This window comes from Poseidonocella pacifica, assembly GCF_900111875.1.
Lineage (GTDB): Bacteria > Pseudomonadota > Alphaproteobacteria > Rhodobacterales > Rhodobacteraceae > Poseidonocella > Poseidonocella pacifica.
Map to the genome: position 1 here is coordinate 56528 of NZ_FOJU01000005.1, position 115343 is coordinate 171870.

The following is a 115343-nucleotide window of genomic DNA, read 5'->3' on the forward strand; positions in this document are numbered from 1 at the left end:
GAACGCGTTGCAGATCGGCGCAGGGCCGTTGGGGGCTGAGGACCCGGTGCCGCAAAAATGCTCACTTAGGCGCTCCCGGCTGCCCGAGGCCCCTAAGGAGGGGCCGCATTACTGGCAGGATGAATTTGGGGACCCACAGAAAAATGGCGAGGCCTTCGCCCCGCCATTCTCAACCTTATGTAGGCGCTTGCGAACCGCCAAGAGCGCCGCTCAGAGGATCGTGCGCAAATAGCCGAGCGAGGCTTCGAAATCCCCGGCCACGTGCGGGATGCGCGCCGCTTCAAGCGCTAGGGTGCCGTCATATCCGATGGATTTCAGCGCTTCGATCTGACCTTTGACGTTGGTCTTGCCTGTCCCGTAATGCTGCCATGTCATCTTGCCGTCGATGAACTGGCCATCCTTCAGATGGACGTTGCGAATGTAGGGTTTGAGCTTTTCGAACCCTTCTTCGAAGGTCTGCTTTTCGGCCTCATAGAGATTGCCGGTATCCCACACATACCCAAAGGTCTTGCGATCAACCGCTTCGAGTAGCGCGAGGCACCCGTCGCTGGTATCCGCCCACGTTCCGGGCAGGTTCTCCAGCTGTACGTCGATCCCGCGTGCGGCGGCAGAGTCCACCACCTCGCCCAGAAGCTCGACCACCTGATCGAACTCGGTCTTGTCGGCTGTGGCGCTGCGCTGGGGGGCGAAGGTGATGAGCGTGTTGATCGAAAGCTTTTCGGCCATGTCCATGCTCATGGTCCACAATGCGCCTTTGTGCAGATCGATGAGGTCGCTGCCGATCTGGACGCCGATGAAATTTCCGGCGGAAGCCGCGGAATAGGTAATCCCGTATTTCTGCTGTGCTCCCTTCAGCACCTCCCATGCCTGACCGGTCAGCAGGGGGAAGCGCTTGCCCTCTACGGTGCGCGCTTCAAAAATCGTGATGCCGTGATCGACGGCGGTTCGGAGGATTGTATCGAGTGTCCCGGCTTCGGTGAGCGGGGCAACTTCGTTGGTCACTGCGGCAAGTTTCATCTGGCTGAAAGGACTTTCTATCGTTCACGGACGCGCGGATGCACGACGCGGGTTTCAAGCCGCGAGGGCCGCGGCACTTATTGGCTGGAGCCGGAGAGCATCCCGAAAACCGGTATGGTCTGCGCATTCCGGCAGACGAGGCGCAAAATCAGCGCTCGGCGCAAGTGCGGCGAGCTGATGCCATCATGGCCATCGCGGCGTGGTTTGAAAAATACAATTGCTGCATGTCGCCATACCCAAGCTGTATGGCCGGGGGCCGCGCGGTGCCTGCCAGCGTCGCCACGTGTGTTCGGCGCTGCGGCTTGGTCTCAAGGAACATCGACGGGTTCAGGGCGTTGACCGCCCAGAAGTTGATTTGTCAGGAAAGGAGATCAACCATGATTGGACGTATCCTCAGATCGATCTTTGGTGGCATGCGTCGCCGCCGTCATCGCGGTCATCACTCAAGCCCCGAAGCACAAGTCGCCCGAGGCGTGGCCCGAGTGGCGAAGAAGCGGCTGTAAGGGCTGGGTCACGCAGAGTACCGGCTACTCGAGTGTCGGTTCTGTCGCAAAAAGGGCTGGCCATCAGCCAGCCCTGAGAACTTAGAGAGGTCTCCTTTCGGAACCATGAGCGATGCGCGGTTTAGGGCGCATTCGCGCACTAGCGCCGAACGGCATGTGGAGGTTGGCAGAAGGAGCCAACCCCCTTCTGCTTCACCGCGTGAACTTCTTGTACTTGATCCGTTTGGGCTCCAGCGCGTCTGGGCCGAGGCGGCGTTTCTTGTCTTCTTCGTAATCGGCAAAGTTGCCTTCGAACCATTCCACATGTGCGTCACCTTCGAAGGCGAGGATGTGGGTGCAGATCCGGTCGAGGAAGAAGCGGTCGTGGGAGATGACCACGGCGCAGCCGGCGAAGTCGACGAGCGCGTCTTCGAGTGCGCGGAGGGTTTCAACGTCGAGGTCATTGGTCGGCTCATCGAGGAGCAGCACGTTGCCGCCGTCCTTGAGCAGGCGCGCCATGTGGACCCGGTTGCGCTCACCGCCCGAAAGCAGACCGACTTTCTTCTGCTGATCCCCGCCCTTGAAGTTGAATGCCCCGCAATAAGCGCGGGAATTTATCTCTGCATTGCCGAGGTGGATGATATCCTGCCCGTCAGAGATGGCTTCCCAGACATTGTGATCGGGGTTCAGCGCATCGCGCGACTGATCCACGTACGACAGCTTGACTGTGTCGCCGTATTCGATGGTGCCGGAATCCGGCTGTTCCTGTCCGGTGAGCATACGAAAGAGCGTGGTCTTACCCGCCCCGTTGGGGCCGATCACCCCGACGATCCCGCCGGGCGGAAGATCGAAGGTGAGACCTTCTACCAGAAGCTTGTCGCCCATGTGTTTGGTCAGCCCATCCACATCGATGACCTTGCCGCCGAGGCGGGGGCCGTTGGGGATGACGATCTGGGCGCGGGAAAGCTTCTCGCGCTCGGTCTGATTGGCAAGCTCATTATAGGCGTTGATCCGGGCCTTCTGCTTCGCCTGCCGCGCCTTGGCACCCTGCCGGATCCATTCCAGTTCGCGCTCCAGCGTCTTGGACCGAGACTTGTCCTCGCGGGCTTCTTGCTCCAGCCGTTTGGCCTTCTGCTCCAGCCAGCTCGAATAGTTGCCCTCGTAGGGAATGCCGCGACCCCGGTCGAGTTCGAGGATCCATGACGTGATATCGTCTAGGAAATACCGGTCGTGGGTCACGATGAGGATCGTGCCTTTGTACTCGACCAGGTGCTGCTGGAGCCAAGCGATGGTTTCCGCGTCGAGGTGGTTGGTTGGCTCGTCGAGAAGCAGCATTTCAGGCGCTTCGAGCAGCAGCTTGCACAGCGCGACACGGCGCTTCTCACCACCGGAAAGCGTATCGACGGGCGCGTGATCGGGGGGGCAACGCAGGGCTTCCATGGCTACATCGATCTGGCTGTCGAGATCCCAGAGGTTCTCTGCGTCGATCTCATCCTGAAGCTGGGCCATCTCATCAGCGGTTTCGTCGGAGTAGTTCATCGCCAATTCGTTGAACCGGTCGAGCTTGGCCTTCTTGGCTTTCACCCCCTCCATGACGTTGCCGCGCACATCGAGTGCCGAGTTCAGTTCAGGCTCCTGCGGCAGATATCCAACACGCGCGCCTTCGGCGACCCAAGCCTCACCGGAAAAGTCCTTGTCGAGCCCGGCCATGATCTTGAGCAGGGTGGATTTACCGGCACCGTTGACACCGACGACACCGATCTTCACCCCGGGGAGGAAGTTGAGGTGGATGTTCTCAAAGGTCTTCTTGCCGCCGGGATAGGTCTTGGAGACGCCATCCATATGATAGACAAACTGATAGGAGGCCATGCGTCCGCTCCTTGCAAACTTGGGAATTCGTTGCCGCCCTAGATAGAGGAGCACAGCAACAGGGGCAATGGGTCGGTCTAGAGGTGTTTCTCGAAGAAATGCGTCGGGTAGGGGTCATCGTTGAAGCGCGGAATTTCATGCCAGCCCGAGTTGCGATAGAGGGCGATCGCCTCGGGAAGAGCTTCGTTGGTGTCGAGACGCAAGACAGGCAAGCCGATCTGGCGTGCAGCTTCCTCTACGGCGGTCATCAGGCGGCGGGCGAGACCCATGCCGCGCGCGGTGGGAGAGACCCAGACCCGTTTGACTTCGCCCCAACTCTCCTGCCCCTTCAGTGCAGCGCAGCCCAACGGCGTTTCGCCGGACATTGCCACAAAGAACGCGCCCGTTGGCGGGATCATCGTGGTGGCCTCCGGATCGCGCGAAAGGTGAACTTCGAATCCCTGATCGAAGCGGCGTGCAAGCTCCTTGTAGTATTCGTGAAGACAATAGAGCGCGCCGGGATCGCGCGGATCCCTCGCGACGATTACAGGGGGCGTGGCGGGGGCGGTTGGATCGGGCATGGTTCAGGCTCCGCGAGGCAAATTCCGATTCCGGGAAAGGGTCTGATCTTGTCGCGAAGGTCAAGCCGGATTGACAGGGCGGCCCGGGGCAGGCGAAGCAGGCGCGATGCTGTCGTCGCATAAATACCTTGCTCCCGGAATGACGGTCGGGCTGCTCGGCGGATCCTTTGATCCGCCGCATGCGGGGCATTTGCATATTTCTCAGGAGGCGCTCAAGCGGTTCGGGTTGGATCAGGTCTGGTGGCTGGTCTCTCCGGGGAACCCCCTCAAGGCGGCCGGACCAGCGCCGATAGCAAGGCGTATGGCGGCGTGCCGAGATCTTGCGCGCGATCCGCGCATACATATCAGCGATTTCGAGGCGCGGGCAGGCACCCGCGTCACCGCAGATACGTTGGCAGCGCTCCAGAATGTCTACCCTTCGGTGCGGTTTACATGGCTGATGGGCGCTGACAATCTGGCGCAGTTGCATCGCTGGGGGCGTTGGCGGGAAATCATGGCGCGGGTACCTGTCGGGGTGCTCGCCCGGCCAGGAGACCGGATCGCGGCGCGACTCGCACCAGCGGCGCGCATCTATCGCCATGCAATGTTGAAAGCCGGCGAGGCGCCGCTGCTGTCCCGGGCAGAAGCGCCAGCGTGGTGTTTTCTCAACGTGCCCATGCGGGATGAGAGTTCATCCGCGATCCGGGCGCGGGGCGAATGGCGCGGATGATCTCCCCCGACCCAGTGTTGCGGACAGGATGCCTGCCCCGACGATGACGGCCAACCCCACAACGGTCAGGGCATCTGGCAGATCGCCGAAGACGAGCCAGCCAAACCCGGTTGCGGCAATCAGTTGGAAATAGACCAGTGGCGCGACCTGTGCGGCGGTTGCCCGGGTATAGACCACAAGCAAGAGCAGGTTGCCCAGCATCGATAGAGTCGCAGAAGTCGCCAGCAGGCCAGCGGTCGATGCATCTATTGGCGGGATCGCAAGGAGCGCGAAGGGTGCCGTGACCACCGCGCCAATGACAAGCTGGGAGAAGAGCAACGCCCGCGGGCGCGCAAGCCCGGTGAGCCAGCGGGAAGCGGTGAGAAAGCCACCGTAGAAAAGCCCCGCAAGCACAGCGAACAACAAGTTCGGAGAGCCGCCCAAACCCGGGCGAACCACGATCAGAACCCCCAGAAATCCCAGAACCACCAGAAGCGTTCGCAGAGGTGTGACGGTTTCCCTCAGCAGAAACACAGAGAGCGCGTAGCTGACCAGCGGGCCTATGAAAAAGGCCGCAAAGCAATTCGCCATGGGTTCTGTGCGGAGGGCCGTCAGGATAGAGGCGATCCCGCAGGCCAGAAGCACGCCGCGCAGCCAGACCCGCCAATCGGCAAGGAGAGGCCAGGGGCTGGACCGAAGGAAGGGAAGCACGAGAAGTGCGCCGAGGGCAAAGCGGACGAATGCGGCAAAAACAGGCGCGACGCCCAGTTCCGCGGTCAGCATCTTGCCCGCCGTATCCCCGCCGGGGATGAGCGACATGGCGATGAACATGAGGAGCAATGTCCGGCCCATGACGGTGCGGTAGCATGGGCAACAGAAGCGCACCAGAGCGGTTGTCAGGGACCGCGGCATGAGGTTAAATCCGCACCGAAATGGCAGCATCAAAATATACCAGACGCGGGGTTTTGGGCGGGGCGGCGGCGCTCCTGCTGCCCGGCGCATTGCACGCGGGTGCCCCCGCGCAATCCTTGGTGCCAAAGGCCCGCCCGGGAGGCGCGTCCCCTGCGGTACTGGGGCCAGCGGCGGAGATCGTTGCCGGGGCTGGCTTCAAGGGGGACGTGGCATTTGCGCTGGTGGAATGCGGAACGGGGCGTGTGCTCGAGACGCTAGGCGGCGAAGCTTTGCCCCCGGCCTCGGTCGCCAAGGTGCTGACATCGCTCTATGCGCTGGAGGCGCTTGGCCCCGAATACCGGTTTGACACGCGGCTGGTCGCAACTGGCCCTCTGCGCGACGGGCGGCTGGAAGGCGACCTTGTCCTCGCTGGTGGCGGTGATCCGACGCTGGATACCGATGCGCTCGCGGAAATGGCAGCAGAGCTAAAGGCCGCCGGAGTGCGGGAGATCACAGGCGGTTTCCGCGTCTGGGGGGGCGCACTTGCCTATCAGAGTGCGATCGATCCCGAACAACTGGCACATCTGGGCTATAACCCGGCGGTGTCGGGGCTCAACCTGAACTATAACCGCGTTCATTTCGAATGGCGCCGCGCCGGGGCGGATTATGGCGTGACGATGGACGCCCGCTCCGCGCGCTACCGGCCCGAGGTACAGATTTCCCGGATGCAAATCGCTCCGCGCAGCTTCCCTGTCTATACGTATCAAGACGAAATCACCCACGATGCATGGACCGTGGCGCGTGGGGCGCTTGGCAACGATGGCGCGCGCTGGCTTCCGGTTCGTAAGCCGGCGCATTACGCGGGCGAGGTATTGGCCGGGTTTGCCAGATCGCACGGTATCGTTTTAGGGGCACCCTCGGCGTCTGATAGGGCGCCCACGGGAGAGACGCTTGTTCGCCATCAAAGCGCCCCGCTGGAGCCGATCCTCAAGGATATGCTGCGGTATTCGACCAACCTCACGGCAGAGGCCGTCGGCATGTCGGCAAGCGCCGCCCGGCTGGGCCGATCCCCCGATGCACTGGCTTTATCCGCAGCCGAAATGAGCGCTTGGGCCCGCGCGCGCCTTGGCATGACCCAAACTGCAATGGTGGATCACAGTGGCCTGGGCGATGCTTCGCGTCTGTCGTCAGGAGGATTGGCACAGGCACTTGCCGGCGACGAGGTTCGCACCCGCCTGTTTGGCCTCCTGAAATCCTTCGAGCTGGGGGAAGCGGGCAAATCCCACCCGGGGCTCACGGTCGTTGCCAAGACCGGGACGCTCAATTTTGTGAGCGCTCTTGCTGGATACCTCAACGTTCCGGGACGTGCCCCATTGGCCTTTGCGATTCTGACTTCCGATACCGAGGCGCGCACGCAAGCCAAGGAGAGTGGCGCCGAAATACCGGTGGGAGCACGCAGTTGGAATGCGCGATCGCGCGGGCTGCAACGTGCAATTCTTGCCCGGTGGGGGCAGCGCCACACGAGTTGACGGGATTCGGGTTGACGGCTTCGGCGATTCTGCGTAAGTCCGGCGAACAGTTTTTCTGGGCGCTGCTTGGGCAGTGCCCGTTTGGTTTTGATGGGGCCATCGCCGGCCCGACGAGACATGACAAGGATGAGACGATGTCGCGCCGCTGCGAATTGACCGGGAAAGGCCCCATGTCGGGCAACAACGTGAGCCACGCAAAGAACCGCACGCGCCGTCGGTTCCTGCCAAACCTCAACGACGTAACGCTTCAGTCCGAGACGCTCGGGCGTGGTGTGAAGCTTCGGATTTCCGCTGCTGCCCTTCGCAGCGTCGATCACCGGGGTGGGCTTGATGCATTTCTTGCAAAGGCGAAGGACGACGAGTTGTCGGTCAACGCTCTGAAGGTCAAGAAAGAAATCAAGAAGGCTCAGGTTACCGCCTGATCGCCTCTTTGCGCTTGAATTGATGAACCCGCCTGCCATTCCGGTCGGCGGGTTTTTTAATGTTGCGCGTTTTGACGCTTTGGAACTCGGGGTCAAAGCGGATATAGCCCCCGGCATGATCACCGTTCGGACATCCCTGGCCGTTACGCTCGCCCTCCTGTTCCTATGGAGCAGCGCAGGTGTCGCGGCGATTCGAACGCTTCCGGGCGCGGCGGGGACCATGGTGATCTGTACTGGCGCCGGTCCCGTCACGATCGTAATCGACGGCGAGGGACAGCCAGCGGCAACGCGGCACATCTGCCCCGATTGCCTGACACATCACATCGATACGGTCCTCCCGGTGTTCGGCGCGCCTTTGCGTGCACCTGAATTCACCTGGTTCCGGCCACTCCTCCCGCTTGCCGTCGCGCCGCCTATCCGCCCTGTACAGATATCGGCCCGCGGTCCCCCACTTTCTTGTCTGAAACATCAGCCCTGATTCTCCGACAAAGAAAGACCCGACATGTTTGCCAAAACACTTGTGACAGGATTCGTCCTGGCCATTTCCGCACCCGCCAGCGCAGAAATCCTCATACACGATGCCTACGCCCGCGCGGCCATGCCCAACGCGCCAACCGGCGCCGCCTTCATGGTTATCGAGAATACTGGAGATACCCCGGATCGGCTTGTCTCCGTGGGGTCCGACATCGCGGCGCGGGCAGAGCTGCATACCCATATCGACGCGGGCAACGGCATCATGCAGATGCGCCAAGACCCCGACGGGTTTGAAGTCCCCGCCGGCGGCAAGGCTATACTTCAGCGCGGCGGCGATCATGTCATGCTCATGGGGCTGACAGCCCCGCTCGTGCAGGGCGAAACCCTGACTATTCGGCTGGAATTTGAAGAGGCCGGAGAAAGGGTGATCGACGTCCCGATCGATCTGGAAAGGCGTGCCGGGGGCCACGGCGCGATGAAACACGATCACTGAGGGCCAAGCAACCTTAGTTTCCGGCCGCTCCTTCGGAGTGCGCCGGGGCGGGGTATTCGCGCTAAAACCGTGAACCCGTACCGGCGCGACATGTTCTTTCCAATCGCCCTCAAATCACGTGGAAAAAGCGCTAGACACCTCTAAAGACCTCGCATAGAACCCACTCACCCGAACGCCTATGCGTTCCCGATGCCCGGGTAGCTCAGGGGTAGAGCAGTGGATTGAAAATCCTCGTGTCGGTGGTTCGATTCCGCCCCCGGGCACCATTTTTACAAAAACTCTCTCATCTAGAACTTCCGCGCTTCGAGCGCGATGGCGTTTGGCAGGTGTATGTGAATGAGACGCCCACCGTACTGAAAGGCAATCTTGCTCCGCCCGGAATTGTGCTCAGTAGTTCGACTGGTCCTTAAAAGGCATTTCGTCCGCGCGCCAGGCCGGGGTCTCGCCAGGCCGACATAGGGCCTCTGGCACATACCCGTTCCTTCAAAAACACAGCGTTGGCGCGGTTCCGCGCGGCGGAATGGCGACGGCCTATCATCGTTCGCTGAAAGTCTGTGCGCTCACCGCTGAATGCACGCGTTTTGAGGGTGCAGCTTGAAAATGTCCAAAATATCGCTTGGAGATTTCCATGTCGCGTATCTAACATCTCCTAAAGTTTAGGGAGATACCTGTGTTCGATCCGTCCTCGCCGTTCATTGCCAAGCCCGATCCCCTGCAGTCGGCGCAGAAGACCAGCTTTGCAGAAGACCGGCTGAGGGTTGCTGTTCAGTCCTGCGAGCTTGCGCCCGGTTCGGTATCGACGGAGGCCCAAATCTCCGAACGTTTCGGGCTCGGACGAGCAGCGGTACGGGTGGCGCTTGCCAGACTGTCGGCGCTCGGGCTTGTGCATCCGATTCCGCGCGCGGGCTGGAAGGTTCTCCCGGTAACCGGCGCTTTGATCGGGGAGGTGATCGTGGCGCGCCAACGTGTCGAACCCTGCCTCGCGGACGCGCGCCCTGATGCGGCGACGATGGCGCGGATGTCTGAGCTGGCTGAGATGATCGATGTGCTGGAAGGTCAGAGCGATCATGCGGCCCTCGCAACCCGTCGCGGATATGAGCGGGAACTGCTTGAGCTTCTCATGGATACTTTGAGTAACCGGTTGATGGCGCGCTTTCTCTGCGGGCTATGGGATCATTCCGAGCGTATCCTGCAATTTCTTGAGACGCCGGGATCAGGGATCTTTGCGGCTTGCCAAGCACGCGCCTTGACTGAGGCCGCTGCCGCCGGGGATGGCGCGCGGATCGTCGCGCTCCGTATGGCTGACATCGCTGCCTTTGAGAAATTCGCTGTTGCGGGACTCATGCGGGACCGCACCGAACTTGGCGTCGCCAACGACGCTGCCAACGCCTCACTAAACAACGGTCACTCAAGGCCGGACGCAGGCGCAACATCCGGGACGCAATCCAAGCGCGATCCGGGGATAAAGTCCGACAAAGGAGTTACGTCATGAAAAGAAAGAGCTTGGCGGCGCGTGTCGCGCTTCCGGTTGTCCTGTCGCTGGGGGTCGCCTTGACGGCAATTGCCCCTGCCCACGCCAAGGAGCAACTGACCGTCGATCTGGTGAATGAGCCATCGTCACTTGATCCGCATCAACAGTGGAACCCAGACAGCTACTACGTCTACCGCAACATTTTTGACAACATGGTCACGCGCGACAACGATGGCCAGATCGTGCCGCAAATCGCGACGGAGTGGGAACGCCTGAGCGATACCGAAGTGGTCTTTACGATCCGTGATGACGTGACCTTTCACGATGGTACGCCGCTGACCGCTGAGGACGTGGTCTATACCGTCAAACGGATCACCGATCCCGAGTTTGGCTCTCCGCAGCTGGGCCAGTTCAACAAGATCGTCAATGCCGAGGTCACCGGGGATAATCAGGTGACGCTTACCACCGATGGTGCCTACCCGGCTTTGATGGCGCAGTTGGTAAAGCTGTCGATCGTGCCCAAGCACATCGCATCGACGATGACATCCGCCGAGTTCAACGAAGCACCGGTCGGATCGGGCCCCTATGTGTTTGAAAACTGGGATCGCGGCGTATCTGTCACCGTGATCAAGAACGAAGAATACTGGGGCGATATGGGGCCGTTCGAAACCGTGGTCTTTCGCGGAGTTCCGGATGCCGCCACGCGCGTTGCCGACTTGCAGGCAGGCGCGGCGGATCTGGTGGTGACGTTGAACACCGATCTTGCGCAGCAGGTCGAAAGCGGTGGCAAGGGCAAGGTCCTGACCGTCAATACCGAACGGGTCGCCTATTTCGCTCTGAACAGCGCTTTGGCACCGCTGGACCAACCCGATCTGCGCAAGGCAATCGGCTATGCGATCGACCGCGAGGGGATCGTCGAAGGCCTGCTTGGCGGGTATCCGCAGGTGGTGGACCAAATGCTTTCGCCGGCGCATTTCGGCTGGGCCGAGGGCATCGAGGGATTCGAGTACGATCCCGACAAGGCGCGTGAGTTGATCGCCGGGCTGGAAACCGCGCCTGAGATGGAAATGGGCCTTGCGACATCGCCGGTCTTTGACCAGCGGGTGGTGCAGGCCATCCAACAGATGCTAACCGACGTTGGGCTGAACGTGGCGATCAATACCACGGATATGGCCACTTGGCTGAAGGACCAACAGACCAGCCCCGAACAGGCGCCAATGCTGACCTTCTCGCGTTGGTCTTGTGCCTGTCAGGATCCGGACGGGATCATGTATCCCCTGCTGCATTCATCTTCGAACTGGAGCCGCGTGACCGATACCGAGATCGACGCGCTTCTTGACGAAGCACGCAGTGAACTGGACGAGGAAAAGCGTGCCGATCTCTATGCCCAGATCAACCGCAAGGCAGTGGAGAATGCGGATATCCTGCCGCTCTACCAAGCTGCAATCATCTATGGAGCAGCGGATAGTCTGGAATGGCAGCCTACGTCCAACGAAAGCTTGTTCCTCAACCGCATGAGCTGGGCCGAGTGACTGATCACGGGGTCGCGCAGTCGGCGCGGCCCTCCAACGTCCCAATTGCATGGAAGGATCGGATCATGATCCCCGTAAGTATTCGCGGCCTCGTCGTAGCAGCCAGCCTGTTGGCGGCACCAGCCGTTCTCGCGCAGGATATCACTGTAAATCTGGTGAACGAGCCATCCACGCTGGATCCGCACCAACAGTGGAACCCTGACAGCTATTATGTCTATCGCAATATCTTCGACAATGTCGTCACGCGTGACGATGCTGGCGAGATCATGCCCCAGATCGCGTCGGACTGGACCCAGTTGTCAGACACCGAGATGGTGCTGAAGATCCGCGACGATGTCACCTTTCATGATGGCACGCCGCTGACTGCGGAAGATGTCGTCTTCTCCGTCCAGCGTATCACAAATCCCGACTTCGGATCGCCGCAACTGGGCCAGTTCAACCAGATCACCGGGGCGTCTGTCTCCGGCGATCACCAAGTCACGCTGACCACGGATGGCGCCTATCCGGTGCTGCTGGCGCAGTTGGTCAAGCTGTCGGTTGTGCCGAAACACGTGGTCGAAGAGGTCGGGGACGAGGCGTTCAACGCAAATCCGATAGGCTCTGGGCCCTACAAGTTCGACAGTTGGAATCGCGGCGTCGAGGTAACGTTGTCGCGCAATGCCGATTATTGGGGGGATGCCGGGCCTTTTGAAATGGCTGCCTTCAAGGCGGTGCCTGATGCATCTACTCGGGTGGCCAACCTGCGGGCCGGTGCGGCTGACCTGATCGTATCGCTCGACAGCGACATCGCGCGACAGCTGGACGGACAGGCGGGGGTGCAGGTCCTGACCGCGCCGACCGAGCGGGTTGCGTTCATGGGGATCAACACCATACGCCCGCCGTTTGATGATCCGCAGGTGCGTCATGCCGCGACCATGGCCATCGACCGCGAGGGTATCGTGCAGGGCATCTTGGCAGGAGGAGAAATCACCGCCGATCAGATGGCGACCCCGGCGCACTTCGGGTTTGTCGAAGGGGCGGAGCCGATCGTCTATGACCCCGAGGAAGCCCGGCGCATCGTCGAAGAAACCGGCGCGGGAAAGACCCCGATGCAGTTCGCGACGTCGCCGGTTTACGACCAGCGCATCGTACAGGCCATTCAGCAGATGCTGAACGACGTGGGTTTCGACGTCGAAATCTCGATGACTGACATGAGCACCTACCTTCAGGCAGCACGCGCCCCGGAAAAGGCAGATCGGCCTTTCCTCAGCTTTGGGCGCTGGTCTTGTGCCTGTCAGGATGTGGATGGTGTTCAGTTCCCGCTGCTGCATTCGTCCTCTAGCTGGAGCCGGGTAGAGGATTCCGGGCTTGACGCCTTGCTGGAAACGGCGCGCGCCTCGCTGGACGAAGGGACACGTCTGGATGCTTATGGCGAGGCCCAGAAGATCGTGCATGACAATGCCTATATCCTTCCACTCTATCAGGCGGTGGCGCTCTATGGGGCTACGGAAAAGTTGGACTGGACGCCCACAGCGAACGAGAGCCTGTTTCTCAACCGCATGAACTGGAGCGAATAGCCCGCCCATGTCGGTATTCCTCCTGCAAAGACTTGGTCAGGCGCTGGTGGCGATCTTCGGCGTGATGACGCTGGTGTTCTTCATCCAGCGCCTGACCGGGGATCCCACCTATTTGCTTGTCCCAGAAACGGCCACGCAGGCGGATATCGAGGCAATGCGCCGGACGCTGGGTCTCGATCAGCCGCTGGTGGTGCAATACGCGAACTATCTGTGGGATATGCTGCGCTTCGATTTCGGAACCTCCTACGTACAGAACGTGCCGGTGATCGACATCATCGCCTCGCGTTTGCCCTATACGTTGCAACTGGCCGCCGGGGCGCTGTTCGTCGCTTTCGTGATCGGTCTGCCGGTTGGGTTGGCCTTGGCTCTCTGGCGCGAGAAAACCGCAGCGAAGCTCCTTATGGGCGTCGTGCTTGGCGCGCAGAGCATGCCGACCTTCTGGAGCGGCATCCTGATGATCATGGTGTTTGGTGTCTGGCTCGGGTGGTTGCCGCCCTCAGGGTCGGGCAGCTTTGCACATATGATCATGCCATCAATCGCCCTCGGGCTGCTTTCCATGGCCACGTATGCGCGGATCGCCCGCAGCGCGCTTCTGGATGAGATGTCAAAGGACTACGTGCGCTCGGCGCGTGCCCGCGGCGTGGGAACCGGGCGGCTGGTGCGCAAGCATCTGATCCGAAACTCACTGATACCGGTGATCTCCATCAGCGCGCTTGAAATCTCACAGCTTCTCGCAGGGGCGGTCATCGTCGAGACCGTCTTTGCCTGGCCCGGTCTGGGGCAGTTGACTGTGCAGTCTGTCCAGTCCCGCGATTTTGTCGTCGTGCAGGGGATCGTCCTGCTGGGTGCGCTGGTGACGATCAGTGTGAACCTGCTGGCAGATATCCTCTACAGCGTCGTCGATCCGCGTATCCGCAAGGGGGGCCGCGCATGACCGCCTACGCCGCCGCTTGGCGCCGCATGTTTCGATCGCAGCCGGGTGATGGCGTTCCCGTGGGTGTCTTTCTCGCTATTCTGGCGATCATGGTCATCGTCGCGATCTTTGCGCCGCTGATCGCGCCCTATGATCCCAACACGCAGAACCTGCTTGGCCGCCTCAAACCGCCGGGCACCGAAGCTCGGGGTGTCTACTACCTGCTCGGCTCGGACGAACTTGGCCGCGACCTTCTGAGCCGGGTGATCCATGGTGCGCGGGTGTCGCTTGCCGTGGCCTTTCTGTCGGTCATCCTGTCGGGCTGTGTCGGGATCACGCTGGGCATGTTGGCCGGCTATCGCGGCGGCTGGGTCGAGATTGTGGTCATGCGCCTTGTCGACATCTTCCTGTCGATCCCGGCCATTCTGCTGGCGATCATCATGGTGGTGGTCCTCGGACCGGGATTTCTCAATGTGGTGCTTGTGCTCGCGCTGACCCGTTGGCCGCGCTATGCCCGCATCGCCTATGGTCAAACCCTCGCAGTGTCGAGCCAACCCTATGTGCGGCTGGCCCGCGCCATGGGGGCGGGCCCCATCCGGGTGCTTTTCCTACACATCCTCCCAAATATCATCGCGCCGCTCGCGGTGGTGGCGACGCTGGAATTCGGCCTGATGGTCCTCTTCGAGGCGGGGCTCTCTTTCCTCGGCCTTGGGGTACAGCCGCCAATGGCCAGTTGGGGCGCGATGCTCAGCGTCGGGCGCAACTACGTCTCCAGCGCGTGGTGGATCGCCACTTTCCCGGGGCTCTGCCTCTTCCTGTTGGTGCTGTCGGTGAACCTGATCGGGGATCGCCTCAGCGCCTATCTCAACCCAAAGTCACGGTGAATCATGGATTTCGGAACAGAATTTGAAGGCAAAGCCGTCATCGTCACGGGCGCACTCGGTGTCGTCGGTCGCTGGTTGGCGGAAGGGTTCGGCAAGGCGGGGGCCAAACTCTGCCTGACTGACATGGATCAGGCGGCGCTCGACACCTTCGCGGAGGAAATCGGCGCAGACGGCAGCTTTGGCTTCGCCTGCGATCTGCGCGACGCCAATGCGATCGACGCGCTGGTGGCCGAGGTGGGCACGCGTTGGGGCACGGCGGACGTGCTGATCAACAACGCGGGGGTCTATCCATCAGGCTTCCTGCTCGACACCGACGCAGAGGCATGGGATCGCATCCTCGACATCAACCTGCGGGCTGTGCACCTGTTGACCCGCGGCATCGCCACCCAGATGATCCGGGCCGAGCGCAAGGGCAGTGTCATCAACATCTCATCGGGCGCGGCCCGCAAGATGCGTCTGACCGCGGCGCCCTACAGCATGTCAAAGACGGCGCTGGACCGGTTGACCAAGGGCTATGCGTTGGAACTGGCGCGCTATGGCATCCGGGTGAACGCGCTGGAGCCGGGTTTCGCTGCGGGATCCACCGCAAGCCCACTTCCCGAGGAACATGTGCAGCGCGTCACCGCGTCCATGCCACTTGGCCGTGCCTCTACCCCCGACGATGTCGCCCCCGCCGCGATGTACCTCGCGAGTGAGGCCGCCAGCTTTGTTACCGGCGCGACGTTAACTGTCGACGGCGGCAATTCGATCGGTTCGATGGACGTCTATCAAGACAAGAAGGCCCCCCTATGAGTATGCTCGATCTCCCCGCCCCTTACCCATGGCCCGAGGGCAAGACCTCGGCTTTTTGCTTCACGATGGACGTGGATGCGCATTCCCCATGGATGTGGAACAATCGGCACGATGTGCCGCAACTCCTGTCGCATTTGGAACAGCGTCATTTCGGCCCCCGCGTCGGCATCCGCAGGATTGCCGATATGCTGAAGCGGTTGGACATCAAGGGCAGCTTTTACGTTCCGGGCGCGGTGGCTGAGGCGCATCCTTGGATGCTTCCCGCCTTGCTGGATGCCGGGCATGAGGTCGGGCTGCACGGCTATTTCCATGAGTTGGTGACGGAAGTTTCGGACGAGGAATTCACACGTGTCCTGGAATCCTCGCTGGAGATTTTCGCCCAGCAAACCGGGCGGAAGCCAAAGGGATTTCGCTCTCCGGCGTGGGAGATGACGCCGCACATGTTGGCCGAGGTGAAGCGCCACGGCTTCTATGACAGCTCATTGATGGGTTATGATACGCCGCATTCCGTGGATGGTGTCGTCGAGGTGCCGGTGAACTGGGGCACGGATGATGCGATCTTCTTCAAGTTTCTGGGTGGAGGTGATCCCGCCCCGCGCAGCCCGGCGGAAATCCTAGGCGCATGGACCGAGGAATTCGAGGCCAGCCGCCGCTTTGGTTCGCTCTTCATGCTGACGGTCCATGACTGGATTTCGGGCCGTGGCGCCCGGCCGCTTATGCTCGAAACTTTGATGGAAAGAGTTCTGGACGCGGGTGATGTCTGGCTCGCCACGGTCGAAGAGGTCGCCGCCCATCACGCAGCCCATGCGATGGACCGCAACCCGGTCACATCGGACATTCCCGGAACCCTTTTGGAGCATTCGGCATGGACCAGATCGTAACCGACCGCGTGAAGCAAACCTGGACGGTCAGCAAGAAACAGCTTGAAAGTCCGCGCGGGGTGGTTGCCTCCCAGCACTTCGAAGCCGCCGAGGCGGGCGCGCGGGTGTTGGAGGCGGGGGGTAACGCCATGGACGCCGCGATCGTTGCGGCGCTGGTGCTCTCGGTCGTCGAGCCGTGGCTTAGCGGCGTGGGCGGCGGCGGATTGTTGCTCTGGGCCCCCGGCGATGGCGGCGCTGTCGACACGCTCGATTTCAATGTCCGCGCAAGTCGCAATATGGATCGCTCGCAATATCCGCTCTCGGGCGGTCACGACGGCGATTGGTTCGATTGGCCCTCGGTCGAGGAGGATCGGAACCTCATCGGCTACCCGTCGATCTGCGTGCCCGGTGCGGTCGCGGGTTTTGCTGCGGCGCTGGAGAAACACGGCACATTGTCTTGGCCGGATGCCCTCGCCCCGGCGATTGAACTGGCCGAACGGGGGATGCGGATCGATTGGTTCACCTCGTTGGCGCTGGCTGTCGATGCACAGGGTCTGTCGAAATTCGAGCATTCCGCCAAGCTTTTCCTCGACAACGGTCGGCCGCGCCGTGTTCCCAACGGCAAGCAGGTCGATTACCTTCCCATGCCGACAAAGGCCGCGACGCTGCGACGGCTGGCTCAAGCTGGCCCGCGCGATTTCTACGAAGGTGAGATATCGCGAAGCCTCCTCGCCGACCTGCAAGCGGGCGGTTCCGTCATCGATGCCGAGGATCTTGCCAGCTTCCGCCCGCACTGGTCCGAAGCGAAGGTAGGGCAATACCGTGACAGCGAAGTTGCGGTGGTTCCCGGGCTATGTGCGGGGCCGAGTTTGCTCAAGGCGCTGTCGAAAATCGAGACGGAGCTGGAACCGGGCGCATCGGAGGCGGAGGCGGCTGCAATCTATGCACGGGCGGTCCGTACAACCTATGAGGACCGGCTGAAGACCATGGGCCATGCCAGCGCGCAGGGCGATTGCACCAGTCACCTTTCAGTGGTCGATGCCCAAGGGAACATGGTCGCGCTCACCAATACGCTGTTGTCACGCTTCGGATCGAAGGTCACCTTGCCCGGCACCGGTGTCCTGATGAACAACGGTATGATGTGGTTTGATCCGCGCGACGGTGTGCCCAACAGCATCGGACCCGGCGCAAGGCCGCTGGCCAACATGAGCCCGGCGATCCTCCGGCGGGAGGGCCTCCCCACCCTCGCCATCGGTGCGGCAGGCGGGCGGCAGATCTTTCCCTGTATCGCTCAGTTGATCAGCTACGTTCTGGACCGTGGCATGACATTGGAGGAGGCGTTTCACGCCCCCCGCATCGACGGGTCCGGCCCGACCATCGTTGTCGATCAGGCCGCGGCCCCCGACGTCGCGGCGGCGGTCAGCCGCGACTATCCCGTCGTGATCCGCGCCAATGCCCTGCACCCCGTGCTTTTTGCCATTCCGTCGGCGGTTGGCCGTGCGGAGGGACGGAATTATGGTATGGCCCATCCGGTCAATCCCTGGGCCGCCTGCGCGGCCGAGGGGGCGCGCGATGGCTGAGCCACAGACGCTTGAGATCCGCGATCTCAGCATCGGTGTCGGCGCCCATTCAGTGGTGGACGGCGTGGATTTCTCGATAGGGCGGGGCGAGATCGTAGCGCTTGTTGGCGAAAGCGGGTCTGGTAAAAGCCTGACGGCGCTCGCGATCATGGGGCTGCTGTCCGGATCGGTCCACCAGACTGGCGGCACCGCGACGTTCGAGGGAAAGGCGCTCAACCTCGGCGATGAGGCCGCGATGCAAAAGCTTCGGGGCACGTCCCTGTCGATGATCTTTCAAGAACCCGTCGCCTCTCTCAACCCGCTGCTCAGCGTGGGGGCGCAAGTGGCCGAAAGCCTCGTAGTGCATGGTCGCGCCTCTGCAACTGATGCTTGGGACCGTGCGGTAGAGACGTTGCGCGACGTGGGCATTCCCGCACCGGAACAGCGCGCTCGACAACTGCCTTCGTCGCTATCGGGTGGTATGTGCCAGCGGGTGATGATCGCCTCGGCCCTGATCGCGGCGCCGCGCCTGTTGATCGCGGATGAACCGACCACCGCGCTTGACGTGACTATTCAGGCACAGATCCTGCATCTCATGCGACGTCTGAGGGATGAGACCGATACCTCGGTCCTGATCATCACGCATGACATGGGCGTTGTGGCGTCGGTCGCCGACCGCGTTTGCGTGATGTATGGTGGCCGGATCGTCGAACAGGCGGAGGTACACGCCCTCTTTGCCGCGCCCCGGCATCCCTATACCAAGCTGCTGCTGTCCACGATCCCGCGGATGGATGGCCCGCGCAAGACGGAGCTGTTTTCCATCAGCGGTGTGGTGCCCGATGTTTCGGCCTGGCCCGAGGGTTGCCGCTTTCGCACTCGCTGTCCGCTGGCATCCAATATTTGCGCCACGCGCCCGCCCCTGATTCCTGTGAGTGATGCAGCCCGCGATCACGTTGCCGCATGCTGGCATTCCGATCAGGTGGAGGGCCTCGCATGAGCGCGCCTCTTCTCTCGGTCCGAGGTCTCAAGGTGCACTTTCCGGTCGCGACCGGGAAACTCTTTGGAAAAACACCGGTCGTCCGGGCCGTCGACGGCGTCGATTTTGACCTGCAAGCCGGCGAGACGCTGGGGATCGTCGGTGAATCGGGGTGCGGAAAATCCACGACCGGGAACGCTATTCTCGGTCTTGCTCCGGTGACCGAGGGCGAGATTATGTTTGATGGTCGCAACGTCGCGGCGCTAACGGGGCGTGACCGTCAGGCGCTGTGGCGCGACCTTCAGGTGGTTTTTCAGGATCCCGTCTCCGCGCTCGATCCAAAGCGCACCATTGCCCAATCCATCGCGGAACCGCTGGCGATCCATGGGGTTGGAAGGGCTCGGCGCAAGGAGCGGGTGGATGAGTTGATGGAACTCGTTGGTCTTCGTCCCGGCCAGCGCGACCGTTACCCCAACGAGTTGTCCGGCGGTCAGCGTCAGCGGGTCGTGATTGCCCGCGCATTGGCGCTCGATCCACGTTTGGTGATCTGTGACGAGGCGGTTTCGGCTCTCGATGTTTCGATCCAAAGTCAGGTGTTGAATCTGCTGCTACGGCTCCAGCGGGATCTTGGCCTGTCCTACCTCTTCATCAGTCACGACCTCAGCGTGGTGCGCCATATCTCTGACCGGATAGCGGTCATGTATCTGGGCACGATCGTGGAAGAAGCACCGACGGATGAGCTTTTTGCCCGTCCCCTGCATCCCTATACCGAAGCGCTGCTGAGCGCGGTGCCAATTCCTGATCCTCTTGCTGAACGGGCCAAGACCGCGCGGCCGCTGCAGGGCGACGTACCCAATCCCATGGACCTGCCCGCCGGATGCCCTTTCGTAACTCGCTGTCCCTTGCGCGAGACAGGGTGCGAGACGATCAGGCCTGCCGCGGTCGAGATCGAACCGGGGCACCGGCTTGCCTGCCACGTTAGAGAACGCGAGATCACCGGCACCTCGGCGCTGGACCCGCAACGCTGAGCGCCCCGCGCAGATACAACCGAATAGAAGGACCCGACATCATGACCGTCATTCCGCAGATCGACTCCTTTGCCGACGATCTCACCGAGATCCGCCATGATCTCCACGCGCATCCCGAACTTGGCTTCGAGGAAACCCGCACCGCCGGCATCGTCGCGAAAAAGCTGCAGGCCTATGGGCTCGACGAGGTGCACGAGGGGATCGGCGGCACCGGGGTGGTTGGTGTGCTCAAGGGCAAGGGTGGTGGAAATCGCTGTGTGGGGCTGCGGGCCGATATGGATGCGCTGCCCATCACGGAGGCTTCCGGTGTGGCTTTCGCCTCGCAGAATGCGGGTCGGATGCATGCTTGTGGTCATGACGGGCATACCACCATGCTTTTGGGTGCCGCGCGCTACCTCGCGGCAACGCGTAATTTCGATGGCACGGTCGTCTTTATATTTCAGCCGGCGGAGGAGGGGCTTGGCGGGGCGCGCCGGATGATCGCGGAGGGCCTGTTTGACCGGTTCCCCTGCGATGAACTTTACGGAATGCACAACGATCCCGGCGCAGCGGCTGGCACCGTCGGGATCACGCCCGGACCGGGAATGGCCGGCGCGAGCTTTTTTGACATCGCCATCAAGGGCATCGGAAGCCATGCCGCCATGCCACAGCAGTCGCGCGATCCCATCGTGGTCGGCGCCTCGCTCGTGCAGCAGTTGCAGACCGTCGTCAGCCGCAACACCCCGCCGCTCAAGCCCGTTGTTCTGTCGGTCACGACCTTCAATGCCGGCTCGGCCTATAACGTGGTGCCTGATCGGGCGACGATCTCAGGGACGATCCGCTATTTTCATGACGACGTGATCGACATGGCCGAGGCGCGCGTGCGTGAACTCTGCGCCGGGATCGCGTCCGGGTTCGGGGTGGAGATCGAGGTCGATATCCGAAACGTTTTCGACGTGCTCATCAATGATCCCGATCTCTCTCAGGCCTATGCAAGTGCCGCCGGGGAGATCGTGGGGGAAGCAAGCACCTCGCTCGAAATAGAGCCGATGACCGGGTCCGAAGATTTCGCGGATATGCTGAAGATCGTGCCCGGCGCTTATTGCCGGGTCGGCCACGCGGGCAACGTGCCGCTGCACAATCCCGGTTTCGTGCTTGATGACGCGATCCTGCCGGTCGGGGCCTCCATCTTTGCCCGGATCGTTGAACGGCGTCTTGAGGCTTGAGGGGGCGAGGGTGGCTAGCATCCGCCGCCCCGTGCCATCCTTCTGACCTGCGGCACGGCGAAAGTTGTTTATCATCTAGGGTTCCGGGCGGTATGAGCCAGAGAGGCGTCTGACCGCGCCCAGTCTTGTCGCGAAGGAGTTTCCAGATGTCCCGCAGCTCTGCCCAGTTCGACTGGTCCGATCCGTTCTTGCTCGGGGATCAGATTACCAGCGAAGAGAGGATGATTCAGGATACAGCAGAGGCATTCGCCCAAGATCGGCTGGCCCCTCGGGTCGAGACGGCCTATCTCGAAGAACGCACTGACCCGGATATCTTCGCCGAGATGGGGGCCGCTGGCCTGCTCGGTGTGAAGGTGCCCGAGGATTTCGGCGGCTCGGATGCTTCCTATGTTTCCTATGGGCTGGTCGCCCGGGCTATCGAGCGGGTCGATAGCGGGTATCGGTCGATGCTCTCGGTGCAGTCATCCTTGGTGATCTTTCCCATTCTGGCCTTTGGATCGGAAGAGCAGAAACAGAAATTTCTGCCCGGACTTGTCAGTGGTGAGAAGATCGGATGCTTCGGCCTCACCGAGGCGGAGGCAGGCTCCGATCCCGGCGGGATGACGACGCGCGCGGTCAAGACCGAGGGAGGGTACGCGATCACTGGTGCCAAGATGTGGATTTCCAACGCGCCGATCGCAGATGTTTTCGTGATCTGGGCGAAGTCCGACGCTCATGACGGAAAAATCCGCGGGTTCCTGCTGGAGAAAGGGATGCCCGGTCTGTCGGCGCCCAAGATCGAAGGAAAGCTCTCTTTGCGGGTGTCGGTGACGGGCGAGATCGTCTTGGATGCTGTGGAGGTGGGCGAAGAGGCGCTGCTGCCCGGTGCAATCGGAATTTCGGGGCCTTTCGAATGCCTCAACCGTGCGCGCTACGGGATTGCCTGGGGCGTTATGGGCGCGGCGGAGGATTGCTGGTTTCGCGCTCGGAGCTATGGGTTGGACCGCAAGCAATTCAAACGCCCGCTGGCGGCAACGCAGCTTTATCAGAAGAAACTCGCGGATATGCAGACAGACATCACCTATGGGCTGCAGGCTGCGCTTCGGGTGGGGCAACTGTTCGACGAGGGGAGTTTTGCGCCGGAGATGATCTCCATGATCAAGCGGCGCAACACTGGAATGGCGCTTGATGTGGCGCGCCTTGCGCGGGACATGCACGGCGGCAATGGAATCCAGAGCGGCTACCACGTGATGCGCCATTCACAGAACCTCGAGACGGTGAATACCTACGAGGGTACGCATGATATTCACGCCCTCATCCTTGGGCGGGCACAGACAGGGTTGCAGGCTTTCACGTGATCCAAGCGGGGCGTCTGGGCGCGTTCCGGGTCTAGCGCGGATACGATAAATCTTGTCACTGTGGCCTGCCGGCATGGGAACGGGTGGCACTTGGGCGGCGTTGGATAACCGATGCCCCCAACTGATTGTGACCCAACGCCATGAAAGGCTTTCCTCCCCCTGACCACCCGGGCGCCCTGATACAGGAGCGAACGGGGGAGATTTGCCTCGTGATCAACGGCAAATCAGGCAGCCAGAACAGCGATGGGCTGTCGGACCCTGACGTTTTGTGTGCAACGCTCGAAGAGCGGACCGGACGAAAGGTGGTTCGGGTCAGCCCCGAAGAAGACGGCATGGTGGAGGCCACCCGCGCAGCGGCGACAGGGGGCTATGCCATGGTCATTGCGGCCGGGGGCGACGGCACCATCGCCGCGGTCGCCAGCGCGATCGTCAAGGCAGAGCGGGAGGGTTTTCCGCGGCCAACGCTCGGCGTGCTTCCCATGGGGACGTTCAACTTCTTTGCCCGAAGCCTCGGGATTTCAGAGGATCTTGAGCAGGCTGTCGACGGGCTTGTTACCGGCACGCCGGCACCTGTGGGACTAGGCCAGATCAACGATACCGTCTTCATCAACAACGCCAGCCTCGGGCTTTATCCGCGCATCCTGCGAGAGCGCGAAGATATTTATGCCAACTGGGGTCGTAGCCGGATCGCGGCATATTGGTCGGTCCTCAGGACGCTCCTTCGCCCGGGTCGAACGCTGAGGACCCGCATTCGAGCGGGAGGACGTACCTCTTCGATCCGGACGCAGCTCATATTCGTGGCCTGCAATGCGTTTCAGTTGCGGGAATACCACCTCTCCGGGGATGACCACGTGAACGCCGGGCGGCTGGCGCTGCTGCACTCCAAGCATGAGAAATCGCTCGCGCTCATATGGGCGACCCTGCGTCTTGCCATCGGCCGTTCGCGTCCGGGGCGCAGCTTTGGGCTGATTGCGGATAGTGAAATCACCATCGACCTGCGGCGGCGCACAAAAATCCTCGTGGCTCACGATGGTGAGAAAACGATGATGGCGGGGCCTTTCCGGCTTCAATACCTGACGGACGCGATTGAGGTTGTGGTGCCCGAGGTGCCCAAGGAAGGGCGCTAGTCGTCGGGGGCGATCTGCCCGTCGCGAGACACAACGCGCTCGCGGGGCCACCATTCGGGGTGTTCTTCACGAATCCAGTCGAGCATGCTTTCGCGCAACCGGGCGTGCATGTCCCAGGCAGAGCTTGGATCGGCTGCCGTTGCATAAAAGCGGAAGTGGACCCCCTCGGCGGTATGGTCGAGCGTCTGCATCTGCATCAATTCGTCCTTCATGCAGTCTTCGTCCTCCTTCGCCATCGACAGGAACTTCTCGCGCAGAGCCTTTCCTTCGGCAATATGATCCAGCACGAGGATGAAGCTGCGGGCCATCTTGGCGTCGGTCATCGACCAGTTTTCAAACGGTTGAGAGACAAAGTATTGCACCGGGACGATCAGCCGCCGTTCATCCCACGTCCGCAGGCAGACGAAGGTGAAGTAGATCGCCTCAACGTAGCACCAGTTTCCCTCATAGAGCAGGCTGTCACCGATGCGGATCGGTTTGGCCATGGCAATCTGGAGACTGGACAGGATGTTGCCGAGAACCGTGCGCCCCGCGATCCCGAGCACGACCGTCAGCACGCCCGCCGAGGCAAGAAGCGACAGCCCGATATTGTGGAAGTATCCGAGTTCCCACATCAGCAGGCCGACCCCGAGCAGGAAGGCGATGAGCGTGATCGCGCGGCGCAATGCGTAGATGGAGGTATAGAGGTGCCGATCATCGCGCCCGACGCGGTCGTCAATCTCTCCGACATAGCGCCGCGTAATGACATCCAGCCCGGTGTCAATCACGGCCAGCATGGTTGCGACCGCCGAGAGGATCGAGACGCCGACGATCACCGGTTCGAGAATGGCGCTGATCTCTCCGGAAAACTTGAGGTATTGCCGGGTGACGATCCAGACAAAGATCGAGGCACAGAACAACGCCAGCGGCCCGCGCGCGTTGGAAAAGGCATCCCCGCGCCAGCCCACGACACCCAACAAGTCGCGCACCCGCGCCACGCACCAGCGTGCAAGCGCATAAATGCCACCGGCGATGAGAAAGAGCAGGGGCAAACTGACCAGTTCCCACCGCCGAAGGTCGAGAAAGCCGGGCTCAGTCCACCAATCCGGCAGGCGGCGTTCGAGCCATCCCGGTCCGAAGCGGTCGAAAAGCTCCGGCACGACCTCTACGGTTTGCTCCGAGAAAAGCCAGACCGGTTCGGATTGCGGTGCCTTGTACCGGCTGAGGCGCAGCGAGGCGGGGAACCAGTCAAGTTCCAGAGATCCGATCTCGATGCTGCGTTTGGGTTGGGGGGCCTGATCGCCCGAACCATCGGGATCGACCTCGCCCGCTGGTGTGTCGGGAATAGCTCGGCCTGCGAGCCATACGTTCCGGTCGATGATTTCGCCGAGCATGTAGGCGACGACATCTTGGTCCTCGTCCCATCCTTCGGGGAATTTCATCAGCGTGGCCGCATCATCGTAGCGCTTGTCGGCAAAGGCCCGCAGAAAAGCCCTCAGCGTCTGTCTCGGGGTTTCCCGGCTATAGCGATCCGGAACGTCATTCGGCGCGGGGATGCTTTCGGTTTCGAACCAAAGCGGCTCTTCCTGCGCGACGGCGGCTGCGGGGAACACCCCGACGCATAGCAAGATCACAAGGGCCGGCAATCCGCCGAAAAGCGTTTTTCGCATCAAATTTCCCCGAGTGGTTCCGCTTTAAACGCATCAAAGCGCCAAAAGGTCCAATTTTTCCAGAATGCGGGTCTCAGTCCGGCGTGTCGGCTTTGGCCCCGAGCAATTCATCGACCTGTGCTGCATGAGCATCATCTACCACCAGAATAATGTGATCCTTTGTGCAGAGCCTCTCTGCGTCGAAGAGGAAATCCTCGCTTTCGCCGCGAATGATCCCAATGACGCGCGTGCGATCGGGAAGATCAAGATCAGAGAGCGCCTGCCCGTCGAACCGTTCGGGCACATCATAGCCGAGCACTTGAATCCCCTTGTAGTATCGCAGATCGAGCGCCGCATCCGAGTTGCCTTCGAGAACCCGGACGATTGACCGCGCAACGGTCGCATGCGGGGTGATGAGATCATTCAGCCCAAGTTCCTCGCAGACGGCCAGAAGTTCGGACCGGACGATCTGAGGAATGACACGATCAAATCCTACGGATCGGCCCACCACCGCGGCGAGGATATTCACGTCATCCTGATTGGTCAGAAGCAAGAGGGCATCGGCATGATCGCCGAAGGCATCGCGCTGAATTGTAGGCAGAGAGGCATCCCCATGAACGAGCCCGACATCGAGATCTTCCTCGATGGCTTCGAGCTGTGCGGGATCCTTGTCGATGATGACGACCTCGTGGCCGCCGTCGATCAGGGCGCGTGCGGTGGAAATCCCGAAACGAGACGCGCCGGCGATTACAATGCGCATGGGTCTATCTCCCAGAGGTCCAGGTAAGCGGCGACAGTGCCGCGATGAGTGCGAGAAATTCGAGCCGCCCCAGCAGCATGGCGAGGATGAGTGCGCCCTTGAGGTGCGGCGCAAGATCGGGGCCGGTCACCCCAGCGGACAGGCCGACGGTGGAAAGTGCCGATGTCACATCGAAAAGAGCGGGCAGCGCTGGCTCTCCGGAGGCGAGGAAGATGATCCAGAACACGAGCGCGGAGACAGCGTAACAGGTGGTGATGGCCGCGACAGAGACGATCCGTTCGGCGGCAACGCGGCGGCCTTGCTCCATGAGGCTCGTGACGGCGGATGGAGGGATGCGCAGGCGGTTGAATTCGAGCCGGACCATCTTGAGAAGCGTAAGGGCCCGGTCGAGCTTGATGCCCCCCGCCGTGGAGCCGATCCCGCCGCCGACAACCATTGCGGCCAGCAAAAGCGCGGTGAGGGCCGGCGACCCTTCAATAGGGCCGATCGAGAACCCCGCAGTGGTGAAAGCGCTGAGGAACGTAAGAGATTCCGCCGCCAACTCATCAATGTCGCGCGCACCGGTGGCGACGGCGAGGAGAAGAGTTGCCAGCACGCCGATGAGGGCGGTGAGCACAACCGCGGCCGCGTTCGTCTTTCGCAAGCTCCGCAGCGCACCCTTGCTGCGCGCCAAGCCGTAAAACCCGAATGATACCGTTGTTGACAGGCAAAGCAGCAGCGTGAGCACCTGCGCCCCGAGGGAGTAGGCAGCAAGGCTTTCGTTGCGCGGTGCGAACCCTCCGGTGGAAACCGCCGCCAGCGTGACACAGACCGCCTCCCACCACGATGGAAGAAGGGGCCAAAGCAACAGCACGCCGATCACCGTGATCGCACAGTATATTCGCAGGAGCGATCGCGCCTGCGCGCGGGTGGACTGCAACAAATCGCGCTGGCCGAATGTCGTCTCGCCCATCACATGCGCCGCAGGACCTGGCCCCAGGATCAATGCGACCCCCGCAAGCGCAATGGCAAAGCCGCCGATCCACTGTGTCCATGCTCGGAGAAAATGCGCGGAGATTGGCCAGCTTTCGAGATCGGGCACCACCGAAAGCCCGGTCGACGTGATGCCCGACACGCTCTCAAACAGAGCATCCACCGGCCCGAGGCCAAGCGAGACAAAGACCGGCAGGGGCAAGATCGACGCGATGAGAAACAGGAGCGCGAAGGTAACGGAGGCCTCAATGGATCGAAGATCGGAGGGGGCGGGACGGCGATAGGTCAACAAGACCCCCAACAGGCACAGCAGAATGCCGGGCAGGAACATGAGCGCAAGGCGCCACTCCCGCTCGATGAGGGCGGCCGCGAGCGGTGGAAGCAGGATTGCCAGAAGCACGTTTCCGTGGCCAAGAAGGGTCCACACGACCTTGCCGGGGCGGGCCCTCCACCGGACCGAGGAAAATTGCGCAGTGCTCGCCAAGCCATGTCCTTTTCCGTAACGTCGCGGGTCAGGTGATACCTATTCCCCGAGACACATAGGGCAATGCAACGATCCTGCCGCCCTTGCGTTGTATCTCCAACCGAAAGGATGCATCGCTTGAGTATGAAAGTCTCCTCCACCCTCCCGGTGTGTTCCAGAACGCCCGAACAGGATGTGCGCTGGGGCTGCGCGATGCCTCTTTCAGTCGCTGTCACGAACAACACACAATCTCTCAGGCCATGATCCGAATTACCCAGATTTCAGACCTGCACTTCGGGCGGGATGATCCCACCCTCGAAGAGACGCTCATCGACGCGGTGAATGCGTCCCGCCCTGACCTTGTCGTGGTGTCGGGCGATTTCGTACAGCGGGCCCGATGGAGCCATTTCCGTGAAGCACGTGCATTCATGGAGCGTATCGAAGCGCCCACGCTGTCTGTGCCGGGCAATCATGATCTGCCGCTGTGGAACCTGCCCCTGCGCCTCGTTGCGCCGAAGCGCCGGTATCAGCGCTATATTGCGCGTGATCTGGAACCGGTGATCCGTCTTGGCGGGGTGACAGTGGTGGGGGTGGACACAACCTATCGCTGGCATTGGCAAAGCGGCAGGATCAGCGCGGAACAGATCGACCGCGTTGCGGATATAATTGGGGACCGCGGGCCTGATGATGTGGTCGTCGTCGTAGCCCATCATCCCTTCCACCATTCGCCGGAAGTTGAGAAGAAACTGATGCGCGGCGCGCCAAAAGCGCTCCGCAGATGGGGCAGGGCGGGACCGCATGTTATCCTGTCCGGTCATCTGCACACGTGGCTGACCGAGCCATTCGTTGCCAGGCGAGGAGATGCGCAGACATTGCAGGTGCATGCGGGCACCGGCTTGTCTACGCGTCTGAGGGGCGAGCCCAACGATTTTGCGGTTCTTGAGATTGCCGGTCCGGAAGTGCGGATCATCAGGCACACAGCGGGTGCAGACAGAGAGTTTCGCGAAGCCGACGAAGTTGTCTTTCGCTGCGGTGACGGCGGCTGGGTCGCGGATGGACCCGCCGCCGTACCGAGGGAGTGCGTGTCAGATACGCGGTGAGCGTGGCCCGAAGATGAGCCAGATGATGAAGCCGAGCAGAGGCAGGATCACCACCAAGAGCACCCACAGCACCTTTTTGCCGGTGCTTACGCCCGAGCCAAGGATCGAGATCACGGCCCAGATGTCGAGCGCGAGAACGATAAGGCCGCCAATTCCTGTAATTTCCATCGGTCTCTCCTATTTGTGTTGAGGTCCGCTGTGAAACGCGCGCCTGCCTCCGAAGGTTCCTGCGCCCTAGCCCCTGAGCACGTAAAGCGGCACACCGACGGCCGCCGCGACAATACACGAGCCCAGAAGAGCGAATATCGCGTCGCGGGTCAGCAGGGCGGTGGTGAAGGCAAGAACCGCCGCGCCCAGGATTGATGAGGTGAAGGGCACGATCTCCAGAAATGGCATCGCCAGCCCACAAAGCATGATGAGGATCTGAAGGGTCTTGCGCAGGGGCCGGCGCATCAGCCACTTCAGGTGTCCGCTGGCATATCGATCCAGCCATCTCGCCATCTTGCGGACCCGGTCCAGCACGTTCCGAAGCTTCTCACCCTTCATTTTTGCGCGCATGAGCCGCTTCGGAAGCCAGAGGTGCTTTCTGCGGATCACCATCTGACCGGCGATAAAGGCAATGCTCAGCCCACAAATCGAGGAGAAGAGGGGAATACCACTTAGCGGGGATACGACGAGCAGAGCGGGAACAATCAGTACGGGAAGGAAAGAGTCGTCGCCGAATGCCTCGACGATATCGCCTATTCTAACTGTGCCGTTGTCAGCGACTTCAGCGACCCGTTCGACGATTTCGCCGACCGGTCCGTGTGTATCCGATGCGTGGTCTGATTTGCCCATGATCAGAACTGAACCCCGCTGGCCGAGATTGGTTCCCTGCCGGGGTCACGGAATTCATTACAAAAAGTTGGAACATTGGAACGGGCGCTGCGTTTCAATGAAAAGGCCGCTTTTGCCTTCTCACCTGCAGGAGAAGACCATGCCCCCTAAATCGGATGATCCCAAGCTTTCGCGCCGCGCGCTCCTGCTCGCTGGACCCGCCGTTGCGGCTGGCACCGCTGCTGCCGCAGGAACGGAGGTCCCCGCCGACGGGGCTGAAGTCAAGGATCCTACAAAGACGGAGTTCAGGGAAACCGAACACGTCAAGACGTTCTACCGTCTCGCCCGCAGCTAAGCCTAGTCAATTCAGGAGCCACGCATGCTGAAACGTCGATCCGCCCGCGCAGCCTCATCTCGTCGCAATGTAATCGCTTCGGCTCAGGGCGATCAGGGGATCGACAGACGTAGCTTTCTTCGTAACAGCGGCCTTGCCGGACTATCCCTTGGGGCGATTGGCAGCGTAGGAGCGGGACGTCTGGCGCAGGCTCAGCCCACGGTGGCCCCGGGGATCACGCGCCACAAGACGATCTGCCCCTTCTGTTCGGTTGGCTGTTCGATCTGGGGCGAAGTCGAGAACGGTGTTTGGGTCGGGCAGGAGCCGGTTTTCGAAAGCCCCATCAATCAGGGCACGCACTGCGCCAAGGGGGCAGCCGCACGCGAAGTTGCCATCGGCGAGCGGCGGCTGAAGTACCCGATGAAGAAGGAAGGCGGAGAGTGGGTCCGCATCTCTTGGGAGCAGGCGATTTCCGAAATCGGCGAGGGCTTCGGGCGGATCCGCGAAACTTATGGCCCCGAAAGCGTCTTCTGGCTGGGATCGGCGAAATTCTCGAATGAGATGTCATATCTCTTCCGGAAATTCGCAGCCTTTTGGGGCACGAACAACGTCGACCATCAGGCGCGCATTTGCCATTCGACCACCGTCGCAGGCGTGGCCAATACCTATGGTTATGGCGCCATGACCAACACCTTCAACGACATCAGGAACGCAAAATCCATCATCATCATCGGCGGCAACCCGGCCGAGGCGCATCCCGTGTCCATGCTGCATGTCCTCAATGGCAAGGAAAACGGCGCGAAGATGGTAGTGGTCGACCCACGCTTTACGCGCACGGCGGCCCATGCCGATGAATACGTGCGCATCAGGCCCGGCACCGACGTCGGCTTTCTCTGGGGTTTGGCTCGGATCATCCTCGAGAACGGGTGGGAGGATCGCGAATACCTCGATCAGCGTGTCTGGGGCTTTGACAAGATCCGGAGTGAAATCGACCATTGGACCACCGATGAAGTGGAACGGGTAACGGGAATCCCGCCCGAACAGATGGAGCGGATCGCGCGCACTCTGGCTGAGAACCGGCCCGGTACGTTGATCTGGTGCATGGGGCTGACCCAATCAACCATAGGTAACAACAAGACACGTGCGGCTTCGATCCTGCAGCTTATCTTGGGAAATATCGGAAAGACGGGCGGCGGGGCGAACATCTTTCGCGGGCACGACAATGTGCAGGGGGCGACGGATCTCGGGGTCGCCTGCGATTCACTGCCTGCATACTACGGCCTGTCGGAAGATGCCTGGAAGCATTGGGCGCGCGTTTGGGACGTACCTTATGACTATCTGCGGGGGCGCTTCTCCAGCAAGGATCTGATGGAGAAAGAAGGCATCCCGGTCAGCCGTTGGATGGATGCGGTGCTGGAGGATGAACAGAACGTCGACCAGCCGCACAACTTCAAGGGCCTTGTCTTTTGGGGGCATGCCTCCAACAGCCAGACACGTGGGATCGAACGCAAACAGGCGCTGGAAGCCGCCGAGATGGTGGTGATCGTCGATCCGCACCCAACCCAAACGGCCATCGAAAACGAACGGACGGACGGGCTTTATCTCCTGCCGTCCGGAACCACGATGGAATGCGCCGGGTCTGTTACCAACTCAAGCCGTTCGTTGCAGTGGCGGGAAAAGGTCGTGGATCCGATCTTTGAGGCGAAATCGGACTATGAAATCCTGTATCTAATGGCCCGAGAGTTCGGATTTGCGGAGGAGATGTTCAAGCATACCGCGATCAGCTCCAATCAGCCGGCCCCCGAAGACGTCTTGAGAGAGATCAACCGGGGTACGTGGACCATCGGTTATACCGGGCAAAGCCCAGAGCGCCTCAAAGCGCATATGAATAATCAGGCGTCCTTCGATTCCATAACGCTGCTCGGCAAAGGCGGCGATGTGGAGGGGCAATACTACTGCCTTCCGTGGCCATCATGGGGCGATCCACAGTTACGCCATCCCGGCACGCCGCTGCTCTACGATACATCGAAACCCGTGGCGCAAGGTGGCCTGCCATTCCGCGCGCGCTGGGGGGTCGAACATGACGGCGAAACGCTTCTTGCCGAAGACAGCTTTACCAAGGGCTCAGCGATCCGGGACGGATATCCTGAGATCAGCATGGGCGTGCTCGAAGCAATGGGTTGGGCTGGTGAGTTGACCGCGAAGGAGCGGCTCATCATCACGGCGATCGCGGCGGACCGCTACCGCCACGACATGCTGAGTCTCAGCGAGACCGAGGCCTCCGCCGCCATTCGTGCCATTGAGAAGGCTGCCGAAGAGGAACAACAAGACGACAACGTCATCAGCGAGAGTTGGGGCGGCGGTGACGCAGGTGCGCTTGCTGCGGACGATGAGCCTGTTACCGAGCGTTTCCCGGAGTTTACGGACAATGCGCTGGAGGCGATTTCCGCCTACCTCTCCAATCAGCCGGAGCCGGGCGAGGGAGAGTCCCTGTCCCTCGCGGAGCGTATCCGGCGCGTCAACTGGAAGACGGATCTATCCGGGGGGTTGCAGCGGGTCGCCATCGCCCATGGTCTGGCACCTTATGGGAATGGCAAGGCGCGTTGTGCAGTCTGGACCTTCCCGGACGAGGTGCCACGCCACCGGGAGCCGCTTTTCACCGCGCGGCGCGATCTGTTGCCCGACTATGAAACATACGAGGATCGCCGCCTGTGGCGCCTGCCCGTTCTCTACAAATCGATCCAGCAGGTGGACTATGCCAAGGATTTCCCGCTGACGATGACGTCGGGACGTCTTGTTGAATTCGAAGGCGGCGGAGACGAGACGCGCTCGAACAAGTGGCTGGCCGAATTCCAACAACAGATGTTTGTGGAATTGAACCCGGCCGATGCGGGGCGTGCGAACGTTGGCTCGGGAGAGTTTTGTTGGGTTCATACGCCAAACGGCAAGATCCGCGTGAAGGCGCTTGTCACCCGGCGGGTAGGCGAGGGAACAGTCTTTCTGCCGTTCCATTTCGCAGGTGTCTGGATGGGTCAGGATCTGAGCGGGCGATACCCCCAAGGCACGGTGCCCTATGTGACGGGCGAGTCCGTCAACACCATCCAGACCTACGGCTATGACGCGGTGACCCAGATGCAGGAAACCAAAGCCACGCTCTGTCGAATTACGGCAGACGGGGAAATAGGAGGCGAGAATGGCGCGGCTTAAGTTTCTCTGTGATGCGGACCGGTGCATCGAATGCAACGCCTGCGCGACCGTGTGCAAGAATGAGCACGAGGTTCCATGGGGGATGGTGCGCAGGCGCGTGGTGACCATCAATGACGGGGAAACGGACGAACGATCCGTGGCGGTTTCCTGCATGCACTGCACGGACGCGCCTTGCGTCGCCGTTTGTCCGACCTCGACCCTGTATCAGACCGATCTTGGCATTGTTCTGCACGACAAGGACAACTGTATTGGTTGCGGCTATTGCTTTTACGCCTGCCCCTTTGGCGCGCCGCAGTTCCCCGAAGCCACACTCATGGGCTCACGCGGCAAGATGGACAAATGCACCTATTGCGCGGGCGGCCCGGAAGAGAACGGGTCAGAGGCCGAGTTCAAGAAATATGGCCGCAACCGGATCGCGGAAGGCAAGCTTCCCATCTGTGCAGAGGTCTGTTCGACCCGAGCTCTGCTTGCCGGTGATGGCGATGTGGTGGGCGAGATTTATCGCGAAAGGGTCATTCACCGCGGATACGGCTCGGGTGCCTGGGGCTGGAAAACCGCATATTATCCGGATGAGAAATCATGAGCGACGTCATTGTCCGTGGCCGGGACTTTACGGCCTATCGCATCGGAGGTGCCATCGCGGCGGCGCTTCTTTTCGCAGCCCTCCTCTGGCAGACCTATGAGATTTTCGACGGCGACGCCATGACCGTGCCGGAGACCAGCTGGACAGCGGTGAATGACGGCGAAGGATCGGGGGAGAATGCCGTTCTGGCCGACGATATTCTTGTCGCGCGTACCCGCCTGCTGGATGAACGGTTCAAGACAGGCCCCTCTCCCGAAGAGCCGGGATTTGCAGCTCAGGCCGGGCAAACCCTCGTGGAGGAGCCAATTGACGGCTATTCCAAAGCCCTTCCCGAAGCATGGATGACGGGCGACGCGGAAATGCTCCGGATGCTACGTCCCGGTCAACGCACCGAGGGGCTCTCTTCGTTGCCCTACGTCAACGCGGCGCTTTTTGAGCGTCCGGAGGGGCGCGACTGGCGGCTGGGCATGGCCGACTTCATTACCCATCTTGGCGCGCTCGTGATCCTGGGCTTCGCTTTTTTGCTTGCGCTATTGCTCGCCATCCGTGGGCGGGTGCCCATCGCGGAGGGGCGTGCCCGAACCAAGGTCAAACGGTTCGGTTTTCTGGAACGCGCGACCCATTGGATGACGGCGACGAGCTTTATCGGGTTGGCTCTCACGGGTATCGTCATTGCCTATGGCGAAACGCTTATTTTGCCCTTTGGCGGTGACTTGCTGGGGCAAGCGGGCTGGATCGCCACTTGGGGCCATGCCGTTTGTTTCCCGCCCTTCGCGTTTGGAATTCTGATAATGGGGATCATGTGGGTCGGGCGTAACATACCGGATCGTCTTGATTGGATTTGGCTCAAGAATGGCGGCGGGCTCTTTTCTGACGAAGGGCCAAACCCGCCGGCGAAAAAGTTCAACGCAGGTCAGAAACTCATCTTCTGGTCGGCGATGCTGGGCGGCATTCTCATGGTAGGCACTGGGGTCATGCTGATGTTCCCCTTCTTCTTTCTCGGGCTCGAAGCGCAGGCATGGGTCATGTTGGGCCACGCCACTGTTGCTACGTTCCTCATCGCCATTTTCATTGGCCATATCTACATCGGCACGGTGGGAATGCAGGGCGCGATTGATGCGATGTGGTCTGGCCGTGTGGATCGCAACTGGGCCAAGGAGCACCACGAACTTTGGCTGAAGGACATCGAGAAAGAGGAGACTGCGCGATGACCTCATTTCTGGCAGGCTTTGGTTTCGCCGCTGTGGTCGCTGGCGCGACCTTCTGGGGGCTGACCAATCTCGATGTGACCTCCGCGGGGCGATATGAGGATGCATCGGTGCATATTCACGAGGATGCAGAGCACTATCAGGGTGTGCAGTCTGACGCGCTCGACTGAGCCATCCAATTACCACTGACCAATCCATCCCCCTCAAAAAAGCACGCCCCGCTCAGGGGAAGAGCGGGGCGTGCTGGCATTCAGATCGCAGGCTCTGGGCCCTAAGGCCCGGCCTTTTGGGGGATGGAACGACCTGAACGCCGTTCCTTCGATCAGGCGGCCTGACGGTCGTGACGGCCTTCTTCGATCTCTTCGACGATCTTGGCAACGAAAGCCGGAAGGTCGTCCGGGTTGCGGCTGGTCACGATGCCATTGTCGGCGACCACTTCGCTATCCTGCCAGTTCGCGCCGGCGTTGATCAGGTCGGTGCGGATGGACGAATAAGACGTCGCATCGCGGCCTTTGATGATCCCCGCTTCGACGAGGAGCCATGGCGCGTGGCACACGGCGGCGATGGTCTTGCCGGAGTTGTGGAACGCTTTGATAAGGTCGATTACCTCGGGCAACGTGCGCAGGATGTCGGGGTTGATCTGACCGCCCGGAAGCACCAGCGCGGTGAAGTCGTCAGCGTTCACATCGGAGATCTTGGCATCCGCGGTAACACTGCTGCCCCAGTCGTCGGTATCCCAGCCCTTGATGTCGTTGCCATCGGGCGTGGCGAGCGTAACCGTTGCGCCTTTCTTGGCCAGTTCGTCGCGGGGGTACTCAAGTTCCGACTGCTCGAAACCGTTTGTCGACAGGATGAGGATCTTTGCTTCGGTAATGCTTGGCATTGCGTTTCTCCTTCATTTGAAGTGTGCCCTACCAACGTCCCGACCAGTGCCTTGTTCCAAGGTCTTCAGGGTTTCTCTGCACCTGCGAAAAACGCCGCAAGATCGGCAATATCCTCATCCTCGAGGGGGCGCGCCGCAGCATGCATTCGGTTTGCTCCGGGGGAGGAGGTAACCGGTTCCTCGCGCCAGAGGCGCAGCCAGATGGTGATCCACCTGGCGTCCTGACCTGTGATCCTCGGCGTGTCCGGGCGCCGCTCATTGTCATGACAGGACAGGCAGGAGGGGATATCATCATCCTCATCGCCGCGACGGGCAAGTTCCTCACCGCGCGCGGCATCGCCGTCGTTGAGAGTCTGACCCCGCCATGTTCCGTCCAAGCCTGCGTAGTGGCTGGCAAGCTCGGAGATCTGCTTGTCGGTAAGCGATGCCGCGAGCGGCTCCATGAATCCGCTTTGCCGAATATCGGCGCGATAGGCACGCAAGGCATCTGCGAGATAGGTTGCACTTTGGCCGGCAAGCTTTGGCGCCATTCCATCCCGGCCCAGTCCATCTGTCCCGTGGCAACGATTGCAGCTTTCCTGCAGGCTCAGATCCCCGCTCAGCGCGCCGAAGCTCACGGCGGCTCGGCCCCCGTCTTGGGCCGAAGGACCAAACGCCATCTCGCGGTAGTCTTCTTCGGAGACGTCCTGATAGACCGACATGAACGCGGCAACGGCCCAAGGCTCATCGGGGCGATGAGCGCCCGACCATTCAGGCATCCCGGTGTATTTCAACCCGTGACGGACCAACCAATAGTATTCTTCGGTCTCGAAGTCGGCATCGTTCAGCGGTGGCGGCGCAGGGCGCATTCCCTTGACAATGGGGCTTCGCGGCAGACCGGGTGCCCCGTGGCAGGATGCGCATCCTGTGGCGTAGTGGCCCGCGCCGAGCCGTTGCAGCGCCGGATCTGCGGGGTCCATGTAAGAGGGCGGCGCCAGCGTGAGAGATCGGATCGCAACCGCGTTTTGCATGTAGCCATGCAAAGCCCAGCGAACGGGCGAGAAGTGCGGCACGGATGCGGCGATATTGTAGGGCGCCAGAAAGAAGAATGCCGCACCGCCCAACAGGGCAATCCCTGCGCCAACGGCAAGCCTGCGAGGTGTGATGCGGATCTTCATGGCGTGGCCTCCTCCTGAAGTCGAAGCGCGGGGGCCAGTCGCGCCAAGGCGAAACCGAGATAGAGCGCGCCGCCGGCCCCGGCCATGAGCGCTCCGGCAATCTGCTGCTCTGCAAGTGCGTCCAACCCGAAATACCCTGCGCAGATGTCGCCATATAGCTCCCGCGGAGAAAGGCCGATGAGGGCGCCCAAAAGGGTCATGTGCATGACCGTCCCCAGAAGCACGACAGCCCCCCCCAGTCGTCCCGCCGAATTGACCACGGCCCACAGAAGCAGGCCTACGGCAAGGAAACTGCCTTGCTCCAGCACAAGACCCAAGTTGGAAAGCCGCGCCCAGAGATGTGCGGACGGTGGGTGCCAGCCCCAGACAACGAGCATTTCGGCAACGACGGCGAGGGCCAGCCAGACCGGCCCTGCGCCCCACCGCAGGCGCGGCGCAAGAAGTGCGGGAACCACGGCGACGATCCCCAGATGCAGGACCATGTGCAGGATGATGGAACCGGCTGCGAGCTCCGGCAGGGGGCCAAGCCACAGAATGGCAAGAAGCAATGCCCCGGCTGTCCGACTGGCTACCAGCATCTTGCGAATACCAGTGCAGGGGCGGCGGTGAAGCAGATTGCGATGGCGCTCAACGCGGCGAGCAAAAGGGAAACATGGCCGAGGAAACGTTTCCGGTCATGCGAGGTGTTCTGGTTGATCTCATTCTCGACGGAGAACGTGCCTCCATAGCTGTGAAGAGCGCGGTAGGCGAGAAAAGCGATTGCGCCCAATGATAGTGCCGTCAGTGCCGCGATGATCCACCGGGGGGTGGTCAGCGACGCGGGCACCGTCCCGGAGAACTTTGCGCACCAGACCGCCGCGACCCAGTAGCAGAGCAGGAAATGCCCCGCCCAGATCGACGGGATCGTGGCGACGATCCAGACGGAACCTTCACTGATCAGTCGGGGATACTTCACGCTGTACCCCCTGAAACGAGAGGGAAGATCCCGAGCAACAGATAGGTGATCAGCGCGGTGACGGCCATGAAGTGCCAGTAAAGCGTGACGTTGCGCAGATCTGCGTCGTGAAACGGAGTCAGGTGCCCGGCCCAGCTTCGCGCCGCGCAATAGGGCAGCATCAGAGCGCCCGCCGCGATATGCCCCGCAAGCCAGAGGATCAGCACCCAGCATGTCGCATCATAGGCGTGCCGGGTCGGGTTCAGATCGGAGGCAAGACAAGCCCACCCCATGGCTGCAACTCCGGTAAGGCCGACGATTGGCGCGATGAGAAGAAGCGTCCGTGCTGCCTCGCGCCTTCCGTTGCGGTTCCAGACACATGCCGTATTCACAAGCGCCCACGCCCCAAGGCAGAGCGCCAATCCGAGCAAGAGATACAGAGCGTCAGGTGGGACTGTCCCAACCGGTGGAAAGCTCTCGTGGACGGTCCAGAAGAACATGTAGGCAAAGACCAGACCGAAAAAGGCTGTCATATCCCCGATCATCATGATGAACATCGCCCACCAGCCAACAGCACGGCTGCCCGATGCATAGAGGGGGAGGTGAAGGCCGCGACTGCAGTCCTTGCTATCCTTCTCGGGGATCAATCCCGTACCCGTCCACAGCCACCAGATGAGCGCTGCGACAAACCCTATGCCGCTCAGCGCAGTGGGAACCCACCAATGGTAAGTCGCGAAGATGAACACGCCCCCGAGCAGAAGTGCACAAAGCAGCGTCTTGTAGGTGGGGCCGGGAACACGCTGCACGAACATTGGGCGCGCATCGAGGATATCCGTCACCATGAGTTCGCGTTTGCCTTCCTTTGCATCGGGAAGGAACCACTCGCCGCGGTCGACCTGCCCCAGCAGGCCATCTTGCTGCCAAAGAGGATAGCGGGTGGAGATGACGGGGATCGAACGGATCCCCCATGGCATGTCGGGTACCTCGCCCGACCATTCCATGGTGCCGGCGTTCCACGGATTTCGCGCGGCGAGGGGCTGTTTTCCCTTGGGTCGCAATACATCCCAGGCCAGTACGGCAAAGCCCGCCGCCATGATGAACGCCCCAGCCGTGGAGACCATGTTCAGCAGGCCCCAGCCATCCTCCAGTGAATAGGTCCAGACCCGCCGAGGCATGCCGAGGATCCCCGTCCAATGCATCGGCAGGAAGGCCGTGTTGAACCCGCCGAACATGAGCCAGAAAGCCCATTTTCCAAGCCGGTCGGACAGCATTTTCGACGTGGCGAAGGGATACCAATAGTAGATCCCGGCAAGCAGCGGGAAGAGCATGCCGCCAATGAGTGTATAGTGCAGGTGCGCGACGATGAAGTAGCTGTCATGGGCTTGCCAGTCGAAGGGCACGAGCGCGACCATGACCCCGGTCAACCCGCCAAAGACGAAGATCGCAAGCGCGCCCGACGCAAAAAGCATGGGGATCGATGGCACGAACCGGCCGAGCATCAGGGTGGCAAGGAAACAGAAGATCTGCACCCCGGTCGGAATGGCCACCGCCTCGGAAGCAGCCGAAAAGAAACTCAGCGAGATGTTCGGGAGACCCGTGGTGAACATGTGATGCACCCAGAGGCCGAAACTGAGAAAGGCGATGCCCACGGCGGAAAGAACGACGAGCGAATGCCCCACCATGGGATGGCGTGCGAAGGTGGGCAGGATCGTCGCGATCAGGGCGATGGAGGGGAGAAAGATGATGTAAACTTCTGGATGCCCGAAGATCCAGAAAAGGTGTTGCCAGAGAAGGGGGTCGCCGCCCTTGTCCACATCAAAGAAAACCCAGCCAAAGGCGCGTTCCATCTCAAGCAGCAGGTCGCCAGCAATCAGTGGCGGGAAGGCAAAAAGGATCATGCCGCCAACCACGAGGACGTACCAACAATAGAGCGGCATGAGGTTGAGCCGCATCCCCGGCGGGCGGCACTTCAAAACGCCAATGATGAGTTCGATGGCTGCCGCGATGGAGGCCACTTCGATAAAGCTGAGCCCCAGAAGCCAGATATCGGTTCCGATCCCCGTTTGCTTTGGGTCGGACGAGAGCGGCGGATACATGAACCATCCGCCGTCCGGCGCGGCATCGAAAAAGATCGATCCGCAGACAAAGACGCCCCCAATCAGAAAACACCAGTATCCGAAGGCCGAAAGACGCGGGAAGGGCAGGTCCCGCGCCCCGAGGATCTCCGGCAGGACCATGATCGCCACGGCCTCAAAAATCGGGACCGCAAAGAGGAACATCATCACCGTGCCGTGCATGGTGAAGGCTTGATTATAGAAATCCATCGACAGAAGATCGTTTTCGGGGACTGCCAATTGGCTGCGCATCAGAAGCGCAAGGACCCCGGCGAAGACAAAGAAGGCGAAGGAGGTCAGGAGATACCACCTGCCGACAATGGAGTTGTTGACCGCCGAAAACCGCCGCCATCCCGTGGGTTCTCTCCAGACATCGAGCAGGCGGGAGCGTTGGGCTTCGTCGCGCGCCTTGTCATAAGGAGCTGGCGGAGCGAGATCGTCCGTCCAGCTCATGTCAGGCTCAGGAGGTAGTCGATCATGTCCTCGAGCTCCTCGGTTGGAATGTCGGGATATGCGGGCATCTTCACGCCGGGCTTGAGCGTGTCGGTATGGGTGATCCAGTGCCGGAGCGTGTCACGGTCCAGTGCCAGGATCCCCGCGCCGAGAGATGTTCGTGCGCCAAAATGGGTGAGATCCGGTCCAACCAGGCCCTGCGCTTCGGTTCCTCGGATGGTGTGGCAGGCACCGCATCCTTCTCCAAGAAAGGCCTCCAGCCCCGGACCACTCTCGGGTTGAGCCGGGGCGGCTTCGTCTTCGAGCCATGCGTCGAATGCGTCCGGCTCCATCACGATCACGTTGAACCGCATCTGGGCATGAGCGCCGCCGCAGTATTCTGCGCACAACCCACCCCAGTTCCCCACCGTCGTCGGGGTCAGTGTGAGGCGGTTTTCCCGCCCCGGGATCATGTCGATCTTGCCGCCCAGAGCCGGGGCCCAGAACGAATGGATCACATCGTCTGCCGTAAGGAGAATCTCCGCCGTCCGGCCACGCGGAAGCCGCACTTCATTGGCTGTTACCACTCCGCCGGGATACCCGACCCGCCACCACCATTGCTCCCCTTCGACCTCCAGAGTCAGATCGCTCCGCTCGGCAACAATGCTCTTCAGGGTGAGAAGCCCCGTGCCGAGCAGGGCGGCGAGCACGACGGTGGGAAAGGCAAAGCCGCCCCAGAGGATCATGCGCCGCGCCGATTTTTCGGTATTGGATCGACCAGAGGACCGCATGGCAAAGAACGCCAGCGCCATGACGATCAGCCATATCACACCGGCCCCCGCAAAGAGAATCCACGCCAGCGTTTCAATGCTTTGGGCCTCTTCCGAGGCGCCTGAAAACCAGTAGTGCCGCCCAGAGCAACCGGGCAGACACAAAAGAGCAGTAAGAATCGCGGTCTTCGGCCTGAAAATGGGACGTCTCCGGATTGTCGGAAAACCGGATACGGAACGCGCAGTTAGGCGGGAATGTTCCCGATCTTGGAAAACAAAAGTGGAATTCTGCGGCGTGAGGTTTGTTGCACCAAAGGGATCGCCATGGACAAATTAGGAACCCACTGAAATACTCTTTCGTATAGCGCGGCTGGGGTGGGCACCCTTTGTCGCGGACGAAACCAGTTTGGCTTCCTCCGGGGTCTTCGCCCAGACCTTCACGGAAGCGCATAGAGACATGAGCGATACTACTACTGTGGGCGATCTACGTTCGCGGCTGCGTTCTGATACGCGTGACCGCCATGAAACGCTTGACCAGCGCCTGTTTCGCCACGACCTCGCGGAACGGGACGGTCTGACGACATTTCTACTGACACAAGCGACGGCACTTGCCACTCTTTTGGGGGTGGTGACGGAGGGTGCGCGCGCTTTGGAGACTGCTAAGGACCTTTTGGCGAGGGCGCAGAGCGATCTACGGGTTTTGGGCGTGACCGCTTCAGAGCTGGAGCAACGACCTGCGCCGATGTCGGCCCTGGCCTTTGATTATGTTGTCTTTGGGTCCCGCCTCGGCAATACGTTCTTGCGCAAGGCTTGGGCTGCGAGTGTCGATCCGCAGGTCCAAACGGCCCAGTCCTATTTTACCGCTCCGGACGGGCTCGATGGATGGCGGTTCTTTGCCCGTTCGATGGCTCTGCGGCCGGCGGTCGGCAGCGAAGCCGATGCCACCGTAGCGGATGCCGCACGTGCTTTCTTGATCTACCACGACGCGCTGGACGGTGCGGAACGTCAAATGGAGCGTGCATATGCATCAACGTGATGAACTATCCGACGTGGTCGACCCTTCCGATTGCGAGAAGGACCCTATTCACCTTGTCGGCCGGGTTCAGTCATTCGGCTGTCTGATCGCGGTGGATCGCAACTGGGTGATACGCCACGCCTCCACCAATTGTGACCAGATACTAGGCAAGGAGTTCGCCAATCTGATCGGAATGCCATTGCGTGAAGCAATGACCGCGCAGTCCGTTCACGATCTGCGCTCCAAGACGCAACTCTTGATCCAAGGCAACCGGGCGGCACGGCTTTTCGGCTATGATCTTTTTGAGAACGGGCGGAGATTTGACATCTCCATGCACCATTCGGGGGATCTGACGGTCCTTGAGATTGAGGCCAAGCAAGCTTCTCCCGGGGGGCGGGACGAGCTTTCGCTGGTACAGCCACTGATCGAACGGGTGCGGCGGAAAAAAACGATCGAGGGTGCGACACATGAGGCGGCCCGAGCGCTCAAGGCCCTGACCGGTCTTGATCGGGTCATGGTCTACCGTTTTGAGGCTGATGATAGCGGGGCTGTGATCGCCGAGGCGCGAGAGGCGGAGATGCCGCCGTATCTGGGCCTGCGCTATCCGGCGAGCGATATCCCCAAACAGGCGCGGGATCTCTATGCGCGTAGCCCGGTGAGGCTCATCAGTGATGTCAACGGCGCGACCTATCCGGTGGAGCCGCAGTTCGACGCCAAGGGCGCACCTCTCGATTTGTCACAGGCGGTCACACGCGCGGTTGCGCCGGTGCATCTGGAGTATTTGCGAAACATGGAGGTCGGGGCCTCCATGTCGCTTTCGATTGTTTCGCGGGGCGTGCTTTGGGGCCTCATGGCGTGCCACCACAGGGAGGCTTTCCACGTCGACGCGGAGAAGCGCAGCGCGATGGAACTGTTCGTGCAACTCTTCAACTACGAATTGACGCAGATCGAGACTGACCTTGAGCTTGCTGCCGCAGATGTGGCGGCGTCCATCCATGACCGTCTGATCGAGCGGATTGTCGACCGGAAGGATCTTGCCAGCGCGCTTGACATCCTCTCGGAGGAGCTTTCGGATGCTGTCGGGTTCGACGGCGTCGTAATCTATGTGAATGGGACCTATGCGGGCCGGGGCGAGGTTCCGACAGAGGAGGAATTCCGCCGTTTGGCCGCCCATCTGGGCGAGGTGCATCGCAACGGGGTCTATGCCACCGAGAATATCAGTGCGCAGTATCCCGAAGGGCTGGACTTTCTCGACCGGGCCGCGGGGATGCTTTCCCTTTCGGTATCGCGCACCAAGCGCGACTACGTCGTGTTTTTTCGCAAGGAATTGGTGCGATCTGTCTTGTGGGCCGGTAATCCATCCAAGCCCGCCAGTATCGAGAACGGAACCAAACGTATCAGCCCGCGCAAGAGCTTTGCCGCGTGGCAGGAAGTGGTCAAGAGCCGATCGGGTCCGTGGAGCCGCAGGGAAATCCGCCTCTCGGAGACCTTGCGCGTATCGCTCATGGAGATCGTGCTGAAGCTGGCCGATGAGGCGCGGGATGCCAGACAGGAGGCTCATGTTCATCAGGAACTGCTGATTGCTGAGCTTAACCACCGGGCCCGCAATATTCTCAACCTGATCCGCGGTCTCGTATCGCAGGGGCGGGGCGCGGCAGACACGGTTGCGGATTACAGCGCGGTGCTTGATGCGCGCATCCATTCGCTTGCCCGCGCGCATGACCAAATCACCCGCACGGGAGAAGACTGGGCGCTTTTGCAGGACCTCATACGGAACGAGACCGAAGCTTATCTGCGTAAGGGAAGTGACCGCGTTTTGGTAAGCGGACCGGGCGTGGAACTCGCGCCCCGAGCCTTCACGACGGTCGCCCTCGTTATCCACGAGTTGGTGACGAACTCCGCGAAATATGGCGCGCTGAGCGTTGAGACGGGAACCGTCCAGATCGATCTCGAGTTTTTGCAGGACGGCGCACTTCAGATACGATGGGCGGACACTGGCGGCCCGCAGGTCGCTCCGCCCAAGCGTCAGGGGTTCGGGACGACAATCGTGGAGCGCTCTATTCCCTTCGATCTCAAGGGCAAGGCCGAAGTTTCCTACCCCGAAACCGGGTTCACAGGAGTCTTCACCCTTCCTCCCGTGAATGTGCGGCCCAGCACCACCACGCATATCGAGGCGTCGTCGAAAGAGGACGCACAGCAAAGCGATGAGGCGCTTCTGCCGGGTATGGTGCTGGTGGTAGAAGACAACATGATCATTGCCATGGATGTGGCGGACATGTTGACCAAACTCGGCGCCACAGAGGTCAAGACAGTGTCGAGCGTGGAGGAGGCGATGATCGCGCTTGCGGGCTCCACGCCGAGCTTTGCCCTGCTGGACGTCAACTTGGGCGAGGAAACCTCCCATTCGGTGGCCGAGGCGCTCCGTGGCCGCAAGATCCCGTTCGTTCTGGCCTCGGGTTATGGGGAGGAGGCGACGCAGCTCGATAAATTCGACCCGTCGTCCCCCATCCTGCAGAAGCCTTTTACAGCTGATCGACTGAGGCGGGCGGTTCTCGAAATCTTGAACAGCTAACTGCCTAAAGCGCGGCATAGCCTGGTTCAGCCGTTCGGGTTTTCCCGGCGGAGTCGCTACGCCCCCTGAATACGAAAGCAGCATCGCAAAAAGTTGCGAAGCTGCTTTCATGGCATCTGCCATATATCTCGGTGGTTCTGAGCCGCCAGCGAACCGCTGACGCATCGCCTTAGTAGCGGTCGCGCAGCGCGAGGCCGAGCAAGAGGCCAAAACCGACGGCGCCTGCGATTGCAAGGCCGGGGTTCTTGCGAACGAATTCCGAACCAGTGTCGACGGCAACGGATGTCGCTTCCTTGGCGCGTTCAAACTGCGCCACGGCTGCATCCTGAACCTCGTGCCCAAGAACGTTGGCCTTGTCGGCGACCAGCTTGGCGTTTTCCTTTACGCCTCCGGTGCGGGTCTGTGCCGCTTCGGTTTCGGTGATTGTCGGTGTGTTAGAGTCTGCCATTGTAGCTCTCCTTTCCCCCATACAACCACCGAGATGCCATGAGGTTCCCGTGGAACCCGCGAATGATTTGGGGGGTTACCCAGATATCGTCACTTCGACTTCAGCGAAAAGGAAAGACCATGCTGTATTGGGCACTTATCTTTTTCGTCGTGGCAGTCATCGCCGGGATCTTCGGGTTTGGTGGGATCGCTGCGGCGTCGGCGGGTATCGCCAAGATCCTCTTCTTCATATTCCTCGCCCTATGCGCGATCGCGCTAGTCATCCGCGCGATGCGTGGAGGGTCGCGTTAGGCAGACAAGGACCAAGCCGCAGGCGGGGGCGGTGCAGCCTCCGCCCCCATGTCGTACGTGGTAGCCAACCAACTTATTGAAGTGATTGGCCCCGAGCCGCGTTTTCCGCCAGTTTGATACTGAGCGTTTCAATATTCGCAAATGATTGCAGGTGTACGTAGCACAACTCCAGTTCGTCACTGGCGAACATCTCCCCAAGGACCTCGGGCGAGAGAGCCTTGAGCTTGGCGCGATCAATCCGGAAGAAGCCGGCGAGGCGGCGCGGCTGATTATCGTCACCAGTGAAATTGGCAACCGCTGGCTCAAGCAGATCAAGGGCCAGCAGGCGATCACAAAATGCCTTGGTTCGCAGATACTGGCTTTGGTACTGGGTCGCGAATTCCAGCTGCGACTGGAGGAAGCTGGACCGTTCACCCTCACTGTCGAACAGGCGTTCGCCGCGACCATCCGAGTTTACGCCCTCAAACCCCTCATCGATGCACAAGGTGAGTTGGTTCCCATCGGGGTTCTGCGCAAAAACGAAGGGGTACCGACGCAGGAAGGCTGGGATGTACCGGCCGATCCATGCGCCATTCTCGTCGACGTATTCGTTGCGGTCGTTCTCCACCCCGAGCAGTACGGCGGGGAAAACCGCCTCTGCCGTTCCTGCGAAGACAATCACGCAGTCGGCCGCCGCCGCAGAGAATTCCGCCGCAACGATTGGTACGGAGTTGACGTCGCGAGCAAAACCGTAGGCGCCGGTCATCTTGACGGACACATCCTTGTGCGTGTCGGCATTGATGGGCGTCGCCCTGTCATAGATCAGCAATTGTTTGGCCATCGGAGTTCCCTGTACGGTTGGTGCGCTCTGACGCTTCGCGTGGCGAAGGGCAGAATTCCTTGTTGCGCGGAAGCTGGCACAGGCCAAAGGTACCGGCAAGCGTGGCGCGGTGGTTCCCGGGGTCGCGGGCGCGGCTTACGCCGGATCGTGGCGTCATTGTCACGCCGAGAATGCTTCGGAACCCTTTGAAACAAGGCGGGAGAACAGGCCGCTCCGGGTCATGGAGGCAAAGAAGGTTACGCAACTGGAATTGTTTAGATTTCGTTAACCTTTGACCCCCTACACATCATGACAAAAAGAGAGCGACATTATCCGTAATTTCTTTCTTTGGGAATTCGCTTCGCTTCTCTAAGGTGTTCAAACAGTTTCATTTTGCATTTTTCTGCTTTGTATCGCGGCGAATAAAACTCGCATTCTCAAGGCTCCGGATCGCTGAAGGTATAGATGTCTGATCAAGAATATGAGCCCATCACGGCGGACGACGCTTCGGATCACCGCGAGAGCATTGATCAGGTTCCTGCCTTTGGATTGGAGACGCTAGAGCAACGTATTTTGCTCTCGGGTGATCTTCCGGTCGCCGATACGGACGATACCAGCAGCGGAGATACGGGCGCAGTTGATGTCGCGCCCCAAACCACGACCGAAGAAGCCCCGGATCCCTTTGTGGTTGGCCCGCCCGACCTGACCCTGACCAGCGGTTCGGGGACGCGCTCCCTCGATCCTGAACACGTCTCGGAACAATCATTCCATGTAGAGGCGGGCTCCCTGCTGACTGGCGGGGGACGCACTGGTCAGGCTTTGAACAACACCGGAACGGTTGCTCCGGGGTATTCGCCCGGTGTGCTCGAAGTGAGTTCTTATAGTCAGGATGCCACGGCGCAACTCGACATAGAAATCGGCGGCATCACACCGGGATCTGCCGGACCGACCGGGCTGGACGGTTATGATCAATTGGTGGTCGCGGGTGAGGCACAACTCGCAGGCACGCTGAACCTCGACTTCATCAACGATTTCACCCCTGTCGCCGGGCAGGTCTACGATGTCATGCGCTGGACGCAGCGGGTGGGCAGTTTCTCAGAGTATACCGGTCTGCATGCGGGGGGCGGTATCTACATGCGCCCCACTTACATGGCCGATCGCCTTCGACTCGAAGCAGTACAGATCCCCGGGCTCGATCAACTTACCCTCGGTAGCGATCCTGCGAATGCCGCCGCGCTCGATGCGTGGATGTCGGCACTGGCCAACCGGGTCGCTCAGACCGGCATCGAACTCACCGCCTCGCTCGATATACGGGGCTTGCGTGTTTCAGGCGATTTTTCGATTTCCGTGGCATCGACCTCTTCGGGGATGGAAACCACGTTCGCGCTCTCGGACGGGTCAGCGAGTTGGCTCATGCTGGGTCTGTCCGGCGGGCTGACCGATGTGGCGGGGAGCTTCACCTTTGGTGGTGGCACCCCCACTGCGCTCAGCCTTTCCGCGTCCGGTAGCGTTTCCGGTTTTGGGGGCGCAACTCTCGCGGGTGACTTCAACGTGGGGTATGATGCGGCGGCCGGGGCGTTGACCGTAGCGGCGTCGGATCTTTCCGCGCGGCTTGGAGATCCCGCTCAGGGCGCGGCCGTCCTGTTGTCGGATGCCGAGCTTGCAATGCGGATTCAAGCGGGCGCCTTCGACCTGCGGGCCAGTGGTTCGGGATCGGTCGACGGGCTCGCCGGAGCGACCCTTTCCGGCGATCTCGCGTTGGAAGCAAGCACTGCGACGGGCGAGGCGCGTTTCATCGCGCGTGGGGCCTCGCTCAGTCTTCCTGATGTGGGGCAAATCGGCGGGGATCTCGTGTTCGCGGCGCGCACCTCGGTCGCGGATGATGTTCGGCTTCAGGAGTTGCTCATCGGCGTCGATGATGTGACCGGCAGTCTCTCTTTGGGGGAGGCTGTCATTTCGGCAACGGGCGGGCGGCTCGGTGTCGTTGTACAGACCAGAGGCCCCGAAGAAGGGCTTGGTACGCTGATAACGACCACCGCCGTTGCGGGGCGGATCGATCTGGCGCTGGATGTCGATGGGACACTGAGCCTGTCGGGAACGGAAATTTCGGTCCTTCACAATTCCTCCGCCAATGACATCAGTCACGAAATCCGATTGGCGGACGGCAGTGTCATTTGGGCCGAGGTTGCCGCAGAAACGACACTGCTTTCGGGGGTCTTTTCCGCCGCAATAGACGGTGTGTTGGCTTTCACCGGTGAGTTGGAGCTGGAGATCAGTACCACGACCCGTGTGCTGTCCGATGGCGCGCTGGTGGACCTGACCGAATACGCACTAAGCGGAAGCGGCATTTCCGCCGGTTTCGGCGGGGCACGCGGGCTGTCGACCTCGGGATCGGACTTTGCGCTTGTCTATGCGCGTGAAGTCGACGGAACCCGCTCTTGGATGGCGTCGCAAGGGACCATGGGCGAGGCGGTTGTTGGTGGATACCTGCTCGACAACCTCGACAGCGCTGGTTGGTCCATCAACCGTGTGGTCGCGGGGTCGGTAGGGGTGGATGCGCCTACGATCAACTGGTCCGACGTCCGAACTTTTGACCTCGCCAGCGGCGCGAGGTTCGTCTTCGACCAGGTTGGCGATGTGTTCTCCCTGCCGCTTGCTGGGGATCTTGACTTGGGCGGAACGACCCTCTCGGGGGCCATGACGCTCAGCTATGACCGTATCGCTGAAAGCTGGGGCATTACGTTGGAAGACGTATCTTGGGCCATGGCGGCGGGGCCCGTCGCGGTTCGTCTTGCACGGGCGACCGGTACATTGCGCATCGACAGCAGCGGCAAGCGCTCTGGCGAACTGACTGGCTCCCTCGCGCTCGAAGGCGTGGACGGTGTGACCCTGTCAGCGGAGGGGCGGGTTGTCCTCGATGCAAATGACACCAGCGTTTCGGTCGCGGCGACCGGGGTGCTCGGCATCGACGGATTCGCGACAGTCTCGGGGGCCTTCACCGTAGAGAAGGCGATCACGGTTGACGGCCCGACCCTGACCATCGGGGCAATCGGTGCCTCCGTCACGGTTGGAGCGGAAACCGGTCCTCAGGTCGCTGTGTCTTCCGCGGATCTTGCGTTTGTCGCGCGCACCGATGCCCTTGGTGGCGCGGGTTTCGCGCTAATGGCGGAAGGTCAGGCTGCGCTCAGCGGGCTTGATGGTGTGTCATTGAACGTGGCCCATGCGCGCGTAGCGGTCAATCGCCTCGGCACTGCGATCAGCGCAGAAGTCGCCGCCGGGTCCGATAGCGTTGACCTGACCTTCGACAGTTCGCGCGACACTGAGGCCGTGCTTGTTGACGGCGCGGTCCTGTCGCTTGGTGATCTTACCCTGCGCGGAAACCTGAGGGTCGAGAGCGGAGAAGTGCCGCTCGGGGGGACCACGCGCCAGCAAATGACCCTTGGGTTCGATGGCCTGTCCGTGTCGGGTATCACGCTTGGGGGCGCTTCTGCGGCGTTGAGCGATGGGCGGGGCGCTGTCGTCGCATTCGCCCGGGCCGATGGCAGCACGGGATACGCGGTGCAAGCCAGCGGATCGGCATCTCTGACCGGGCTTGAGGGGATATCCCTCTCGGCGCAGGACATGAGCTTTAGCTACAATGGAACCGGCGTTGCTCTTGACGTTGATGTCGCCACGGCGAGCGGCATCATTCGTCTGGCGCAATCGGTGGGCGAGCGCCGCTTGGCCGGCACGGCGACGGCTTCCATCGACGGATTGCTCGACCTCTCGGGGAGCCTTGTACTCGAAGCGGTCAGCGCTGCCGATGTTCAAGTCAAAACGACCGCAACCGACGGCAGCGAAAGCTTTGAGACGGTCAGTGTCGATATGCTGGTGCTTGGGGGGGCGGACCTTTCCGTCGGTCTTCATGCGGGGGACATCGCTGTGGCGCTTGGCGGCACGGATCTGGCTCTGGTCCTGTCGTCCGAAGTTGGGGGCACGCGCCGCTGGATCACGTCGAGCGCGACGGTCACCGAAGCTTCTGTTGCCGCTTTGGCCGAAGCGCAGATCTCCACGGCGATGCTGGAGATCAACCGCGCCCTTTCCGACAGCGGCGCCTTGCTTCCCTCCGGGACGCCAATCATCGATTGGTCCGGCGATGGGGCAAAGCTTATTGCCGTGGATTCCGACACGACAGTTCCGGTCAGCGCGGATACCGACCGTCTCGCCACAGCCGTGAGCGGCAGTCTGACGCTTGGCGGCGCGGAAATCTCCGGCATATTCCAGATCCGTGACCAGATTGACGGTTCCGGGGCGCGCGTCTGGGAAATCGCGATGGCGGATGCCACCCTTGCGTTGGCCGCAGGCGGCGCGCGGGCGGAAATCGCCGGGGCGAGCGGGGCTTTCCTCGTATCCGATACAGGCGTGAGCGGAAGCATTTCCGGCGTCGGAAGCGTCACCGGCGTCGATGGGCTAACGGCTTCGGGTACTCTCTCGGCTGAAATGTCCGACGGATTGATGGCCCTCTCTGGTACGCTGAACCTCGCGGTGGACGGAGTGGCCAGCCTCAATGGATCCTTCGCAATAGAACGCGAAGCCGCAATCGAAGGCCTGCCGCAGGAAACACTGAGCGTGGTCGCGGGCGCCGATGCCGGCCAGAGCGCTGAGGTGACCGCCGGCGGCACGACGACCAACACCCGCATTGCGTTTGCCATGGCAAGAAATGGCATTTCGCGCGAAGGGATTTACGCCTTTGGCCTCGATGGGGCGCGGCAGACGGTTTCGACCCTCGATGCGAGTGGGCGACCACTTGCAGATGCGGCCCTCCGGACACGGTTGCAGGCCGGGCTCGCGTCTATCCCCGGCATCGGGACGGGCAACGTTCTGGTATCCGGAAACCGCGCCGACGGGTTTGTGCTGGAGTTCATCGGTCAGCTTGCCGGAAAGCCCATTTCGCTGGCGGGATCGGCTGGCGGTGCGGGTCTATGGGTCACCCAACCAGTTGAAACTCCAGACAGCGCGGACTGGGCGGTGGTCGAACGACTGACCGCGGCGAGCGCGGGCACCAACGCTGTTGCAGCCCTCAATGTTCGGCGGAGCGGCGCTGGCGGTAGCTTTACCGTGACGCTGGATGGCAAGACGACGGAAGCCATCGCGCTCGTCGAAGACACTGCGCCGGTCACAACGCTTCAGCAAATCACGCTCCCGTCCGATCAGGCGGGCTTGGTCTGGTTTGAGGTCAATGGCGAGCAAACGGGCAAGATCCGGCTCGTGGGCGATCCCGCCATCGTTGCGGCAAGGATCGAAACCGCTCTGGGGGAGGCGCTCGGCACGGGCACGGTTTCCGTCAGCTTTGATACTGCCTTTGCTGAAACCGGTACCGCGGATTATACCGTTGAATTCATCGGTGATCTGGCGGGTCAGGACATCCCGCTAGTGGATGTGTTTTCCTCATCGGAGGAGATTTCCACGAGCGTCACGGCCTTGCGCACGGGCGGTCCGGGCTATGCGCTCGAAGCCCAAGCCGAGCGCATTCAGGAGGCGCTCAACGCAGCGCACGGGGCCGGGCGTTTCACGGTTGTACATACCGGCGGACTAACCCTTTCCGACGCGGAGTTCGAAATTACGTTCAACGGGGCGTTCGGTCGCGCCGAGCATGCAATTCCCGATGTTGCAGGGTCCGGGGCCGCAATCTCGATCGGTTGGGCGGCGGCTGGGGCCGGGGCCTCCGGGGCGGTACAATCCGTCCACATCCCCGCTGGCACCGCGAGCGATCGCGTTCAGCTTCGCGTGAACGACGGCACGCGCAGCTATGCCACCACATCGCTGGCCTATGACGCTGATGCCGCTGCAATCGAAACCGCCATCCTCGCGGCGCTATCCGCAGATGGCAGCCGCTTTGGCGCGACCGGCGCTGAGGTCGGCGTGGCGTTGGAGGCTGATGGTTCCTGGATCGTTTCCTTCGGTGGAGCGCTGGACGGGCAGACGCTGGTCCCGATGCAGGCGCTCCTGCTTGGGTCGGCTTCGTCCCCTGAGGCGGGCCTCACCACGCTTGTTACCGGGGCGACGCGCAGCGAAGTGCAAGTGCTCGACCTGTCGAGCTATGATCGGATCAGCCTGTCTGTCGAGGGAAAGGCGGGCGCGACAGCCTCGCTCGATGTTGCCAGCCTGACGGCCGAGGGTCTGCAGCAAGCGCTTGGAGGTCTTTCGGCAATTGGCGGATCTGGCAATGTCGCGGTGGAAGCGATGGCAGAGCCCGGTCAGTTCCGCGTCTCCTATCTCGCGGGTCTTGCCGGACAGGACATGCCGCCGCTGGTGGTGTCTCCGGTTCAGACAGTCACGCTCATGGGGTCGGGGGCGCGGCCGGATACGCTTGCCCTGCGCATAGGTGATGCGGACTGGAGCGAATTGCGAAGCCTCGATGGGCTGGACGCTGCGGAGATTGCGGGCGTTCTGGCCGATCTGCTGTCCTCTCAACCGGATATGGCTTCGGAGGCAATCTCGGTCTCGGTTCGGGATGCCGCCACACTTGCCTACGATATCGTTTATTCCGGAGCGCTTGCTGGCGCGGATGCGGGCGAGTTGACCGTTCTTACGTCTGCCTTGGAAGAGGTTGCTGGTGCTCGGCTTCGGATTGGGGCCAGCGGGGTTACCGGCCGCATGGGCGATGCGACGAGCGGTGGTTTTGCGCTTCAGGATGGGTCGCTGGCGCTGTTTGTGGCGGAGGGATCCGACGGGACATCTGGTTTCGCCCTGGAGGCTGGCGGAACGGTAACGCTCTCGGGTTTCGGCGATGCCGTGAGTTTGAGTGCAAGCGGAACGATCCGGGTGAATGCCTTGGGCTTGGCCGTGGATGAGACAATTTCCACAGGCCCCTCGTCGACCCAGACCCTTACCTTCGACGATGCATTGGCGCGGCAGGAGCTTCGGATCGATTCCGGGTCAATCACGGTCTCGGGGCTGGGCACCCTCACCGGCGGTCTCGTCGTAGAGCGAACACAGTCGATCATCGCGGGCGTGACCACCACCGATATTCGCATCGGCGTCGATGGAGCTACCGGATCGCTCGCCCTTGGGCCAGCGACGGCGGCGCTGGCCGACGGACGGGGCGCGGTGGTTCTGCGTCACACAATCGACGCTTTGGGCGCGGTTACGACAAAATACGCGGTGCAGGCCGAGGGCGATGTCACTGTCGGCGGGGTCGGGGGTATCAGCCTCATCGCCGATGATCTTGCGATTGCCTACAACCGCTGGGGATCTGCGCTGGATCTGAGCGTGGCGACGCCTCTGAACGACTATGCGGTGTCTCTTCTCGACGGTGAAACCCGTCTTCGGGGATCGGCGACGGCGGTGCTCGACGGTGTGATGGAAATTAGCGGCGAGCTCTTCATTGAGAACCGGGAAGATCAGACGGTGATCCTGTCCGATGGCAGCTCGGTCGTCGTCGACCAGCTTATCGTGGGTGGTGCGGATGTGTCGGCCAAGCTGCTCGCAGGCGGCACAGTCGCAGACCCCTTGGTCGAGCTAAGCGACGTCGACATCGCGATGGTGCTATCGTCCGAGGCGGTCACCACCGGCGTGGCGCGTCGTTGGGTCTCGGCGCAGGGCGATCTCGGCGCGCTCGCGGTCAAAGGCTATCAGATCGCCGATCTCAGCAGCGCCACCTTGCGCATCAACAAATCGCTCGACGTCTCGGGGGCACTCGACAGCGTGAGTGCCACAGTGATCGATTGGGAGGTAAACGGGCTCAGCATCGGCATTGCGGAGGGCCAGTCCCTCGCGCTGGCGATGCCTGCCGAGATTGTTGATATCGACATCATTGGCTCCATGGAGCTTGGCGGCGCGGTCCTGTCCGGAGCCTTCTCTGTACAGTTGGATCAGTCCGGACCCAGCGATATCTGGACAGTGACGGCAAGTGGGGCGGATCTTGGCTACCGCAGCGGCGGTGCCTATGTCGGGCTGGAATCCGTTAGCGGGAGCCTCACGTTCGGATCGGGCGTAGCCGTAAGCGGGAGCCTGACCGGTCGCGCCGTGGTCGAGGGTGTTGAGGGGATCTCCTTTGACGGGGACCTGACCGCCGCGATCGACGGTGCTGGCAATATGGCCTTCTCCGCGACCACCATGGCGATGGAGATTGACGGCTTCGGCGAGTTGAGGGGCGGACTCTCCATAGAGGCGTCCTCGGACGGCAGCATCCTGATCGGCGCAAGTGGGGTCACAGGCTCGGTGGGGACGACCTCGGGCGGCCTTACACTCTCTGAGGCTGCACTTGGGATCTACATCGAAGGCCGATCCGAGACGTCCGCAGGGTATGCGATGGTCGCGAATGGCAGGGTGTCCCTAACCGGCTTCCCGGATGTCACGCTGGAGGCGGCAGCGTCGCTTCGCATAAACGCGCTGGATCGACGGCTGAACCTGTCGGCCGGGGGCGTCCCGCTCGTGTTCGACACGCCTGACCGGGTGCAAGAGTTGCAGATCGGCACCGGAACGCTGTCGGTCGCCGGTTTGGGCAGCTTGACGGGAAGCTTTGCGATCACGAGCCACAGTACGACAGACGACGCCGGAATTGTCACTGTGGATACGCGTATCGGCCTGTCGGGCGTAGAAGGCGATCTGGACCTGGGGGCAATCGGCGCATCTCTTGAGGAGGGTGAAGGCGCCATCCTGCTGCAGAAGGTTGGAGGCGACGCGGGCACCTATGCGGTGCAGGTCGAAGGCGATGTGGCGTTGACCGGCGCCGATGGGATTGACCTGCGCGCCGACAACATGACCGTTTCCTTCAACCGTCTTGGGGCGGCTGTGATCGGCATTGAGGTGCCCACCGGCGCGGGCACCTATACGGTTGACCTGCTCGACGGCGAAACCCGGGTAAGCGGCACGGCGACCGCCGAATTCGGCGGGTTGACGCTCGAAGGGGAGATTTTCGTAGAGGCTCGAACTTCCGTCACGCAGGATGTCGTATCCTCTGACGGCACGCGCGAAGCGGTCTTGGTCGATCAGACGATTATCGGGGGGCGCGGCCTTTCCCTCTTGGTAGATGTCGACAGCACCGAAATCGCGCGTCTCTCGGATGCGAATATCGCGCTCGTCCTGAGTACGGACAGGGCTGATCCCGCGCGCCGCTGGGTCACGGCGGCCGGCGCAGTTGGTGGTCTCGATCTGCTTGGCGAGGATTTGGCGCATATCTCCAGCGCCGCGTTCCACATGAACCGGGCGCTTGCACCCGACGGCAGTTTCCTGACCGGCGGTGCCGTGCTCGACTGGAGCGGTGATCAGGCGCACAGCGTATCGCTTTCGCCGACCGACGCGAGCCTGGTTGCAGCTTTCTCCGGGTCCGAGGCGGGGATGAGCCTTGCGCTCGAAGGTGTGGTGGACTTTGGCGCCGCGCGTCTCTCCGGGGATTTCTCGGTGGAACTCTCCGAAGCCGCGGGCGCGCCGATCTGGGATCTTGTCGCGACTGATGTCGAGGTGCGCTTGGCCGCAGGCGGTGCTGCCGTTGCACTCACCGAAGGGTCGGGAACTCTCCATCTTGCAGCGTCCGGTAACAGCGGTACGATTTCGGGCCGTATCGCGGCAAGCGGTATTCCGGGTCTGACGCTCGAAGGCGGCGTGGCTGCGCAGTTTGACGGAGATGAGCTAACGATCACGGGCGCGGATGTGGCGCTTGGGGTGGATGGTTTTGGCGAGTTGAGCGGCAGTTTCGCGATTGAGCGTACCTCTGATGCGCTGTCGATCGGGTTGAACGGTGTGACTGCCGAACTTGGCAATATCGCCCTGCGGGAAGGTCGCCTCGCGCTTTATGTGGCACAGACGCCCGCCGGCGGGACGGGCTTTGCGCTGGAGGCGCGCGGGGTAGGCGCGCTTGAAGGGTTCGACGGGCTCACCATGTCCGCCGATGCGACCGTCAGGGTGAACACCCTTCAACAGGCGCTGTCCACTTCGATCACGGTCGGCGGCAGTGATTTGCCGCTGCTTTTCGAGACGGCTGCCGCGACGCGCGAATTGGTTGTCACGCGCGGTGAACTCAGCATTGCAGGACTTGGCAGTATCGAGGGCGCCTTTGCCATGGTGCCGAGCGAGTCGATCGATGCGCTGGGACAAACCACGCAAACGCTTCGGATCGGGCTGACCGGTGTTGAGGGCGATCTGACCCCCGGGGGACTTGGGGCGGCACTGGAGGACGGGCGCGGGGGCTTGCTTCTGGAGCGACGTCTTGATTCCAGCGGCACAGTTCTTGGATCGGGCTACGCGCTTCAGGTGTCGGGCGATGTCGCACTGACCGGGGTCGACGGCGTGACGCTTGCTGCTGATGAACTGGACATTCGGTACAACCGTCTGGGCCGTGATATCGAAAACGAGCGGATTGCCACCGGCGGGGAGGATATCGTCCTGTCCCTGCGCGCTGACGAAACCCGTTTGGCGGGCACGATGCATGGCGCGGTGGGTGATCTGCTTGATCTCGGGGGGCAGATGTTCCTTGAGAGTCGGGCGGGCGACGACGCGGTCGAAATGGTGCTCACGGATGGTAGCGCGGTCCGGGTGAGCCAGCTGATCATCGGCGGTGCGGGCCTTTCGGCACGGGTCGGGCCGGATGGGACAGGTGCGGAGGTGGGCGATCTCGACGTCGCACTCGTCATCAGCACCGAAGTTGGCGGAGCCGGACGGCGCTGGATCACCACGCAGGCGAATGTGCACGATGCCGGGTTTGACGGCTTGGCACTGGCGCAGATCGACAGCGCCGCATTGCTCATAAACGGAGAGATGCTGGGCGGTAGTGTAGAAACCGCAGGCCGCGCAGTGCTCGACTGGAACGGTGTTTCCGACGACCAGAGTACCGAGATTGTCGTGGTTCCGGGAGAGGCACTGATCCTTGAGACGGGCGCATCGGCGCTGCAGTTTTCGGTCGATGGTGGATTGGAACTCCCCGGCGCGCTGATGAGCGGCGCGTTCGATGTCGAACTGGTACGCGGCCCCGGCGGCGAAGCGGCCTGGCATATCGTGGCAAGCGATGTCGCAGTTGGCCTGTCGGCCGCAGGCGCAGAGATAGGGCTTTCGGGCGGATCCGGGGAGTTGTGGCTCGGTCGCAACGCCGTGACGGACACGTGGGGCGAAGGTGAACGCAGCGGGAGCCTGCGCGGGAGCGCAAGCCTGACCGGTGTCGACGATCTTTCGCTGGAGGGCACTTTCGAAACGATATTCGACAGCACTGGCGCGATGATCCTCGCCGGTGCGGTTGAAATCGAGATTGACGGCTATGCCCAGATCAGCGGGCAGGTCGCTGTCGAGACCAGTTCGGCTTCTGGCGAAGAGCCCGTCTTGGTTTCCGTGCCGCTTGAGCCCGGCGCAACAGGAGCCGCCATCGAGGTGACGCAGGGCGGAATTGCGGACAACAGCCGTTTCAGCTTGGCCGTGTCCGAAGCTTCCGCCGGTGGGGTTCGCACGCGCTTTGGAACATATGAATTCACCTATCAAGGCGCGACGGCCTCTGTAACGTTGGCGCAAACCGATGATGACGCGGCTTGGCGGCAAAAGCTTGGCACCGCGCTGGAAGCTCTCTTTGGCTTCGACACGATAGAAGTGACGGGCACTCAGGCCGCCGGTTTTGAGATCACGGTGGGGGGCCGTCATCGCGGAACGGCAATCACTGGTCTGACCATGACACCGCCGGCCGATCCGGCGGATTCCGCTGATTGGGGCACGATCAGTGTCGAAAGCCCGGCCACGGAGACAACCGGATCGGTGCAGCGGATCGACCTCTTGCCGGAGGGCGCGGAAGGTGAGATTTCGCTGACCTTCGATTTCGACCCGGTGACAAATGCGCGGTTCAACCTCGTGGCATCGGATGCCTCCGGCGACTTCCGCGAAGGAGACTATACCTTTGCTCATGGCGGCAAGAGCGCCGTGGCGAGCACGCTCAGCAGCCGCGGCACCGCGCTGTCCGACACAGGGTTTGCCGCATCGCTCACCGGCGCGTTCGAGACGCTCTTCGGAGCCGGGAACGTTGTGGTCAGCGGTTCCCGCGCGGCGGGATATGAGATTGCGCTCCAAGGCGATATGTCCGGGGTCCCCGTGGCGCTGGCCACCACGCCGGGTGGCTCTGGGCTGTCTATGGTGCCCCCCGCCGATCCCGCATCTGACGGAGCGCTGGGCAACAGCACGATCGTCTCCCAAGCTGTCGCAGGTACGGCGAGCGACGCCTACGAACTGGTTATCTCGGCGCCCTCGGGCAGTTCGCGCTCAGGTGACGAGTTCCAGCTTCGCTTCGCGAATTCGGCCCGCACTGCGGATGTGCCGCTTTCCGGAATCCAGACGACGCAAACCCGGCATATCTTCGACGCGATCGACCGCATTTTCGACGTCGGTACGGGGCAATCGACGGTTTTTGGCAGCGGCTCGGTTCTTGCCCGCACTGCATCGGGGTCGCTTCGTGTCGATGCCATTCAAAGCCCGACAGATGGGCAGATCTACAAGATTACGTTCCTCGGCGATGCCGCGGATCGCGCGCGCCAACTCGGGGCGCTCAGTGCCTCCAACATCGGCATCACCGCCGATATTTCCTATGACCTCACGGCGACGGGCACCACGTCCGGCACCACCGGCGCGGTCCACGCGCTTGGGCGTTACGCGGCGGGCGTAGAAGGTAGCTTCTCCTTGAGGTTCGACTACGAGGGCAAGACCTACACCACCGCCTCGATCGATACGCAAGCGAGCGCGGTGGTGCTTCGTACGGCGCTTTTGTCGGCGACAGAGTCTACGGGCGCACGTTTTGATGCGGATGCGGCGACTGTTTCGGTCAAGGCGAATGGCGCGGATCAGTGGATCATTTCCTTTGCCGGCGATTCACTTGGGAAACCCGTCGGCCAGTTGCAGCGGACGACCGATATTGAAGACGCGCCCGAGGCGCAGCTTACCGCCGTGGCCTCCTCGCTCGCAGGCTCGGGCGGGACGTACAGGACCGTCGCGCTGGACATGGCGTCGTTCAATACGGCTCAGGAGGCGCTTGAGGCGGCGATTGCCGGTGCCACCCGTCCCGATGGCACGCGGTTTGATGCCTCCGGTGCGGAGGTCTCCATTTCGCTCGATACCGACGCGGATCAGTGGATCGTGTCTTTTGGTGGCGAAGCGGTCGGGCAGGATATCTCGGTGCTTCGCGCCTCCGTGACCCCCGTTGCCGCGCCGGATGCCACCCTGTCGCAAATCGCGATAGGCCGCAGCAGTGATGAAGTTCAGCGGTTGACCATTGGGGCATCCGGTGGAGTTCAGCTTGGGTTCGATGGTGACTATTCGGATGTGCTCGATGCCGCCGTCTTGGATGCCGCGACTGTTGCAGAGGCACTCGCCGGTTTGGGCGGCATCGAAGCGGCGGATATCACCGTTACCGAGCAGGCAGAGGGGGTCTTTGAGATCACCTTTGGCGCGGGGTTGGCTGGTCGGGACGTCTCCATGGTGGAGGTGGTCGCAGTTCAGCGTCTGGACCTGACGCTACCTGCAGACGGCGAATTGGCGGATATCGTCTACTTGCGCTCCGCAGGGGCGACCGATTGGGCCCGGGACGTGGAGATCCCGGCGGGCGCAACGGCGGCTGAGCGGATCGCTGCGGCACTGCCCGCCTTGACGCGGGCCTTCGGCCTGATGCCGGGCGTTGGGACCGGTGCGGTGGAACTGGTGCCTGTCGAGGGGGCCTCGGAGCAATTCTATCTGCTGACCAAAGGGCGTCTTGCAGGCCAATCCCTGCCCGCGCTCGACATCGCGCTGGCCAGCGCCGTTGAGGCACCAGAGGCTATCCTGAAGATCGGCGCTGCGGAGGTAAATATCCACGTCGGGGGCGAGGATGCCGGGGTGGTGGTCGAAGATGCCGGGTTCGGTCTCGTCATCGCCAAGACGGCAGACGGTTCGCGATACGCGCTTACCGCGTCGGGCACTGCGTCTTTGCACGGCTTTGGCGGCGGGGTCAGCCTGAGTGCGGCCGCCGAATTGGCAATCAATACACTGGGCCGTGCGACGGACGATACGGTGCGCACCGGGCTCGACACAGCTGACAGATCGGTTCAGTTCGCCGACGGGCTGAGCCGACAGGAATTGACGATCAGTCGCGGTGACATTGTTGTCGATGGACTTGGCACCCTGACGGGCAGCCTCAAGCTCGTTGCGACGACCGAGGAGGTCGGGGGCGACACCGTTCAGACCTTGCGCATCGGGATCGACACGGCCGAGGGGTCGCTGACACCCGGCGGCGTCGGTGTGGAGCTAGAAAATGGGACTGGCGCGGTCATACTGGAGCGCACCAGTGGCAGCGCGGGCATTCAAACGCGCCATGCCTTTGCCGCTGAGGGAGACGTCTCTCTTGTCGGGGTGACCGGCGTGACGCTCTCGGCGGAAAACCTCCTTGTGACCCAAAACCGCTGGGGCGAGGATCTAGCGCTCGAGGTCGATACACCAAGCGGCAGCTATGCGGTCGATCTGCGAGACAATGAAAGTCGCCTGCGCGGTCAGATGACCATCGGGGTCGCCGGCGCGTTTGAGGCCACGGGGGACATGTTCCTCGAAAGCCGCACCGATGAGACGCTCCTCCTGACGGATGGTAGCAGCGTTACCGTCGATCAACTCATCATTGCCGGGGTGGGCCTTTCGGCCATTGTGGGCGATGCCTCAATCGGGGCGGCGCTTTCTCAAACGGATGTGGCGCTTGTGCTGTCGACCCAGCAGGTTGCAGCGGGTCAGACACCGCGCCGCTGGATAACTGCGCAGGCGACTGTCGGCGCGGCGGCCCTCAACGCGGGCGTGGAGATGGACGTGGACAGTGCATCGCTGTCGATCAACCGCGAATTGGTTTCTGGCGATATCCTGTCTGCTGCGGGAACGGCGATCGATTGGGACGGCGCATCAGACGACGAAAGCACCGAAATCGCCGTATCCGAAAGTAACTCACTGGTACTCAGCGAGGGCGCGTCGCAATTCTCGATGGGCATATCCGGCGACCTGTTGTTTGGATCCGCCCGCCTTGGCGGTGACTTTGCGCTGCATCTGTCTGAGACAGCGGAGGGCCAAACCTGGACCATCGACGCTAGCGGAGTGAGCGCGGGGCTTTCCGCGAACGGGGCCACGGTGTCACTCGAAGACGGTGCAGGTCAGCTCGTGATTGCCCCGGATGGTAGCCGTTCGGGACAGGTGAGCGGAACGGCACGGGTCACAGGTGTCGATGGCCTGACCCTCAACGGGACTCTGGCCGCCCGGTTCGATGCGGATGGCAACATGCAACTCGCAGGTGCCGTGGACCTCGGTGTCGAGGGCTTCGCATCCGTTCGCGGACAATTCGCGGTTACCAAGATCGCGGCACCGGAAACGCCGGCTCAAATCACGGTCGCCAAGGCGTCGGAGAGCGGGACCGGTACAGTTGTCAGGGCGACGACCGGAGGCGAGACGACCGATACACGCTATCGCTTGACGGCGGCGGCCACCGATGCGGGCGGGGTCACCCGGTTCCGCGAGGGGGTCTATACCTTCGACTGGCAAGGGGTGGGTGTGTCCGTGGATACGCGGACGGGCGACGGGACGCCCTATGATGATGCTGTCCTTGCCACGCGGTTTGCCACGGCGCTTGAAACGGTTCTTGGCGCGGGCAATGTCGTCGTGGAGGGCAGCCGGGAGAGCGGGTTCGACTTTGAACTGACCGGGGCACTGGCCGGGCGGGACATCGCCGGGCTGACCATGGTTCCACCTGCGGACCCCGCGGACAAAACCGATTGGGGCACGACCAGCCTGCTGGGCCGCGCACGGGCCGGATCGGTCGCTGAATACTACCTTCTTCTCAAGCCTGTTTCGATCACGAACGTCTCCGGGGCGAAGTTCACGCTGGACTTGGGTGCCTCTGGCAGCACCGAGGCGATCCGGTATATCTCAGACAAGAACCGGCAGGGCGTGGCCATTCAGGAAGCGCTGGACGCGGCGCTCGGAGCGGGTGCGGCGCAGGTTGTCTTCGACAAGACCACAGGCGGCATCACCTCGCAGGGCTTCACGATCACCTTTACCCAAGGGCGAGCCCCGACGACGCTTACCTCAACAGCCTTTACCACGGCCAGCAGTGGAAGCGTCATCGACGGGGTCGTGCGTGTCGCCGCCACGACACAGCAGATCTCCGCAGAAGTGCAAGCCGCTGGAACGCGGCAGGCGATAGACCTGTACGATGCCGAGTTGAACGGCAGCTTCACGCTCGCCTTCCGCGTCTTTGACCAGACGTTCGAAACCTCCGATCTTTCCTTCGGTGCCACGGCTCAGGACGTTGCCGACGCAATTCGGGCGGCCCGCAATACGGGCGGGACGGTTTATGGCGACCGGGGCGGCGATGCGGTCGTCTCACTGGTCGCTGCTGGCAATGGCAGCCAGAAATGGCAGGTAGAATTCACCGGTACGGCCCTTGGGCGTGACGTCCCGGTAATGACGGCGACGATCACGGAGTTGGAGCGCGCCCCGACCGCGACGCTGACCCAGACGGCGTCGGGCCAAACCACGTCCGAGGTCCAGCGGCTGACGCTGCCCGCGACAGGAACCCATTTTGCGTTGGCCTTTGGCAATTCGGTTACTGCGCCATTGGCCATGGGAACAACCGCGGCGGATTTGCAGACCGCGCTCGAAAACCTAGCCACGATCGGCCGCGGCAACGTGACTGTTACCGAAGGCGCAAGCGGGAGTTTCGATGCCGCGTTCGGGGGCGCTCTCAGCAATAGCGCGATCGCCCTGCTGCGTTTCGGGGAGGTGCAGACGCTCGACCTTACCCTTCCCGACGGGCTGGCGGATCAGGTCGCTTTGCGCGCCGTGGGCGAAGGCGACTGGCACGGCAATATCGAACTGGCCGAGCTTGCGCCAGATGCGCGCAGGACTGCGATAGCCGCCGCGCTGACCTCGTTGACCGACGACAGCGGCGGATTGGTCTATGGCGCTGGCAACGTCACCGTGCACGCGACGGCAGAAGAGGGGGTTTATCACCTCGTCGGCGCTGGAGCGCTTGCCGGGAAGGATATGACAACGGCGGTGGCCGGGCTGTCCCGCGCGGCGCCAGCGGCACCTGAATACCTGCTCCTCGGGGCCAGTGAGGTATCGGGCACGATCGGGGGCGCGCAGGCTGGCGCATCCCTTTCAAGAGCCTCTCTCGGGCTGGTCATCTCACGCGGTCAGGACGGCGCTGGATTCGCCCTCGCCGCCGAAGGTTCCGTCGCGCTTCAGGGATTTGGAAATGCGGTTTCGCTGAGCGCGATCGGTTCCATTGCGGTCAACGAACTCGGCCGAGCGCTGGATATGGATGTCCCGGCCGGTCTGGACGGGGCGGTCCATTCCGTCAGTTTCGATGATGGTACCCGGCGTCAGGAACTGATTATCGATGAAGGCACACTTACCGTGCAGGGTCTGGGTGAGCTGACCGGCGGATTGGCGATGAACATCGTCCATCACAAGGTCAACGGAATCGACACCACAGACGTCCGCATCGGGCTAGAGGATGTGTCCGGTGCGCTCGACGCCGGAGGACTGTCGGCGGATCTGGACAATGGCGCGGGGGCGGTTCTTCTGCGTAACCAGCAGGGGATCGGCACCGTTTACGCGGTTCAGGCCGAGGGTGATGTCGTCTTCGACGCAGGTGGCGCGGTTGGCATCACGGCGGACCGGCTTCAAGTGACCCTGAACCGTTGGGGCGAGGACCTGAGCGAATCCGTCCCGACACCGGGCGGGCTCTATGATGTCGACCTGATCGACGGGGAAACCCGGCTGCGGGGGCAGATGGCTGTCGATATCGGCGGCGTTCTTCAGGCCGAAGGCGAGTTGTTCCTTGAGTTGCGAGAGAACCAGCAGGTCGCGTTGAGCGACGGGGTCACGGCGCGCGTCGACCAGATCCTGATCGGCGGGGCGAATGCGTCGGGGTCCATTGGCGGCGCGACCGGTGCGCGCTTCGACGAGTTCGATATGCTGGCCGTAATCTCGACAGAGCGCGTTGCCGCTGGCGGTGATGCGCGGCGCTGGCTCTCGGCGGGCGCTTCGGTGGGATCGGCCAAGATCGCAGGCTATGCCCTGACCGGGATCGACGATGCCACCTTGCGTGTGAACCAACGAATTTCGACTGCGGGCGGGGTCGCTGCGGCCACGGGCGCACCGACCATCGATTGGTCGGAAGCGGCGCTGTCCTTGCCGGTCGAAACTGGTGCGTCCGACATCGTTTCGCTGGATTTCGAGGATAGAACGCTGGAGATCGGCGCGACCGCGACGTTGCGCCTTGGCGATGCGCATTTCGAAGGGACCTTCACCCTCGCGCGCGAAACCGGCGCCTCCTCCGGTCAGGATAGCTGGACAGTGACGGCCGAAGATGCGGCGATGGGTATCGCGCTCGGAGACATAGCGCTCACCCTCGGCGATATCGACGGTGAGTTGCGCCTCAACGCAGACGGAACCCGCAGCGGTAGCGTCAGCGGCTCTGCTGTACTTACCGGCATCGAGGGCGTCACGCTTGAGGGCGACCTTGCGGCGAGTTTCGGAACGGACGGCACCTTCCGGGTCTCAGGCTCGGCCGATCTCGATGTGTTGGGCATTGCCACTCTGAACGGTGAATTTGCCATCGAGCAGGTCCGACAGAATGACCGGTCCATGCTGTTGATGGCCGTCACCGGGCTGAATTCGACCTTCGAGGTCGACGGTGTGGGCTCTGCTGGCCTTCAGGATGGTGAGTTGTTGTTGCTCGCGGGCAGCGATGCCTCGGGCGCAGGCGGCTTTGCGATCAAGGGGTCGGCGCGCGCTGTCATCGACACGCCGGTGATCGACATGGCGGGTCAGATCGCGATTGCCGGCAATACGCTGGGCATCGCCGTGGATCGGACCGAGCGGCTCATCTCCTCCGAGGGGGTCGAGAGTGATATCGCGCTGCAACTGGGTGCGGATCTGTTGCCGCCTGCGATAGAATTCGGCGAACTGGACGCGCTGATTACTGATCTTCTCTATGATGCAGTGGATACGGTCAGCGTCGCGGTCAGCGATCTCAAGGCAGAGATTTCGCCCGATTTCGATGATGGCGGCAACAACACCAACACCAATCCCTTGGCCGTCTCCCTACCCGTCATCGGGTCGTCCATATCTCAGATTGTTGGCGCTGATCGGTTGTTGTCGATTGGTGACTATGTTCAGCGCTATCTTGGCAGCAGCGATGAGGCTTTTGCCGATCTTCCGGATCCCGGCTACGGCACTGACGATCCGACCCTGCGTGGGTTGTTGGGGTATCTACAGGACAACTGGCTGCCCGAGATCGGCGTGGCGCGCGACGCGCTCAAGCTGGTGACCACCTCGAGCGGCGTGAAGCTTAGCTTTGACGACCAATTCACCCTCTCGGCCGACGCCACGCTGGATTTCGACGAAGCGTTGGAAGACTACGGCCTTTCGATCGATGGCAGCGTAACCGCAGAGATCGAGGCAACGCTGGACGTGGCCTTCGACATGGTGATCGACTGGAGCACCGGCACGAGCGATTTTATCCTCCACCGGTTGGCCTTTGATGCGAGCGCCAGCGTGGATGATATCGACGTGACGGCGGCGCTCGGGCCGCTTTCCGTCAGTGTGGGCGACAAGACGCGGGAAACCGGCAGCCTGAGGTTCGAACTCGCGGGTGAGATTCAGCAAGGGGCCAGCGGGCTGACGGCGGTACAGACACTCGATGAGCTTGTTCTTGATCTGCCGATCTATGCGCAACTCGGCAGCCTTGATCTTGCGGCAAGCGCGACCCCGCGGTTGATCGCTTCGGGCAACCCGCTGTCGGGGGATGTCTCTTGGGAAGCGCAGGACTTCGACTCCATCGGGGATTTCAGCAATCTTTCGGTTGTCGATCTGATCCTGATGTTCCCCGACTTCCTCGACACGCTTCAATCCGTGCAGGACAGCGACCTTTTCACCAATAGCCTGCCGTTCCTCGACGCCGGTCTCGATCAGGTGCTTGCGTTTGGTGAGGGGTTCGAGCGGGACGTCTATAACAAGATCGATTTCAACAAACCCCGCGTCGATCTGTTTGAGGTCGCTTCGGTGACCATTCAGGCGGGGGAGATCGATGGATCGCCCGCGACCCTTTTGCTCAACCCGGTTGGAGGATTCACCGAAGAACTGGCCGATGGCCGTGAGGTAACGCTCTACCAGACAGTGAACGGCGTTGAGACCGAGGTGGGAACCTTCGGGATTGACAGCTTCGCCGATGGGCAGAGCCTCGTGCTTTCGGGAACGGTCTCGAGCGCCGGTAGCTATCGTATGGTACTGCACGAAGCGCGGCGGCAGATCACCACCTTGCAGGAATTCATGGAAGCGGTGAACGCTTCGGGCGTTCTCCCTGCGGGATTGCAGATCACATTCGATCCGGTCGAGCGGTCCTTTGGGGTCCCCTTCACCTTCGCTGAGGACCTGACACCTGTTCAAGTGCCGCTGGATCTCGAACTTGGCAGCGACACGGTCAGCCTGACAACGAGTGCCGAGGGCAGCCTCTCCGTGCACGTCGCAGGCTCCGTGACATTCTTTGCGGATCTCGATGGGCGCACGTACTTCGGCGAAAAAGGAAATGCCGAAGCGAGCAGCAACCTGTTCTCCGATGAGATTTTCGTCTTTGACAGCACCATGGTGGGGTATGGCCTCGAACTGAACGGGGAAAAATACACCATCGTCGGTGTGCGTGGGGATCACCTCGTGGCGCTCGACAGGGAGGTGGCAGAGGCCGCCGATGATCTGGGCTATACTCTGCGGGAAAACAGCCTGACGCTTGGGGTGGAGAACGTATCACTTTCGGCGGGCGCGTCGCTCAATATCGATGATCTTGAGGTCGGCATTCAGCTTGGGATGCTCAAGGCCACCGCGGGGGGCACAGGCACCGGGTCCGGGTTCGAGCTTGCCGCCGATATCGCCGTAACGCTCGACAGCGATCCGACCTCGGACAATCCGCAGGATCGTCGTTTTGGCTTCACCGAGATTTCCGCATCCGACCTTCAGTTCGACCTATCCGGCACCGCGTCCGCGCGCCTGCGGGGGCTGAGCGTCGATCCTGGTCTTGGCTCCGATATTCCGCTCGCGCCGGATATAGAGGTATCGCTCACCGCGCTGGACATTTTCTCGCCCGGCTCGCTCAAGGTTGTTGATCAGAACCCGATGTACCCCGCTGATCTCGACAAGTTGGTCACAGACGGGATCGTCGGGGCGAAGGATATCGTGGTCATCCTTCCCGATCTCGGCGCTGCTTTTGATTTCAAGGACCTCTCTTTCGAGGACATCATCTCGGGAACGCGGCAGGGGCTGGAGTTCGTCCGCGACGCCATCGAGGATCAGCCGTTCTACACGGTGGTGATGCCCGTGGTAGGTCGATCGCTGGAGGATGTTTTCCCGTTCGTCGATCAGTTCCTCGCCAAGTTGGAGACGGCGGCATCGGACCCGGCATCGGCCATCGGCGAAGTGGAGGGCATCATCGAGGATGCGCTCGGCATCACCGATGACAACAGCCTTGATGTGAACGATCAGATTTTCGCGCTGAGCCTCAATGGCGACGCGCTCGATATCCATCTCAACCTCGGGGCGATCTTTGAAGAGAACTTTGGCTTCAGCCTCGATCTTCAGCAACTGGCGGCCATCGCTGGCCCTGATGCGCTGGCTGGCATGGATTTCGTCGACGACATTGCCGACGTCATCAACCCCGGTGCGGCGGGCAAGATCAATCTCAGCGCCTTTGTGAATTTCAAGGTACAGGCGGGAATCCGTCTGACCTCGGACGGGCCCGAATTCTTCCTCTATGACTACAACCCGACCCGGATTCAGACCCGGTCGGTCGCCCCCTTTGGGACAGTCGTCTTTGACAATCGCTCCAGCGACCTGAGTGATGAAACCAAGGCCGCGATTCTCGCCGATTTCCGCCGCGTTGTCGGCGCGGCGGGCGAAGGCGTCACGGCGATATCTGCCGAGGTCGAAACCTACTGGGTTTCCACGACCGAGTCGACGGAGGCCGGGCAGAACGTCGACGATGAGCATGGGGTCGGGCAGCTTGCCGGTCGCCGTCAGGCCGCGATCGTGGAACTTCAGGACTGGCTCTCGGGCGAGCTTGGGATATCGGTCGAACTCTTCGCCGGGGCCCAGAGCGAGGTCGCGGCGGGGGAAACCCCCACAACGTTTACCGGTGTTCAGATCGACCGCGAAGTGGCCGTATCCGCCGAGAAGGCGCGTGGGACCGCGGCCAGCATCGGGCTCCGCGTGGCGGGGCAGGATCTCGAACTTGGCTTTGACGCTGGGCCAGCGCGGCTTGGCGTTACCGGCGGCTGGGCTGCGATCGACCGTGACGGGCTCGCAAGCACGCATGACTACGCGACCTTCGCACTGACGCTCGATCAGCGCGGCGGATCCATCGAGGATGACGGGCGGTTCTATATCGGCCCCGAGCGTCTCTCGAACAACGTCGGCTATGAGATCGTCGGCGCGATGGGGATGGACCTTCCGCTTAGTCTTTCGGTCCCCGGGCTTCCTGACATTCAACTCAGCAGCTTTACCGCCTCGACCGGTTCTGCGGGGGTTCAGGGCCTGCTGGATATGGCGGCAGGACGGGTCGTTCCGGGCGATGTACTGACCGTTACCGTGCCGAACGTTCAGGATGTGATGGACAATTACCTCGGGGAGTTCTCCCTGCTGGGAATGCTCACCGATCCGTCTCGCATCCTTGATGGTGTGGATTCCGCGCTTGGCGTCGTGCAGGATCTCATGACGACGGAGTTGTCCCGCGATATCCCGGTCATTGGCGAAAAGCTCGCCGCGGCAGGGAATTTCGTGCGCGATGTTCGCGTCGGATTCCTTGACGATCTGCGCGCCAAACTGTCGTCCGAGGGCGGGACCGTCCCGATCCTGAAGTCCTCCCTGTGGGACCTTTTCGGTACAGATGGTCTGGACATCATTCTCGACAAAGACGGTAACAATGTCGTCGATATCGATGATATTGACATCGCTTGGGTCGACCGCGACGGCGTGGTTCTGTCGGAGTGGGTGGTGGGTGACCTGCCGCCGGACGCCGCCGATGCGATCCAGATCGACATCGACATGGGGATGCAGCTGCTGGCGGCTGATATCGACATACCGCTCGATTTCGAGGTGCCCGGATTCAGTCTTGATGTCGACGGCGGCTTTACTTTCGATCTGGGTTGGGCGTGGGATTTCGGCTTTGGGATCAGTACGTCCTCGGGCTTCTACCTGCGCACAAACACGGATGATACCAAGGAGATCCGGGTTCAGGCCGATGCCTATCTTGAGGGGACAGGCGGCGCGCCGTTCACCGCGAATGGCAGTCTGCTCTTCTTTGACGCCACAGTTATCGACGCCCTCCCGGACGGAAATCGCAGCGGCGCGAGCGCGGTGCTTGGCGTCGACATCATCGGGGATGCACGCGGGCGCCTTCCGGTAACGAAACTGTTCTCCCAGTCGCCAAGCCAGACATTTGAAGTTGGTTTTGACGTGACCTCCGCCATTGAGCTTCAGGCGGAGCTTTCGGTCAAAGACGTCAAAGCCATGCCCAAGCTGCGTGGCAATCTGACCGTCGACTGGAACTGGAGCTATGGCGAGCGGCTGGTCGAGCCCACGATCGAGTTGGTGAACCTACGGCTTGATGTCGGTTCCATGATCGACGACTTCCTGCTGCCGATCTCGGAGCAGATCTCTGGGGTGCTCGACCCGTTTGCGCCCTTCGTCAAGATGATGATCACACCCATCGACGGGCTGGAATTCATTGAGAACGCCGGCATTCAGGCCACGCCGCTCGGGCTCATCAACGGCATGCTCAAGATACAGAAGAAGCCGGAAATTCCGCAGGCTTTCTTCGACGCTGTCATCTTCATGCACGAGTTGCCCGACACTCTGAAGACATGGGCAGATACCGGCGAGATCATTCTGGGGGATATCGTCGGTCTTGGGGCCGGGTCGATCCGGGCGATTCCGTCAATCTCAGGCTCCTCTTCGGATCTCGATGCGAAATTCGCCGACCTGGAGGCGCAATCGTCGGGAAGCGGCTCTGCACGCGCCACGGGCGGCAAGATCAACGAGCCGCGTTCGGGCTTCAAGATGCTCGAATACCTCAAGGACATCGAAAACTGGAAGTCGATCATGTCGGGGGGGGATGCGATCCTCTTCACCTATGAGATGCCTCTCATGGGTCTGGGCGTCGATGTCGATGTGCCGATTGCGCGGGTCCCGATCGGGCCGGTGATGATCAAGGTCGATGGCAACCTGTCGTTCCGCGCGATTGCCGACCTTGCGTTTGGTTATGACACCTACGGGATACGGCAGGCGATCAATTCAGGTGATCCGCTCGATGCGCTCGACGGGTTCTTTGTGCATGATTTCACCCTGCCGACCTTCCGCAATGGCAAGATTGTCAGTGGCACTGGGGGCGAGGAAAAGGACGAATTCTACATCGAAGCAGATGTGGGTTTGACGCTTGGCGCCAACCTCGGTCCGATTTCGGGCGGGGGTCGTGGGACGATCGAGTTCTACGCAGGACTGGATTTGCAGGACATCGCCAAATCGGTGCTTACGAAGACCGCAGACGGCTATGTGCAATCGGTGGAATATGTCAGCGATGGCCGTATCCGTGGCAGCGAAATCGCCACGATGTACGAGTATGAAGACGGCGGGTTCGCCAATCTCTTCAACATTACGATGGGCGCGGATTTCGTGGCCAGCCTGTTCGTCGAGTTGGACCTGTGGATCAAGACGATCACGCTCTACGAGGCCGAACTCTTCCGGGTGAACCTCTTCAACCTCGACTATGAGGCTCCGAGGGTAGAACCCTACCTTGCCGAAAAGTCGGGTGACACGCTGACGCTGAACTTTGGCGACAGGGCCGCGGCGCGCAAATACTTCGGAACCGAAGATGGCGGCGAAGAGGTCACCCTCTATGGGTCGGGCGGGTCCGTCAGCGTCGAATATGACGGCTGGTATCAAACCTATACCGGCGTGAAAAAGGTCGTGGCCAATTTTGGCGAAGGCGATGATGTCATCGACATTACCCGTCTGCGCGATGTGACCTTTGACCTTGAGACGGGAGCCGGCAACGATACCGTCTATGCGCGTGAGGGTGGCGGCACCATCGACGGCGGGGATGGCAAGGATTCCATCCAGATCGGGTATTTCGAAACCGGAACCGTCGAGAACGAGGTCGAGGAAATCGATCACGGCGAAGGCCGGATCGAGAAAATCACCACCCGTGTCTATACGCCCGGTGCGTTTCTTGCCGGGGCGGGCACATCGCAGGGATGGACGATCCTTGGCGGTGACGGGGATGATACGCTCATCGGCGCGCTTGGGGATGACATCCTCGAAGGTGGCGCGGGGAACGACAAGCTGACCGGTGGCGGCGGCGACGACTCGCTTGGCGGCGGCACGGGGAATGACCGTCTGTCAGGTGGCGGCGGGCGCGATACCTATTACTACGCCGATGACTTTGGCGAGGACCGGTTCTCCGACAGCGACGGAACCACAGCGGTTGATTTCTCGCGGATGACCAACGGAGTGACCGTGACGGTCACCAAGCGCGGCGTGAATGCCAGCGACAACCGGACAGGTCAGGAAGTGCGCGTTTCGGGCACCACGGTGGATGAGATCCGTCTCTCGGCCTGGTCCGACACGGTATACGCCAACGCCTTCCCCGAGTGGCAGACCGACATTATCGACGCTGGCGGTGAGGATGATTATCACTTCCGCGCCGATCGCGCTTCGGCCAAGGGCGATGCCGGTTCCTATGTCATCACCGAGGCGGGCAACGATTTCGATGAGATCATTGTCGAGCAAACGCGCGCGACAACGACCGAAGACGGTCTCGTTATTGGCACGGGCGTCATCGTCAATGGGCGCGAGAGCGTCAGCTATCAGGACAACCTTGTCGAACGCCTGACCATCATGGGCAAGGGCGCTGCTTACGATGCCGCCCATGTGGAGTCGCTGGGCGGCGATGTGCGTTTCACCGCTGCGGCGGGCGAGACCGCAATCGACATGGGCAACACCGAATTGCGCGTGATCGCTCGGACCATCCGGCAGGACAGCGCGCTCATGGCGGGCGGCGTGATCTGGGAATCCACTCGCGATATCAATGTTCTGCACGACATTACCCTGCTCAATAGCGGGGACCTGGACCTGCGGACCTATGGCGACAATACGGATATCTCTCTCTTTGCCGATATCCGTTCGGCCTCTGGTCTTGCGGACGGAACGGACGGCGCAAGCTGGATGCGGATCCAAGTGGCCGACGGCAGCTTCATCAACACCAACGCCAGTCGGATCGACGGTGCCGGGGCCTATCTGAACATAAAGGCGAAGGACGCGGTCGGCAGTTTCGACAAGCCGATCCTGACCCGCATTGCGGAAATGACCATCGCGACCGCCGGACATGGCGTGGGCGACGTGGTGATCATCGAGGACGATTACCTGACCTTGCGGGAAGAGAAGGTCCATTCCCTGATCGAAAACCCCGGCTACGTGATCGATGCGACACCATCGGACAGTCAATGGGAAGACAGCGAAGACTGGGTGACAGATTCGGCCGTAGGCGCCGCTGCGTGGCGCGACCTTCTGCAGAAGAACCGGGCGGATGTTCGCACGGACGTCGCCGTCGAAGTATCGCACGGCGACCTGCAGATCGACCTGCTGGCGGACAACTCGCTGTTGAAGCTGGAAAGCGGATTCGTTCGTACCCTCGAAGAAGGCAGGTTCATCACCTTTACCAGCGATGACCTTGATCTGGCCTCTGGAGCAAGCAAGCTGGTCGGGACGGGCCTGCTGACGCTTCGAACCCAAAAAGCCGCGTCGGATTACTTCATTGGTACGGCTGCAGAAGATCTGGTCGGTGGGGATTATGGCGACGACAGCAACCAGCAACTGAACAACCCCGGATACTACCTTTCGGTTCGCGATATCGCGGCGATTGCGGATGGGTTTGAAGCGCTTCACCTTGGGCGGTTGGACCTCGACAACGTCATGCACATGGGCGACGTCAAAGTGTCGTCTCAGGTAAAGTACGAGCCCGAAGCAGGGAACCCGATCCTGCGGGACGATGACACGCGTGTCGCCTCGTTCCGCGATGAGACTTTCCTCTATACCGATGAGCTTGTCGTCATCGGGGATGTGCAGGCCCCCGACAACACGCTGCATATCGAGACGCGTAAAATGCGGGTCAGCAGCCAGAATGTGCACGATGCGCAAGGTCAGGCGGATTCCGGGCTCTTCGCCAAGCATCTCGACATTGCCGTCGCTGAACAAGCCGTGGTCTCCGGGTGGCTGCGCGGGACTGATCAGCTCGATCTTACCATCACCGGGGCACCGGGCGACGCCCTGCGCGACGATGCCTATTTGGGCCGGACACTTTATCAGGATGTCGCGGGCCCGCTGAGCCTTCAGGTCGACAGCGCCGCGACGATCGAGGCCTTCGGCGATGGGGCGGCGATCAACGTCACGACCTCGCACAGTATCGAGACCGCCGGCCTGATCACGATCCACGGTGACGATTCGGCAATCAACATTCAGAGTGCCGGGCCGATCATCCTCGTTGAATTGTCCCGGATCCTCGCCGAGGCCGAGAATGCGACGATCAACATCCTGTCCGACGACGTTGTTGCGATAAATTCGGGGACCGAGACCCGCGCCGGGAACGACTACATTGATGGCCAGGAGGTCATTACTGGCGACAACGGAACGATCAACATCAACTCCGAAGGGGCGTTGTTGCTGGGGGGCGCGGTTGCTGCGTCCGGTGACATCGTCCTGTCAGCGAAGGGACAGAAGTACGACGGGGAATCCTATGGCTTGCGGACCCTGCCCGATGGGACGGAGAACCCAGATTTCGTTCCACGCTATGCGATCTTCAACAAGACGGGCTATTTCTCCGGCATCGCCGATCAGAGCCCAAACCACTACCTCGCGGACCACACTGGGGGTTACGGCCTTCTGATCACGGGCACGGTCAGCAGCCTCGGCGCCGACAAGGCGATGGTCCTGCGGTCCGATGAGGATGTCATCGTTCGGGGGAACGTCAACGCAACGGGCGAGGGCGCTTCTCTCACCCTGCAGTCAAACGAGTTCCTCTTCGTCGAAGGCTTCGTCACTGCGACGACCGCCTTGAACCTTTATGGCGGTGTTGATGTCGATGGGCAGGCGATCGAAGGGACGGGTCGGCGTGCCGATTTACGTGGCAGCAGCGTCTATACCTTTGCGACGGGCGAATACCGCACTACGGCACCTGATGGCGATGTGACGATCATCGGGGCCGAGGATGTCGATATCTTTGGCGCGATCATCGCGGGCGGCGCACCGGGCGAAACGGGTGTGACCTTTGCGCTGGATGACGCGGGCAACGGCGGTAGCGACATCACCGTCACTGCGGGTCAGCAAATCCGGATAGAATCGGGGCTGCAGGCCAGCGGTGACGTGACGCTCAACGGCGGAACGCCCGGTGCCGACGATCACTGGACCGGTAGCGAGATGACCGATGCGCCAGCGAGCGATCCCAACCTGCTTTCCGTTCTGGTGAATACTTCGGGGGGTATCACGGCGCTCGGTCTCGGGGCGAATGGTGAGGGGTCCACGGTTTCGATCAGCGGCTCGGAGCGGATGGAGCTCATGGGCTACATCACGGCTGGCGGGCGATTGCACCAGACATTCGGCAACATCGTGCCTGAGGACGACTCGACCGAAGCGCTGCTCTCGCAGGAGTTCGTCTGGTCCGGTCGGGACAGCGACATTCAGGTTTCCAGCACTGGGCGCATCTTTGTCGGCGGCTCGACTCTCAATGAGGCGGGAGAGGTCATCCAGACGGGCGGGTATCTCTCTGCGAGCCGTCTGGTCAATGTCGAGGGCGGGGCTGACGCAGAGACTGGCATGGGCCTTATTGTCCATGCTGCGGCGGAGATCGTGACCGAAGGCCGGTGGGACTATGCCGAGGATGGCACCCGTTCCCGGACCTCCGGCGTCGACTATTCCGACGGGGAAATCCGGCTTTATGGCGTGGGCGATATGTCGATGCAGGGTCTGCTCATCGCGGGCGGACGCAGCGACATGATCCGCGACAGCCAAGGGAAGTACATCGGACGCAATGTGGTCCACTACGATGTCGATTCTGAAATCACGGTCCGCGCGGATCGTCAGATCATCGTGGGTACGGACATCGCGGCGGGCAAATCCGTCAATCTGATCGGTGGCCTCGACAGCCGCACACCGGGCGCAGCGGGTTCCGCCACGCAGTATGACGGGCAAGGGCTTGTCCTGCTTGGATCGGCTCAGATCAGCACGCTGCGTGAAGACAGTGTCATCAATCTCAATGGCCCCGGCGACATTTCCATCCTTGCGCCCGGTGACATTCAGGAACTGGTCTTTGGCGGCTGGGCCGCGCGGGCGGATGGGGTGCTCGAAGAAGACGCCACAGTCATCGTGCAGATCGACAGGGTGAGCTATACCATCGAAGCAGCGATCACCGTAACGGCCGCTGATACAGCGGACAACACCTCGATCGAAGCGCTGCTGGCTGATTTCAACGCCGCGATGTCGTCCGCCACATGGACCGTGGTGCAGACGGATGATCCGAATGGCATAGAAACACCGCCGCTGTTGACCGACTATGAGGGACTCGCCGCCACACCGGGCGACGACGGGAGCAATGTCACCGCAAAATTGCGCGATGGGCGTTTGCGTCTGGCTGGCCCCTATGAGGTCAGCATTCTTGCGGCATCGGAGGCCAGCGGCACACTGCGCGAGACGATCAACGGCGCTGCGCTCGGGGCCATTTTCGAGGCGGGCATTCCGGGCGCTGTAGAAGGCGCGGGCGGCGTGATCATCGGCGCGACTTCGGGTCGGCGCTTTGCCATGGACGCGGCTGCAGAAGGCTCCGTCATCAACCTTGGTGCGCCAGAAGGACCGAATGGCGGGCTATACATCGGGGGCAAGATCCGCGCCCATACCGATATCGTCATGAACACCGGAAACGCTGCCGCGGGCAAAGGTGTCAACCTCGATGTCACCGGTATTCTGGAAACGCTCGACGGGGATATCAGCTTCGATCTGGGATCAAGCGGCATTCTGCGCGGCGATCTTATTGCGCGGGGCGCGGGACATGATGTGAAGCTCGCCTCCGCAGGAACGCTGACAATTCGCGGGCTGGTACAGGCCGATGACGAAGTGGTTCTGGCGGGCGGAACCAATGCGGTCAGCCTTTTGCTGGAGGATACCTCCACCATCAGATCCGTTGATGCCGGCGGCAGTATCACCATCACAGGCACCAATCAGGTCGTGATCAACGGCGCTGTCGAAACCCTGCGCGCTGATCAGACGATAGAGATTTCCTCGGATCTGGGGCAAGTTCTGGTGACTGAGGAAGGCGGGCGGATCGCCGCTGCGGGACAACTCGACATGTCGGCAGTTGACCTCCTTCTCGAAGGGGTGATCGAGAGCAGCTTTGAGGCGCCTGACAGCACACCAGAGATACGCCTGACGTCCCTCGGTGCCATCCGTCTCAACTCCAACCTCACCGCCTCGGGTGATCTGCATCTGGAGTTCGGGCTCGACCTGACGCTCGAAGGTGCGGCCGTCACGGTGGGCGGGATGAGTGTTGCGGGCGACAACATGATTGTCGGCGGCACCACAAGTACTTCGGGTGCAACGATCGACGCGGGCTCCGGCCTGACGACCGCTCTGCTTGGGGACTTCACTGTACGGGCGGGCGGCGCGGTGACCGCAAGCGCGCTGGACGCGCTGATAATGATCGAAGCGGTGGATGTGGCAATTGCCGGTGTGATCCACGCCGGTGCAGGGATCGATGCCGGAAGCGCAGTCGCCGTGGCAGAGGGCGGCGCGGTTTCCATCACAGCTGGCAATACAATCAGGCTTGGCGGCACTGATGCAAGCGGCGCGGCCGCACCGGGGAATATCTTTGCCACGGGCGACATCGCGCTTCAGGGCGGCACTGGATACGACAATGCCGATCATCCCGGCGCGGGCCTTTGGATTGATAGCAACAGCACGGTTCTGAGCCTTGGTGCTGACGGTACCACTTCAGGCACCATCACGCTGAACACCGAGCGCGACCTGTTGGTCGAGGGAGCCATTCGGGCAGAAGGCGCCGGCGGCACGCTGGATATCAATGCCGACCGTTTGATCACCCTCTCGGGGCTCGCCTTCGGGCACACGCTGGTCGACATCGAAGGCGGCCTGCTTGATCCGCTTGCCAACTCCGTCACCTCCACGGCGCTTACATACCGCATGAACACGGCACGCGGCGCGACCTCTGCGGGCACCTATTTCGTTGATGAGGACGGCCAGTGGATGACCGCCGATGGCAGCCTCGTGCTGGATGCTTCGGGCGAGACCGTCACAGAAGACAACGGGCTTGAGGCTGCGAGCATCAGCGATACCGAAGAAGGCGGCTCACCAATCCGCGAAACCGGCGCGATCATCGATACCGGCACGGGTGGGGCGATCCGCATCACCGGCTCGGGTGGTCTGCTGCTTGACGGAACGATCGGACAGGCGACTGTCGCGGGCGATCCGGCTGTGACCACGGCCAATGCCGCGAGCGTCACGATCATCGGTGCGCAGGACGAACAGGTATTGATCCGTGCCGACATGAACGCGCTGGAAGCAATCGAGGTCACGGGCACGAACCTGTCTGTGCTCGAAGGTGCCGCGCTCAAGACATGGGATGCGGATAGCCACATTTCCATCGTGGCGAGCCAGAATGTCTTTATCGAGTCCGATCAGTCCTACACCACTTCCGGGGGCGTGGAAGTGCAAGGGCTGGGCAATGCCGCGCTGACGTCCGAAGGTTGGCTGCATCTGCGTGGCTCCACGGTCTATCAGGGCGGGAATATCGAAGCGCGCGACAACGTCTGGATCAACGCGGCGCGGGACGTATCCATCTATGGCTCGGTTGGCACGACTTCCGGCAATACGGATGCGCGGATCGACATTCGTGCAGGGCTGTCGGCCATCGTGCCGGACGGGACGACAGTTGGCGCCGCGCGGGGCGTGATCGACGCCGCCACCTTGGGGTTCGGCTCGATCTACGTGCTGGGCTTGGGGCAGGTCACGAGCGATGGCGACGTGAGCCTTCTGGCCGGGGTCGACGTGGAAATGGACGCCTCCGCCAGCGCGGGCGGCGAGCGGCAGGTGCTCACGCCGATCCTGTCCACGGAAACCGTCGATACGGTTGTCATCACTGGCTATAATCAGGTGGTGGATTCCGTCATCGATGTCCCCGTGGTCAACTGGGTCACGACAACGGTCACCGAGCAGGTCGGGCTTGAATCCGTCAAGATCGGATATTCTTTCACCACCATGGATGTCACCCTTGTGCAGGATGGCTATTTCGACGGTGAGACCAAGCGGGAGTATTTCGTCGAAGGGGTGGATTACCGGAATTCCTCGGCGTCCAAAGGATCCGGCCCTATCATCGACTGGGGCGTTGTCAGCCCACCGGGAAATGATACCAATGGCTATCCGAAAAGTTTCGCTGAACTCGACGACTTGCAGGTCGAAGTGGTTCTCAAGGAACTTGGCGGGTACAAGAAGCTCTATACCTTCTCCGCCGAGAACCTGAAAAAGCATCGGGTCCTGAACGGGACATCGAGCAACGGCGACTGGCTTCCCGATTGGGCGAAGGATCCCGCAGCCGGCACCACGCGTCCCATGCACACCGTCAACATCCCCATCGACGGGCTGAGTGACAAGTGGATCTACCTTCCGGTCGGTGCCGAGGCGGATCTTGGCCGCGTGGTTTCGCAAGGCAGCGTCGAGCAATTCGAGGAATTCGTCGGTACCTACAAGGACACCGCGACGGTTTACTACGATCAGGTCACCTCTGCCTATGTGCAGGAAAAGATTACAGATACAGAGACGCTCGCCGACCCGAATGAGAGCCGCTATAAGTCGCGCAACACGATTGATAACGACAACGAGCCTTCTTACTGGAAGGTATTTTATGATGCCGGAAGCCGCGGCAATAATGAGATCGCGGCACCGGACGATGCCGAGCGGGTCTTTACGCTGATCGACCGCCCAGGGGATGTCTCTGTACTGCGGACGCCCGAATGGACGCTGAACAACGACGAGAACTGGCGCTATGACAGCAACAGTGCTCTGCGTACCGTCGCGCAGAATGTTTACTTTCAGACCACGGCTTCTCTTCAGCGTCTCTCTGGCGATGTGAACAGAGACAATTCATCGGATCACAATGTCTCGGTCGGCACGACCTATGACTGGGATCACAAGCAGTACAATCTGTCTTCGTTCGCGACGAACCACTTCTATGCCACGGAGCATTACACGCTTGCGAACGTGACAAATTCCACGCAGCGCGCCGCTGTCGGCAGGCTTACGAACGGGTCTGTTTGGCTTGGGATGCTCAATTCCCAAGGCTCGAACCCGGGGCTCTATTACGATGTTTCCTATAGCAGCTATTCGTCGAACCACTATTCGATCTACGGCTACAAGACGACGTACAACAACTGGAACTCCGGCGAACCGAACAACTCCGGCTTCGAATATGCTGTCGAGCAGTTGTCCAACGATCGGTTCAATGATCTGAACGGCTACAGGAGCCGCTACTTCGTCTATGAGACCGGGAACGAGTGGGACAGCAGCACCGTCAAGGAAGATTTCCAGGACTATCACTATGCCTGGACCTCGAAGGATAGAGAGATCTGGGATGGTCGTGGCAAGCTGGAGTATCAGTGGGTTTCCAATGAGACCCCGGAATACGACAACCGCGCCAAGTTCCGCACCTATGACACCAAGACCAAGGTCGTCGATACAGCGAAGAAGACACTCTATCGCGATGAGGCGATCACCCAGATCGAAACCACCACTCGGACGGTCCGGATCGAGGGCGGCGATGGCGGAACTTCGATGCAGACCTTTGGGGTCTTTGGAGCAAATTCCGTCGACGGCCGCGATGTGGAGATCATTTCCGGGCGGGATACCCGCCTCTCGGGCAATCTGGAGACGAGCCGAAACCTGAGCATCACATCTGCGCGCGATTTCCGTCTTGGCGAGACGCCGGAAGGTGTCGATCTGTCGACCTATGTGCCCACAACAAGCTCCCAAATGACGGTGGGGGGGACGTTCGATCTGAGCGCGGGCCGCGGGGTAGAAACCGATCTGGCTTCGGTCATCGAGGTTACGGGTGGAGCGACGATCTCTGCCGTGGAGACGATCCATCTGAAGGGCGATCTGATCTCCGGCGGAACGGTCGAGGTGGAAACCGCCGCCGACCTGAATGCCTTCGGCAAGCTGGAGGCTGTGACCGCCAATCTCGAAGCAGGCACAGATGGGCGCGGCAACGTGCTGACGGCCCTGCGCACCGATATCGATGCGGCGAACCTTTCGATCACGGCGGGTGCGACCCAAGGCAACATCACTTTCCGCGACAGTGCGGTGAATGTGACCGGTACGATGACGCTCAATGCGCTTGGCGGCGGGCTTTATGCATCTGGCGGAACCGTGGACGGCACCGGGGCGACCCCGGGGAACTATGTCACGGCGGCAACCGCTATCATGACCGCCCGAGACGGTATTCAGAGCGACGCGACGGGGACCCACGCTTTCCTCCTTGATGCGCGCAGCCTGACGGCGAGCGTTACCTCGGCAGGACCCATCTGGATCGAGAACGACGGTGATCTTGAGGTGGTGTCGGCAGAGAGCCATGCGGGCGACATCACGATGACCGTGCGGGGGAACCTTGTTGCGCGGTATCTGATGGCGGGGGCCACAGGTACGGATGCGATCCGCCTTGCCACGCCGTCTTCGGTCATCGGTGGCCGCGACGGCGATGGGGCGGCATTGCGCTCGGTACAACTTGGGCGGCTCACCGGTGGCCTGATCGACGTGGCGGCCGCAACCAAGATTACCCAGATGTCAGACACGCTTGTATCGGCCGCAGCGCTCAGCCTGCGCAGTTACGACGGGATATCCCTCTCCAACCTCGATATCGACCTGCTCGACGCGCGGATCGAAGGTGTCGGCGACATGACGCTGAGCACGATTGCAGAGAGTGGGGCATCGCGCGGTGAACTGACTGTCGAACGCCTCGTGACCGTGGATGGTCTGATCACGCTCACCAGTGAACGGGATATCTTGCTATCATCCTATGAGGCGGACTCCGGCGGCATCCTCTCGGGGATCGTCGCAGGCCGCAGCGCCGATCGTACGCCGCAATCCACGACTTTGAACCCGGTCATCGACCTTGCCGACCTGCCGCTCGACATTTCCATCACCTCCTCTCAGGGGGTGATCCGAGGCCTTGGCGCTGGCCCGCAGGTTCGGGTCGATACGGATACGGGCGGCGCGCTTGAGTTGGTGGCGGAAACGGGGATCGACACTGTTGTCGTCGACGTGGCCGAACTGCGCAATGTCATGACATCGACAGGCGGAATCTCCCTGCATGATACCGGGGCGGATGACCGCACGCAGCTTCTGCTAACTTCGGCCCGGGCGGACGCCGGCGATATTGAGATAAGCACGGCGGAGGCGATGGAGGTCCTGTCCATCTCTGGTGAGACGGGTACAACCAACCTGACCCTGACGGCGGGCGGCGGCGAATTGGCTGCGCTGGGTCAGGGCGGGACGCTTTTGACCGCGCGCACCGCGGGCGCGATCGTCTCAGGCGGACTTCTTGGAAACGTGACACTGGACGCGGCCGATGCGCTTGTGATCAGCGACGATCTCTGGATCGATGCGGTCAACACAGTAACATTCGTGATGGGCGCGGATTTCGTGATCCCCACCCAGCAGGCCTATGAAGCGACCGAGCTTGTCATCAATTCGGCCGCCAGCATCAACGCGGAATCCCAAATCCGTGTGGGCCGTGAGAGCGACATCACGCGGGTAGAGATTCAGTCCGGGCGCAATATCAAGCTGGACGCGCCGATCAGCACGCGGCAGGGCACCTTCGTTACCGAAATCGTCCTCAATGCGCGCGGCGATGTCGCCGAGCAGGTACAGGTCTATTCGGAAGTGGCCGAGATGCGTGTGGTCACCGGAGCTTCGGGCGCTGAGTTCCTCGAAGGGCTGGACGAAGACGGCGTGACGGACGGGACCTACAAGACGGACCGCGTGATCGAAGGTGATACCGTCTATTATATTCTCGACGGGTGGGATTATCGCTTTGCCGAGACTTACACCGACGGTGTTCTGAACATCCCTTCCAGCAATCCCGGGCAGGCGATTCAGGTTCTGAGCACTTCGCCAACGGGTTCCGGCGATCTCTACGTCTTGGTAGTGGATGGCGCGTCTGGTGTTGCGTCCAAGGGGGCACTAATCGCCGCGCCTTCGACCCAGATGGCGGCGGCAGGCGGTCTGATCAATGTTCTGGATCGCGGGTTTGTCGATGTGACGCCCCTCGCGCTTGCGGAGCGGGCATCGATGACACTCGGCGGGCTTACCGCTGATGGAACGTTGCAGATCGATCTGGCCAGCACCGCGGACCCCTCTGCCACGATAAATTTCTCGGTCGATGTGGAGGCCGGGGATCTTTCCGCGCTGGCGAACGCGATCCAGATCGCCGGGATTGGCATAACGGCCACGCTTTCGGCGGACAAAGCCTCCATTGATCTTACGCGCGCGGATGCCAAGGGCATCGTCATATCCGGGTTCGTGCATACCCCGGCAGAGAACGCCTCTTCCGGAACGCTGACCGTTTCGGGCACCAATCTGGCAGATGTCGTTCTGCTCCATCAAACACAGGAGGCCACGGCGACGTCGCTGGCCTACAAGTTCGAAGCTCAATACGGCAGCAGCGTGGAGTTGTTCCAAGGGCAGACGCCCTACAATGAGATTTCCATTACCGCCAACAGCCCCGAAGGCACGACCACGGGCAATATCACCTTTGTCGCGGGGAGCGATGTTGACCTCGACAAGGTGAAAACCTTTGCCACGGGGAATATTCAGGTCACCACCACCGCGGGCGCGAACGTCGGCGATGTGATGACGCTGGAGGACGAACAGGGGCAGGTCTACGACCACATCGTCCTGACAGATGACGACTTGGCTGGCGAGTTGGTCTTTAACCCGACCGGCCTCGCCAACGGGACCTATGACTTCATCGTTGCGCTGCGCGATGCTTTTGGGAACGTCTCTTATTCCTCCGCGAAAACGACCTTTACCGTCTCGGACAGCCCGGTCGCGGCTGGGTTCGATGCGCCGCAAAAACCGGTGATCACCACCTCCGGGACCGTGGGCGATGCGCAGTTCGAGCTTTCGGGCGCCGGCGCAACCGCGTGGACGCGCATTGAGGTTCGCGATTCAACCACCGGGGAGGTCCTTGCGGAGACGCGCGCGGATCAGGATGGCGCCTGGACGGCACTCATGCCAGTGATGGCCGATGGGGCGCATGGCGTTTACGCGGTCAACCTCGCTGACAAGGCCGCGGCCGGTGATGCCGATGTGGCAAGCGCGCCTTCTGATATCGTGACCATAACCGTGGACACGACGCCGCCAGCCGTTCCGGCGGTTACCTACACGTCCATCGGCACGGCGCTGAGCGGTACTGCCGAAGCTGGCAGCACCGTATCGGTCTATGCCAACGACGATCTGGAAACGCCGGTCTTTACCACCACCGCGAATGGCGATGGCGATTGGTCCGGAACGCTCGACACTGGTCAAAGCCAGTTCGTGACCGGGGTGAACTTTCTCTATGTGCGCGGCGCCGATGCTGTGGGCAACGAAAGCGGAGTTTCAGGCAGCACAAGCATCCTGATTGGCTCGGCAAGTGCACCTGCCGTGACCCTGACCACAGAGTCCGATGGCAGCCTGCCGCCTGTGACCGTCACGGAGTTCTTTGAAGGATACGTGCTTAGCGGGACGACCGACATCGGCGCGCGAATCCGCATCGAGATCGATGGCACGAGCCGCGAGGCTTGGGTCGAGAACGGGACATGGACCTATGTGCTCGACGCCACGGATCAGACGGGACTCGAGGCAAGCGCCGGGGTATTCAAGGTCGTTGCCGACAATCCGCTCGCCGGAACTGCGGAACGCGAACTCACTGATACGCTGACACTCGCGCTGACCGCACCCACAGTGGCCTTTACCGAAATCGCCGGGATCACCTCCGATACCGTCATCACCGGGGCGGACGTGGAAGATGTCAGCGCGATTTCACTGACGGGCACATCCGATGCGGCGGAAGTCGACATCCTGCTTCCCGACGGCTCTGCTCTCGTCGAAGGGGTGCCGGTCGTTGCTGGCACATGGAGCCACAGCCTGACCGAAGGGGATTATTCCGTTTTGGGCAACGGAACCACGACCCTGAGCTATGTGGCGACGGATGCCGCGGGCAACTCCACGACGTTCAGCCGTGATATCACCATTGCCGTGGTGAAGCCGGAAACGCCCGAGATTGACCGGGTCAACGACGACAGCGGCCTTGCGGACTTCTTCACCACCGATATCGACGGCCTCGAAATCTTCGGAACGAGTGAGCCGGGCTCTACCATCACCGTGACCTACGACTGGACGCCTGCAAGCGGAAGCGGCGCGCAGGACGACGCCTCCGTGACCGGCTTTGCCTATGTAAACCCCCTCACCGGGGTGTGGCGCGCCACGCTGCCGGAGACGGACGAAGGCGTCTATATCGTCACCACCGTGGCCTCCAAGGACGGCATCGAGAGCGAAAGCGCAGAGAAGCGGATTACGGTCGATGCGACGGCACCCGATGTTCCAACCATTCTGGCCGTGGACATTACCGCGGGTCGGCCGGAAATCTACGGCATCGCCGAGGCCGGCGCGGTCGTCAGCATCACCGAAGGCGACACGGTCATCGCCAACACCCGTGCTCTGTCCGATGGGACCTGGACATGGGCGCCAAACTCGGTCTGGGAAGCCGGGGTCGCGCGGACCCTGCAAGCCTTTGCGACCGATGCGGCGGGCAACGTCGGCACGAAATCCACCGATCTTGTGATCACACCGTCGAGCGAGTCCATCGCCCTGTCGTTCAATCCCGTGACCGGGGATAACATCGTCTCCGAAGCGGATCGACAGACTGGCGTTACGATTGGCGGCGAGACCAGTGCGACGGTCGTCTATGTCGTCGTCAACGGGGTCCAGCAGGCAACCCTCAACCTCGGGCAGATGGTCGGCACGACGATCCCCTTGACCGATGGCGGCAAGGGCTATTCGGCGGACAATCCCCCGACCGTCACCTTCAGCGAGCCAGATCTGGCCGGCACACGCGCCGAGGCCGTGGCAACGGTTGTCGACGGCGTCATCACCGCATTCGAGATCACGGAACACGGATCGGGGTATCTGACACCGCCGACAGTCACGATCGCGGCACCGGCATCGGTTACCGCAGAACCGACGGTCACACTGGACGGGAACGGGGTCGCCTTGGCGCTGGGGACCGCAGGGGATGGCTATACCGCCGTTCCGGTCGTCACGATTGATGCCCCAGATGGGGTGGACGCCATTGTCACTGCCACCGCGGCGGATACCGGAGTGGTCACCTTCGTCATCGGGAATGGCGGAACAGGCTATTCTCAGGGCGGGCTCGTAGTCACGGTGTCCGACGGCACGAACGAGGCTGAAGCGACAGCCGTTGTCACCGATGGTGTGGTAACCGGGCTCACGCTCACGGATCCGAACTTCACTGCCGCAGACACGCTGACTGTGACGGTGACAGAGGATGCGGCGCAAGCCACGGCCGTGGCGACGATCTCGAACGGAAAGGTCACTGGATACACCGTGGTGGCCGGGGCCCGCTATGCGAACGTCCCCACAGTAACGGTCGATGCGCCGGCGGAGGAACAAGCAACGACCGATGCCGTGCCGCTTTCCACTGTACCCAAGGCTTGGACCTACACGCTTTCCGACGCGCTCGTGGCGGAAATGGGACGCGTTGAAAGCGCCTTTGTTACCTCCGGGGGGCAAAACTACAGCTCGACCCCGTCAATCGTCTTCTCAGAGCCCGATATTCCGGTAGCCGATGGTGGAGTGCAGGCCGAAGGCGTGGTGACGCTGGTCGACGGAGAAATCTCCGAGATCACCATTACCAATCCGGGGGCGGGCTATACGCAGCCGCCGGAGATCACGATAGATCCGCCCGACAGCGGGGTAGCCACCGTAGTTGCAACGACGCTCTTTGGAACGGCCGCTGTGACCATCCTTGATGCCGCCACTACGTCGGAAGTGCAGGAAATTGCGCTGACGGATGTCACCAATGGCACCTACACCTTCACCTTCACGCTCGATGGCACAGAATATCGCAGCGGCGCGATCAGCTTCGATGAAACGAGCGCAGCCGCCATTGAAGAAGTGCTTGAGCGGATGGATGTTCCGGGGGCGAGCTATAGTGTCGTCAACACATACGGAACGGACGAGACTTATCGTATTACCTTTGGCGGCAGCCTCAATTTCCGGGATATCCCAAAGCTGGTACTGGACGACACGGCGCTGACCTTTACCGGTGCCGGGCCGACCGTGACGGAAAACCCTGATGGGGATGCGCAATATGCGGTGACCCAGATCGTCACATGGGGCCAGTCCGACACCTCTACACCGGATGCGGACGATACGACGCCGGTGGTCATCACGGGTCTTACCCAGACCAACGAGTTGACAGGGGCAACGGTGCAGGGCACCGGCCCGGTCGGCGCGACGGTTCGTTTGATCCGGACCGAGCCAGACGAAAGTACCACAGAGATCGGCACGACCATCGTCAGTGCCTCCGGCAACTGGACGGTCAGCCTTGAGGGGCTTTCCATCGACGATGGTGATCTGCTCACCGCGCAGATCACCGACGTGGTGACCCCGATTGCGTCGGACGACGCGGTGTATTCTGCATCTGCCCCGTCGCTATCGGTGTCGCAGGTCAATTCCGGAAACATCATCGCCGCCGAGGATGTGGCCCGCGTTCTTCAGATCCGGGGCACGGCCGGGATCGATGCGACGTCTGTCATACTCCGCCTGCCCAATGGGGAGGAGATTACCGCAGAGTTGTTCCCAGAGGCGGAGAGCCAGAATTGGCGCGCCAAGGTGACGGCAAGTGACTTGGACGAAGTGGACGACGGGGACATCGTGCTCGAATTCGTGGTGACCGGAAGCGGCGGTTCTGCGACAATTCTGCAGACGGTTGCACTTGCGGTAACGGCCCCTACGGAAACACCTGCTATTGCTGAAATCGATACGGAAACAGCGGTTGATGGGCATCTGTCCACGACAGCGCGGCCGGAAATCTCCGGTACCGATGCGCTCGGCGGGGCTCCGCTGCGGCTCTATGATCTGGATACCAGCACGTTGTTGGCCGAGACTATCGCGCAAAGCGATGGCACGTGGTCCATCGGGGCGACGGACTATGTCGAAGCGCTCACAGGTGGCAGCTATTCCATCATTGCGGTCAGTATCGACGCGGCGGGCAACTTCGGGCCTGCGGCTTCGGGGGATGCGCTGACGCTCAACGTCGATCTCGGAACGGTCGCTGCACCAGTGGTGGTTGGCCTTGGGAACGATACCGGACGCCCGGCGGACAACGCCACGAGCGCTGTTAGACCGATCATCAAGGGCACGAGCGAGGCCGGCGCAACGATCGACCTGTTCCTCGATGGCGCGACGACCGCCTTCAATACGACCACGATCACCGCCGATGCGCAGGGCCGCTGGACCTATACCCACACCTCCGATCTTGCGGAGGGCAGCTACAGTGTAACGGCCCGGGCAAGCACCGGATCGGCCTCCAGCGGGCTGTCGAGCGCGATCGACCTCCGCATCGACACCAGGGTCGCCGCACCCACGCTTACTGCCGAAGCCTCCACGGTTGCGACCTCGCAGCCGGAATTGAGCGGGACGACAGAGGCAAGCGCGAAGGTCACTGTTTACCTCACCGTCGACGCCACGAGCGAAGTGATCGGAGAAACCATTGCCGACGCCGATGGCAACTGGTCGCTTGTTCCGACCATCCCTCTTGCCGACGGAACTCATAGCCTGACAGCGCAGGTGACCGATGCGGTTGGCCAGTTGAGCACAAGCTCAGAAACCCTGAGCCTGACTGTCGCAACGCGGACACCGTCGATCAGCTTTGGCGCGGTCAACGGAAGCAACACGGTCTCGCGTGAGGATGCGGCCCGCGAAGATGGGGTGATCCTGTCCGGTTGGGTCGAGAGTGGCTCCAGCGTCACGATAACCGTCGGGCGTAATACTGGTGGCGCAAGTGTCGACGCGGACGGTCGGTGGACCTATACGCTCAAGGAGGCCGATTACCTCGAAGTGGGCATCGCGGATGACGTTACGATCACAGCGACGGCGCTGAGCACGCTTGGTCTGACAACGACAGTCTCGCAGAGCGTTGATTTCAAGATGCAGCGGGCAGCCATCCCGGCCGATCCGACGAACACGGCCAGTTCCGGCGGCAGCGCCAGCTTTACTAGCGCGGCAGGCAAGGTCGGTTCGATCAGCGGCACAGAACTCATCCGCGCGGATTCAATCACGCTTTCCTCTGCTGCCGATATCGACGTGCGTACGGATGTGAACAGCATGACCGTCACAGCGGCGGGAACGTCGGTGACGCTCATCAACACCCGCGCGATGGAGCTTGACGTAACGCAGGCCAGCGGGGATCTCGAAGTTCATGCCTCGGGGACGCTGGTCATACGAAACGCGGCCTTCGAAGAAGATCTCGCGGGCAACTCGATGCTCTTCCTCTCGGGCGATACCGGTGCGATCGACGGTGAACAGGAGGCGCTGGAATCGCGCCTGCGTCGTCTCGGTCTGAGCGAGGCCGAGATCAGCGCGCAGGTTCGTGATCACAACCTGTCGTCCTCCGCGCTTCAGACCCTGACGAGCAGCAGCGGATTGACAGGCGGGGTGCTGATCGACCTTATCGACGCAGGGGCCCTTGGCGATGTCACGATCCGGACATCCGGAGATGTGCGCGAAGTGCTCGATGACGACTCTGTCGACATCCTCTTTGATGCGCCGCAGTTCGCACCTGCCGCAGGGGTGGATCTCAGCCGAAGCTACGATGTGATCGCAGGCAGTTTCCACGCTATCGCCCGTAACATGGCCGACGCTTCGACCGCAGGGAACACATCGGTATTCGACATCGAAGACGTCACCCGAGTGACTCAGCTTGAGTTCTCCGAGTTCCTCAAAGCCAATCCCAGCAACGTTTCTGTCGAATGGGACCAGTGGGACAATGCCGCGGTCAGCGCCTCTGGCGACACCACATTCGCGGGCTACTACGAAGGCGCGGTGGCGCTGGATCTCGATAGTCGCGACGTGACCATCGTGGGGATGCACTCCACCGGAACGATTTCTCTCGACAGCCGCGCCGTGGAAGTTGCCGGGACGATTTCAGCCACCGGCTCCATAGCGGTCACGGGAGGCACTGGCGGGGTCTCGATTGGAGAGGGTGGACAGCTCGTTTCCCGTACAGCCAGCGACATATCGGTATCGACCGGCGCGAGTGATATCAACATGCGCACCGGCTCGCTCATTCAGACGGATGGCGCGGTGACACTCAACGCGGCGGGCGGGGGGATCGCCCTTGGCCGGATCCATGCCGCCAACCCGGTGACGATCACAGCGGCGGGCGCGATAACGGATGGCGATGACGCCCAGCTCGGCGGTGCCGAGATCGCCAATATTGATACGGATGGCTCCGTTATCCTTCGGGCAGGCGCCGGCATAGGCGCCGACGGCAATGGCCTTATGATCGCGGCGGATGACATTGAGGAACTGACCGGTGGTACGGGAGTCGTCGTGGTGTCCACGCGGACCAGCGGCACAGCCACCATCAAGTCCCTCACCGGCGCGAGCGCGAACATCGAGAGTGACGGCGCGCTCATCGCGGGCACGAGCGGTTGGACGCTCACGGAGGGCCTAACGCTCGATGTGGCGGGGGATCTCAGCCAAACGGGCGCGCTTTCGGTGGGCGGCCTCACGGCTATCGCGGCGACCGGCTCCGTGGCGTTGACCCAAGCAACGAATGACTTCGAGACGGTATCGGTCTCCGGGGGCGCCGTTTCCATCACAGATGCCGGTGCGCTCACTTTGGGTGGCACTGCGACTGCGCTGACGGTTATCGCCGGCGCGGACCTCACCTTGACGGGAGCGAGTGTGACGGGGGCTGCCAGCTTCACGTCGTCGGCAGGCATATCAGGAACAGCGGCCATCTCGGTGACCGGCACCACAGCGCTTGTCAGCGGGACGGGCTCATCCGTAAATCTCACCGGAGCCAACGATTTCGGCGGGGTGGTGAATGTCACCAGCGGGGCGGATCTGACGCTGAACGCCGTTGACAGCTTGTCGATCGCCGGGTCGGCAGCCGGGGACACGGCGCTTGAGACGACCGGAGATCTGGAAGTTGGGGCCTTTGCAACCGGCGGTTCCGCGGATCTTACGTCTGGCGGATCGCTGACAGATGCGGGCGCAGTTATCACTGTTGGCGGCACGACCACGCTCAGGGCCGAGAATGGCGGAGCCATCTCTCTCGCATCGGTCGATCATGCCTTCGGTGGGGCGATTGCTGTGTCCGAAGCGGGGAGCCTCGCGCTTTCCAACGCCGGAGCGCTCGCGCTCTCTGGGCAGGTGGATGGCAATGCGGATCTGGCGTCCGGGGCGGCGCTGACCCTTGGGACAACCGATATCGGCGGCGACCTCGTCATCGACGCGGCAGGCGCGGAGCTTGGCACGCTGACTGTTGGTGGCGCGGCGACCTTGACCTCGACCGCTGCGATCACTGCGAGCGGCGCGATCACTGTGGCGTCGACCATGGCCATCAACGCCTCCGGGCAAAGCGTGACCCTCACCAACGCGCAGAACGATTTCACCGGGGTTGTGGCCCTGAATGCCGACACGGTGGCGCTTGCCGATCGCAATGCGCTGACGGTGTCCGGCATCGTGACGAGCGAGCTTGCGGCGACGACGGGTGGTGCGCTGACCTTCGCCGATACCATGCTCGGTTCGCTCGCGGATCCAGAGGCCGTTCTTTCGATCACCTCGGGCGGGAATATCGCTCAGCAAAGCGGAAGCAGCCTTGTGCTGCACGGCACGGCGACGATTGACGCTGGGTCCAACGATATCGCCCTTGATGCGGCGGACAACGATTTCGCCGGAACGGTGACCATCACCAGCGCGCGCAATCTGGCGCTGAGCGATGCCAATGAGCTTTCCCTCGGAACAGTGACCGTGCGGGGCACGGCGGAGATTTCGACCGAAGGCGCGATCACACAGACCTCGTCCAGCGCTGGCTTGACCATCACGGACGCGGCGACGTTTGATACCGGGAGCAGCGGCGCGGATATCCTCCTGACCCATGCCGAAAACCTTTTCGAAGGCGACGTGAGGGTGCTGAATGCCAACAGTCTGGCGCTCACCAGTGCCGGAGCGTTGCACCTTGTGGGCGCGACCCTGACAGGGGATCTGACGCTGACCTCGGCGGGCAAGATCTACAATGCCGATGTCTGGACCGTTGACGGAAACACAGTCATCAATGCCGCCGGGCAGGACGTCATCCTCACCGCTGAGCATGACTTCAAAGGCACCGTGAGCGTCATCGCCCGGAATCTCACGATCCGCGATGCGAACGACATTACCTTCGGGGATGTGACCCTCACCGGCGGTCTATCGGTTTCGGCTGGCGGCGAGATCAGCAGCACCGGCATCATCACGGTCGCGGGTCGGACGACCCTTGAGAGCAGTGGTGCTTCCTCCGCGATTGACCTGAGCAACGCCGCGAACGATTTCGGCAGCTCGGTCAGTCTGATCAGCGACGGGGACGTGATCCTGCGCGATGCCAACGCGCTGACACTCGGCAACAGCACTTTGGGCGCGGGCCTGTCCGTCACGGCGGTCGGGGCGATCACGGACAGCGGTGCGCTTGACGTGGCGGGGGCTGCTCAGTTCTCGGGGAGCAATGTGCTGCTCGATTCCACCGGCAACGATTTCGAAGGCACGATTTCCGCGAGCGGCGCCACGATCAAACTGCGCGATGCGAATGCCCTTGAGTTGGGGACGATCACGGCGACGGGGGCCCTGACCGTCATAACTGGCGGCGCATTGACGGGGTCAGGTGTCATCACCTCCTCTGGCGCGACCTCGCTCAATACCTATGGTGCGGCCATCGCATTGACCAACACCGCGAGCGACTTTGTGGGGCAGGTGAGTGTGGTCCGGGCGGGCGCGATCACGCTCTTTGACGCCAATGACCTGACCTTTGCTGGCGCGGCTGTCGGTGCAGGTAACGATCTCTCCCTGACTGCCGTGGGGGCCTTGACCCTGCGCGGTACGGTCTCTGCTGCAAACGACATGACATTGACCGGCAGCGCGGCCTCGCTGAGCCAGTTGGCGGTCGGCGGGAACCTGACGCTGAACTTCACTGGCGGAACGGTCACGCAGCGCGAAGGCACGATCGCCGTCTCCGGTACGACCATGATTGAGGCGTCTGCGGTCACCCTTGGGGCAACCAATGCCCTCACGGGCGCTGTATCGCTCGATGTGAGCGGAGCGGCATTGATCCGCGGTGCCGGGACTGTGGACCTCGGGACATCTTCGGTGGGCGGGCTCTTCACGCTCACGGCTGCGGGCGCAATCACCCAGTCGGGCGCAATCTCTCTTGGGGGCGACGCGGTACTCACTGCCGGCCGCGATGCGGACATATCTCTCGACGACACGAACAACAGTTTCGCCGGAACGCTTACTGTCAGCGGTCAGGCCGATGTGGAGATTGCGGCCTCCGGCGATACCGCGCTGATTGGCAGTATCACGGGGGATCTCAGCCTCAATGCCGGTGGAACGCTGGATCTCGGGGCAGTGACGATTGGGGGCGCGCTTGATATTACGGCGGCCTCGCTGACCGATAGCGCTTCGGTCAACGTGACAGGTGCCACACGCATTGGCACAGGAAGCGGTAGCATCACGCTGGACAATGGCGCGCAGTTCGGGGCGGGTCTTTCGATCACCGACGCAGGTCTGGTTTCGATCCTCGTCAATGGTGATCTGGCCTTGGGCAACGTGAGCGCCACTGGGACGACAGCGTTCACCGCATCCGGCGCCATTTCGCAGCGCCAGGGCACGTCGCTGTCCCTCACGGGGGCGGGCGCCTTTGTCGCTGGAGAGGGCAAGTCGATCACGCTGGACGCCGCGACGAACAGCTTCGGCGGCCGTGTTGAACTCACCGCCGAGGGCGCGGAACTGGCCGCTTCGGGCGCACTCAGCCTTGCGGGGGTGATCGGATCGGATGGTCTCGACGTGACGTCCGGGGCGCTGTCATTCGGCAACCTGACCATCGACGGTGGCGCGAACGTGGTGACGAGTGGGGATATCTCACAGACGGGAGCACTTATAGTTTCGGGGCTCCTCACGGTGACGGCGGATGGCGCTGCCGTGATGCTCACAAATGCGGGCAACGATCTCGGCTCGGATCTCGTGTTCGCGGCGGATGACGTGGCGCTGGCCGATGCGAATGACTTGACGCTGCGCGGAACTGCGACAGGCGACCTGACGCTGGAGACCGGGGGCGCGCTCGTCTTTGGGACCGTGACCGTCGCGGGTGATCTCAACGCGCAAACGGGCGGTGCGATCCGCCAAGAAACAGGGACGCAGGTGTTCGTCGGGGGAACGACGCGAATGGGCGCCGGCACCGTTGGCGATGCCTATGATATTACCCTTGCGAATGTGTCGGAGACGGGCGTTTCCGTGAACGATTTCGTGGGCGATGTCACACTGACAGCGGCGGCGGATATCGCGCTGCGTGACGCAAACGATCTGACGATTTCGCTCAACGCGAGCGGGAACGCCGATGTGCTTGCCGAAGAACGTCTCTTCCTTGGCGATACGGATGTGGTTGGAGATTTGCGGGCGCAAGGGAACTTCACCCTCGCGGGTGATGTGACGGTTGACGAGCTCAATCTTATCTCCACGAACTTCTACGACATGAATGGTCACACCATCACGGCGACGAACGGCGATATCCGCATTCACGCCGCGGACTACATCATTCTTGGGCAACTCATCGCCAATTCGGGCAACGTTTATGTCTCCACCGAGAACGGTACGATCACGGACGGGTTCGCCACTGAAAAGCGCAACATCGTCACCACCGGTACCGCGTCGATCATCGCCGGGGCCGGTAGTCTCAGCGTCAAGATGTGGGCGGTAGGAAGCCTTGAGAATGCAACCAAGGCAGATGATGACGCTGGTACGATCGATGTCGCCTCTGCGTCGCTGTCGGACGTGGCAGCGCCGGATGGGGTAAAGCTGGCGATCGGAGTTGGGAACGAGGGGCGCTTCCAGGGTACGCTCAACACCGACGGTGATCTGCTGCTGGACTTCGGCACGGCAGGCATCGACATGGCCGAAGGCTCTGCGCTGCGCGCGGGCGGAAACGTGACGATCGTTTCGGACGGTGACCTGACCCTTGCCGAGGTCTCCGCGGGGGCCGACGCCACATTCTCCATGACCACGTCCGGGGCGGTCACGGGCCGGACCAATGCGAACGGGGCGGCGAATATCGCGGGCGGCACGATCCTGCTCAATGTGACCGGCGCACTCGGCAGCGCGGATCAGGCGCTCAGCCTCGATGCACTGGAGGGCAGCGGCGGGGAAAACGGCGCAGTGCGTCTTATCTCGACGCCAGAAGACGCCAACTTGAGCATTCTGACCCCTGTTGTAGGGGAAGAGCGGCCGACGGTGGAACTTGGCGCTTCGGATGTGGACTGGTCCATCGGCGGCGGGCTGACACTTTCGGCGACGGAAGCAAATCTGCTGCTGCTGAGTGACGTTACTGCGGCCACCGTTTCCATCCGGGCCTTGGAAGGCTCCATGACGATGGTCGATGGCAAGAGCGTGCAATCCGAAGGCGATATCACGCTCGGGGGCGGAGCCGGGCTTGCGGTCTCTAATGTTGTCGGGTCCGCGACGGTCGTTGATCAGACGATCACGCTGCTGAGTGCGGCGGGAAATATTTCCGATCTGACTTCGGACGAGGGCGCGAACGTGACCACTGCAGGCACGGCCGTGCTGTCCGGGGGCAGCATCGGTACGCTGGGTTCGGGTGATGTGGATCTCGATGCCGGGCGCCTTGTGCTTGAGACGACATCGGAAAATGCCGGTGGGGCGACCGTGGAGTCGCTCACAACTAGCGGCACGGTCCTTGCCTCGGCGGATACATCAGGCGCGCTTTCCCTGACTGTGGGTGAGGGCGATCTGGCGATCACAGGCGATCTGAAGGTTGGCGGCTTGCTTCTGAACCTCTCTGCTGACGACGCAGGCGCACGCGATATCATACAGTCGGCTGGCACCTCCATCACGGCACTCGGCGCAACGACGCTGTTGGCCTCCGGGGATATCCACCTGACCCGCCTTGCCGTATTGACCGGCGATGCGACACTCAACGCTGTAGGCCGCGTGCTTGATGCCAGTACCGCCGTGGACGGGAATGCCCGCGAACGCGCGAACATCGAAATGGGGTCAGGCGCGCTGACCATCGAAGCGCTGGAGATCGGGACGACCGCTGCGGATGGGGATCTGGATCTTTCGGTATCCAACATCGCGTCCCTGACCGCGACGGAGACGGATACCACCAAGCAATCGATCACTGTGACGTCCTATTCCACCGTCGCGTTGGACGGGCTCGACACAGTTGGAACGGCGCGGTTCATCCAGTCGGGCGGGGATCTCAACCTCTCGGGAAGTCTGCGCGTCGAAGCATTGGAGATGGCGGTCGAAGCCGGGAGCCTCTCGCAGGCGCAATCGGCGAAATTCTTCGTCACGCAGGATATCAATCTGTCGGCCTCGGGCGATATGTCGTTGTCCGCGCTCACCAGCCTTGAGGGAGACGTCACCCTCACCGTCGGCGGTACCCTACGGGACAATTCACCGGACCGCGAAACCGCGATCATCACCACCAAGGCGGACGGGCGGGTCATTACCCTGACCGCGGGCGTCATTGGAACGGCGCAGGAGGGCGGCCAGATCGAGGTCGACACCGACCGCGTGGAACAGGCTACTGCGACCTCCGGGGGTCTCTACATCACCGGCATGGGCGGGATGGAATTCGGGGCGGTTTCCGCCACCGGGGCGGCTGTACTGGGAACCTCTGCCGGGGATCTGTCCCTGTCGGCGGCGGTCTCGGCAAATTCCGCCACCATCTTTGCTGACGATGGCGGCATCGAGATGACGGACGGGGCCAGCATCGCCACCGTCAACGGCGCGCGCATGACAGCAGAGGCCGGCGACCTCACGTTGACTTCCGTGGTGGCAACGGGGCTTTCGGCCCAAACGCTACTGGTTGCCAGCGGCGCCATCCTGAGCGGGGCATCCGGGGTCAATCTTGATGCCAACGGGATGGTTCAGCTTGAGGCGGGCAGCATCGGCACCGAAGCGGATCGCATTTCCCTTCGTACGGACAGGCTTGATGCCGTTACCGCGACCGATGGTGTCTGGCTCGACCTCGCAACGCGGAGCGGGGCGGCGTTCCTTCGGACCGCGACGGTCAGCGATGGGGTGTTCGACCTGACGATGGTGGGTGATCTGCGCATCACAGAGGACATGCGCGCCGAGACGATCAGCATCGTGACCCAGAGCGGGACAATCACGCAGTCGGAGGCGTCGGGTCTTGTAGCCTCCGGGGATCTGGAGCTTTCGGCCACCGGCGATATCACGCTCGCCGCGTTGCAAACATCCACAGGCACAGTCCGTATCGATGCGGGCGCCGCTGGGCGTATCCTTGATGGCACGACAGCGGAACGCGCCCTTGTCACCGGGCTTGGAGACGGCGCATCGGCCGAGTTTGTGGGCCTTGCCATCGGCACCAGCGGGGCGGGCGATATCGACCTCGACATTGCGACGATCTCGCGGGTCGATGCGGGGACCGGTGGGGCGCTTTTCCAATCGGTTCGTGCCCTGCGGGTCGAAACGGTCGAGAGCGACGGCGCATTCAACGTGGACGTGGTTACCGGCGATCTGGTGCTTGCGGGGGATCAGACCGTGGGGAGCGCAACGCTCACCATGGCGGGGGGCGGCTTCACTCAGACGGATGGCTCGACCCTTGCGGCAAGCGGCGCGGTCGCTGTGTCCGCCACACAGGATATCGCGATTTCGCGGATCACGGCGACGGGCGGGGACGTCTCCATCCAGACGACCACGGGCGACATGCGGGATGCATCCACGGCCGAGGGCGTGGGTAATGAGAATATCGTGATCACCAACGGCGAGCTTGCCCTCCTCAGCGCCCAGTCGATTGGCACGCGCTATGAGGTGGGGGCGCTTGATGTGGCCGCCACCGAGGTCGGGACAATCGAGGCCACCGACGGCGGCGCATGGGTATCCTTCACCGGCGCGGCCACAGAGACGGTCGCAATCGAGGAGGTCACGGCATCCGGTGACGTGGGCCTGACAGTACTGGCGGGCGGAATCTCGGTGGAGGAAACTTCGTCGGATGCCTTGTCGATCATCGCAGCCGGGGACGAGGGACAACAGGCGATCTTACTCGGCGATGCACAGGTGGGCGCTGATCTGACACTCACGGCGACCGCAGGCGACATTGGCCAGATGGCTGGCATCTCGATCACCGCAGATGGTGAGGGCTCAACCGCCCGGATCAGCGCGGGCGGCGACATTGCCCTGACGTCCGACACCAACGACGTCGCGCAGTTGCAGGTTACTGCGGGCGGGGATGCGTCCTTCGTAGACCAGGATGGGGTGACCCTGCTTGGGGCAACAGTCTTGGGCGACTTTGGGCTTGTTGCGGGTGGGGCTGTCGACCTAGTCGATAGCGGTGTGGTGCAAACGGGCGGGGATCTGAATATCGGGCTTGTCGGCACCCTGACGCTCGGTGACGAAAGCCGGATCGAGGCGCAGGGCGATGTGGCAATCGCAGCCACGGGCAACCTTTCGGCCTTGGGTCAGACGGATATCATCTCGGGCGGGACAACGGATGTCTTGATCGGCGGGACGATTGCCCTTGCGGACGAAACGACGCTTGTCGCGGGCGGAGATGTAACAATCGGATCCGTGGGCAATGTTACCGCTTCCGGCACGACGCAGATCACCTCGATGGGCGGCAGCGTCGCACTTGGCAGCCTTGGCGCCGTGACCATGGGGGGAACGACGTCCTTCACGGCGGCGGACGGGCTCAGCATAGGCGCGCTTGGACCGCTTTCCATATCGGGCAGCACGACGCTGACCAGCGCAACGGGCACTGCGGCACTTGCCACTTCTGGTGCGATGACTGTCGCGGGAACGACCGAGGTCGACGCCGGGCAGGTCATGATCGCTGCCGGAATTGGGCTGGCCGTTTCCGGCACGACCACGGTCACCGCGCATACGGATGATCTTTCCGTTGAAGTAGCGACAGGTGACGTGACCATCGCGGGGCGGACCACCCTGCTCGGCAATACGGATGCAAGCCTTGCCATCCTAGGGGCGGGCAACGCATCGACGCGCGGAACCACGGCGATCACCGCAGGGTCGGGCGATTTGTCGGTCGCTCTCGGGCAGGGTGATCTGGACTTTACCCAAAGCTCTACCCTCACCGCCGGGCGCGATCTTTCGGCTGTGCTGTCCGATGGGAACCTGCGGACCAGCAGCGCCACAACGCTCACGGCGGGCCGCGATGCCGCGATTGCCGTGGATGGCACGACGACGCTCAGCCATCGCAGCATCTTTGACGCGGACCGGAGCTTGGTGCTCAGTTCCACCGGCGGAATTCAGGGGAGCGGGCTCACCGACCTGACTGGCGGCGATGCGGTGGCGCTTAACGTCACGGACGGCGAAACCCAGTTCATCAATACCGCGATTGTTCAGTCCGACGCAGGCACGGTTTCCGTCGAGATCGACCGCGGCGGGCTTACCGTTCGCGATGCGGCCCGGATCGTCGCGGCAACCGACCTGGATGTCGCGATCGGGACGGGGGCGCTGTCGCTTTACGATGGAGCAACTCTGGAGGCGGGTGAAACTCTGTCAGTCGGAATTGTTGGCGGGTCCGTCACGATGGAGGATGCCGAAACGCTCATCACTGGGCGCGACGTGTCGATCATCGTAGAAGGCGGGGCTTCCGGCGGGGTTTCGGGCAACGTCCTCATTGATCTGATCGTCGCCGAGGAAACCGTTCGGATCGAGGCGCGCGGCGGTGCGATCCTCGACAACACCGCCTCAGAGCGGGTCGACAACATTTCCGCGCCACAACTCGACATGGTCGCGGATGAGGGGATCGGGCTTGCGTGGCAAGATGCGCTCGATATCGATACGCGCCTGCTTTCGGCAGTCAACGTCTCGCAGGGCGGGATCAACGTGCAAAACCGTACCGCGATGCGCATCGGGTCTCCGGGGGTCTGGAGTCAGGGGACGGGCGATATCATGCTCGCCTCGTCCGGGGCCATCGATCATGGCTACACCGCGTACGGGGACTCCGATCCTGCTGAGCCGGGCAGCATCTTTGCCCGCCCGGGCCAGCGCATCGTGTTGTTCAACAATCTTTCGCCGGAACAGTTCGACAACAATTGGGGCAATCGTCCGCGCGAGCAGGTTTTGATCGCGCTTTCACCGCCACGCAGCAACGTCACCGATCTCGAACCTTCTCTCTTTGGCCGGGCACGCCTTGACGAAGAGTTCAGGCGCCGGGGGATACTGGACCAGAGCGCGTTCCGCCCGCGTGAGGATGTGTTTGATCGCTTCCTCGACCGGTTCGATCTTGATCCCGAGGCGGAGGATGATGAGGAAGAGGTGCGCCCGATCCGCGTTGCGGAGTACCTCGTCGCACAGATGGAGGCGGGCTTGCTGGATACCGTTTCCGAGGCGGCATGGCTCGGCGATGACGTGTATGCCCCGCCAGAGGAATCCGAGAGCAACAGTCTCGAAGAAATCGCGCAACACACGCATGGCGTGCAGGACGTCGGCGAGCGGCCCGTGGTAGTGCAGGCCATGCTCTTGTCGGATGATGAGATCGACAAGCCCCTGATCGCGGCGGAATAAACCCGCAAGGCCGCTGCGCAATCGAAGGGGGCAAGAAACCATGGAGGCCCATATGGCAGAGAACGACCCCGAAGACGCCCGCGCCAAAGCACAGGCAGATGTTGAGAAAACGGCAGCGCGGCCAACGCGGGATGTACGCGTGCGGTTCGACGACACCAAGATGTCGAGCAACTATGCGAATGTCGCCAATGTCGGCATGAGCAAGGACGAAGTGACGCTGTTGTTCGGTACGAACCAGACTTGGGGCGCGGTCGAGGATGAGGTGGTCATACAACTCTCCTCGCGTATCATCCTGACCCCCAGCGTTGCCAAAAGCTTTGCCGAGACGCTTCAGCGCGTCTTGAACGAATACGAAAAGCAAGTGGGAAAGATCGCGTAAGGAAAGCCGATGAAACATTCGATCCCCGTCGCTCTGGGCATAGCGGGCGCCCTTTTTCTCGCTGCTTGTGAGCCGAACCCCAACCGTACGGCCCCCAATGCGGCGGCCGTCGCGCTCAGGGAAGTACCGGCGGGGATCGACTTGAGATCGGGGAGGCTGAGCCTTCGCGATTTCACCCGGCTGCTCGCCTATGCCGATGAGAGCATTCAGGCACAGGCCCTAGAGGTCGCGATTTCCGAGCAAGCCGCAATCGGCGCGCGCGGGGAATTCGAGCCGATTTTCTACGCTGACCTTTCCCGCGCGGGGGAGCTTTCACAGACCAGCGCCGCCGATTTCCTGTCCACAGGTACCGGGACCGATTCAAGCGGAACGCCATTTCCTTTCGAGGAATATGGCACCAACGGCAGGATCGGCGTGGAGATGAAGGACACCACCGGGGTGACGGTGGATCTCTATTACGAGATGGGGAAGATCGCCAACTCGTTGCAGAAAGCCGCAGCGCTTGCCTCGCCTGAGCATTCCTCCGCCGTGGGCGTGACGGTGCGCGCGCCTCTTGCGCGTAATTCCGGCCGGGCGGTGAATACTTCCTCGGTTATGGTCGCCGATATCGAGAAGGAAATCGCGGCGGAGACGGTGCGTTTGCTCAAGACGCAACGGGCCTTTGAAGGGATCAAGACCTATCTCTTTGTACAGCGCGCCCAGCAGCGCGTGCATTGGCGACAGGAAACTGCCCGCCTCGCGGCACAGCTTGAGCAGGAACTCGAACAGCAGGTCGCTTTGGGTCTGCTGGAACAATCGGTATTGACGCAAGCTGCTTCGGATGTGGCAGAACGGAACGCAGCAGTGACGCTTGCCCGTCAGGAACTCGAAGAGAATGTCGGCGCGCTCCAGATCTACTTTCTGGGCCTCGATGGTGCAAACCAGCATCGCCGCTGGATGCCATCGGACTCCCTGACCCTGCTGCCGGGTCGATATCTCAGCGCGGCCAATCTTCCTCCTCTCGACACTGCCTATGCAAGGCGGCCGGAGTCCAAGATCAACGCGCTGCGGATCGAAAGGGAGGAAATCCTGCGGCTTGTGGCCGAGAACCAGACCATGGCCGAGGCGAACCTTGTCCTCGACGTCAAGAAGACCCAGCTATCGGCGGCCTATATACCCTTCCGGAACGTTTTCACCTCTGACAACCCGTATCAGACGTGGAAGATCGGGTTCGAGTTTCGCAAAGGCTTGGGCGGGAACATCACCGAACAGGCTGAGTATCAGGCCGCCCTTCTGCGGGAGAAACAGGCGGAGTTGACCATGCGGGCCTATCGACAAAGGGTGGCGAGCGAACTCAACGGTATCGGCGCGATCCTCGACCGCGCGCGGGAGAACCTGCGGTATCAGGATGAGATCATCGCGGCTCAGCAGCGTTTGCTTGATACGGAATCCGCCAATGCCGAGAGCGGCAACAGCTCCGCGATTGACGTGCTGCGCGCACGGCTGAGCCTTGCCTATGCGCGGGAGGCTCGGGCCGACGCCATCGCCCAGCTTAACTTGTCGAGCTATCTCGCCTCGCAGATCGACGGCACGTTGCTCACCCGTATGGGGATCGACTAAGGTCAGGCATGGCAATCACGTGCAAACCGCTTCTGGCCCTGTCACTGGTTCTGGCTTCTGCCGCTGGGGCACAGACGGCCACCGATTACGATAGCGTGGGGCTCGATGCCCGGGGCGCGGAGATCCGCGGGATTGTGGAATGCCGCGCCGATCTGGCGCTTTCCTTCCCGGTGTCGGGGGTCGTGGAGGATACGCTGGTGGTAGAGGGCCAGACCGTCGAAGCGGGCGAAGTTCTGATGCGGCTCGATCAGGAGATCGAGAGCATAGAGGTCGAGCGCCGCCGAACCTTGTGGCAAAGCCGTGCGGACCTTGATGCCGCGGAGGCACGTGTTGCTGTGGGGGAGCAACAACTCTCCGCAGGGCAGACGGTGTATGATGCCGCGCGGGGGATCAGCCTTGAGGATTTGCAGAACCGGAAATTGTCCTACGATCTCGCGGTGAGCGAACTTGCCCGGCTTGAGACGCAAAAGCAGATCGAGGAGCTGGATTTCCACACCGCAGAGGAAAGCCTGCGCCGCCGCACCTTGGCCGCCGTTGCCCCCGGTATCGTCAGCCGGATCATCCGCCGCACGGGCGAAAGCGCGCAGGCAATGGATCCGGTGCTGCAACTTTGCGACACGGGCGCCTTGTTCTTTGTTGCCAACCTGTCGATCCGACGCGCGAGTGAGTTGCAGGCGGGCCAGAGTGTCATTCTGCGCGCAAGCGGCCGGGACGAGAACCTGAACGGGGAAGTGAGTTTCGTCTCTCCGGTGGTCGACCCGGGCAGTGGGCTGCGCCGCGTGAAGGTGCACCTTACGGACCCGCCCGATTGGCTCAGCCCGGGCACCGGGGCGGTGCTGACCACGCCGCAGGGCTAGGGCCGTTCCTTGGCCCACCGCACCTTCTATGACCAATGGCACCGGATCGCGGAACTGCGCGTGGGTTTGCGCCCCGGGATTTCCATCCGTCGGCACAGCTATCGCGGCGAATGCTGGTACGTCTATTACGAAGCTGCGCATTGCGGGTTTTTCCGGGCACGCCCCGAAACCCATGCGCTTGTTCTCGAGATCGGGCCAGAGCGCACACTCAATGACATTTGGCGGGGATATGCGGATAAATCCCCCACGACCGCGCCGGGACAACAGGATTTCTTCGATCTGATCTCGGCTCTCTATGCGGCCAACCTGATCTATGTCGAAGGCGGCGTGAGCGAGACGCACATCCTCGAACGCGCCTTGGGCAAGAAGCGCAAACCACTGCCCGCGCGGATATCCGAACTTTTGTTCTTTCGTATCCCGCTTTGGGACCCCGAGCCCTTTCTGAAGCGTCATACCACGGCGATCCGGGTGATCTATAGCTGGCCGGTTCTCTGGCTGGTGGGGCTTTTGTTTGTCTGGGCGGGGGCGGTTTTTCTGCTCAATGCCGATCGCGCATTTGAGCAATCGGCCACGATCCTGCAGTTGGGCAACCTGCTGCCCCTCTATGTGGCGATTTTCCTCACCCACTTCCTCCACGAACTCTCACATGCCGCGCTGACCAAATTCTATGGCGGACATGTGCGGACCATGGGGATCATGCTGTTGATGCTGACGCCATTGCCCTATGCGGATCTGACGTCGGTCTGGCATTTTCGCGATAAGTGGAAGCGCGCCGCGGTGGGCGCGGCGGGCATGTACGCGGACCTTGTTTCCTGCGCATTGGCGACGCTGCTCTGGGCATATTCGCCGCCGGGTGCGATTAATGAAATCGCGCTGAACCTCATGTTTGTCACGGCGGTCTATACCTTTGTGTTCAACGTGAATCCGCTGATGCGTTTCGACGGGTATTACATCCTCTCCGATCTCGTAGAGATTCCGAACCTGCATACCGCGGCCAAGGCACAGTTCAACGCGCTTTTCCGCACGCGTTTCCTAGTGGAGCAGGAACGGCCAAATGATGTCGTCTCCCCGCGGAGACGGGCCTTTCTGATCGGGTTTTTCATCGCATCGAACGTCTACCGGATCATGGTCATGCTGGGGATCGTGCTGTTCGTGGCAGACCAGTATTTCGGATTGGGTCTTCTGGTTGCGGCCGCGCTGGCCTACAATGCGTTCATCGCGCCGGTGATACGCGTTCTGAAGCCATTGAAGAGCCCTCATTTCTTGAGAAAACACCGCGGCAAACTCCTGTTGTCTTCCGCTCTCGGGGCGCTCCTGCTGATCGGGGTGTTCGTCGTTCCCGTGCCGGATCACAAACGCCTCGACGGTGTGGTGGAGGCCGGGGAGCGGCGGCGGATCTTCGTGCCCGTGTCGGGCCGTCTGGCCGAAACGGCAGTGCGTTCGGGTGATCGCGTGGAAGAAGGTCAGGTGCTCGCGCAGTTCGTGAATTCCGAACTGGATCTGCAAATTACAGGAATGGAGGCCCGGCTTGCGGGCGCGCAGGCGCGCAAGTCCCGTGCCATCGCGGCGGAGGCCATGGAACTTGCCGCCATCGAGGAGGAAATCGCCACCATAGGTCAGAGCCTCGCGCATCTTCGAGCAGAGCGCGCGCGCCTGACGATCCGGTCGCCGGGCATGGGAATCTGGGTCAGCGATGCGCTGACCGGACAGAACGGCAATTGGATTGGGCGGGGCACCGAAATCGGCCAAGTGCTCGACGATCGCAGCTATGTGTTTCAGGGGATCTTGCGACAGGAGACAGCGGACGGGATCGGCGGGCTTGAGCCGAGCGATGTGGCCGTGAAGATCGAAGGCGCGCGCGCGGAGAGTCATTCCGTCGCGGCCTTGCAGATCCTGCCATTCTCGCGCCGCGACCTCCCCTCACTCGCGCTTAGCCCGCTGGCGGGTGGCGATACGGCGATCAGCACCGAGGACCCGCAAGATGCTCAAAGCGTCGAACGCTTCTTTCTGGTGACGGCGGATCTGGGCAGTCTCGCGGCGGGGCCGTCAGGGCTCGACGGGCGGTCGGGGTGGTTGCGCATGCAGCTTTCGCCCAAACCACTTGCTCAGCAAGGGTTGCTTGCCGTGCGGCAATTCTTTCAGCGGCGCTATAAGCTATGAGCGCGCGTCCCACGCTGGACTCTTTGCGGCTGCGTCATGCGGCGGCGTCAGAGGCCCGGCTTTGGGCCGAAGGATCCGGCGGGGGCGCACAGCCGTCACGAAAGCTGCGCCTGCTGTCCACTCACGGGGAGGAGTACAAACCCGTCAAGCTTGACCGATGGGGCGCCTATCTTGCCGCGCAGATCGGCAAGTTGACGCGTCCCTTGCCAAGGCTTGACCGGTTGGCGAAGCGTATCATGGCCGCCCGCGGCGCTCTCGAAACCCTCGACGAGGCAGAGTTCGCCGCCCATATCGACGCGACGGCCAAAGCCTCCCGGCTGAACTACTCCGTTCAGGCCAGCGGAACCAGCGATCAGGATATCGCTGCCGTCACTGCCGTGAGCGAGGCGGTGCGGCGGATCAACGGATTTCGCCCGCACCGCGAACAGATCATAGGGGCGCTCGGTCTGCTTGAGGGGGCGATCGTCGAGATGGCCACGGGTGAGGGCAAGACCATCACGGCCAGCATGGCGGCGATCACCGCCGCTTGGCGGGGGCTGCCTTGCCATGTTGTGACCTCGAACGATTATCTTGCCGCGCGGGATTGCGAGATCAACGAATCCCTCTTCGCGCTTTGTGGGGTGAGCGCCGCGAGCCTGACCGGGGACACCCCGCCCGAAGCTCGCGGCCCCGCCTATCAACACGATATCGTCTATACCACGGCGCAGAATTTCCTTGCCGATCATCTGCGGGATGACCTCGCGCTCAAAGGGGCGAAGGAACGTGTGAACGTCGCCCTGCGTGCTGCGCGCGCCGGCGGATCGGCAGGCGGCGCGGGTGTCGTGCAAACCGGCGTGCATCAGGTCATCGTGGATGAGGCCGATAGCGTGCTGATCGACGAAGCGGTGACCCCCCTCATCATTTCAGCTCCCCATCCCGACGACCTGCTAGAGAGCGCAGCGCTACGGGCGGTAGAGATCGCGCGGGCGTTGGAGAAAGGAGAGCACTTCACGCTTGATGTTGCGCTTCGAACCGTGGAATTGACCCGCGCCGGTCGGGATAAGGTGTATAGCCTTGCCCGAAATGCGGGGCCGTTCTGGCAGCGGCGGGACCGTGCCGAGGAACTCGTCAATCTTGCGCTCTATGCGGCATATCTGATGCGGCGGGATGAACACTATGTGATCGAGGAGGGGGAGGTGGTTCTGGTGGACGAACTCACCGGGCGACTTGCCCGGTCGCGAACCCTGTCCCTTGGGATGCAGCAAGTGCTGGAAGCGAGCCTCGATCTGGAAATTTCCCCCCCGAGCGAGGTGCGGGCGCGGCTTTCGTTCCAGCGGTACTTCAAACGCCTGCCGAAGATCGGCGGGATGACCGGTACGGCGCGGGAGGCTCGCGGGGAGTTCGCGGCGGTCTATGGGTTGCGCACCGTTGCCGTTCCCACTCATCGGCGCGTGCGGCGGCAGCACCTGCCGCGACGCGTGTTTCGGACGGAGGCGGAAAAACTTCGCGCTGTGGCCGAAGATGCGCTTGTGCTTGCGGATGCCGGGCGCGCGGTCTTGATCGGTGTGCGCAGCGTTCAATCCAGCGCCGCGCTCCATGAGGCGTTTTGCGCGGTGGCGCCGGAGCGTCCTGTGGCGGTCCTCAACGCGGTGAATGATGTTGAGGAGAGCGCGATCGTCGCCCTTGCCGGGCAAAGCGGGGCTATCACCGTTGCGACCAACATGGCCGGGCGGGGCACGGATATAAAGATCGACGAACGTGTGCAGGAAACAGGCGGATTGCATGTGATCATCGCGGAAACCAACGATTTCTCCCGCATAGACCGGCAACTGATCGGGCGATGCGCGCGGCAAGGGGATCCCGGGACGACGCGGTGGTATATCTCGATGGATGAGGAATTGATGCGACGCTTTCTGCCCGGCGGATTGCGAAAGCTTTGGGCGGCGCAATACGGGCTCGGGGCGCTTCGAGGTGGAATGGCGCGGCTGATGATCCGCATCGCTCAGGGACGGGCAGAGCGTTTCGCCTATGCGCAGCGGCGCGCCTCGCTCGAGAGCGAGATTGCGGTGGAGAAGGGAACGATATGACGCGGCAGGATGTACCCGGCCCGCCCGAATTGCCCGCGCTGATCCGCGATTTGTCGGCGTTTTCCGGCGCGGCGGAGGCGTTCTGGCCCCGTTTTGCGGATATCGCTCGCGGTCTCAGCCAAGCGGAAGCTGTGGTGATCTTCTGGCGACCCAGGGAGGGCGAGGAAATCTGGCGCAGACTTGCGGCCTCTCCACAGTCCGCACCCGAGATTGCGCTGGAAACGGTGGTCAAACCGGCGATCATGCGTCAGGCGCGCCGCGAAGGGATCGCACGCGGTGAGGAAGCGGGGGCCACCCTTCTGCTGTCGGTCTTACAGGTCACGGACGAGGCGCAGGAGGTTGTCCTATTGGCGCGCTATCGCGGTGCCCCGCGTGATACGGGCTTGGTCATGGCGCGGCTTCAGGCGCTATCGTCGGTGCCGCTTGCCTTTGATGCGGGGCGAAAGGTTCGGCAAGCCAGCCGGGATGCCGCCCGGCTCAGCCTAACGCTGGAATTGCTGGGCAAGGTGCTCGATTGCGACGGGTTCGACCGCGCGGCCTTGACCTTCGTCAACGGGTTGTCGGAGCAATTCGCGTGTGAGTCCGTCTCGTTTGTCTGGCGCGCGCGGGAAGGAATGCGGCTGCGCGCGATCAGCCATGCGGAGGGGCTTGACCGGCGCACCGAAGCCTCCGCCCTCGTGGAAGAAGCGGCGCAGGAGGCACTGACGCAGGGAACCGAAGTAGTCTGGCCCAACTCGGATCGGACCGTCGCGCAGGCGCATGGGCGTTACGCGGCATTGGTCCAGCCCGGTCATCTCATCACCCTTCCGATGATCGAAACGTCCCCCGATGGGAAAAGCCGCCCCCTTGGGGCCGTCGTGCTGGAACGGCAATCCATGCCCTTTACCGCCGCCGAGCAATGGGCGCTGCGGATGCACTGCGAAATGGTGCAAAGCCCGCTGTCATGGCTTCACCGCGATACCCGATGGTTGCCGGTGCGGCTAGGGCGGGCCATCACGCCCTCGATCCCGCGTTGGCTGCGGCCACGAAGCGGGGCCGGCAAGCGGTTGTTGGTCCTTGCCCTGGCGCTTGTTGTTGGCGCCCTGTTTGTCCCGGTGCCGTTTAACGTGACTGGCACGGCAATCCTCAAAACCGATGCCATGGCCTTTGTCGGCGCGCCGTTCGACGGCTATATCGAGGACAGCACGATCATTCTGGGGGATGAGGTCACCAAAGGGACAACCCTGTTTACCCTTGCCCGGACCGAACTTGTGCTCGAACGCAGCACGCTTTTGGCGGAGCTTGCACAGGCCAACCGCGATGCGGAGATTCGTCGGTCGCTTGATCAGCTTCCCGAGATGCGCATTGCGCAGGCCAAGGCAGAAGAGGTCAAGGCCCGGCTACTTCAGATCGACCAGAGGCTAGCATCGGCCACCGCGACGGCGCCCATCGATGGCGTCGTGGTCGAGGGCGAACCGGGCAAGAAAATCGGGGAAGCGGTGCGCCGGGGCGAGGCGGTCGTGACGTTGGCGGCCCTATCTTCGCTTTATGTAGAAGCAGCCATTTCCGAACGGGATCTTGCTTTTCTCGAGCAAGGGCAGGGGGTGCGACTGACGCTGCTCGCCCGGCCGGATGAAACCTTCCGTTTCGACGTGGACCGCATCATTCCGGCCTCCGCTGTACAGGATGCGGACAATGTTTTTCCCATCCGGATGAGCGCGCCCGACGCGGATAACCCGACGACGGAATGGTGGCTGCCGGGTATGACTGGGGTGGCGAAGGTATCGGTGGGAAACCGGCCACTCGGATGGATAGCGACCCGCCGGGTGGTGGATTACCTTCGACTTCTGCTCTGGTTCTAGGGGTTCAGAAATTTGCGCCGAGGGTGAACTGAAACTCCTCGACTTTCGCGGTGTCTCCCTTGTCGAGAGGTTGCGAAAGATAGAGGTTCATCGGTCCGACCGGGCTGTCCCAGCGAAGGCCGATGCCCACGGCGCTGCGCAGATCGTCTGCTTCGGCGCTTTCGAAATCCGAAAACACGTTGCCGACGTCGACATAGGCCAACCCATAGAGGTCTTCGTTCCAAGGCAGGCGCGTTGAGATCTCTGCGCCGCCCGTGACGCGGAAGGTGCCCCCCATAAAGGCAAGATCGTCGCTATCGGGGATAGGAGATGTCGGGCCGAGCGTGTTCTGAGCAAAGCCGCGTACGCTTCCCGGACCGCCCGCAAAGAAGTTGCGGAAGATCGGATAGCGCCCGCCAAAGCTGCCGCCCGAGGCAAGGCTGCCATGAACCCGCAGCCCCGCCTCATCGGTCAGCGGTTTGAACCCCTGCGCGCTCATCTGGCTGCGCAGATATGTGATCCCGTCAGAAGAGCCGACCTCATGCGCGACAGCAACGCGGTAGCCCTCCATTGGGAAGGCGACCGGGGTGGTCCGATCGATCACCATATTGAGGAAGGCGAATAGCGCGGTGTCGGTCTCTCCCTCCTCCGCGATGTAATTCCGAATGTAGCGCGGGAGGTCGTCGTTGTCTTCGATCCGTGTCTCCCCAAGACCCAGCCCGAAGCTGATCGTCAGGTCGGATCCAACAGGACGCCCGAACGCGATACGGGCATCACCGCCGGAGAAGGAGTAATCCCCGTTCTGGGCGGTATTCGGCTGAATGTTGTAGACGGAGAAGGACAGCTGCCGAGAGTAGATGCTTTCGTAAAAGTCAGGGTCCGTGAGCGTCAGAAGCGCGCTTTGCGTGTAGTTCGAGACGTCCAGTGATAACCGCAGAGCCTCATCCGTGCCAAAGACTGTGGATTGCTCGACGCCGAGAGATCCTGAAAAACGCTCAGCTTGCGAATACCAGATCCCGGCGGTCAGCGCGCCTTCTGCCTTTACATTGGTGCGGTCGAAACTCAGCGGTGGGGCGGGGGTGAAGCCTTCGGCGGGGGCTTCTATCTGTGCATCCTGCGCGGAGACCTGCCCCGATAGACCCGTCGCGACGATTGCCGCCAAGCTGAGATTTCTGACCATACCGCCCCCCCCATCATGCCATCCGAGGCACTTATTCGCGTTGCATCGGGTGTAGCCCATGCGGCGGGGGCAAACTAACGTCAAATCAACCCCTACGAGAATGCAGGAGAAAACGGTTCGCAAAAGCAACAGCGGCCCTAGTCAGGTAGCTTGGTTTCAGAAGGGGGCGGCATGGTGGTCGCGGACATGACGACCGGACGGCGCAGCCTTTGACGGAACGACCGGCGGACCGGGATCTGATCTTCTGGCGTCAGCAGGACTTCGAGCCAGACGAGCACGGGCAGGGCAACGATTGCCCCCAGCGGGCCCCAGATCCACAGGCCAAACACGATCGCCAGGAACACCACCAGCGGGTTGATGTTGAGACGTTGGCCCACAACCGTCGGGGTGACGAACTGCGACTCTATGAGGTTGAACAGCAGGAATGTCAGCGGCGGCACGAAGGACATAGCGCCGTCGAACTGGATCAGCCCGGCGATGAAAAGCCCGCCCACCATGAGCGCCGGACCGAGATAGAAGACGAAGTTGAGGATCGTCGCGGCAAGGCCCCAGAGGATACTGCCATTCAGCCCCTCGATCCCGAGCGCTGTGGCTGTTGCAAAACCAAGCCCTGCATTGACCAGCATGACAGCCGCGAAATACCGGGCAACAGCGCGGTCGGCCCGGGCAAGGGTTGGCTGAAGGGAGCCGGCGTTGCGGTAGAGGTCGTGCCGGGTGAAGACGAAAAAGAAGAACGTGCCCGCGAATATGAGTGCCTGCGCCCCGAAGTTCGGTGCCATCCAGATCGCATCCATCACCGTGGGAAGTGCGGATTCGCCCCCGCCTTCACCTTCGCCTACGGTTTTTTCGATTTCGCTGCTGATGGTTTCGATGCCGCGGAAGATACCGGCCATCTCATTCATCCAACCGCGTACCTCTTCCATGATCACCGGGATGCGCACTGCGAGACGCCAGATGAGCGGCTCCAGCGATACGAGAAGGAAAGAGATTGCGGCGATGGTCAGCAGCAGAAGCCCCGCAGCCGTAACGACCCGGGGCACTCTGTACTTTGTGAGCTTGTCCGCAAGAGGGGAGACGACGATCCCGAGCACAACACCCAAGACCGCCGGTGCCAGAACCGGCTGAGCGAAATAGAGGCCCGCAGCGACGACGACGACTGTCATCATGAGCAGCAGGATACGAGATGCCTGCTCGCTCAGTATCATGTGCATCATGCGGGCGTTGCCCCTCCCTTGTCTCTTTATAGGCGCGTGTGGTTAGGAAACCGTACGGTTGATCGCCTCACGGCTGCGCTCCAGCCCATCGCGCAGGGCGTCTTCGCCCTTGGCCTGAAGCTTCTCCAGCTCCTCGTGCATCATCAGGTCAGCCCGGCGGAGCAGCGCATCGCGTCGCGCGCCAAGGGCTGCGTTCTCCTGACGAGTGCCCGGCAATAGACTACCGATCAGCGCACCGAGACCCAAGGCAACCGCGCCAACCACGAGGGGTTGATCCTGCATCGCCCCGCGGGATGCGGCGAGCGCCTTGCGTCCGCGGCGGTCCAGCTCTTCTTGCGCGTGAACAGCCGATTGACGCGCGGCAAGGATCCGGCGGCGTGCGGCGGGAGGGAGTTTCTCAAGGCCTCGGTCGATGGAACGGCGCAGGGATTCTGCGTTGCGGCCCGAGGTTGCGGACGAGGTCGAGGGTTGGCCCTGAAGCGAGGCCGTCTGGGAAAGATCTGTCACAGCTTGACTCCTTTTCGGTGTCGGGGCGACGAGAAGGGCCAGTCCGGCCCCAAGGAAGGCGAGCGCGGCCGGATTGCGGCTCGCGGTGGAGAGAGCAGTCTCGCCGATCTCGCGCCGATATTTGTCGACGACCTGATGAACCGTTTCGGCAATCCGGTCGGATGAGAGCGCTTCGGAAAGGCCATCCAAGGCGCGGCCCAGTTCCTCCCGCTCTGTCTCAATCTGGCCTTCGATACGGCTAGAGCTTTTATCAGACATGGGTCGCCTCCCGAATTTCCTGCGCATCGCGGCGCAGGTTTTCCATCGTGTGCGACGGTGTCATTGCCTTGGCAGTCAGACGCCCCTTGCCAACCAGGGCGAGGATCAGGGCGACGATCAGGAGCGCGCCGCCAACGAGGAGGGCGGCAAGCCCGGCCGACAGGCCGTTCTGCGCGATATAGGCAACGAGCGCACCGGCCAGCACGTTCAATCCCACAAGGGCGAGAATCCCGGCCCCGGCAAGCATGCCGACACCGGCACCGGCGCGCGACAGGTTCTCCGACATCTCAGCGCGCGCCAGTTCCATCTCACTCTGGATCAGACGGCTGAAATGGCGCAGGGCCGAGACGAGAAGCGAAGGCGCGTTTCGCGGATCGTTCTGCATCACATCACCTCCTCATCACCCACGGCGATGGGACGCTCGCGGTGATAGGCGGGCGGCTCGCTCATGTCCCACGCGGGAGCGGGGGCTGTCACGGGTTCGACATCTTCGCGGGCTTTGAGAAAGCGGGCCGCTGCAAATCCGAGCAGCGCGGCACCACCAAGGAACAGCGCCGGGTTCTTGCGCGCAAAGTTGGTTACTTCGTGAGTGGCGGTTGCAAGGTCGGTGCTGCGGATACGTGCGGCGACACCTTCGAATTCGTCCGCGATCTTGCCAATCGCGGCGGCTTCGAAAGATCCTGCGTCAAACTCTGCCGCGGCGGCGTCGGCGGCATTCGCCACCCGCTCTGCTTCGCCTGCGGCCTGGTCCTGTGCGTAACGCTCTGCGGTGCTCAGGGCCTCACGCGCTGTTGCGCGGGCTTCCTGAGCGATGTCCGAATAGCGGTCTTGCGTCGGCTTGATGGGCTCGCGTGTTGTTTCGGTCGTCATCTGACCCCTCCATGGGTTTCGAATCGCTCAAGTTGGCAACGTCGTCCCGGTCGGAATGGTTCCCGCCGCTTAGCAGAGCCCCTCGGAAATGGCGTAGCGGATCAAGTCGGCTGTGTTGCGCAGGTCCAGCTTTCGCTTTGCCGAAGAACTGGCGTTTGCCACGGTCTTATAGCTGACGCGAAGCGCATCAGCGATGCCCTGAAGGTCGCGCCCCTCACCCAACAGCCGCACCACCTGATACTCACGCTCCGTAAGGGTAGACAGTGGATCAGCCGCCCCACCGGCATTTCGCAGTGCAAGCGCCGTTGCCAATTCCGGTGGCAAATAGGGCCGCCCCGCCATCAGCGCCGTTACCGCGGCACGAAGGGACGCCGGAGGGTCATTCTTGGAGACGAAACCGTGCGCGCCCGCCTTGAGACAGTTTTGCACGAAGGGCAGTTGGTCGTTCATGGAAAACACGAGTATCCGCGCATCCGAGACCCCGCGCCGCAAGGGCTCTATGAGGGTCAGGCCGCTGGCGTCCGGTAGACCCAAATCAAGGATGATGAGGTCGGGGCGATGCTTTTCCGCCATGCCTTGCCCCTCGGCAGCGGTGCGCGCGCCAAGTACGGTGGCGAACCCTGCGTCGTGGAGGAGTTGTTCGCACCCGATATGGGTGACGGGGTGGTCGTCGATTACGAGGGCAGTGGTCATTCGGCTGCGACCTTTGTCAGGGCCTGCGCTGCGGGGATGGTCGCCACGAGCCTGCCTCCCGGGAACGCCCCGAGATCGAGATGCCCGCCGATCGCGACCAACCGCTCTTTCATCGCGCGAAGCCCCGTTCCTCCAACCTGGTCCTTCGGGATGCCGGGGCCATCGTCCGCCACGGTGATACGCAGGAGAGGTGCTTCGCTCTCCAACCGGACAGAGATCCTGCTTGGCCGAGCATGGCGCAGGGCGTTGGTCACGGCTTCCTGCACGACGCGGTATACGGTGAGTTCCGTCGTCTCGTCCATTTCGGGCAAGTCGGCGGGCAGGTCGATCTCCCAGACAACGTCCTGATGCCGTGCGGCGATCTCTTCAACCATGTCGCGCAACACGTCGGGCAGGGGAAGCTGGCCAAGGCTGGTGGGGCGTAGGCTGCGCAAAAGACGTCTGTTGGTGGCTTTGATCTGCGCAGTAATGTCGAGCAGGGCGCGGGCATCGGCGGCGAGGCGCGGATCATCACCGGCGCGATTTTGGATCGCTTCCGCCTTTACTTCCAGCCCGAAGAGGCAGGGGCCGAACTCATCGTGCAACTCCATTGAAATCGCCCGCCGCTCGGCATCAGACACCGCCACGATACGCCGGCTCAGCGCGTCGCGCTCCGTTGCCACCGCCGAGAGCCGGGAGGCGAGGGCATTGAACCGCGCGAGGATCGGCGCGACCTCCCGAACGGCTGCTGCATCGATCCGGCCCCCGTGATCCCCCCGTTCGAGCGTCGCGAGACCGAAGTCCAGCTGCTTCAAAGGCCTCGTCGCGCGACCGACCACGATCCCCACAAGTAGCAGCGATGCGGCCAGTCCAATCGGAAGCACCATCCCAAGAGCACGCAGATCGGCCCAGAATTCAGCGATTTCATCCTCTGGCGCCGCACTCAACACAACCTGACCCAAAGCGGGCCGACCGGGGATGATGGGCAACCGCGTTTCCCGATGGGGCGGTGCGAGCAGATTGACCAGCCACTGCGGCGCGACTGGGCCGGTTTCCGCATTCGGAACGGTAAGCAGGCCTTCCTGCGTGATGACCGCGACGCGTACGTGGCGCATCGGTGCCATACTGCTTTCCAGTTCCTTGGCAACGGCCCCTTCGGGCATGGCTGCGCGCAACGCTCCGACTGTCGCGATGGCGAGGGCTCTGGCAGCTTTTTCCCCGGCGGCCACCTCGGCGCGGATTGCCTCACGGGCGTTATCGAGGATCAAGGCCCCTCCGATCGCGAAGGCCACGACGTGTACGGCGGCGACACCCGCGATAACCTGCGCCCTGAGCGACATTCTGGACATGCACGTCCTCCCCGCCGCAATCTTGACCGAAACGACGCGGGGTCCGCAAGCAGATCCCATTGCCGATTCTTCCCAATATCTTTGGAATGTCATGCAGGGGCGCGGCTGTTAACGATTGGGGCGAGCCGGTTTGACCGGCGGCATCTGCCGCATGTCTCGGCCTACTCCTTGCCTGGTCTTGTCGCCGGGTCACTTCCGCGCCTTAGGGCGCGGATTTTCTACAACCATGGTAGGGGTTTATAGGGGACTAGGCCGTTCGGATCGGTTGACCGCAAGGCCCCGTTGACGAGACTGGCAACGCGGAAATCGGGGGAGTAACCGA

The 115343-nt window shown here is 62.0% G+C and carries 58 protein-coding genes and 1 tRNA gene; 35 read left to right on the forward strand and 24 right to left on the reverse strand.

All coding sequences use genetic code 11. The features are described 5' to 3' along the window. Window positions 1-210: 210 nt before the first annotated feature. Window positions 211-1017 carry a sugar phosphate isomerase/epimerase family protein gene (locus BM234_RS14250; RefSeq protein ID WP_092066163.1) on the reverse strand — a complete coding sequence of 269 codons (807 nt, stop codon included), beginning with the start codon at window positions 1015-1017 and terminating at the stop codon, window positions 211-213. Window positions 1018-1394: 377 nt separating this feature from the next. Here BM234_RS14250 and BM234_RS17755 point away from each other — a divergent pair, with 377 nt between their 5' ends. Beyond that, a complete protein-coding gene (locus tag BM234_RS17755) occupies window positions 1395-1520 on the forward strand; it encodes a hypothetical protein (protein ID WP_281247976.1) in 126 nt (41 codons plus the stop codon). A gap of 192 nt (window positions 1521-1712) precedes the next feature. Here BM234_RS17755 and ettA read toward each other — a convergent pair whose 3' ends face one another. Together ettA and BM234_RS14260 are read right to left on the reverse strand one after the other, a co-directional pair. After that, entirely contained in the window at window positions 1713-3368 is a 1656-nt protein-coding gene (gene ettA, locus BM234_RS14255) for an energy-dependent translational throttle protein EttA (protein ID WP_092066165.1), read from the reverse strand. 77 nt (window positions 3369-3445) lie between these two features. Beyond that, the gene (locus tag BM234_RS14260) at window positions 3446-3928 is read right to left on the reverse strand and encodes a GNAT family N-acetyltransferase (RefSeq protein ID WP_092066167.1); all 483 of its coding nucleotides are present in this window, start codon (window positions 3926-3928) and stop codon (window positions 3446-3448) included. A 106-nt stretch (window positions 3929-4034) separates the two neighbouring features. Here BM234_RS14260 and BM234_RS14265 point away from each other — a divergent pair, with 106 nt between their 5' ends. Then, window positions 4035-4637: a nicotinate-nucleotide adenylyltransferase gene (locus BM234_RS14265; RefSeq protein ID WP_092066169.1), complete on the forward strand. Its 603-nt coding sequence runs from the start codon at window positions 4035-4037 to the stop codon at window positions 4635-4637. On the opposite strand, the gene BM234_RS14270 is transcribed toward BM234_RS14265, so the two are convergent. After that, window positions 4599-5468 carry a DMT family transporter gene (locus tag BM234_RS14270; protein WP_092066677.1) on the reverse strand — a complete coding sequence of 290 codons (870 nt, stop codon included), beginning with the start codon at window positions 5466-5468 and terminating at the stop codon, window positions 4599-4601. The genes BM234_RS14265 and BM234_RS14270 overlap by 39 nt on opposite strands. Window positions 5469-5548: 80 nt before the next feature. On the opposite strand from BM234_RS14270, the gene dacB reads away from it, so the two are divergent. The 17 genes from dacB (at window position 5549) to BM234_RS14360 (ending at window position 23665) form a co-directional block, all read left to right on the forward strand. Then, complete coding sequence (gene dacB / locus BM234_RS14275; RefSeq protein ID WP_092066171.1) at window positions 5549-7036, forward strand: D-alanyl-D-alanine carboxypeptidase/D-alanyl-D-alanine endopeptidase; 1488 nt, start codon at window positions 5549-5551, stop codon at window positions 7034-7036. Between the two features lie 134 nt (window positions 7037-7170). After that, complete coding sequence (gene rpmB / locus BM234_RS14280; protein WP_092066679.1) at window positions 7171-7458, forward strand: 50S ribosomal protein L28; 288 nt, start codon at window positions 7171-7173, stop codon at window positions 7456-7458. Between the two features lie 502 nt (window positions 7459-7960). Continuing rightward, entirely contained in the window at window positions 7961-8425 is a 465-nt protein-coding gene (locus tag BM234_RS14290) for a copper chaperone PCu(A)C (RefSeq protein ID WP_092066176.1), read from the forward strand. Window positions 8426-8616: 191 nt separating this feature from the next. Further along, window positions 8617-8691, forward strand: a tRNA-Phe gene (locus BM234_RS14295). 404 nt (window positions 8692-9095) lie between these two features. Then, window positions 9096-9917 carry a GntR family transcriptional regulator gene (locus tag BM234_RS14300; RefSeq protein WP_139226809.1) on the forward strand — a complete coding sequence of 274 codons (822 nt, stop codon included), beginning with the start codon at window positions 9096-9098 and terminating at the stop codon, window positions 9915-9917. Beyond that, complete coding sequence (locus tag BM234_RS14305; RefSeq protein WP_092066180.1) at window positions 9914-11428, forward strand: ABC transporter substrate-binding protein; 1515 nt, start codon at window positions 9914-9916, stop codon at window positions 11426-11428. Before BM234_RS14300 ends, BM234_RS14305 begins: the two co-directional genes overlap by 4 nt. 65 nt (window positions 11429-11493) lie before the next feature. Further along, complete coding sequence (locus BM234_RS14310) at window positions 11494-12984, forward strand: ABC transporter substrate-binding protein (protein ID WP_092066681.1); 1491 nt, start codon at window positions 11494-11496, stop codon at window positions 12982-12984. A 7-nt stretch (window positions 12985-12991) separates the two neighbouring features. After that, complete coding sequence (locus BM234_RS14315) at window positions 12992-13918, forward strand: ABC transporter permease (protein ID WP_092066182.1); 927 nt, start codon at window positions 12992-12994, stop codon at window positions 13916-13918. After that, the gene (locus BM234_RS14320) at window positions 13915-14781 is read left to right on the forward strand and encodes an ABC transporter permease (RefSeq protein WP_092066184.1); all 867 of its coding nucleotides are present in this window, start codon (window positions 13915-13917) and stop codon (window positions 14779-14781) included. The genes BM234_RS14315 and BM234_RS14320 overlap by 4 nt, the downstream gene beginning before the upstream one ends. A gap of 3 nt (window positions 14782-14784) precedes the next feature. After that, window positions 14785-15573, forward strand: a complete 789-nt coding sequence (locus BM234_RS14325; protein ID WP_175501281.1) for an SDR family NAD(P)-dependent oxidoreductase — start codon at window positions 14785-14787, stop codon at window positions 15571-15573. Beyond that, window positions 15570-16454, forward strand: a complete 885-nt coding sequence (locus BM234_RS14330; RefSeq protein ID WP_092066188.1) for a polysaccharide deacetylase family protein — start codon at window positions 15570-15572, stop codon at window positions 16452-16454. Before BM234_RS14325 ends, BM234_RS14330 begins: the two co-directional genes overlap by 4 nt. After that, window positions 16439-18013, forward strand: coding sequence for a gamma-glutamyltransferase (locus tag BM234_RS14335; protein WP_217645982.1), 1575 nt, complete (start codon window positions 16439-16441; stop codon window positions 18011-18013). Before BM234_RS14330 ends, BM234_RS14335 begins: the two co-directional genes overlap by 16 nt. After that, on the forward strand, window positions 18006-18989 hold the full coding sequence (locus tag BM234_RS14340) for an ABC transporter ATP-binding protein (RefSeq protein WP_092066190.1): 984 nt from the start codon (window positions 18006-18008) through the stop codon (window positions 18987-18989). Before BM234_RS14335 ends, BM234_RS14340 begins: the two co-directional genes overlap by 8 nt. Beyond that, window positions 18986-19996, forward strand: coding sequence for an ABC transporter ATP-binding protein (locus BM234_RS14345; RefSeq protein WP_092066192.1), 1011 nt, complete (start codon window positions 18986-18988; stop codon window positions 19994-19996). Before BM234_RS14340 ends, BM234_RS14345 begins: the two co-directional genes overlap by 4 nt. A 41-nt stretch (window positions 19997-20037) precedes the next feature. Further along, window positions 20038-21201, forward strand: a complete 1164-nt coding sequence (locus BM234_RS14350; protein WP_092066194.1) for a M20 aminoacylase family protein — start codon at window positions 20038-20040, stop codon at window positions 21199-21201. Between the two features lie 146 nt (window positions 21202-21347). Continuing rightward, on the forward strand, window positions 21348-22538 hold the full coding sequence (locus BM234_RS14355) for an acyl-CoA dehydrogenase (RefSeq protein ID WP_092066196.1): 1191 nt from the start codon (window positions 21348-21350) through the stop codon (window positions 22536-22538). A 140-nt stretch (window positions 22539-22678) separates the two neighbouring features. Then, on the forward strand, window positions 22679-23665 hold the full coding sequence (locus BM234_RS14360; protein ID WP_092066198.1) for a diacylglycerol/lipid kinase family protein: 987 nt from the start codon (window positions 22679-22681) through the stop codon (window positions 23663-23665). Here BM234_RS14360 and BM234_RS14365 read toward each other — a convergent pair. From BM234_RS14365 to BM234_RS14375, 3 genes are all read right to left on the reverse strand, one after another. Further along, window positions 23662-25314, reverse strand: a complete 1653-nt coding sequence (locus BM234_RS14365) for a mechanosensitive ion channel family protein (RefSeq protein ID WP_092066200.1) — start codon at window positions 25312-25314, stop codon at window positions 23662-23664. The two genes, BM234_RS14360 and BM234_RS14365, sit on opposite strands and share 4 nt — an antisense overlap. A 73-nt stretch (window positions 25315-25387) precedes the next feature. Beyond that, window positions 25388-26053 carry a potassium channel family protein gene (locus BM234_RS14370; protein ID WP_092066202.1) on the reverse strand — a complete coding sequence of 222 codons (666 nt, stop codon included), beginning with the start codon at window positions 26051-26053 and terminating at the stop codon, window positions 25388-25390. Window positions 26054-26057: 4 nt separating this feature from the next. Beyond that, a complete protein-coding gene (locus BM234_RS14375) occupies window positions 26058-27509 on the reverse strand; it encodes a TrkH family potassium uptake protein (protein WP_092066204.1) in 1452 nt (483 codons plus the stop codon). Window positions 27510-27748: 239 nt separating this feature from the next. Here BM234_RS14375 and BM234_RS14380 point away from each other — a divergent pair, with 239 nt between their 5' ends. Beyond that, window positions 27749-28588, forward strand: coding sequence for a metallophosphoesterase family protein (locus BM234_RS14380; protein WP_092066206.1), 840 nt, complete (start codon window positions 27749-27751; stop codon window positions 28586-28588). Here BM234_RS14380 and BM234_RS14385 read toward each other — a convergent pair. Continuing rightward, window positions 28574-28756 carry a PLDc N-terminal domain-containing protein gene (locus BM234_RS14385; protein ID WP_092066208.1) on the reverse strand — a complete coding sequence of 61 codons (183 nt, stop codon included), beginning with the start codon at window positions 28754-28756 and terminating at the stop codon, window positions 28574-28576. The two genes, BM234_RS14380 and BM234_RS14385, sit on opposite strands and share 15 nt — an antisense overlap. 66 nt (window positions 28757-28822) lie before the next feature. Continuing rightward, on the reverse strand, window positions 28823-29425 hold the full coding sequence (locus tag BM234_RS14390; RefSeq protein ID WP_092066210.1) for an exopolysaccharide biosynthesis protein: 603 nt from the start codon (window positions 29423-29425) through the stop codon (window positions 28823-28825). A 139-nt stretch (window positions 29426-29564) separates the two neighbouring features. Between BM234_RS14390 and BM234_RS14395 the strand changes: the two genes are divergently transcribed. From BM234_RS14395 to BM234_RS17510, 5 genes are read left to right on the forward strand one after another with little or no spacing between them, the layout of a single operon-like run. Continuing rightward, complete coding sequence (locus BM234_RS14395) at window positions 29565-29759, forward strand: hypothetical protein (protein ID WP_092066212.1); 195 nt, start codon at window positions 29565-29567, stop codon at window positions 29757-29759. A gap of 24 nt (window positions 29760-29783) precedes the next feature. Next, on the forward strand, window positions 29784-32945 hold the full coding sequence (locus BM234_RS14400; protein ID WP_092066214.1) for a formate dehydrogenase subunit alpha: 3162 nt from the start codon (window positions 29784-29786) through the stop codon (window positions 32943-32945). Further along, the gene (fdh3B, locus tag BM234_RS14405; protein ID WP_092066216.1) at window positions 32932-33528 is read left to right on the forward strand and encodes a formate dehydrogenase FDH3 subunit beta; all 597 of its coding nucleotides are present in this window, start codon (window positions 32932-32934) and stop codon (window positions 33526-33528) included. Before BM234_RS14400 ends, fdh3B begins: the two co-directional genes overlap by 14 nt. Then, window positions 33525-34739, forward strand: coding sequence for a formate dehydrogenase subunit gamma (locus tag BM234_RS14410; protein ID WP_092066218.1), 1215 nt, complete (start codon window positions 33525-33527; stop codon window positions 34737-34739). The genes fdh3B and BM234_RS14410 overlap by 4 nt, the downstream gene beginning before the upstream one ends. Next, a complete protein-coding gene (locus BM234_RS17510; RefSeq protein WP_175501282.1) occupies window positions 34736-34906 on the forward strand; it encodes a hypothetical protein in 171 nt (56 codons plus the stop codon). The genes BM234_RS14410 and BM234_RS17510 overlap by 4 nt, the downstream gene beginning before the upstream one ends. Before the next feature lie 152 nt (window positions 34907-35058). Here BM234_RS17510 and BM234_RS14415 read toward each other — a convergent pair whose 3' ends face one another. The 6 genes from BM234_RS14415 to coxB all read right to left on the reverse strand — a co-directional run bounded on the left by BM234_RS14415 (window position 35059) and on the right by coxB (window position 41191). After that, a complete protein-coding gene (locus BM234_RS14415; RefSeq protein ID WP_092066220.1) occupies window positions 35059-35619 on the reverse strand; it encodes a type 1 glutamine amidotransferase domain-containing protein in 561 nt (186 codons plus the stop codon). A gap of 65 nt (window positions 35620-35684) precedes the next feature. After that, entirely contained in the window at window positions 35685-36776 is a 1092-nt protein-coding gene (locus tag BM234_RS14420) for a c-type cytochrome (RefSeq protein ID WP_092066222.1), read from the reverse strand. After that, window positions 36773-37354: a cytochrome c oxidase assembly protein gene (locus tag BM234_RS14425; RefSeq protein WP_092066224.1), complete on the reverse strand. Its 582-nt coding sequence runs from the start codon at window positions 37352-37354 to the stop codon at window positions 36773-36775. Before BM234_RS14425 ends, BM234_RS14420 begins: the two co-directional genes overlap by 4 nt. Further along, window positions 37345-37731: a hypothetical protein gene (locus BM234_RS14430; RefSeq protein ID WP_245752666.1), complete on the reverse strand. Its 387-nt coding sequence runs from the start codon at window positions 37729-37731 to the stop codon at window positions 37345-37347. The genes BM234_RS14425 and BM234_RS14430 overlap by 10 nt, the downstream gene beginning before the upstream one ends. Continuing rightward, window positions 37728-40277 carry a cytochrome c oxidase subunit I gene (gene ctaD / locus BM234_RS14435; RefSeq protein ID WP_092066226.1) on the reverse strand — a complete coding sequence of 850 codons (2550 nt, stop codon included), beginning with the start codon at window positions 40275-40277 and terminating at the stop codon, window positions 37728-37730. Before ctaD ends, BM234_RS14430 begins: the two co-directional genes overlap by 4 nt. Continuing rightward, window positions 40274-41191, reverse strand: a complete 918-nt coding sequence (gene coxB / locus BM234_RS14440) for a cytochrome c oxidase subunit II (RefSeq protein WP_092066228.1) — start codon at window positions 41189-41191, stop codon at window positions 40274-40276. The genes ctaD and coxB overlap by 4 nt, the downstream gene beginning before the upstream one ends. A 292-nt stretch (window positions 41192-41483) precedes the next feature. Between coxB and BM234_RS14445 the strand changes: the two genes are divergently transcribed. Together BM234_RS14445 and BM234_RS14450 are read left to right on the forward strand one after the other, a co-directional pair. Then, on the forward strand, window positions 41484-42062 hold the full coding sequence (locus BM234_RS14445; protein WP_139226810.1) for a heme oxygenase-like domain-containing protein: 579 nt from the start codon (window positions 41484-41486) through the stop codon (window positions 42060-42062). Continuing rightward, window positions 42049-44613: an HWE histidine kinase domain-containing protein gene (locus BM234_RS14450; protein WP_092066232.1), complete on the forward strand. Its 2565-nt coding sequence runs from the start codon at window positions 42049-42051 to the stop codon at window positions 44611-44613. The genes BM234_RS14445 and BM234_RS14450 overlap by 14 nt, the downstream gene beginning before the upstream one ends. Before the next feature lie 169 nt (window positions 44614-44782). On the opposite strand, the gene BM234_RS14455 is transcribed toward BM234_RS14450, so the two are convergent. After that, a complete protein-coding gene (locus tag BM234_RS14455; protein ID WP_092066234.1) occupies window positions 44783-45061 on the reverse strand; it encodes a hypothetical protein in 279 nt (92 codons plus the stop codon). Window positions 45062-45180: 119 nt separating this feature from the next. Between BM234_RS14455 and BM234_RS14460 the strand changes: the two genes are divergently transcribed. Then, entirely contained in the window at window positions 45181-45351 is a 171-nt protein-coding gene (locus tag BM234_RS14460; protein ID WP_092066236.1) for a DUF1328 domain-containing protein, read from the forward strand. A gap of 73 nt (window positions 45352-45424) precedes the next feature. Here the strand turns inward: BM234_RS14460 and BM234_RS14465 are convergent, their stop codons facing one another. Continuing rightward, window positions 45425-46171: a SapC family protein gene (locus tag BM234_RS14465; RefSeq protein WP_092066238.1), complete on the reverse strand. Its 747-nt coding sequence runs from the start codon at window positions 46169-46171 to the stop codon at window positions 45425-45427. Between the two features lie 444 nt (window positions 46172-46615). On the opposite strand from BM234_RS14465, the gene BM234_RS14470 reads away from it, so the two are divergent. Genes BM234_RS14470 through BM234_RS14500 form a run of 7 tightly spaced genes read left to right on the forward strand, consistent with a single transcriptional unit; the run spans window position 46616 to window position 108992 of the window. Next, window positions 46616-100090, forward strand: coding sequence for an Ig-like domain-containing protein (locus BM234_RS14470; RefSeq protein WP_092066240.1), 53475 nt, complete (start codon window positions 46616-46618; stop codon window positions 100088-100090). A 52-nt stretch (window positions 100091-100142) separates the two neighbouring features. After that, window positions 100143-100469: a DUF3467 domain-containing protein gene (locus BM234_RS14475; RefSeq protein ID WP_092066242.1), complete on the forward strand. Its 327-nt coding sequence runs from the start codon at window positions 100143-100145 to the stop codon at window positions 100467-100469. A gap of 9 nt (window positions 100470-100478) precedes the next feature. Beyond that, window positions 100479-102068, forward strand: coding sequence for a TolC family protein (locus BM234_RS14480; protein ID WP_092066244.1), 1590 nt, complete (start codon window positions 100479-100481; stop codon window positions 102066-102068). 8 nt (window positions 102069-102076) lie between these two features. Beyond that, complete coding sequence (locus tag BM234_RS14485; RefSeq protein ID WP_092066246.1) at window positions 102077-102925, forward strand: efflux RND transporter periplasmic adaptor subunit; 849 nt, start codon at window positions 102077-102079, stop codon at window positions 102923-102925. 9 nt (window positions 102926-102934) lie between these two features. Further along, window positions 102935-105085, forward strand: coding sequence for a biotin/lipoyl-binding protein (locus BM234_RS14490; RefSeq protein ID WP_092066248.1), 2151 nt, complete (start codon window positions 102935-102937; stop codon window positions 105083-105085). Then, window positions 105082-107151: a preprotein translocase subunit SecA gene (locus tag BM234_RS14495; protein WP_092066250.1), complete on the forward strand. Its 2070-nt coding sequence runs from the start codon at window positions 105082-105084 to the stop codon at window positions 107149-107151. The genes BM234_RS14490 and BM234_RS14495 overlap by 4 nt, the downstream gene beginning before the upstream one ends. Beyond that, window positions 107148-108992 carry an efflux RND transporter periplasmic adaptor subunit gene (locus BM234_RS14500; protein WP_092066252.1) on the forward strand — a complete coding sequence of 615 codons (1845 nt, stop codon included), beginning with the start codon at window positions 107148-107150 and terminating at the stop codon, window positions 108990-108992. The genes BM234_RS14495 and BM234_RS14500 overlap by 4 nt, the downstream gene beginning before the upstream one ends. A gap of 4 nt (window positions 108993-108996) precedes the next feature. Here BM234_RS14500 and BM234_RS14505 read toward each other — a convergent pair whose 3' ends face one another. The 7 genes from BM234_RS14505 to BM234_RS14535 all read right to left on the reverse strand — a co-directional run bounded on the left by BM234_RS14505 (window position 108997) and on the right by BM234_RS14535 (window position 115021). Then, window positions 108997-110151: a BamA/OMP85 family outer membrane protein gene (locus tag BM234_RS14505; protein ID WP_175501283.1), complete on the reverse strand. Its 1155-nt coding sequence runs from the start codon at window positions 110149-110151 to the stop codon at window positions 108997-108999. A 137-nt stretch (window positions 110152-110288) separates the two neighbouring features. Further along, complete coding sequence (locus tag BM234_RS14510) at window positions 110289-111365, reverse strand: AI-2E family transporter (protein WP_092066256.1); 1077 nt, start codon at window positions 111363-111365, stop codon at window positions 110289-110291. Window positions 111366-111407: 42 nt separating this feature from the next. After that, complete coding sequence (locus BM234_RS14515; protein WP_092066258.1) at window positions 111408-112130, reverse strand: hypothetical protein; 723 nt, start codon at window positions 112128-112130, stop codon at window positions 111408-111410. Further along, a complete protein-coding gene (locus tag BM234_RS14520; RefSeq protein WP_092066260.1) occupies window positions 112123-112515 on the reverse strand; it encodes a phage holin family protein in 393 nt (130 codons plus the stop codon). Before BM234_RS14520 ends, BM234_RS14515 begins: the two co-directional genes overlap by 8 nt. Beyond that, window positions 112515-113000, reverse strand: coding sequence for a hypothetical protein (locus BM234_RS14525; RefSeq protein ID WP_092066262.1), 486 nt, complete (start codon window positions 112998-113000; stop codon window positions 112515-112517). The genes BM234_RS14520 and BM234_RS14525 overlap by 1 nt, the downstream gene beginning before the upstream one ends. A 69-nt stretch (window positions 113001-113069) precedes the next feature. Beyond that, window positions 113070-113693, reverse strand: a complete 624-nt coding sequence (locus tag BM234_RS14530) for a response regulator (protein ID WP_092066264.1) — start codon at window positions 113691-113693, stop codon at window positions 113070-113072. After that, complete coding sequence (locus BM234_RS14535; protein ID WP_175501284.1) at window positions 113690-115021, reverse strand: ATP-binding protein; 1332 nt, start codon at window positions 115019-115021, stop codon at window positions 113690-113692. The genes BM234_RS14530 and BM234_RS14535 overlap by 4 nt, the downstream gene beginning before the upstream one ends. Window positions 115022-115343: the final 322 nt, after the last annotated feature.

What these genes read in the sequence shown, in the direction of transcription:
- BM234_RS14250 (WP_092066163.1), bottom strand. Translation starts at nt 1,017, where the DNA reads ATGAAACTTGCCGCAGTGACCAACGAAGTTGCCCCGCTCACCGAAGCC.
- BM234_RS17755 (WP_281247976.1), top strand. Translation starts at nt 1,395, where the DNA reads ATGATTGGACGTATCCTCAGATCGATCTTTGGTGGCATGCGTCGCCGC.
- ettA (WP_092066165.1), bottom strand. Translation starts at nt 3,368, where the DNA reads ATGGCCTCCTATCAGTTTGTCTATCATATGGATGGCGTCTCCAAGACC.
- BM234_RS14260 (WP_092066167.1), bottom strand. Translation starts at nt 3,928, where the DNA reads ATGCCCGATCCAACCGCCCCCGCCACGCCCCCTGTAATCGTCGCGAGG.
- BM234_RS14265 (WP_092066169.1), top strand. Translation starts at nt 4,035, where the DNA reads ATGCTGTCGTCGCATAAATACCTTGCTCCCGGAATGACGGTCGGGCTG.
- BM234_RS14270 (WP_092066677.1), bottom strand. Translation starts at nt 5,468, where the DNA reads ATGGGCCGGACATTGCTCCTCATGTTCATCGCCATGTCGCTCATCCCC.
- dacB (WP_092066171.1), top strand. Translation starts at nt 5,549, where the DNA reads ATGGCAGCATCAAAATATACCAGACGCGGGGTTTTGGGCGGGGCGGCG.
- rpmB (WP_092066679.1), top strand. Translation starts at nt 7,171, where the DNA reads ATGTCGCGCCGCTGCGAATTGACCGGGAAAGGCCCCATGTCGGGCAAC.
- BM234_RS14290 (WP_092066176.1), top strand. Translation starts at nt 7,961, where the DNA reads ATGTTTGCCAAAACACTTGTGACAGGATTCGTCCTGGCCATTTCCGCA.
- BM234_RS14305 (WP_092066180.1), top strand. Translation starts at nt 9,914, where the DNA reads ATGAAAAGAAAGAGCTTGGCGGCGCGTGTCGCGCTTCCGGTTGTCCTG.
- BM234_RS14310 (WP_092066681.1), top strand. Translation starts at nt 11,494, where the DNA reads ATGATCCCCGTAAGTATTCGCGGCCTCGTCGTAGCAGCCAGCCTGTTG.
- BM234_RS14315 (WP_092066182.1), top strand. Translation starts at nt 12,992, where the DNA reads ATGTCGGTATTCCTCCTGCAAAGACTTGGTCAGGCGCTGGTGGCGATC.
- BM234_RS14320 (WP_092066184.1), top strand. Translation starts at nt 13,915, where the DNA reads ATGACCGCCTACGCCGCCGCTTGGCGCCGCATGTTTCGATCGCAGCCG.
- BM234_RS14325 (WP_175501281.1), top strand. Translation starts at nt 14,785, where the DNA reads ATGGATTTCGGAACAGAATTTGAAGGCAAAGCCGTCATCGTCACGGGC.
- BM234_RS14330 (WP_092066188.1), top strand. Translation starts at nt 15,570, where the DNA reads ATGAGTATGCTCGATCTCCCCGCCCCTTACCCATGGCCCGAGGGCAAG.
- BM234_RS14335 (WP_217645982.1), top strand. Translation starts at nt 16,439, where the DNA reads ATGGACCAGATCGTAACCGACCGCGTGAAGCAAACCTGGACGGTCAGC.
- BM234_RS14340 (WP_092066190.1), top strand. Translation starts at nt 18,006, where the DNA reads ATGGCTGAGCCACAGACGCTTGAGATCCGCGATCTCAGCATCGGTGTC.
- BM234_RS14345 (WP_092066192.1), top strand. Translation starts at nt 18,986, where the DNA reads ATGAGCGCGCCTCTTCTCTCGGTCCGAGGTCTCAAGGTGCACTTTCCG.
- BM234_RS14350 (WP_092066194.1), top strand. Translation starts at nt 20,038, where the DNA reads ATGACCGTCATTCCGCAGATCGACTCCTTTGCCGACGATCTCACCGAG.
- BM234_RS14355 (WP_092066196.1), top strand. Translation starts at nt 21,348, where the DNA reads ATGTCCCGCAGCTCTGCCCAGTTCGACTGGTCCGATCCGTTCTTGCTC.
- BM234_RS14360 (WP_092066198.1), top strand. Translation starts at nt 22,679, where the DNA reads ATGAAAGGCTTTCCTCCCCCTGACCACCCGGGCGCCCTGATACAGGAG.
- BM234_RS14365 (WP_092066200.1), bottom strand. Translation starts at nt 25,314, where the DNA reads ATGCGAAAAACGCTTTTCGGCGGATTGCCGGCCCTTGTGATCTTGCTA.
- BM234_RS14370 (WP_092066202.1), bottom strand. Translation starts at nt 26,053, where the DNA reads ATGCGCATTGTAATCGCCGGCGCGTCTCGTTTCGGGATTTCCACCGCA.
- BM234_RS14380 (WP_092066206.1), top strand. Translation starts at nt 27,749, where the DNA reads ATGATCCGAATTACCCAGATTTCAGACCTGCACTTCGGGCGGGATGAT.
- BM234_RS14385 (WP_092066208.1), bottom strand. Translation starts at nt 28,756, where the DNA reads ATGGAAATTACAGGAATTGGCGGCCTTATCGTTCTCGCGCTCGACATC.
- BM234_RS14390 (WP_092066210.1), bottom strand. Translation starts at nt 29,425, where the DNA reads ATGGGCAAATCAGACCACGCATCGGATACACACGGACCGGTCGGCGAA.
- BM234_RS14395 (WP_092066212.1), top strand. Translation starts at nt 29,565, where the DNA reads ATGCCCCCTAAATCGGATGATCCCAAGCTTTCGCGCCGCGCGCTCCTG.
- BM234_RS14400 (WP_092066214.1), top strand. Translation starts at nt 29,784, where the DNA reads ATGCTGAAACGTCGATCCGCCCGCGCAGCCTCATCTCGTCGCAATGTA.
- fdh3B (WP_092066216.1), top strand. Translation starts at nt 32,932, where the DNA reads ATGGCGCGGCTTAAGTTTCTCTGTGATGCGGACCGGTGCATCGAATGC.
- BM234_RS14410 (WP_092066218.1), top strand. Translation starts at nt 33,525, where the DNA reads ATGAGCGACGTCATTGTCCGTGGCCGGGACTTTACGGCCTATCGCATC.
- BM234_RS17510 (WP_175501282.1), top strand. Translation starts at nt 34,736, where the DNA reads ATGACCTCATTTCTGGCAGGCTTTGGTTTCGCCGCTGTGGTCGCTGGC.
- BM234_RS14415 (WP_092066220.1), bottom strand. Translation starts at nt 35,619, where the DNA reads ATGCCAAGCATTACCGAAGCAAAGATCCTCATCCTGTCGACAAACGGT.
- BM234_RS14420 (WP_092066222.1), bottom strand. Translation starts at nt 36,776, where the DNA reads ATGAAGATCCGCATCACACCTCGCAGGCTTGCCGTTGGCGCAGGGATT.
- BM234_RS14425 (WP_092066224.1), bottom strand. Translation starts at nt 37,354, where the DNA reads ATGCTGGTAGCCAGTCGGACAGCCGGGGCATTGCTTCTTGCCATTCTG.
- ctaD (WP_092066226.1), bottom strand. Translation starts at nt 40,277, where the DNA reads ATGAGCTGGACGGACGATCTCGCTCCGCCAGCTCCTTATGACAAGGCG.
- BM234_RS14445 (WP_139226810.1), top strand. Translation starts at nt 41,484, where the DNA reads ATGAGCGATACTACTACTGTGGGCGATCTACGTTCGCGGCTGCGTTCT.
- BM234_RS14450 (WP_092066232.1), top strand. Translation starts at nt 42,049, where the DNA reads ATGCATCAACGTGATGAACTATCCGACGTGGTCGACCCTTCCGATTGC.
- BM234_RS14455 (WP_092066234.1), bottom strand. Translation starts at nt 45,061, where the DNA reads ATGGCAGACTCTAACACACCGACAATCACCGAAACCGAAGCGGCACAG.
- BM234_RS14460 (WP_092066236.1), top strand. Translation starts at nt 45,181, where the DNA reads ATGCTGTATTGGGCACTTATCTTTTTCGTCGTGGCAGTCATCGCCGGG.
- BM234_RS14465 (WP_092066238.1), bottom strand. Translation starts at nt 46,171, where the DNA reads ATGGCCAAACAATTGCTGATCTATGACAGGGCGACGCCCATCAATGCC.
- BM234_RS14470 (WP_092066240.1), top strand. Translation starts at nt 46,616, where the DNA reads ATGTCTGATCAAGAATATGAGCCCATCACGGCGGACGACGCTTCGGAT.
- BM234_RS14475 (WP_092066242.1), top strand. Translation starts at nt 100,143, where the DNA reads ATGGCAGAGAACGACCCCGAAGACGCCCGCGCCAAAGCACAGGCAGAT.
- BM234_RS14480 (WP_092066244.1), top strand. Translation starts at nt 100,479, where the DNA reads ATGAAACATTCGATCCCCGTCGCTCTGGGCATAGCGGGCGCCCTTTTT.
- BM234_RS14485 (WP_092066246.1), top strand. Translation starts at nt 102,077, where the DNA reads ATGGCAATCACGTGCAAACCGCTTCTGGCCCTGTCACTGGTTCTGGCT.
- BM234_RS14495 (WP_092066250.1), top strand. Translation starts at nt 105,082, where the DNA reads ATGAGCGCGCGTCCCACGCTGGACTCTTTGCGGCTGCGTCATGCGGCG.
- BM234_RS14500 (WP_092066252.1), top strand. Translation starts at nt 107,148, where the DNA reads ATGACGCGGCAGGATGTACCCGGCCCGCCCGAATTGCCCGCGCTGATC.
- BM234_RS14505 (WP_175501283.1), bottom strand. Translation starts at nt 110,151, where the DNA reads ATGGTCAGAAATCTCAGCTTGGCGGCAATCGTCGCGACGGGTCTATCG.
- BM234_RS14510 (WP_092066256.1), bottom strand. Translation starts at nt 111,365, where the DNA reads ATGATGCACATGATACTGAGCGAGCAGGCATCTCGTATCCTGCTGCTC.
- BM234_RS14515 (WP_092066258.1), bottom strand. Translation starts at nt 112,130, where the DNA reads ATGTCTGATAAAAGCTCTAGCCGTATCGAAGGCCAGATTGAGACAGAG.
- BM234_RS14520 (WP_092066260.1), bottom strand. Translation starts at nt 112,515, where the DNA reads ATGCAGAACGATCCGCGAAACGCGCCTTCGCTTCTCGTCTCGGCCCTG.
- BM234_RS14525 (WP_092066262.1), bottom strand. Translation starts at nt 113,000, where the DNA reads ATGACGACCGAAACAACACGCGAGCCCATCAAGCCGACGCAAGACCGC.
- BM234_RS14530 (WP_092066264.1), bottom strand. Translation starts at nt 113,693, where the DNA reads ATGACCACTGCCCTCGTAATCGACGACCACCCCGTCACCCATATCGGG.
- BM234_RS14535 (WP_175501284.1), bottom strand. Translation starts at nt 115,021, where the DNA reads ATGTCCAGAATGTCGCTCAGGGCGCAGGTTATCGCGGGTGTCGCCGCC.